This window comes from Janthinobacterium sp. HH102, assembly GCF_001758625.2.
Taxonomy (GTDB): Bacteria; Pseudomonadota; Gammaproteobacteria; order Burkholderiales; family Burkholderiaceae_D; genus Janthinobacterium.
Map to the genome: position 1 here is coordinate 4047486 of NZ_CP062062.1, position 115343 is coordinate 4162828.

Annotated in this window: 102 protein-coding genes (2 of these 102 cut by a window edge); 46 read left to right on the forward strand and 56 right to left on the reverse strand. The window is 64.0% G+C overall.

Features of this window, described 5'->3' with window-relative positions:
- The 8 genes from JAB4_RS18370 to ppnN form a co-directional block, all read right to left on the reverse strand.
- On the reverse strand, window positions 1-166 hold the 5' portion of the coding sequence (locus JAB4_RS18370; protein WP_227741987.1) for a sugar kinase. The gene continues 809 nt to the left of window position 1, outside the view; the window shows 166 of its 975 coding nt (coding positions 1-166); the start codon lies at window positions 164-166; its stop codon lies beyond the left edge, outside the window.
- Window positions 163-909: a sugar phosphate isomerase/epimerase gene (locus JAB4_RS18375; RefSeq protein ID WP_070219954.1), complete on the reverse strand. Its 747-nt coding sequence runs from the start codon at window positions 907-909 to the stop codon at window positions 163-165. The genes JAB4_RS18370 and JAB4_RS18375 overlap by 4 nt, the downstream gene beginning before the upstream one ends.
- Window positions 906-1640 (reverse strand): amino acid ABC transporter ATP-binding protein, encoded by a 735-nt coding sequence (locus tag JAB4_RS18380; RefSeq protein WP_034755389.1) that lies wholly within the window; start codon window positions 1638-1640, stop codon window positions 906-908. Before JAB4_RS18380 ends, JAB4_RS18375 begins: the two co-directional genes overlap by 4 nt.
- Complete coding sequence (locus tag JAB4_RS18385) at window positions 1627-2277, reverse strand: amino acid ABC transporter permease (RefSeq protein WP_070219952.1); 651 nt, start codon at window positions 2275-2277, stop codon at window positions 1627-1629. The genes JAB4_RS18380 and JAB4_RS18385 overlap by 14 nt, the downstream gene beginning before the upstream one ends.
- A gap of 1 nt (window position 2278) precedes the next feature.
- A complete protein-coding gene (locus tag JAB4_RS18390; protein ID WP_070219950.1) occupies window positions 2279-2971 on the reverse strand; it encodes an amino acid ABC transporter permease in 693 nt (230 codons plus the stop codon).
- 90 nt (window positions 2972-3061) lie between these two features.
- Complete coding sequence (locus tag JAB4_RS18395) at window positions 3062-3862, reverse strand: transporter substrate-binding domain-containing protein (RefSeq protein ID WP_306798488.1); 801 nt, start codon at window positions 3860-3862, stop codon at window positions 3062-3064.
- Between the two features lie 221 nt (window positions 3863-4083).
- Entirely contained in the window at window positions 4084-5154 is a 1071-nt protein-coding gene (locus tag JAB4_RS18400; protein ID WP_070219946.1) for a LacI family DNA-binding transcriptional regulator, read from the reverse strand.
- Window positions 5155-5357: 203 nt separating this feature from the next.
- Window positions 5358-6728, reverse strand: coding sequence for a nucleotide 5'-monophosphate nucleosidase PpnN (gene ppnN, locus JAB4_RS18405; protein ID WP_070219944.1), 1371 nt, complete (start codon window positions 6726-6728; stop codon window positions 5358-5360).
- A 310-nt stretch (window positions 6729-7038) separates the two neighbouring features.
- On the opposite strand from ppnN, the gene JAB4_RS18410 reads away from it, so the two are divergent.
- From JAB4_RS18410 to JAB4_RS18425, 4 genes are all read left to right on the forward strand, one after another.
- Window positions 7039-8544 carry an oligopeptide:H+ symporter gene (locus JAB4_RS18410; RefSeq protein ID WP_070219941.1) on the forward strand — a complete coding sequence of 502 codons (1506 nt, stop codon included), beginning with the start codon at window positions 7039-7041 and terminating at the stop codon, window positions 8542-8544.
- A 131-nt stretch (window positions 8545-8675) separates the two neighbouring features.
- Window positions 8676-9362: a UPF0149 family protein gene (locus tag JAB4_RS18415; protein ID WP_070219939.1), complete on the forward strand. Its 687-nt coding sequence runs from the start codon at window positions 8676-8678 to the stop codon at window positions 9360-9362.
- Between the two features lie 12 nt (window positions 9363-9374).
- Window positions 9375-11078 carry a hypothetical protein gene (locus JAB4_RS18420; protein ID WP_070219937.1) on the forward strand — a complete coding sequence of 568 codons (1704 nt, stop codon included), beginning with the start codon at window positions 9375-9377 and terminating at the stop codon, window positions 11076-11078.
- Window positions 11079-11092: 14 nt separating this feature from the next.
- On the forward strand, window positions 11093-11476 hold the full coding sequence (locus tag JAB4_RS18425; RefSeq protein ID WP_070219935.1) for a hypothetical protein: 384 nt from the start codon (window positions 11093-11095) through the stop codon (window positions 11474-11476).
- Between the two features lie 9 nt (window positions 11477-11485).
- Here JAB4_RS18425 and JAB4_RS18430 read toward each other — a convergent pair whose 3' ends face one another.
- Window positions 11486-11713 carry a hypothetical protein gene (locus JAB4_RS18430; RefSeq protein ID WP_070219933.1) on the reverse strand — a complete coding sequence of 76 codons (228 nt, stop codon included), beginning with the start codon at window positions 11711-11713 and terminating at the stop codon, window positions 11486-11488.
- Between the two features lie 144 nt (window positions 11714-11857).
- Between JAB4_RS18430 and JAB4_RS18435 the strand changes: the two genes are divergently transcribed.
- Both JAB4_RS18435 and JAB4_RS18440 read left to right on the forward strand, forming a co-directional pair.
- Window positions 11858-13051, forward strand: a complete 1194-nt coding sequence (locus tag JAB4_RS18435) for a hypothetical protein (RefSeq protein WP_083287324.1) — start codon at window positions 11858-11860, stop codon at window positions 13049-13051.
- Window positions 13044-13964, forward strand: a complete 921-nt coding sequence (locus JAB4_RS18440; protein ID WP_070219931.1) for an AAC(3) family N-acetyltransferase — start codon at window positions 13044-13046, stop codon at window positions 13962-13964. The genes JAB4_RS18435 and JAB4_RS18440 overlap by 8 nt, the downstream gene beginning before the upstream one ends.
- A gap of 9 nt (window positions 13965-13973) precedes the next feature.
- Here JAB4_RS18440 and hepB read toward each other — a convergent pair whose 3' ends face one another.
- The gene (gene hepB / locus JAB4_RS18445) at window positions 13974-16850 is read right to left on the reverse strand and encodes a heparin/heparin-sulfate lyase HepB (protein ID WP_070219929.1); all 2877 of its coding nucleotides are present in this window, start codon (window positions 16848-16850) and stop codon (window positions 13974-13976) included.
- A gap of 170 nt (window positions 16851-17020) precedes the next feature.
- Window positions 17021-19282: an oligopeptide transporter, OPT family gene (locus tag JAB4_RS18450; protein WP_070219927.1), complete on the reverse strand. Its 2262-nt coding sequence runs from the start codon at window positions 19280-19282 to the stop codon at window positions 17021-17023.
- A 199-nt stretch (window positions 19283-19481) separates the two neighbouring features.
- On the opposite strand from JAB4_RS18450, the gene JAB4_RS18455 reads away from it, so the two are divergent.
- Complete coding sequence (locus JAB4_RS18455; protein ID WP_070219925.1) at window positions 19482-21809, forward strand: PBP1A family penicillin-binding protein; 2328 nt, start codon at window positions 19482-19484, stop codon at window positions 21807-21809.
- A 290-nt stretch (window positions 21810-22099) separates the two neighbouring features.
- Here JAB4_RS18455 and JAB4_RS18460 read toward each other — a convergent pair whose 3' ends face one another.
- The gene (locus JAB4_RS18460; RefSeq protein WP_070220014.1) at window positions 22100-22753 is read right to left on the reverse strand and encodes a helix-turn-helix domain-containing protein; all 654 of its coding nucleotides are present in this window, start codon (window positions 22751-22753) and stop codon (window positions 22100-22102) included.
- Window positions 22754-23110: 357 nt separating this feature from the next.
- On the opposite strand from JAB4_RS18460, the gene JAB4_RS18465 reads away from it, so the two are divergent.
- Both JAB4_RS18465 and JAB4_RS18470 read left to right on the forward strand, forming a co-directional pair.
- Complete coding sequence (locus JAB4_RS18465) at window positions 23111-24025, forward strand: triacylglycerol lipase (RefSeq protein ID WP_070219923.1); 915 nt, start codon at window positions 23111-23113, stop codon at window positions 24023-24025.
- Window positions 24026-24035: 10 nt separating this feature from the next.
- Complete coding sequence (locus JAB4_RS18470) at window positions 24036-24962, forward strand: lipase secretion chaperone (protein WP_070219921.1); 927 nt, start codon at window positions 24036-24038, stop codon at window positions 24960-24962.
- Window positions 24963-24965: 3 nt separating this feature from the next.
- On the opposite strand, the gene JAB4_RS18475 is transcribed toward JAB4_RS18470, so the two are convergent.
- The 4 genes from JAB4_RS18475 to JAB4_RS18490 form a co-directional block, all read right to left on the reverse strand.
- A complete protein-coding gene (locus JAB4_RS18475; RefSeq protein ID WP_175445687.1) occupies window positions 24966-27707 on the reverse strand; it encodes a winged helix-turn-helix domain-containing protein in 2742 nt (913 codons plus the stop codon).
- Between the two features lie 98 nt (window positions 27708-27805).
- Window positions 27806-28852, reverse strand: a complete 1047-nt coding sequence (locus JAB4_RS18480) for an EAL domain-containing protein (RefSeq protein ID WP_070219917.1) — start codon at window positions 28850-28852, stop codon at window positions 27806-27808.
- Complete coding sequence (locus tag JAB4_RS31025; protein WP_275527854.1) at window positions 28852-30453, reverse strand: methyl-accepting chemotaxis protein; 1602 nt, start codon at window positions 30451-30453, stop codon at window positions 28852-28854. The genes JAB4_RS18480 and JAB4_RS31025 overlap by 1 nt, the downstream gene beginning before the upstream one ends.
- 353 nt (window positions 30454-30806) lie before the next feature.
- Entirely contained in the window at window positions 30807-32582 is a 1776-nt protein-coding gene (locus JAB4_RS18490) for a methyl-accepting chemotaxis protein (protein WP_070300218.1), read from the reverse strand.
- A gap of 340 nt (window positions 32583-32922) precedes the next feature.
- On the opposite strand from JAB4_RS18490, the gene JAB4_RS18495 reads away from it, so the two are divergent.
- The 7 genes from JAB4_RS18495 to JAB4_RS18525 all read left to right on the forward strand — a co-directional run bounded on the left by JAB4_RS18495 (window position 32923) and on the right by JAB4_RS18525 (window position 41273).
- Window positions 32923-33858 (forward strand): 5'-nucleotidase, encoded by a 936-nt coding sequence (locus tag JAB4_RS18495; protein ID WP_070218905.1) that lies wholly within the window; start codon window positions 32923-32925, stop codon window positions 33856-33858.
- 218 nt (window positions 33859-34076) lie between these two features.
- On the forward strand, window positions 34077-37520 hold the full coding sequence (mfd, locus tag JAB4_RS18500) for a transcription-repair coupling factor (protein ID WP_070218906.1): 3444 nt from the start codon (window positions 34077-34079) through the stop codon (window positions 37518-37520).
- Window positions 37521-37575: 55 nt separating this feature from the next.
- Window positions 37576-38418, forward strand: a complete 843-nt coding sequence (serB, locus tag JAB4_RS18505) for a phosphoserine phosphatase SerB (RefSeq protein ID WP_070218909.1) — start codon at window positions 37576-37578, stop codon at window positions 38416-38418.
- Between the two features lie 105 nt (window positions 38419-38523).
- On the forward strand, window positions 38524-39252 hold the full coding sequence (locus tag JAB4_RS31030) for a nucleotidyltransferase domain-containing protein (protein ID WP_139143150.1): 729 nt from the start codon (window positions 38524-38526) through the stop codon (window positions 39250-39252).
- Entirely contained in the window at window positions 39249-40175 is a 927-nt protein-coding gene (locus JAB4_RS18515) for a TIGR04222 domain-containing membrane protein (protein ID WP_070308491.1), read from the forward strand. Before JAB4_RS31030 ends, JAB4_RS18515 begins: the two co-directional genes overlap by 4 nt.
- Window positions 40165-41019: a DUF692 family multinuclear iron-containing protein gene (locus JAB4_RS18520; protein WP_070300331.1), complete on the forward strand. Its 855-nt coding sequence runs from the start codon at window positions 40165-40167 to the stop codon at window positions 41017-41019. The genes JAB4_RS18515 and JAB4_RS18520 overlap by 11 nt, the downstream gene beginning before the upstream one ends.
- Window positions 41016-41273 (forward strand): hypothetical protein, encoded by a 258-nt coding sequence (locus tag JAB4_RS18525; protein WP_070220210.1) that lies wholly within the window; start codon window positions 41016-41018, stop codon window positions 41271-41273. Before JAB4_RS18520 ends, JAB4_RS18525 begins: the two co-directional genes overlap by 4 nt.
- Window positions 41274-41277: 4 nt before the next feature.
- On the opposite strand, the gene JAB4_RS18530 is transcribed toward JAB4_RS18525, so the two are convergent.
- On the reverse strand, window positions 41278-43143 hold the full coding sequence (locus JAB4_RS18530) for a serine hydrolase domain-containing protein (RefSeq protein WP_175444791.1): 1866 nt from the start codon (window positions 43141-43143) through the stop codon (window positions 41278-41280).
- 86 nt (window positions 43144-43229) lie between these two features.
- On the opposite strand from JAB4_RS18530, the gene JAB4_RS18535 reads away from it, so the two are divergent.
- The gene (locus JAB4_RS18535) at window positions 43230-43592 is read left to right on the forward strand and encodes a hypothetical protein (RefSeq protein ID WP_070220215.1); all 363 of its coding nucleotides are present in this window, start codon (window positions 43230-43232) and stop codon (window positions 43590-43592) included.
- A 37-nt stretch (window positions 43593-43629) separates the two neighbouring features.
- On the opposite strand, the gene JAB4_RS18540 is transcribed toward JAB4_RS18535, so the two are convergent.
- Window positions 43630-44796, reverse strand: coding sequence for a cystathionine beta-lyase (locus tag JAB4_RS18540; RefSeq protein WP_070220217.1), 1167 nt, complete (start codon window positions 44794-44796; stop codon window positions 43630-43632).
- Window positions 44797-44984: 188 nt separating this feature from the next.
- Window positions 44985-46340 (reverse strand): 30S ribosomal protein S12 methylthiotransferase RimO, encoded by a 1356-nt coding sequence (gene rimO / locus JAB4_RS18545; RefSeq protein WP_175444794.1) that lies wholly within the window; start codon window positions 46338-46340, stop codon window positions 44985-44987.
- A 307-nt stretch (window positions 46341-46647) separates the two neighbouring features.
- On the opposite strand from rimO, the gene JAB4_RS18550 reads away from it, so the two are divergent.
- Window positions 46648-48243, forward strand: a complete 1596-nt coding sequence (locus JAB4_RS18550; RefSeq protein ID WP_070300329.1) for a hypothetical protein — start codon at window positions 46648-46650, stop codon at window positions 48241-48243.
- 91 nt (window positions 48244-48334) lie between these two features.
- Here the strand turns inward: JAB4_RS18550 and phaR are convergent, their stop codons facing one another.
- Both phaR and phaC read right to left on the reverse strand, forming a co-directional pair.
- A complete protein-coding gene (phaR, locus tag JAB4_RS18555) occupies window positions 48335-48898 on the reverse strand; it encodes a polyhydroxyalkanoate synthesis repressor PhaR (RefSeq protein ID WP_010399000.1) in 564 nt (187 codons plus the stop codon).
- 224 nt (window positions 48899-49122) lie between these two features.
- Window positions 49123-50868, reverse strand: a complete 1746-nt coding sequence (phaC, locus tag JAB4_RS18560) for a class I poly(R)-hydroxyalkanoic acid synthase (RefSeq protein ID WP_070220221.1) — start codon at window positions 50866-50868, stop codon at window positions 49123-49125.
- Window positions 50869-51085: 217 nt separating this feature from the next.
- On the opposite strand from phaC, the gene JAB4_RS18565 reads away from it, so the two are divergent.
- Window positions 51086-51319: a hypothetical protein gene (locus JAB4_RS18565; protein ID WP_227741988.1), complete on the forward strand. Its 234-nt coding sequence runs from the start codon at window positions 51086-51088 to the stop codon at window positions 51317-51319.
- Window positions 51320-51335: 16 nt separating this feature from the next.
- On the opposite strand, the gene pgeF is transcribed toward JAB4_RS18565, so the two are convergent.
- Together pgeF and JAB4_RS18575 are read right to left on the reverse strand one after the other, a co-directional pair.
- Window positions 51336-52121 (reverse strand): peptidoglycan editing factor PgeF, encoded by a 786-nt coding sequence (gene pgeF / locus JAB4_RS18570; protein WP_070220223.1) that lies wholly within the window; start codon window positions 52119-52121, stop codon window positions 51336-51338.
- The gene (locus tag JAB4_RS18575) at window positions 52121-53146 is read right to left on the reverse strand and encodes an RluA family pseudouridine synthase (protein ID WP_070220225.1); all 1026 of its coding nucleotides are present in this window, start codon (window positions 53144-53146) and stop codon (window positions 52121-52123) included. The genes pgeF and JAB4_RS18575 overlap by 1 nt, the downstream gene beginning before the upstream one ends.
- Before the next feature lie 89 nt (window positions 53147-53235).
- Between JAB4_RS18575 and JAB4_RS18580 the strand changes: the two genes are divergently transcribed.
- On the forward strand, window positions 53236-54039 hold the full coding sequence (locus JAB4_RS18580) for an outer membrane protein assembly factor BamD (protein WP_070220227.1): 804 nt from the start codon (window positions 53236-53238) through the stop codon (window positions 54037-54039).
- A gap of 35 nt (window positions 54040-54074) precedes the next feature.
- On the opposite strand, the gene yaaA is transcribed toward JAB4_RS18580, so the two are convergent.
- Window positions 54075-54845 carry a peroxide stress protein YaaA gene (gene yaaA, locus JAB4_RS18585; protein ID WP_070220229.1) on the reverse strand — a complete coding sequence of 257 codons (771 nt, stop codon included), beginning with the start codon at window positions 54843-54845 and terminating at the stop codon, window positions 54075-54077.
- Between the two features lie 30 nt (window positions 54846-54875).
- Here yaaA and JAB4_RS18590 point away from each other — a divergent pair, with 30 nt between their 5' ends.
- The 3 genes from JAB4_RS18590 to JAB4_RS18600 all read left to right on the forward strand — a co-directional run bounded on the left by JAB4_RS18590 (window position 54876) and on the right by JAB4_RS18600 (window position 57717).
- On the forward strand, window positions 54876-55310 hold the full coding sequence (locus JAB4_RS18590; RefSeq protein WP_034755336.1) for a putative toxin-antitoxin system toxin component, PIN family: 435 nt from the start codon (window positions 54876-54878) through the stop codon (window positions 55308-55310).
- 83 nt (window positions 55311-55393) lie between these two features.
- The gene (locus JAB4_RS18595; protein WP_070220231.1) at window positions 55394-56572 is read left to right on the forward strand and encodes a pyridoxal phosphate-dependent aminotransferase; all 1179 of its coding nucleotides are present in this window, start codon (window positions 55394-55396) and stop codon (window positions 56570-56572) included.
- 41 nt (window positions 56573-56613) lie between these two features.
- Window positions 56614-57717: an HD domain-containing phosphohydrolase gene (locus JAB4_RS18600; protein ID WP_070220233.1), complete on the forward strand. Its 1104-nt coding sequence runs from the start codon at window positions 56614-56616 to the stop codon at window positions 57715-57717.
- Between the two features lie 38 nt (window positions 57718-57755).
- Here JAB4_RS18600 and JAB4_RS18605 read toward each other — a convergent pair whose 3' ends face one another.
- The 20 genes from JAB4_RS18605 to JAB4_RS18700 form a co-directional block, all read right to left on the reverse strand.
- The gene (locus JAB4_RS18605; RefSeq protein WP_175444790.1) at window positions 57756-58220 is read right to left on the reverse strand and encodes a nuclear transport factor 2 family protein; all 465 of its coding nucleotides are present in this window, start codon (window positions 58218-58220) and stop codon (window positions 57756-57758) included.
- A gap of 236 nt (window positions 58221-58456) precedes the next feature.
- Window positions 58457-59116: a DUF2625 family protein gene (locus JAB4_RS18610; RefSeq protein WP_070220240.1), complete on the reverse strand. Its 660-nt coding sequence runs from the start codon at window positions 59114-59116 to the stop codon at window positions 58457-58459.
- An 88-nt stretch (window positions 59117-59204) separates the two neighbouring features.
- Entirely contained in the window at window positions 59205-60107 is a 903-nt protein-coding gene (locus tag JAB4_RS18615; RefSeq protein ID WP_070220242.1) for an alpha/beta hydrolase-fold protein, read from the reverse strand.
- Between the two features lie 103 nt (window positions 60108-60210).
- The gene (locus JAB4_RS18620; RefSeq protein ID WP_070220244.1) at window positions 60211-60627 is read right to left on the reverse strand and encodes a hypothetical protein; all 417 of its coding nucleotides are present in this window, start codon (window positions 60625-60627) and stop codon (window positions 60211-60213) included.
- 11 nt (window positions 60628-60638) lie between these two features.
- On the reverse strand, window positions 60639-61256 hold the full coding sequence (locus JAB4_RS18625) for a hypothetical protein (protein WP_139143750.1): 618 nt from the start codon (window positions 61254-61256) through the stop codon (window positions 60639-60641).
- 141 nt (window positions 61257-61397) lie between these two features.
- Window positions 61398-62462: a tetratricopeptide repeat protein gene (locus JAB4_RS18630; RefSeq protein WP_070220248.1), complete on the reverse strand. Its 1065-nt coding sequence runs from the start codon at window positions 62460-62462 to the stop codon at window positions 61398-61400.
- A 17-nt stretch (window positions 62463-62479) separates the two neighbouring features.
- Window positions 62480-63382, reverse strand: a complete 903-nt coding sequence (locus JAB4_RS18635) for an AAA family ATPase (protein ID WP_070220250.1) — start codon at window positions 63380-63382, stop codon at window positions 62480-62482.
- On the reverse strand, window positions 63383-65161 hold the full coding sequence (mshL, locus tag JAB4_RS18640; protein ID WP_070220282.1) for a pilus (MSHA type) biogenesis protein MshL: 1779 nt from the start codon (window positions 65159-65161) through the stop codon (window positions 63383-63385).
- 38 nt (window positions 65162-65199) lie between these two features.
- A complete protein-coding gene (locus tag JAB4_RS18645; RefSeq protein WP_070220252.1) occupies window positions 65200-65595 on the reverse strand; it encodes a hypothetical protein in 396 nt (131 codons plus the stop codon).
- Complete coding sequence (gene gspM, locus JAB4_RS18650; RefSeq protein WP_070220254.1) at window positions 65580-66263, reverse strand: type II secretion system protein GspM; 684 nt, start codon at window positions 66261-66263, stop codon at window positions 65580-65582. Before gspM ends, JAB4_RS18645 begins: the two co-directional genes overlap by 16 nt.
- Window positions 66263-66922: a hypothetical protein gene (locus JAB4_RS18655; RefSeq protein ID WP_070220256.1), complete on the reverse strand. Its 660-nt coding sequence runs from the start codon at window positions 66920-66922 to the stop codon at window positions 66263-66265. The genes gspM and JAB4_RS18655 overlap by 1 nt, the downstream gene beginning before the upstream one ends.
- Window positions 66919-67878 carry an agglutinin biogenesis protein MshI gene (locus tag JAB4_RS18660; protein WP_070220258.1) on the reverse strand — a complete coding sequence of 320 codons (960 nt, stop codon included), beginning with the start codon at window positions 67876-67878 and terminating at the stop codon, window positions 66919-66921. Before JAB4_RS18660 ends, JAB4_RS18655 begins: the two co-directional genes overlap by 4 nt.
- 130 nt (window positions 67879-68008) lie before the next feature.
- The gene (locus JAB4_RS18665; RefSeq protein ID WP_227741989.1) at window positions 68009-68443 is read right to left on the reverse strand and encodes an agglutinin biogenesis protein MshP; all 435 of its coding nucleotides are present in this window, start codon (window positions 68441-68443) and stop codon (window positions 68009-68011) included.
- A 5-nt stretch (window positions 68444-68448) separates the two neighbouring features.
- The gene (locus JAB4_RS18670) at window positions 68449-69369 is read right to left on the reverse strand and encodes a prepilin-type N-terminal cleavage/methylation domain-containing protein (protein ID WP_070220262.1); all 921 of its coding nucleotides are present in this window, start codon (window positions 69367-69369) and stop codon (window positions 68449-68451) included.
- On the reverse strand, window positions 69366-69932 hold the full coding sequence (locus tag JAB4_RS18675; protein WP_070220264.1) for a type II secretion system protein: 567 nt from the start codon (window positions 69930-69932) through the stop codon (window positions 69366-69368). Before JAB4_RS18675 ends, JAB4_RS18670 begins: the two co-directional genes overlap by 4 nt.
- Window positions 69919-70455, reverse strand: coding sequence for a prepilin-type N-terminal cleavage/methylation domain-containing protein (locus JAB4_RS18680; RefSeq protein ID WP_070220266.1), 537 nt, complete (start codon window positions 70453-70455; stop codon window positions 69919-69921). The genes JAB4_RS18675 and JAB4_RS18680 overlap by 14 nt, the downstream gene beginning before the upstream one ends.
- 138 nt (window positions 70456-70593) lie before the next feature.
- Entirely contained in the window at window positions 70594-71097 is a 504-nt protein-coding gene (locus JAB4_RS31035) for a prepilin-type N-terminal cleavage/methylation domain-containing protein (RefSeq protein WP_070220268.1), read from the reverse strand.
- A gap of 85 nt (window positions 71098-71182) precedes the next feature.
- A complete protein-coding gene (locus tag JAB4_RS18690; protein WP_070220270.1) occupies window positions 71183-71668 on the reverse strand; it encodes a type II secretion system protein in 486 nt (161 codons plus the stop codon).
- Complete coding sequence (locus JAB4_RS18695; protein ID WP_070220272.1) at window positions 71668-72903, reverse strand: type II secretion system F family protein; 1236 nt, start codon at window positions 72901-72903, stop codon at window positions 71668-71670. The genes JAB4_RS18690 and JAB4_RS18695 overlap by 1 nt, the downstream gene beginning before the upstream one ends.
- Before the next feature lies 1 nt (window position 72904).
- The gene (locus JAB4_RS18700) at window positions 72905-74608 is read right to left on the reverse strand and encodes a GspE/PulE family protein (RefSeq protein WP_070220274.1); all 1704 of its coding nucleotides are present in this window, start codon (window positions 74606-74608) and stop codon (window positions 72905-72907) included.
- Window positions 74609-74821: 213 nt separating this feature from the next.
- Between JAB4_RS18700 and JAB4_RS18705 the strand changes: the two genes are divergently transcribed.
- From JAB4_RS18705 to JAB4_RS18790, 18 genes are all read left to right on the forward strand, one after another.
- The gene (locus JAB4_RS18705) at window positions 74822-75550 is read left to right on the forward strand and encodes an ABC transporter ATP-binding protein (RefSeq protein WP_070220276.1); all 729 of its coding nucleotides are present in this window, start codon (window positions 74822-74824) and stop codon (window positions 75548-75550) included.
- Complete coding sequence (locus tag JAB4_RS18710) at window positions 75547-76932, forward strand: AAA family ATPase (RefSeq protein ID WP_227741990.1); 1386 nt, start codon at window positions 75547-75549, stop codon at window positions 76930-76932. The genes JAB4_RS18705 and JAB4_RS18710 overlap by 4 nt, the downstream gene beginning before the upstream one ends.
- 107 nt (window positions 76933-77039) lie before the next feature.
- On the forward strand, window positions 77040-78992 hold the full coding sequence (locus JAB4_RS18715) for a pilus (MSHA type) biogenesis protein MshL (RefSeq protein ID WP_070220286.1): 1953 nt from the start codon (window positions 77040-77042) through the stop codon (window positions 78990-78992).
- Window positions 78989-80407 (forward strand): tetratricopeptide repeat protein, encoded by a 1419-nt coding sequence (locus JAB4_RS18720; RefSeq protein WP_070308490.1) that lies wholly within the window; start codon window positions 78989-78991, stop codon window positions 80405-80407. Before JAB4_RS18715 ends, JAB4_RS18720 begins: the two co-directional genes overlap by 4 nt.
- Before the next feature lie 7 nt (window positions 80408-80414).
- Entirely contained in the window at window positions 80415-82118 is a 1704-nt protein-coding gene (locus JAB4_RS18725; protein ID WP_070224563.1) for an ATPase, T2SS/T4P/T4SS family, read from the forward strand.
- On the forward strand, window positions 82118-83323 hold the full coding sequence (locus JAB4_RS18730) for a type II secretion system F family protein (protein WP_070224564.1): 1206 nt from the start codon (window positions 82118-82120) through the stop codon (window positions 83321-83323). Before JAB4_RS18725 ends, JAB4_RS18730 begins: the two co-directional genes overlap by 1 nt.
- 21 nt (window positions 83324-83344) lie before the next feature.
- Complete coding sequence (locus tag JAB4_RS18735; protein WP_070224565.1) at window positions 83345-84913, forward strand: hypothetical protein; 1569 nt, start codon at window positions 83345-83347, stop codon at window positions 84911-84913.
- The gene (locus tag JAB4_RS18740) at window positions 84910-85593 is read left to right on the forward strand and encodes a hypothetical protein (protein WP_227741991.1); all 684 of its coding nucleotides are present in this window, start codon (window positions 84910-84912) and stop codon (window positions 85591-85593) included. The genes JAB4_RS18735 and JAB4_RS18740 overlap by 4 nt, the downstream gene beginning before the upstream one ends.
- 63 nt (window positions 85594-85656) lie before the next feature.
- Window positions 85657-85842: a hypothetical protein gene (locus JAB4_RS18745; RefSeq protein WP_193725204.1), complete on the forward strand. Its 186-nt coding sequence runs from the start codon at window positions 85657-85659 to the stop codon at window positions 85840-85842.
- Entirely contained in the window at window positions 85833-86048 is a 216-nt protein-coding gene (locus tag JAB4_RS18750; RefSeq protein ID WP_070313525.1) for a hypothetical protein, read from the forward strand. The genes JAB4_RS18745 and JAB4_RS18750 overlap by 10 nt, the downstream gene beginning before the upstream one ends.
- Window positions 86045-86779: a hypothetical protein gene (locus JAB4_RS18755; RefSeq protein WP_070222889.1), complete on the forward strand. Its 735-nt coding sequence runs from the start codon at window positions 86045-86047 to the stop codon at window positions 86777-86779. The genes JAB4_RS18750 and JAB4_RS18755 overlap by 4 nt, the downstream gene beginning before the upstream one ends.
- Entirely contained in the window at window positions 86776-87486 is a 711-nt protein-coding gene (locus JAB4_RS31050) for a type II secretion system protein (protein ID WP_070222891.1), read from the forward strand. The genes JAB4_RS18755 and JAB4_RS31050 overlap by 4 nt, the downstream gene beginning before the upstream one ends.
- Complete coding sequence (locus JAB4_RS31055) at window positions 87486-88265, forward strand: ABC transporter permease subunit (RefSeq protein ID WP_070222894.1); 780 nt, start codon at window positions 87486-87488, stop codon at window positions 88263-88265. Before JAB4_RS31050 ends, JAB4_RS31055 begins: the two co-directional genes overlap by 1 nt.
- Complete coding sequence (locus JAB4_RS18770) at window positions 88265-88984, forward strand: hypothetical protein (protein WP_070222896.1); 720 nt, start codon at window positions 88265-88267, stop codon at window positions 88982-88984. Before JAB4_RS31055 ends, JAB4_RS18770 begins: the two co-directional genes overlap by 1 nt.
- A gap of 88 nt (window positions 88985-89072) precedes the next feature.
- Entirely contained in the window at window positions 89073-89645 is a 573-nt protein-coding gene (locus JAB4_RS18775; RefSeq protein ID WP_070222898.1) for a prepilin-type N-terminal cleavage/methylation domain-containing protein, read from the forward strand.
- Window positions 89646-89672: 27 nt separating this feature from the next.
- The gene (locus tag JAB4_RS18780) at window positions 89673-90038 is read left to right on the forward strand and encodes a NirD/YgiW/YdeI family stress tolerance protein (protein ID WP_070222900.1); all 366 of its coding nucleotides are present in this window, start codon (window positions 89673-89675) and stop codon (window positions 90036-90038) included.
- 233 nt (window positions 90039-90271) lie between these two features.
- Window positions 90272-94756 (forward strand): PAS domain-containing protein, encoded by a 4485-nt coding sequence (locus JAB4_RS18785; protein WP_227741993.1) that lies wholly within the window; start codon window positions 90272-90274, stop codon window positions 94754-94756.
- Window positions 94753-95676, forward strand: coding sequence for a diguanylate cyclase (locus JAB4_RS18790; protein WP_083287374.1), 924 nt, complete (start codon window positions 94753-94755; stop codon window positions 95674-95676). The genes JAB4_RS18785 and JAB4_RS18790 overlap by 4 nt, the downstream gene beginning before the upstream one ends.
- 86 nt (window positions 95677-95762) lie before the next feature.
- Here the strand turns inward: JAB4_RS18790 and JAB4_RS18795 are convergent, their stop codons facing one another.
- The 6 genes from JAB4_RS18795 to JAB4_RS18820 all read right to left on the reverse strand — a co-directional run bounded on the left by JAB4_RS18795 (window position 95763) and on the right by JAB4_RS18820 (window position 100600).
- Entirely contained in the window at window positions 95763-96218 is a 456-nt protein-coding gene (locus tag JAB4_RS18795) for a MaoC family dehydratase (protein WP_070222902.1), read from the reverse strand.
- Entirely contained in the window at window positions 96211-96699 is a 489-nt protein-coding gene (locus tag JAB4_RS18800) for a MaoC family dehydratase (protein WP_070222904.1), read from the reverse strand. The genes JAB4_RS18795 and JAB4_RS18800 overlap by 8 nt, the downstream gene beginning before the upstream one ends.
- Complete coding sequence (locus JAB4_RS18805) at window positions 96696-97841, reverse strand: acyl-CoA dehydrogenase family protein (RefSeq protein WP_070222906.1); 1146 nt, start codon at window positions 97839-97841, stop codon at window positions 96696-96698. Before JAB4_RS18805 ends, JAB4_RS18800 begins: the two co-directional genes overlap by 4 nt.
- 16 nt (window positions 97842-97857) lie before the next feature.
- On the reverse strand, window positions 97858-99048 hold the full coding sequence (locus JAB4_RS18810) for an acyl-CoA dehydrogenase family protein (protein WP_070222908.1): 1191 nt from the start codon (window positions 99046-99048) through the stop codon (window positions 97858-97860).
- Window positions 99049-99231: 183 nt separating this feature from the next.
- Window positions 99232-99582 carry a VOC family protein gene (locus tag JAB4_RS18815; protein WP_070222911.1) on the reverse strand — a complete coding sequence of 117 codons (351 nt, stop codon included), beginning with the start codon at window positions 99580-99582 and terminating at the stop codon, window positions 99232-99234.
- Between the two features lie 430 nt (window positions 99583-100012).
- Window positions 100013-100600, reverse strand: a complete 588-nt coding sequence (locus tag JAB4_RS18820; protein WP_070222914.1) for a TetR/AcrR family transcriptional regulator — start codon at window positions 100598-100600, stop codon at window positions 100013-100015.
- 232 nt (window positions 100601-100832) lie between these two features.
- On the opposite strand from JAB4_RS18820, the gene JAB4_RS18825 reads away from it, so the two are divergent.
- Complete coding sequence (locus JAB4_RS18825) at window positions 100833-102041, forward strand: MFS transporter (protein WP_070222917.1); 1209 nt, start codon at window positions 100833-100835, stop codon at window positions 102039-102041.
- A gap of 12 nt (window positions 102042-102053) precedes the next feature.
- Here the strand turns inward: JAB4_RS18825 and JAB4_RS18830 are convergent, their stop codons facing one another.
- The 3 genes from JAB4_RS18830 to JAB4_RS18840 all read right to left on the reverse strand — a co-directional run bounded on the left by JAB4_RS18830 (window position 102054) and on the right by JAB4_RS18840 (window position 105961).
- The gene (locus tag JAB4_RS18830; protein ID WP_070222919.1) at window positions 102054-103643 is read right to left on the reverse strand and encodes a TrkA C-terminal domain-containing protein; all 1590 of its coding nucleotides are present in this window, start codon (window positions 103641-103643) and stop codon (window positions 102054-102056) included.
- A 244-nt stretch (window positions 103644-103887) separates the two neighbouring features.
- Window positions 103888-104385 (reverse strand): hypothetical protein, encoded by a 498-nt coding sequence (locus JAB4_RS18835; RefSeq protein WP_070222921.1) that lies wholly within the window; start codon window positions 104383-104385, stop codon window positions 103888-103890.
- 88 nt (window positions 104386-104473) lie between these two features.
- Window positions 104474-105961: an FAD-dependent oxidoreductase gene (locus tag JAB4_RS18840; RefSeq protein WP_070222923.1), complete on the reverse strand. Its 1488-nt coding sequence runs from the start codon at window positions 105959-105961 to the stop codon at window positions 104474-104476.
- 76 nt (window positions 105962-106037) lie between these two features.
- On the opposite strand from JAB4_RS18840, the gene JAB4_RS18845 reads away from it, so the two are divergent.
- Window positions 106038-106694, forward strand: a complete 657-nt coding sequence (locus JAB4_RS18845; RefSeq protein ID WP_070222925.1) for a TetR/AcrR family transcriptional regulator C-terminal domain-containing protein — start codon at window positions 106038-106040, stop codon at window positions 106692-106694.
- 643 nt (window positions 106695-107337) lie between these two features.
- Here JAB4_RS18845 and metE read toward each other — a convergent pair.
- Both metE and alaC read right to left on the reverse strand, forming a co-directional pair.
- A complete protein-coding gene (gene metE, locus JAB4_RS18850) occupies window positions 107338-109626 on the reverse strand; it encodes a 5-methyltetrahydropteroyltriglutamate--homocysteine S-methyltransferase (RefSeq protein ID WP_070222927.1) in 2289 nt (762 codons plus the stop codon).
- 362 nt (window positions 109627-109988) lie between these two features.
- Window positions 109989-111206, reverse strand: a complete 1218-nt coding sequence (gene alaC / locus JAB4_RS18855) for an alanine transaminase (RefSeq protein ID WP_083287373.1) — start codon at window positions 111204-111206, stop codon at window positions 109989-109991.
- 338 nt (window positions 111207-111544) lie between these two features.
- Here alaC and JAB4_RS18860 point away from each other — a divergent pair, with 338 nt between their 5' ends.
- Window positions 111545-112198: a pentapeptide repeat-containing protein gene (locus JAB4_RS18860; protein ID WP_083287372.1), complete on the forward strand. Its 654-nt coding sequence runs from the start codon at window positions 111545-111547 to the stop codon at window positions 112196-112198.
- A gap of 3 nt (window positions 112199-112201) precedes the next feature.
- Window positions 112202-113488, forward strand: a complete 1287-nt coding sequence (locus tag JAB4_RS18865; RefSeq protein WP_139143783.1) for a hypothetical protein — start codon at window positions 112202-112204, stop codon at window positions 113486-113488.
- A gap of 158 nt (window positions 113489-113646) precedes the next feature.
- On the opposite strand, the gene JAB4_RS18870 is transcribed toward JAB4_RS18865, so the two are convergent.
- The gene (locus tag JAB4_RS18870) at window positions 113647-114861 is read right to left on the reverse strand and encodes an MFS transporter (protein WP_070222933.1); all 1215 of its coding nucleotides are present in this window, start codon (window positions 114859-114861) and stop codon (window positions 113647-113649) included.
- Between the two features lie 120 nt (window positions 114862-114981).
- Between JAB4_RS18870 and JAB4_RS18875 the strand changes: the two genes are divergently transcribed.
- On the forward strand, window positions 114982-115343 hold the beginning of the coding sequence (locus JAB4_RS18875) for a LysR family transcriptional regulator (RefSeq protein WP_070222935.1). The gene runs 565 nt beyond the window's last position; the window shows 362 of its 927 coding nt (coding positions 1-362); it begins with the start codon at window positions 114982-114984; its stop codon lies off the right edge, out of view.

Sequence of the window (115343 nt, forward strand, 5' to 3'; positions counted from 1 at the left end):
GCGCCAGGCCGATGGCGACATTCGTCTCGGCGCCGGCCAGGCGGCGCGTGAAATGCGCCACGGCCGCCAGGTCGCCCGTTTCCTCGGCAACGAACATCGCCATCGCTTCGCCGTAGGTGACGACGTCGAGCGCATGCGCTTCATGCATTATTTCGTGTTCCGTCATGCGGCCTCCAGCATCTGGATGTAGCGGCCCGTTTCGGCCACCAGGTCGGTAGCCTCGAGCGGGAATTCGATGGCCCGCTGCACGCCCGGCGCAAAGTGCGCGAAGACGGCGCGCCAGGCCGGATCGGCGGCGGAGACGGCGCAGGCGGACAGCCGGCCCCCGTCATCCTGGACGGCCTTGCAGTGCACATAGCGCACATACGGCGCCAGCAGGCGGGCCGCCTGCTGCGCATCCTCGCCCACCCAGCGCCAGTTGCCGATGTCAAAGGTCAGGCCCACGGGCAGCCCGATGTCGCGCGCCGCCGCCAGGAAGCGCGCCATCGTCGCCAGCTTGCCGCCATGGGCCGTCTGGTCGTTTTCCACCAGCAGCGCCACGGGCGCGGCCGCCAACTGGGCGCTCAAGGCGTGCAAGTCCGGCGCGGCCGGGTAATGGCCCAGCGACACCTTCAGGTAGCGCGCCCCGAGGTGCGCCGCCTCGTCCAGCATCTGCTGCAGCAACTCGTGCCGCAGCAGCCCGTCCGCGTCCCACAATTCGATGGGCGTGGAATACACGCAGTACAGGCCGCGCGCAGCCACCGCCGCGCCCATGCGCGCCAGGTCCGGCAAGTCGGAGGTGAACAGTTCGCGGCGGATCTCGATGCCGGCGCCGCCCGCATCGGCCACCACGTCGATGAAATGGCTTTGCCCCAGCTGCCTTACCCTGCTTGCGCCATAAGCAGACGCCGCTACCAGGACGGGGCTCATTTGATCGCTCCCGCGCCGACGAACTGGCGCGCTTCAGGCGTTTGCGGATTGCTGAAAAACGCTTCCGACGGCCCGCTTTCCCACACCAATCCCTGGTGCATGAAGACGGTGACGTCGGCCATGCGCCGCGCGAACTCCATCTCGTGCGTCACCAGCAGCATCGTCATGCCCGCCTGCGCCAGCTCTTCCATCACCTTCAGCACTTCCTGCGTCAGTTCCGGGTCGAGCGCCGACGTCACTTCGTCGAACAGCATCACCTGCGGCTCCATCGCCAGCGAACGGGCGATCGCCACGCGCTGCTGCTGGCCGCCCGACAGCTGCTCGGGATAGGCTTCGCGCTTGTGGTCCAGGCCCACCTGCTTGAGCACGCGCAGCGCCGTGGCGCGGCCCTGGGCGTCGGGCACCTTCTTGACGATGCGCGGCGCCAGCATGACGTTTTCTTCCACGGTCAGGTGGGGGAACAGGTTGTAGCTCTGGAAGACCATGCCGACGTCCTTGCGCAAGTCGAGCAGGTGTTCCTGGCGCGCCGTCAGCGTGTGGCCGGCGACGACGATGCTGCCGCTGTCGATGGTTTCCAGGCCGTTGATACAGCGCAGCATGGTGCTCTTGCCGGAGCCGCTGCGGCCGATCACGGCGATCACCTGGCCCCGCTCGACGGCGAACGAAACGCCCTTGAGCACGTGATTGGCGCCGAAGCTCTTGCTGATATTGTCGATTTCAACGATGGGCATGGAATTTCCTTTCCAGTGAATGGCTGTAGCGCGACAGCGGATAGCACAGCGCGAAGTAGATCAGGGCGACGACGGGGAAGACGATGAAGGGCAGGAAGGTCGCATTGCTGACCAGTTGCCCTGCCCGCGTCAGTTCCACCACGCCGATGATCGAGGTGATCGAAGTGTTCTTGATGATCTGCACCATGAAGCCCACCGTCGGCGGCAGCGAATGGCGCAGCGCCTGCGGCAGGATGACGTAGCGCAGCTGCTGGTAGCGGTTCAGCGCCAGCGCGGCCGACGCTTCCCACTGCTGCCGCTGCACGCCTTCGATGCAGCCGCGCCAGATCTCGCCCAGGTAGGCGCTGGCAAAGATCGTCATCGCCGCGCCGGCCGCGATGACCGGCGACAGCTTGTAGCCGAACAGGGCCAGGCCGTAATAGGTCAAAAACAGCACGATCAGCACGGGCGTGCCCTGGACCAGCTGGATGTACAGGGCGCTGATGCAGCGCAGGAGCGGGCTGCGCGCCGTGCGCAGCAGCGCCACGGCGAAGCCGGCGATGCCGCCCGTGATGAAGACGATCAGCGACAGGCCGATGGTCCAGCGCGTGGCCTCAAGCAGGAATTGCAGGTTATCCCAGGAAAAGTCACTGATCATGTCAAGCTCCCATGCGCGCCGCGCCCAGACGGCGGCGGCGTTTGAAGACGATCTGGCCCAGCACCCAGAAGCCGAAGCGGAACAGCAGGGCCAGCACGATGTACAGCACCATCACGACGATGTAGATCTCGAAGCTGCGGAAGGTTTCCGCGTCGAGCAGGTGGGCGGCGGCGGTCAGCTCTTCGGCGGAAATGGCCGACACGACGCTCGAGGCCAGCATCATCAAGGTGAACTGGCTGGCCAGCGCCGGATAGACTTTTTCCAGCGCCGGCAGCAGCACCACGTGGCGCATCACCTGCCAGCGCGTCATGCCCAGCGCCTGCGCCGCCTCGAGCTGCGACGGATGCACGGCGCCGATGCCGGCGCGCACGATCTCCGCCGCATAGGCGCCCAGGTTGACCGTCATGGCGACGAGCGCGGCGCCGTTCGCGTCGAGCTGCAGGCCCAGCGACGGCAAGCCGAAGTAGATGATGAACAGCTGCACCAGGAACGGCGTGCTGCGGATGATCTCGACATACGCGCGCACCACGGCGCGGGCATAGGCGGGACCGTTCTTCAGGATGACGGCGGCGCACACGCCCACCGCCAGTCCCAGCACCATCGCCATGGCGCTCAGGCGTATCGTCAGCGCCGCGCCCCACAACAGGCGGTCCAGCGATTGCATGACGAGTTCGAAATGAAATTCATACGGCATACTCAACTCCTTGTCTGCGTGCGCATCCCCGGCCGCGCCACCATGGCGGCGCGCCGTACGGACGGGCACTTTCCTATGCGGCTTGCTGTATCAGAAAGTCGGCAGCGCCGGCAGCGGCGCGCCGCTCCACTTGCGCGCGATGGCGTCGAGTTCGCCGTTCAGCTTGACGTAGTAGATGAAGTTGTTGAGCCACTGGTGCAGCTCGAAGTCGCCGCGGCGCACCGCCATCGAGTTCGGCTGCAGCGAGTAGGTGAAGCGGACCTCGATCTTGCCCGCGCCGCGCGTCTTGATGATGTCGAGCGCCATCGTGCTGGGAATCGAGACGGCATCGACCTGCTTGCTGAGCAAGGCCTGGGTGACGGTGGCATCATCCTCGAAACGTACGATATTGGTGCCGGCCGGCGCCAGGCGGCTCAAGGCCGTATCGTTCGTGGTGCCGCGCGTCACGCCCACTTTCTTGCCCTTCAACTCGGCCAGGGCCTTGAATTTGCCGCCCACCGGCGCGACGATGGCCAGTTCGAACGCGCTGTAAGGCATGGTGAACATCAGGGTCTTGGCCCGTTCCGGCGTGGGCGCCAGGGTCGCCACGAGGAAATCGACCTTGCCCGACTCCAGCGACGGCACGCGCGACGGCGCCGTCAACGGGACTATTTCCACGGGCAGGTTCATGTATTTGCCGATCAGGTTGGCGACGTCGACGTCATAGCCGACGGGCGCGCCCTTGGCGTCGATGCTGCCGAACGGCGGCGTGCCGCTGACCACGCCGATGGTCAGCTTGCCTTTTTTGATCAGGTCGCCAAGCGTCTGGGCGCCGGCATCGGCCGCCGCACCCAGGGCAAACGTTGCTGCGAGCGCGCACGCCACGATCTTCGAATACAACAGTGTAGTCATCTTCATGCTTCAGTCTCCTGTGATCCCGGTACCGGCCTCGTCGAGGCACTGCCGGGAATATTGTCAAATGGACGATTCGGATCGCCTCTTGCCGTGTCATTTCAACTTCATGCCAACCATTGCCCTGCCTGACTATTCACGCTCCTTTCCCAGGTGAATACCATCTATGAAACCGGTTCCATAACTGTCTCAAAAAAAAGGGCAACGCCCTCTTCCCTTCCTCAAGCGTCGCCGCCCTTGCGTACTTCTCTACCCTGGGTGGAATTACGCACAATCAACTTACCCGGCAACAGCACCTCGCGCGGCGGGCACTGCTCGCCCTGCAGGCGCGACAGCATGCACGTCATCGCCGAAAAGCCGATGTCATAGGTCTGCTGCTCGATCGTGCTCAGGCCCGCCAGCGGCGACCACGGCAACTCGTCAAAGCCCAGCAAGCCCACGTCCTGCGGCATGCGCAAGGCAAGGCGCTGCAGCATCAGCGCCAGTTCCAGCGCCACCATGCCGTTCGAGGCCAGCAGCGCCACGCGGCGGCCGCGCCACCGCGCCAGGCATAGACGCACCTGCGCGTCGATGGCGGACCGGTCGTCCAGGTCCACGGCCAGCACTTCGCCCACGCAGCCCGGATGTTCGGCCATCACGGCCTGGAAACCGTCGGCGCGCATCAGCCGCGAGCTGACGCCCGTCAATGGCGGCGCGACGAAGGCGATGGCGTCGAAACCCTGTTCGATCAGATGCGCGGTGGCCAGCCGGCCCGCCTGCACATTGTCCAGGCCCACGAGGTCGAAATCGGCGCCCTCGATGCGGCGGTCGACCAGCACGATGGGCATGTCCGCCTGCTGCAGGTCGGACGACTGAATATTGCGCCCCTGCGTGTTGACGATCAGCCCTTCCACGCTGTACGAGCGCAGCGCGGCCAGCGACTGCCGTTCGCGCTGTTCGTCATTGCCGGTATTACACAGAATCAAGGTATAGCCATGCTGCTGGCAAGCCGCTTCCACGCCTTGCAGCACGGCCACCGTGTAGGGATTGAGCATGTCGGCCACGACCATGCCGATCAGGCGCGTGCGGCCCCGCTTGAGACCGCGCGCCATCTGGTTCGGCTGGTAGCCGAGACGCGCGATGGTGCTGGCGATCTGCTGGCGGATATTTTCGGACAGGGCATCGAGTTCGCCGCCGAGAAAGCGCGACACGCTCGTTTTCGACACGCCCGCCTCACGCGCCACCTGGGCGATGGTCACGGGCCGTGGCGGCTCGCCGGAGGCTGTTTTTTTGTTGCCGCGTACTGAATCCAAGGTGCTCTCCACTACCTGTTGATCTGCATATTTTTATTTTGGAACCGGTTCCAAAGATAGCACCCACGCATCGATGACGCAAGCGATTTGATTGCCTGTGGCGGCGAAGGAACACGATGGGTGCATGGATGGGAACGCGGATGAAAAGGCGCCGCCCGCCCCTTGCAAACGCAGGAGGCGGGCGGCGCAGGCTGGAAAGCGGCTTATTGGACCACGGTATAGCACGGCACGTAGGCCGTGCCCGCCAGCTTCATGCGGTGCTGCGCGACGAACGAGGCCAGCAGCGCATCCATGGGGCCGGCGATGGATTTGTCGCCGTGGATCTCGAAGTTGCCATGCTTTTCGATCGAGCGGATGCCGTCATCCTTGACGTTGCCCGCCACCACGCCCGAAAACGCACGGCGCAACTGGGCCGCCAGCAAGTGCGTGGGCTGGTTCTTGTGCAGGCTCAGGTTGCGCATGTTTTCATGCGTGGGCTGGAACGGCTTCTGGAACTCGTGGTCGATCTTCAACAGCCAGTTGAAGTAATACGCGTCGCTGTGCGCCTTGCGGAATTCGCGCACCTGGCGTATGCCTTCGAGCATTTCGCGCGCCACCAGTTCCGGGTCGTCGATGATGATCTTGTAGCGCTGCTGCGCTTCCGGGCCCAGCGTGTCGTGGATGAACTGGTTGATCTGCACGAAGTACTCGCGCGATGTTTCCGGGCCCGTGAAGATCAGCGGGAACGGAATCTCGGCATTGTCCGGGTGCAGCAGGATGCCGAGGATGTACAGAATCTCTTCGGCCGTGCCCGCGCCGCCGGGGAAGACGACGATGCCGTGACCGGCGCGCACGAACGCTTCCAGGCGCTTTTCGATGTCCGGCATGATGACGAGGTCATTGACGATGGGGTTCGGCGACTCGGCCGCGATGATGCCCGGCTCAGTGATGCCGAGATAGCGGCCATTGTGCAAACGCTGCTTGGCATGGCCGATGGTGGCGCCCTTCATGGGGCCCTTCATGGCGCCCGGGCCGCAGCCCGTGCAGATGTCGAGGCCGCGCAAGCCCAGCTGGTAGCCCACTTCCTTCGAATAATTGTATTCGGCGCGGTTGATCGAGTGGCCGCCCCAGCAGACGACCAGGTTCGGGTTGAGCTGGGTTTGCAGCACGTTGGCGTTGCGCAGGATGTGGAAGACGGCGTCCGTCACGCCTTCCGTGCTCTGCAAGTCGAATTTCGGGTTGCCCGTCACTTCGTCGCTGACGAAGATGATGTCGCGCAGCACGGCGAACAGGTGCTCGTGGATGCCCTTGATCATCTTGCCGTCGACGAAGGCGATGGCTGGCGCGCCCTTGATGTCGAGCTTGATGCCGCGCTCGCGCTGGATGATGGAGATTTCAAACGACTGGTAGCGCTCCAGCAGGGCGCGGCCATCGTCGATGGTGCTGCCGCAATTCAAGACCGCCAGCGCGCAGCGGCGGAAAGTGTTGTACAGGCCGCCCTGGCTGGTGTCGAGCAGTTTGTTGACTTCAGTCTTGGAGAGCACGTCCAGGCGGCCTTCCGGTGAAACCAGAGTATCGATAACGTCGTGTTCCATAATGCGAAAAATCCTTTAAAAATCGATGCTCGAAGGTCTTGCAGCCTTAATATACGACAAGTCAGGCAAGTTGTGCTGTGCCGCCGCAAAATCGCCCGGGCCGTTCTTGCCTGCAAACCGGTTTGACTAATATGAAACAGTCATTCTTGCTAATGCGAATCGAAACCTTCGCTCCGCGCAATTTGTAGATTAGAATGCCAGCCTATTGGAATTCCCGTGCGTACGGTTCTTCATGAGAGTCCCCGCCGCCCGCAGGCTTCCATAAGTTCGTTGTATCGATTGACTATAATAATTTTTCAGGAGGAACCGCATGAGCGGTGCGACTACGCCCAACAAGGAAGCCGTTATTCCCGAGTTCAAGCAGATTATGGGCCATCCAAGCCCATTGTGGATGTTGTTCATGACTGAATTCTGGGAACGCTTCGCGTTCTACGGAGTTCGCTGGGCGCTGGTACTGTACATCGTGGCCCAGTTCCACGGCGGCGACGGTTCGGGACAGGCAGCGGCCAACCTGACCTACGGTTCCTTCCTCGCGCTGGTGTACGCCGGCGCCCTGTTCGGCGGTTACATCGCCGACCGGGTCATCGGTTACCAGCGTTCCATCCTGCTGGGCGCCATCTTCATGGCTGCCGGCCTGTTCTGCATCTCCGTGCCGAACCAGGACATCTTCAACCTGGGCCTGGCCACGATGATCGTCGGTAACGGCATGTTCAAGCCGAACATCTCGACCATGGTCGGCAAGCTGTACACGACCGCCGATCCGCGCCGCGACAGTGGTTTCACGATCTTCTACATGGGCATCAACATGGGCGCCATGGTCGCGCCTGTCTTCACGCAATGGCTGGCCGAGTCGATCTTCGGCACCAGCGCCATGCCGTCGTACAAGATGGTCTTCATGGCCTCCGGTTTCGGCATGCTGATCAGCCTGGTATGGTTCTTCATCGGCCGCCGCGCCCTGAAGGGCATCGGCGCTCCGGAAGCCGGTTCCGGCAACCCGATGCGCGTCGTCTGGGTGGCCGTCGGCTCCCTGTGCGTAATCCCGCTGATGTATTTCCTGCTGACCGTCGGCGCTGAAAAGCTGCAAATCGTCCTGACCGTGCTGTTCGTCGGTCTGGCCGTCATGCTGATGATCGAAGGCATCCGCAACGGCAAAGTGGCGCGCGACCGCGTCATCGCCATGCTGCTGATCTTCGTCTTCAACATCCTGTTCTGGATGTTCTTCGAACAGGCTGGCAGCTCGTTTACTTTCCTGGCTGACAAGATCGTCAACCGCGACCTGGGCTTCTGGATCTTCCCGACCGCCTACTTCCAGACCGTCAATTCGGTCGCCATCATCGTCTTCGCGCCGATCATCGCCGCCGTCTGGGTCTTCCTGGCGCGCCACAACGTCAACCCGTCGATCCCGCGCAAATTCGGCCTGGGCTTGCTGGGCAATGCGCTGGCCTTCGGCCTGCTGATCTTCGCTCTGTCGAGCCTGGTTGGCGCCGATAACAAGATCCCGTTCTGGACCCTGACCACCGTCTACGTGCTGCAATCGATCGGCGAGCTGTGCCTGTCGCCTATCGGCCTGTCCATGGTCACCAAGCTGGCGCCGGTGCGCCTGGTGGGCCTGGGCATGGGCGGCTGGTTCCTGTCGACCGGCATCGGCAACAACCTGTCGGGCATCTTCGCCAGCCACGTCAGCGGCACGAGCGGCATGTCGGTGCAGTCGGCCCTGTCCGGCTATACCTTCGGCTTCTGGTCCCTGCTGGGCGCCGGCGTCGTGTTGTTCCTGATCGCACCGCTGATCAACAAACTGATGCACGGCGTGAAGTAAGCGTTCTGCCTTAGCTGAAAACGGCGGCCTGCGGGCCGCCGTTTTTCATTCCGGCGCCGGTTATTGCCTTGGCGGGCGGTACAATACCGCCAGGGCCACCGGCCACTCCCCCCACATCACCAAAGAATATTATGTCCAGCATCTCCACCACCTCGCCCCTCTCCGACGACGAATACGCCGAACTCGACACCCTGCTGGCCGCGCCCGCGCTGGAAGGCCGCGCCATGGACGTGTCGATGCTCGAAGGTTTTCTCACGGCCGTCGCCCTGAACCCGAAGCAGATCGCGCCGGAACAGTGGTTGCCATGGGTATGGGACAAGGCGGCCGGCAGCGCCGCGCCCGCAGCGGATGCTGCCAGCGAACGGGCGGCCAGCCTGGCCCGCCGCCACCACGCCTACATGGTCGAATGGCTGGCGAAGGATCCGGACAGCTTCGAGCCCATCTACGTCTGCGGCCCCGAATGGAGCGTGCCCGCCTGGTGCGCCGGTTTTGTGCTGGGCACCAGCCTGGACAAGCCCCAGTGGGCGGCCCTGGCCGTCAGCCATCCTGATTACCTGGCGCCGTTCCAGCACCTGGCCAGCGCCAGCGAACTCGATGACGACGCGGCCGAAACGGCCATGGATGGCGTGATTCCCGCCGTGATCGCCATCAACGCCGCCTGGGCGCGCCAGCGCCACCTGAAAAGCCAGGTGCAAAGCCAGCCCGGCGCCACCGTGCTGCGCGAACTGCCGAAAACAGGCCGCAACGACCCGTGCCACTGCGGCAGCGGTAAAAAATACAAGAAATGCTGCGCCGACGCCGATAGCGCGGCCGGCTAAGGCGATTACTCCTTGCGCAAGCTGCTGACGGCCATCCTGCGCTTCCTGCTGCGCCACGCGCTGCAGTTCGCCCTGTTCATCGTCATCCTGCTGGCCGGCCGATTGCTGCTGGCCGAATGGCGCAGCTACAGCGCCGGCAGCGAGGCTGTCGCCGCCCTGCGCCAGGCTTCCGGCAGCGCCGATAGCCATGGTGCCAGCCTGGCCACTGCCGCCACGGACCGCATCAACGCCCTGCGGCTAGCATCACAAGCAAGCATCGCCACGCGCCTGACAGAAGTACAAGCGCAATTGACGGCCTTGCGCGCGCGGCAGCAACCGTCGCTGTTTACTATTCCCCTGCCCGACACGCACACCCTGGCCTTGCATGCGCAAGACGAAGCCACGCGCCGCGTGGAAATCGAAGTGCTGGCGCAGGAAGCCCGTTACCTGAGCGCCCTGCAGGCGGCGATCGGCGGCGAAGATGCACGCCAGACGCTGGCGCGCCTGCATGCGGAACATGTGCGCGCGTATGCCGCGCTGCAAAATAATGGGCGCCAGCGCCGGCAGCTGGAAGCGCAGCATCCCGTGGCGGCGCGCCTGCCCGGCAGCGACGCCTACGCGCAGCTGTCGCAGCTCGACGCGGAGGGCCAGCGCTTGCGCGACACCAATCTGCAAGCCTATCAGGCCTGGCTGGCGCAGCGCGCGCGCACCAGCAACGCCACCAACATCACCCGCCCCGCGCCATTCGCCGTCGATAATGCGGCGCTGGCCGGCGCGCTGGCGCCCGTACAAAAGGCGATTGCGGCAGGCGAAGAACAACTGGCGCGCAACTGGATCGCCCGCTGGCGCGCTCCCGTGCTCGACGTGGCGCCCACGGCCGCCTTGCTGGTGCTGTCGGCCATCCTGCTGCCCGCCGCCATCAAGGCCTTCTTTTACTTCGTGCTGGCGCCCATCGCTTCGCGCCTGAAGCCCTTGTCCATCGCGCACGCGCTGGGCGTGACGGCCACTGCGCTCCCCCTGCCGCCCGATGGCCAGTCCCGCATTTCCGCCGTCTCGCAGGGCTTGCTGCTGCAGCCCGGCCAGCGCATGCTGATCCATCCCGAATACCTGCAATCGTCGCCCGTCGGCACGCATAAACGCACGCAGTGGCTGCTGGACTGGCGGTTCCCGTTCACCAGCCTGGCCGCCGGCATGGCGGCGCTGACGCGGCTGGAAAGCGACGTGACCGCATCCGTGACGATTTCCGCCAGCGACGACCCGCTGCTGGAAGTGGCCGTCGTCCACCTGCCAGCCGGCAGCGCGCTCGTGTTCCAGCCGCGGGGCCTCGTGGGCCTGGTCTGTGACGCGGGCCAGCCGCTGGCGATATCGAGCCACTGGCGCCTGGGCAGCCTGCACGCCTGGCTCACCCTGCAGCTGCGCTTCATCGTGTTTCGCGGCCCCGTCACCCTGATCGTGCGCGGCTGCCGCGGCGTGCGCCTGGAACGGGCGGGCCAGGGCCGCTCCATCAGCCAGTCCGCCACCCTGGGCTTTACCACCGACGTGCTGTACTCGACGATGCGCAGCGAAACCTTCCTGCCCTACCTGCGCGGCCAGCAGGCGCTGCTCAACGACCGCTTCGACGGCGGCAACGGCGTCTACCTGTACGAAGAAACCCCGCGCCACGGCAAGCAGCCGGGCAAGGTAGGCAGCTGGTTCGAGGGTTTTACTGACGCGATCTTGAAAGTGTTCGGCATCTAGCCGGAGAGACCATAATGAACGATTTCCTGTTTGCCGATTTTCTCGAAGACCACGCCGTGTATGCGGCGGCTGAGGCCTACTGGCAGGCCCGCCTGGCCTTCCTCGACGGCCAGTGCGCGCCGTATCTGCGCACCGCATTTGCCAATGGCCAGCCGTTTTATGACGGCAATCCCATCGTCAACCTGGCGGACCGCAACGCCGGCAAGGCGGCGCGCATCGTGCAACAATGCCCGCAGGAGTGCGGCCCCTGCTACACGAGCTTCAGGCAAGCCATCGAGCTGGCCGGCAGCGATGGGCAGCATCGCCCGGCGCAGGAAATGGTCATCGTGCTCACGTTGACCGAAGACTCGGCGCAGAAGGCCGTCGATGAACTGCGCGCGTGGTTTGCGCCAGCATAAGGATGCCGGCTACGCCGCAATCGAATGCGACACCGTCAGCCACTCGCCCGGCTGCAAATTCGCCGCCGCCTCGCGCGCGGCCAGCACGCTATCCGGGTCCAGGTCGGACCGGTTCAGCTTGTAGGAATAGGCGAAATCGTCGGCATCGAATGCCTGCCCCGCCTTCACGTAATACTTGAAGCCGACAAACGAGTCGGGATTGGTGACGACCGAATACTCAAGCGTGACGGTGTTCATGGCGGGCCTCGTCGGCGATGGTGATACAGCCATTATGCGTCAATTCCCGCGGCAGCGACGCGGCGGCCAATCCTTGCGGTAAGTCAATAGCCCTGCCGATGGCCGGCGCTACAGTAGCCTGAGCCAACCACCGGATGGAAAGCCATGCGCGCCTTGCTCGCGAAACTCAGGAATACTCTGGCGCCGCAGGCGGGCCTGCCGGCGGCGGCGCGCATGGAGCGGCTGTCGGACCGGCGCGGCCTGCCCGCCTTTGATCCCGGGCCGCAAGCCGTCGTCAAGGCCTGCACGGCCTGGCTATGCGCGGCGCAAGACCATTCCGGCTCCAACGACGGCGGCGTCGCGCGCGATTACAGCCTGCTGACGGGCTGGGCTAGCTCCTATCCCGAAACCACCGGCTACATCATCCCCACCGTCATCGCCCTGGCGCAGCGAACGGGCGACGAGGGCGGGGATGATGCGCTGCACGAGCGGGCGCGCCGCATGCTCGACTGGTGCGTGGCCATCCAGTTCCCGGAAGGCGGTTTCCAGGGCGGGAAGATCGATTCGACGCCGCGCGTGCCCGTCACCTTCAACACGGGCCAGATCCTGCTTGGCCTGGCGGCCGGCGTGGCAGCGTACGGCGGGGCCTACGAGGACGCCATGCACCGCGCGGCACGCTGGCTGCGCGACAGCCAGGATGCCGACGGCTGCTGGCGCCGCCATCCGACGCCGTTCGCCAGCGCCGGCGACAAGGCGTATGAAACGCACGTGGCGTGGGGCTTGTTCGAAGCGGACCGCGTCGCGCCGGGCCACGGCTATGGCGCGGCGGGCCTGCGCCAGGTCGACTGGGCGTTGACGAAGCAGCGTCCCAACGGCTGGTTCGCCTCGAACTGCCTGGACAACCCGCTGCTGCCCCTGACCCACACCATCGGCTACGCCTTGCGCGGCGTGCTCGAAGCGCACCGCTTCTCGGCGCGCGCCGACCTGCTGGAGGCCGCCGCGCGCACCGGCACGAGCGTCGCCAGGGCCGTGGCGGCAGACGGCTACCTGCCTGGCCGCCTCGGACCCGACTTCCAGCCGGGGGCCGGCTACGCCTGCCTCACGGGTTCGGCGCAAAACGCGCATTGTCTGTTCCTGCTGTACCAGCTCACGGGCGAGCGGCGCTACCTCGACGCGGCGCGCCGCCTGAATCGTTACGTGCGGCGCGCGGTCAGCATCGACGGCCCCGCGCACGCGCGCGGCGGCGTCAAGGGCTCGTTTCCCGTCGATGGCGACTACGGCACCTGGGCTTACCTGAATTGGGCCGCCAAGTTCTGCATCGATGCCAACCTGCTGGAATTGGAGTCAGGCCATGCTTGACGGGGCCAGGCGCACCGCCAGGGCCGCGCTGGAAGCGTGGCGCCGCGCCGCCAGCGCCCGCAACATGCGCCACGGCGCGCGCCACGTGACGCGCGCCGGATTGGCCGCCGATCTGGCGCGGCTGGGCATCGCGCACGGAGACACGCTATTCGTGCACTCTTCGCTGAAAAGCCTCGGCTACGTGGAAGGCGGCGCGGCGGCCGTGATTGCCGCCCTGCAGGACGCCGTCGGCCCGCAAGGCACCCTGCTGCTGCCCACCTACTATCTGCCGGGCGGGACCGTGCGTGCCACCTGCGACATGAAAGACTATGTGTTCGACCCGCGCCGCCATGGCACGCACATGGGGCGCCTGCCCGAAGCGTTCCTCGCCAGCGCCGGTGTGCGGCGCAGCATCCACCCGACCCACTCCGTGTCCGCGTGGGGCCGCCATGCCGACACTCTCACCGAGGCGCATCACCGCGCGCCGTCGATCTTCGGCGTGGATTCGCCCTGGCAGCGCTTCATCGGCTGCGAGCAGGCCAAGGTGCTGGGCCTGGGCATTTCCATGGGGCCGGTGACGTTCTATCACGCGCTGGAAGACGCCATGGGCGACGCCTTTCCCGTGCCCGTGTGGGCAGGCGATACAAAGCTGCTGGCCTGCCTGGACCACGCCGGCCGGCGCTGGGACGTGCCCGTGCGCCCCTTCGATCCCGCCATCGCGCAGCGCCGCATCGACCATCCCGGGCGCGGCGACCTGCGCGACTACTTTCACCGGGAGTTCGACGCCGCCGGCCTGCGCGTCAACGGGCACGTGGGCGATGCGGCGTCATGGTGCATACCGGCGCAGGCATTTTATGACCACCTGCGCCAAATGGCGTCCGAACACGTGACGATCTACGCAAGCGCTGCGCAACTGGCGGCGCGGCCTGTCTAGCCTGGCCTTTCACGGCACGGCCGGTGACGCTGGCAACGCCGCCGCGCGCCCGGTGCCACTTGCGCTGCGCTGCAGGTCGTACGCACCGCCGCCATTGGCGACAAAATACAAGGCACCGCCGTCGTCACTCACCTCATCCTCGATGGGGCCGCCCGACCCGCGCTTGCGGACAGTCCAGCTTCCCGCCTGCAAATCCGTCACCAGCACCTGCATGGACGCGCTTTGTGCCGGCAGCTCGAAGGTGACGGTCCCGCCCAGCGGCAAGCCGCTCCTGGAAAACAGCACCACGCGGTCCTTGATCTGCACGCCGGCCAGCAGCGGCGAAGCGATGGCCGTCGTGGGCAGCGCTGGCAGCGCGCTGCCGGCATCCATCACCTGCATGACATTGAGGAACAAGTCCGTTTCGCTGGTGGCCGGCGGCGACACTTCCAGCCGCCAGGCGCCCGCTTCCTCGGTCGAATAGTCCGCTTCAGGCTGGATGGGATAGTTGATGCCGCCGACGCTGAATTCATTGCCGCTGCCGCCCACCTTGGCCAGCACGGCATTCGTTGGCAACACGGTGCGGTTGATCAGCTTGCCGTTGTACTGCAAGGTGCTGTTGTAGTCCCAATCCGTACGCTGGATGACCACCGTGTCGCCGCTGATTTCCGGCTCGGACTGGCTGTGCAACAGCCAGGTCTTCCTGAACCCCGCATCGCTGGCGCTGACCTTGTCGAACACGATCAGCGCGGCCGGGTGGTTCGCATCCTTGAGGTTCAAGAACACGAACGAGCGCTGAAACTGGCGCACCTTGCTGCTGTAGGCCGCCGTCAGGTCGCCCTTGATGTAGCTGAAGTCCGGCGCCTGCACCTGGGGGCCGGACTGGTGCCGCAGGACCGTGGCCACCTTGTAGCCGTTGGCCAGTTCCGCCAGGCTTTGCGGCTCCTCGCCAGGAAAGCGCTGTCCGCCGTCATTGGCATAGCCGTCAAAATTCTCGCCCGGGTCATACACCAGCATGGTGTTGTGCGCGATGCTGCGCTTGTGATAGTTCATGTCGTGCGCACTGCCGTATTCGAGCGGAATGGCGGGATCGGTCACATCCCTGCCGCTATAAATACCCGAATCGATGGCCAGCCCGCCCTTGTAGTAAATCTGGAAATGCCCGGCGTCATAATGCTCGTGGTTGCCGAACCAGTCGCCGCCCAGCTTCGTCGTCGCCACGACATTGCCCGACTCGACATGTATGCCATCGGTCCAGCCCGTGCGGGCGATCATCAAGCCGGCGGGATCGGGGAAATACTTGGTCAAGGGCAAGGTGGCCGGATTGGGCGTGCTGTCCATGCCTGTATTGCCAAGCAAAATAGGCCAGATGCTGTCCTTGGCATGGATAAAACTGGTCGACTGCTGCAGCGACTGCTTCAAATACTCCTGCTTCAAGGTGGAATTGTTATAGTAGGTCGCGGGCAACATGAAGGCCAGCGGTTCGCTCCAGGTCTGCCTGCTGTTGGTATAGGAGGAATGATAGACGTCGCCATCACGCATCCATTGCCCGTCGGGGCGGCGCGTGTAGAGCCAATGATACGGCGTCATCTGCTGCACGGGATCGAACACGGGGGCAGCGCCCATGCGCCGGAACAGCCAGGCGGCGTACATGTCCGCCAGGAAACGCACCGTGCCATAGGACGCGCCCTGGTGATAGGCTTGCGCGGCGTAGGCGTAGTTACGCGGCGCGATATAGTCGGCAAAGAAGCGCCCGGCAACGATGTTGTAGACCAGCGGCGCCTCGTCATAAAAGGCGATGGCGGCCGCTAGCTGGTCACGCAGCAGCTGGTTGTCGCTGCCATGGCCCACGACGGCGCCTTGACGCGATGGCGGAAAGCCGATTTCCATCGTGGCGGCAATCTGCGTAAAGCGCGTGACGACATAGGCGCGCTGCTGCGCGCTCATCAGATGGAAGCACCAGTCATACACCATGGCGCTGGCCAGGATGATGTCGCCTTTTTCGTTCGGGTGGCTATACCCGGGCGAAAAGCGCACGGCCGCCAGGTAGTCGAGCAGCATTTGCACGGCTTCGCGCCCCCGTTGCGCCTGCACCGGCGAACCGTCGCGTTCGTACAGCAGCGAGAACAGCGCCTTCGCCTTGATCGTGCTTACCACGTCGACCTGGTGGTTGCTCCCGGCGGGGCCGCCTGGCACGAACACGGGTAGCGCCACGACCGCCGGTGATGCGATAAACCCATTCAGGACAGCGCGATGCGTAGCCATCTCCTGTGCATCAGATTCGAACCGGCTGCGTATGGCCGCCAGGTCGCCCACCCGGGCAAACAGGCGCGGATGCTCGCCTGGCGGCGGCAGCACGGTGGGCAGCGGGTACGCGCCATAGCCCTGCGGCACAAAATCGGCGAGCGCCGTCACCAGCAGGCAATCGATGCCCACGCCGCCCTCGCGGTACTGGAGCTTCAGTTCGCGCTCGCCCGCGGCCAGCCAGCGGGTGACGGGCACCCAGGTCCACTGCGCGGCCTGGCCGGCAATGAACGGCACGGAGACGCTGGCATACGCGCCATTGTCGAGCGCCAGGTACAGCGATGCGGCGTCCGCCGCCGGCGCCAGCACGCGCAGCCAGACCGTGTAGTTGCCGTCGCGGGGCACGGCCACCGTGTACGACAACTCGGCCGCCGCACCCGGCGTATCGGCGCGCGCCAGGTCCGATGGCGTGGACAGGTAGCTGCCGCCGGAAATCACATTACTGCCAAGATACTCTTGCGTCCAGGGACCGCCCGGCGCCCCGGCTTCCGCCTCGAACATGGCCTCGACGGGAAATGCCGCCGCATGCAGGGGGGGACTGGCCGCCAGCAAGGCGACATGGATCAAATATTGCAACTTGTGACGGCATCGCAGCTTGAACATGGATGGAACTCCAGTTTGTTGTATTTTAAATATTGCTAACAATATACCACCCTGAGCCCATCTGATTGCATTTTTACAACAAATACTGGCTGCAGCAGCCTGCACGGCGCAAAAAAAACCGCCCGGTATCACCCGGGCGGTTTTGGCTGGCAATGCGGATCGGTCGCGTGCTAGGCCTGCGATGCCTTCTTCTCGCGCGCCACGAAGTACAGCAGCACGATGATGGCCGCATACGGCAGCAGGGACAGCGCATCCGAGTTCAAGCCCGCGTAGAACGGGTTGCCGTGCTCGGCCCAGTCGGCCATCATCTGGTCGAAGTGCGTGAGCACGCCGGCCGTGATGGCAATGATGATGCCGGCCAGCGCGCCGCCGGCGATGTAGCCGGACGCCAGCAGCACGCCAGAGCTGCGGTCGCCCGCCAGCTGGCGCTCTTCTTCATTCAGCTTGGCGTTGTGTTCCAGCTTGTTGTTGCGGCGGTCCGCCAGCCAGCGCACCAGGCCGCCGACGAAGATCGGCAAGGTCGACGACAGCGGCAGGTACACGCCCACCGAAAACGCCAGTGACGGAATGCCGGCCATTTCCAGCACCACGGCGATCATCACGCCGAACAGCACCAGGGTCCATGGCAGCTGCTGGTCGAGGATGCCCTTGATGATGTAGGACATCAGCACGGCCTTCGGCGCATCGTATTTCTTTACTTCCGAGCCGTCCGGACGCTTGCTGTAGTGGCCATTGATGCCCGGATCGACCAGATAAGCGAGTTGCCCATCTTCCTTGACAAAATATTTGCCGGCCGGGCCGCCCACGGTATCGGTCTTTTGCCAGACTTTGTACGTGTTGTGGTCGCTCTCGGCTTGCGGGCCATGCAGCTCGCCCGTCACCGTCAGCTTCGATGCATCGACCGTCAGGCCAGGTGCCACTTGCGCGGCCGGCACGTAGACGGTGCTCGCCTCGTTCAGCTTCAGCAGAATCGGACCGAGGATCAGCGCGGACGACAAGGCGCCGGCCAAAATCGCGTACTGCTGCAGGCGCGGCGTGGCGCCCACCAGGTAGCCCGTCTTCAAGTCTTGCGAGGTGGTGCCCGCATTGCTGGCGGCGATGCAGACGATGGCGCCCACCGACAGGGCCGTCACATAGTAACGCCCGCCCGTCCAGCCCATGATCAGGAAGATCAGGCAAGTGAACAGCAAGGTGGCCACGGCCATGCCGGAGATCGGGTTCGACGAGGAGCCGATTTCGCCCGTCAGGCGCGACGACACGGTGGCGAACAGGAAGCCGAAGACGAGGATCAGCAGCGCGCCGAGGAAATTCATGTGCAGCGGCGTGGCGAACGTGATCACGGCGATGATGGACAGGCAGCCGATGACGACCCACTTCAGAGGGATATCCTGGTCCGTGCGCAAGGTGGAATCGGTCTTGATGCCCTTGCCGATGCCCTTCAGGCCGGCCGACAGGCTGCGCCAGATCATGGGCATGGCGCGCACCAGCGAAATCAGGCCGCCGGCGGCCACGGCGCCCGCGCCGATGTACAGCACGTAGGCGCTGCGCACGTCGTCGGCGCCCATTTCGCTGATCAACTTGGTGCCCGGCGAGAGCACGGTCGTCAGGCTGTCGCCGAAGAACTTGATCATCGGGATCAAGAGCAGATACGACAGCACGCCGCCGGCCGCCATGGTGGCGGCGATGCGCGGGCCGATGATGTAGCCCACGCCCAGCAATTCAGGGGAAATCTCGGCGCCGATGGAGCCGCCCTTGAGCGGCGCGGCAAATTCCACGCCCGGCGTGTCCTTCCAGCCCTTGAACGAGATATTGAAGACTTTATACAGCAGGCCGACGGCGAAACCGCCGAAGATGATCTTGGCGCGGCGCTTGGCGTCCAGCGCGGCGGCCGAATCCTTCTCGATGCTTTCGCCGGCGGCGATGCGAGATTCTTCCGTGGCGGCTGCCTTGAGCACTTCGGCGCAGGCCGTGCCTTCGGGGAATTTGAGTTCCTTGTGCTGGTCGACGATCATGGTGCGGCGCATGGGGATCATCATCAGGATGCCCAGCAGGCCGCCGAGGATACCGACCAGCATGACTCTGGAGATTTCCAGGTCGAAGCCGAGGATCAGGATGGCGGGCATGGTCACGCCCAAGCCGAAGGCCAGCGATTCGCCGGCCGAACCGGCAGTCTGCGTGATGCTGTTTTCCAGGATCGACGAATCCTTGCCGCCCACCTTCTTGGCCAGGCCGAACAGGGTGATGGCGATCACGGCGACGGGAATCGAGGCGCTGACGGTCAGGCCCACCTTCAGCACCAGGTACAGCGAGGAGGCGCCAAAGACCATCCCCAGGATGACGCCCATGAACAGCGCGCGGAAGGTCATCTCGGGCAGCTTCGCATCGGCCGGGATGTACGGCTTCATGGCGCTCGGCATTGCATCTTTTGCCATAAATAAATCCTTAATTGTATAAATTAAACAGCCCGGATTGACGCCCGGGCTATTTGCTTGAAGCCGAGACTATCGCACAGCCGCGTTTCGATGAAAAGGTTTTTTGCTCCCGGTCCCGGCGCCTGGCCCGCGCCGGGAGCGCCGCCGCATTGGTCTATAATCGCTGCCACCGTGCCCTGCACGCTCATGTGAGACTGCCTTGACTGCCAAACGATCCGGATTCCCCTGGCCTTCCCGCCGCGCCGCCGTGCGCGGCTTCATCATCGCCGGCGGCGCCGCGCTGGCCGCCGCCGTGCTGCTGGTCGCTTATCTGTTCCTGTACGTGCGCCCCCGCCTGCCCGAGCTGGGCGTTATCACCGATTACCAGCCGAAGATCCCGCTGCGCGTGTACACGGCCGACAATGTGCTGATCGGCGAATTCGGCGAAGAGCACCGCGACTTCGTGCCGATCGCGCAAGTGCCGGAAATGATGAAGAAAGCCCTGCTGGCCATCGAGGACAGCCGCTTCTACGAACACCACGGCATCGACTTCGTGCGCGCCGGCGGCGCCGTCCTGTCGAACCTGCGCCACGGCTTCGGCCATGGCGGCGGCTCCACCATCACCATGCAGGTGGCGCGTAACTTCTTCCTGACGCGCGAAAAAGTCGCCTCGCGCAAGCTCAATGAGATCATGCTGGCCCTGAAAATCGAGGCGGCCCTGTCGAAAGAGCAGATTCTCGAGCTGTACATGAACCAGATGTACCTGGGCCAGCGCTCGTTCGGCTTCGGCAGCGCGGCGCAGACGTATTTCGGCAAGCCGCTGAATGAACTGTCGATCGCGGAAATGGCCATGCTGGCCGGCTTGCCGCAAAACCCGTCGCGCCACAACCCGATCAGCAACCCGAAAAAGGCGCACGCGCGCCAGCAGCTGGTCTTGAAACGCATGCGTGAACTCGATTACATCAGCGAAGGCCAGTACCGGCAGGCGCTGGCCCAGCCGCTGCATATCAACAGCCGCGGCAAGCAGGGTTTCGATACGCACGCCGAATACGTGGCCGAACTGGCGCGCCAGGCCGTGTTTGCGCAATTCAAGGAAGACAGCTATATCAAGGGCATCAGCGTCTACACGACGATCCTGAAGGCGGACCAGGACGCGGCCTACGCCTCGACGCGCCGCAACGTCATCGCCTACGACCAGCGCCACGGCTACCGCGGCCCGGAAACCTTCATCGACATGCCGGCCGATCCCGAGCAGCGCGACGACGCCATCGATGCTGCGCTGCAAAAACGTCCGGACAGCGACGGCCTGATCGCCGCCGTCGTCACGGAAGTCGCCAGCGGCAAGGTGGTGGCCGACACGGGCGACGGCGACGCCAAGGCCATCACGGGCGACGGCTTGCGCTTTGCCGCCCCGGCGCTGTCCGCCAAGGCGAGCGCCGGCATCAAGCTGCGCCCGGGCGCCGTGATCCGCATCAGCCAGGACGCCAAGGGTAACTGGGCCATCACGCAAGTGCCGCTGGTGGCCGCCGCCTTCGTTTCGCTGGATGCGGACACGGGCGCCTACCACGCCATGGTGGGCGGCTTCGACTACAACCTGCAAAAGTTCAACCACGTCACGCAGGCGTGGCGCCAGCCCGGTTCGGCCATGAAGCCCTTCGTGTATTCGGCGGCGCTGGAAAAAGGCTTTTCGCCGGCCACCCTGATCAATGACGTGCCACTGGAAATGCAGGCAGGCGGCAAGGTGTGGGCGCCGCAGAATGACGACTTCAAGTTCGACGGCCCCATCACCATGCGCTACGCGCTGGCGCAGTCGAAGAACGTGGCCTCGGTGCGCATCCTGCGCGCGCTGGGTGTGCCGTACACGCACGACTTCCTGGAAAAATTCGGCTTCGATCCGGCCCGCCAGCCCAGCAATCTGACCATGGCGCTGGGCACGGGTTCCGTCACGCCCGTGCAGATGGCGGGCGCCTACGCCCTGTTCGCCAATGGCGGCCACCAGGTGGAACCATACCTGATCGACCGCATCGTCGACGCCAGGGGCACCATCCTGATGCAGACCAAACCGCCCGCACCGAACGACGACAAGACCCTGGCGCTGGACCCGCGCAACGCCTTCGTGATGGACAGCATGCTGCGCGAAGTGGCCCGCACGGGCACGGGCGCGGCGGCGACGAAAAAACTGGGACGCAGCGACATCGCCGGCAAGACGGGTACCACCAGCGACGCCGTCGACGGCTGGTTCGCCGGCTACAGCGGCGGCATCGTGGCGGTGGCGTGGATGGGCTACGACGAGCCCAAATCGCTGGGCGGACGCGAATTCGGTTCGACCCTGGCCATGCCGATCTGGATCGACTACATGCGCACGGCCCTGTCGACGCGCCCGCAAGTCACGCGCGACGTGCCGGCGGGCCTGAGCCAGGTCGACGGCGAATGGCTGTACGATGAATTCATCGACATGAATGGCGTGAAGACGCTGGATATGGAGGCGGAGACGCCGACGGACCCGGCAGCACTGCCGGAGACGCTGCCGGTGGAAACCACGAACTGACACAGGTAACTTGTCGGATTACGCTTCGCTAATCCGACCTACCTCTTACTGCATCGATCACCAGTCGTAGGTCGGGTTAGCCGGGACGGCGTAACCCGACAAGTGCCGCAGAGGTTTACACCGTATCTTGTCGGATTACGCTTCGCTAATCCGACCTGCCTCTTACTGCATCAATCACCAGTATCTTGTCGGATTACGCTTCGCTAATCCGACCTACTTCTTACTGCATCAATCGCCAGTCGTAGGTCGGGTTAGCCGGGACGGCGTAACCCTACAGGTGCCGCAGAGGCTTACGCAGCGGCCATGCTCAAATATCCGCGCACCGTGCCGACTACGCTGTCGGCAAAATCGTCGACATTGACCTTCGCCGCGCGGTACTTCCAGCGTTTCACGTACCAGTCCTGGAACAGGGCCAGGCAGTGCGCCGCCAGCAGGGTGGGATCGCCCTGCGGCTTCGGTTCGATTTCGGCGATGGTGGCGGCGATCAGGGTCTGCACATACAGCTCGGAATTTTTCGCCATGCTGCGCTGCTCCACCTGCAGCACGCGCGAATCCATGAAGACGAAATAAAACCACGGCTGCAGCACTTCGGACAGGTAGATCGACGAGCGTATCATCGCCTCCAGGCGGTCCAGCGGCGACTTCACGTCAACGAACAGCAGCGGCAAGGCTTGCGTGGCGTGGCGCACCACGTCCTCGATCATTTCCGCCAATTGATCCTTGCTGGTGATGTAGCCATACAGGCCGCCCATCGACAGCCCCGTTTCGCGGCACAGGTCGCGCAAGCTCATGGCGCGGAAACCCACGTCATTGGCCAGGCGAAAGGTGGCGACAAAGATGCGTTCGAGATTTTCCAGCGCCGGCTTGCGGCGTTTGACGCCGATGCGCTCCGCGTGGCGGTCAAGAATATATTCCCAGATGTTTTCGCCATTTAAAGGCGTCATCTGCTGAAACTGTTCAAAATTAAAATGGGTCGACAAGTGCATTCCCAAGTAACGGTGTATGAGCAATGTAAGACAGCACCTGGGCGGCGCTGCAAGACGGCGGGACGGCGGATGCGGTGCCGATTATAGCTCAGGAAAACAACTATTTGACCTTTCAACTATGCAATGGGCTCATAGGCAACGCCAAATGCGCACAGTTATTGCGCTGCATCATGCAATTCACAGCAATTTAAATCCAGCAATGCTACATTCAATAAACCGAGCGCTCGCTATTTTTAATGCATCGAGAATGTAAGGAGTGCACGGTTCATCGCTACAGCATCGACATTTCCACTATTCAATAATAACGGAGACAAAATGAAGACTCGCTTTTGGCAACTGCTATCCACCCTGCTGTTTTCCCTCGCCATCCTGCCCGGCAGCGCCGGCGCCGCCGGCTACACGCAAACGAAGTACCCGATCGTGCTCGTGCACGGCCTGTTCGGCTTCGACAAGCTGGGACCCGTCGACTATTTCTATGGCGTGTCCGACGCCCTGCGCAGCGGCGGCGCGCAAGTGTATGTGACCACCGTGTCGGCAGCCAACAGCACGGAAGTGCGCGGCGAACAGCTGCTGTCGCAGGTGCGGCAAATCCTCGCCGCCACCGGCGCGGCCAAGGTCAATTTGATCGGCCACAGCCACGGCGGCCCCACGGCCCGCTATGTCGCCTCCGTGCGGCCCGACCTGGTGGCGTCCGTCACCAGCGTTGCCGGCGTCAACAAGGGTTCCAAGGTGGCCGATATCCTCAGCGGCGCCATTCCCAACACCAGCGGCGCGCTGGGCAATGCGCTCGCTTCCCTGATCGGCATTTTGTCGGGCAACAAGGGCTTGCCGCAAAACGCGGGCGCCTCGCTCGCCTCGCTGTCCACGGCCGGTTCGCTGGCCTTCAATAGCCGCCATCCGCAAGGCGTGCCCACCTCCGCCTGCGGCGAAGGCGCCTACCAGGTGCAGGGCGTGCACTACTTTTCGTGGAGCGGCGCGCAACCGTACACGAATGTGCTCGACGTGGGCGACCCGGCGCTGGCGGCCATCAGCCTGGCCTTCGGCGGCGTGAAGAACGATGGTCTGGTCAGCAGCTGCTCCAGCCACCTGGGCAAGGTGATCCGCGACGACTACGCCATGAACCACCTCGATGAAGTCAACCAGTTCGTCGGCATCGTCAACCTGTTCGAGACGAACCCCGTCACCGTCTTCCGCCAGCAGGCCAACCGCCTGCAAGGCCTGGGACTGTAAGGAGGCTGCGATGCGCACGAACGCGAGATGGCTCATCGGCGGCAGCCTGGCGGCCCTGGTCCTGTACCTGGCATTGCGGCCGGGGGAGCCGCCCGCTCCGCCGCCGGAGAAGGCGGAACCGGACCTGTTCGCGTTCGTGCGCTCGATGGAAGGCACGCGGCCCGACGGCAACGTGACGGTGGCCGCCGGCGACAAGCTGGTGGTCGACGCGGAACTGGGGCACCTGTTCGACTACTACCTGGCGGGCCTCGGCGAAAAGCCGCTGGCCGCCATCCGCAGCCAGATCGAGGCGGAACTGGACCGGCGCCTCGCGCCCGTCCCCGCCCGCGAAGCCAAGCGCCTGCTGGGCGCTTACCTGGCCTACAAGCAGGCGCTGGCCGGCGCGGAACAGGCCTTGCCGGCGCAGGCCGATCCCGCCGTGGCGGCGCGCGCGCGCCTGCAAGCGATGCGCGCCCTGCGCGGCAATTATTTTACGCCCGAGGAAAGCGCAGGCCTGTTCGGCGCCAGCGACGCATATGACGACGATGCCGTGGCGCGCATGGCGATCCTCGGCGATACCTCGCTCGATGAAACCCAGCGCCAGGCGCAACTGGCCGTGCTGGACCAGAAAATGTCGCCCGCCCAGCGCGATGCGCGCGACGCACCCGCCAGGGTGGCGCAGCTGGACGCCTCGGTGAAGGCGTTGCGGGCCCAGGGCGGCGGCGAGAATGAAGTCTACCGCCTGCGTGCCAGCACCTTCACGCCGGCGGCGGCGGCGCGCCTGGCGGAACTGGACCGCGAGGAATCGCAGTGGCAGCAGCGCATCATCGCGTATCAGGCGCAGAAGGCGCAGCAGGCCATCCTGCCCGGCGGCGCGCAGGATGCGGCAGCCCTGCAGCAGCTGCGCGACGCCAGTTTCACGCCGGAGGAACAGCGCCGGCTGGGTGCCTACGAATAGCCATCAAGCCAGCTGCGCCAGCAACCGCGCCAGCAAAGCTGCTGCCGCCATCACGTCCGTGGTGTCGCGCCCCTGCCGGAAGCCGGCATGGACCGGGGCCAGCATGGCATGCGCGGCGGCGCCGTAGCCTTGCGCCTGCATCACGGCCGCCAGGCTGGTGGCGCAGCGCAGCTCCCAGCCCGGCGCCTGCTGGCCCCGGGCAAGCTGCAGCGCTTCTTCCAGCTGCACGCGCACCGCTTCCAGGCCGGCCGCATCGTCTTGCGCCAGCGCCCGCCAGCGGTGGTGCGCGTCGCGGCGCAGCACTTCCGGCGCGCTCCATGGCGCCAGTCCCGTGCGTGCGCGCCGCAGCGCCTGGCTATCGGCGGCCGCGTCGTGCAGCGTGGCCATCAAATCGATCTGTATCGGCCAGCTGCGCACGGCAGGCCAGGGAAATTCCGTCAGCGTATCGCCCGCGTCGAGCAGCCGCTGGTAGGCGGCGCCCCAGGCGCTCCAGTACATCAAGCCATAGCGGGCCGCGTGCTCGCACAGCAGGCAAGTCCAGGCATGCGCCAGTCCCCGCTGCCCGCACCACAGGGCGACGGGAATGGCATTGATGGCCAGCGCCACGCACAGCGTGACGCCATTGTGCTCGAAGCCCACCGTCACCGCCTCGCGCGCCAGCGCCAGTGCGTCGTCGGCGCGGCCCTGCATCCACAGGCAGCGCGCCAGCGTGCCGCGCAGGCAAACCTGGTGATCGGCCAGCAAGGCGTTGTTGAAGCCAAGCTGCCCGGCGCCCTCGGGATGCGCGAGCACCATGCGCGCCAGCGCCGCCGACTCCGCGTAGCGTCCGCGCAAGTACTCGCCCGCCGAGCGCATGCGCGCCAGCACCAGCCGCAGCGCCGTGTCGTCGCGCGCTTCGCACAGGAGGGCCAGCTGGGCCACGTAACTGTCGGCGCGCTGGAAATCGGCGAGCTGCAGGCTGCAGATCCACATGCCGCAAATCGCTTCCGCACGGCGGCTGTCATCGTCCGTGCGCATGGCCAGCGCATAGCCGCGCTGGAACGAACGCAGCATGGTGCCGGTGACGCCCTGCGTATGCAGCAGCAGGTGTGCCTGCGAGGCATGCAGCTGCATCTCGCTGTCGGGGTCATCCACTGCCTGCGCGGCCATGCACTCGAGCGCCCGCGCGACGCGCACGCGGTATTCATCCATCAGCGACAGCTGATAGAACAGGGGTTGCGCGGCCAGAGTCAGGGCCACGCCCAGCGCCACGTCGCCCTCCTCGCCGAAGGTCCAGTCGATGGCGGCCCGCAGGTCATCCACATGGCGGCCGTAGCGCGCGCTCCAGTGCGCCGGCGGCATGCTCTCCCAGTCGGCGGCGATGCGTCCGGCCAGGCCAAGGCAATGGCGCGCATGGCGCCGCAGCACGGCGCTGGCGTCCCCGCCCGCCGCCAGCTGCGCGCTAGCATACGCGCGCGTGGTGTCGAGCAGGCGGTAATACACGTGCTGGCAGCAAAATTCGATGCTGACGAGGGACTTGGCCGCCAGATCGGCCAGCGTGTCGAACACGTCGCAACCCGCCACGGCGCTGGCCGACTCCAGGCGGAAGCGGCTCTTGAACACGCTCAGCGCCTGCAGCACCTGGCGCTCTTGCGCGTCGAGCAGGCAGTAGCTCCAGTCCAGGGTGGCGCGCAGGGTCTGGTGCCGCAAGGGCATGTTGCGCGCCCCGCGCGTGAGCAGGCGAAAGCGGTCGTCGAGCTGGCGGCGCAATTCATGCAAGCCGAAATGGCCGATGCGCCCGGCCGCCAGCTCCAGCGCCAGCGGGATGCCGTCGAGCCGCCGGCAAATGTCCACCACCACGGGCACATCGGCGTCGGCCAGCACGAAAGCATCGTCGACGGCCGCGCAGCGTTCGCAAAACAGCTGCACCGCGGCGAAATGCCGGGCTGCCGCCGCATCGGGCACGGCATCGGCCGGCGGCAATTCCAGCGCGGGCAGGCGCTGCAGCTGCTCGCTGGTGATGCGCAGCGGCTCGCGGCTGGTGGCCAGCACGTGCAGCAACGGCGCGCCCTTGAGCAATGCGTCGGCCAGCATGGCGGCCGCGCCGATCACGTGCTCGCAGTTATCGAGCACGATCAGCATGTGGCGCGGGCGCAGGTAGGCCAGCAGGACCGGCATGGCGTCGCCGGCCGGCACCGCCACCCCCAGCGCCGTGGCCAGCGCCAGCGGCACCAGGCGGGCCTCGTCCAGCGGCGCCAGGTCGACGAAACACACGCCATCGGCATAGCGGCGCAGCACGCGCGTGGCCAGGACGACAGCCAGCGTGGTCTTGCCGATACCGCCCGGACCGGCAATGCACAGCAGGCGCAATTGCAGCAGCTGGTTGGCCATCGTTTGCAGCGCCTCGGCGCGGCCCAGCATGCGCGTCAGCATGACGGGCAGGTTGTGCCGCGGCTCGACGCCCGCCGTTCCGGGCGCCGGCTGGCCCGTGTGCGCCAGCGGCGCCAGGAAGCCATAGCCGCGCCCGGGAATGGTGGTGATGTAGCGCTGGCCATCGCGGCCATCGCCGAGCGCCTTGCGCAGCGCCGCCAGGTGCACGCGCAAGGTCGCGTCGTCGACCACGGCATTGGGCCAGACGATGGCCACCAGTTCATGCTTGTCGACGATGTCGCCGGCGCGCTCCAGCAGGGCCAGCAGCAAGTCCATGGCCCGGCTGCCCAGGCGCAGCGCGCGATCGCCCTCGAACAGCACGCGTTCTAGCGGCAAAAGGCGAAACGGGCCGAAGACATAGGCCGGGACGGGACTGTTTATCATTCTTGCGTGGGGGAGAAGTGTTAAAGCATGCGGCTTGCAGTGGCCATATTTTACTGAGCATCCACGCCAGGCCGCATGGCGCCATGTTTCGGCACTGTTACAAGGCCGGCCGGCGCGCCGTCGGCCAGCAGTGCGGCCACGTCGGCCGCGGACGCCGGGCGGTGCAGGTAAAAGCCCTGCACCTGGGGGCAGCCCAGCCGCCGCAGCCGCGCCAGCTGCTCGCCGTTTTCCACGCCTTCGGCCAGCACCTGCAAGCCCAGGCCGCGCGCCAGCGCAATGGTCGAGGCGACGATCACAGTGTCACTATCTGCGCTGCCTGCGCTGCCCAGGTCGCGGATGAAGCAGCGGTCGATCTTGATGGTGTGAATCGGCAGCATCCTGACATGGCTGAGCCCCGAATGGCCGGTGCCATAGTCATCGAGCGAAATGGCCAGGCCCAGCGCGCGCAGCCGGCGCAAGACCTGCGTCGCCTGCGCCATGTCGTCGATGCAGCAGCTTTCCGTCACTTCCAGCTCCAGCAGGCCAGGCACGATGGCGTGCCGCCGCAGGCAGCGCAGCACGAAGTCCGGCAAGTGCGGCTGGCACAGCTGGCGCGCCGAGACATTCACCGCGACAGGCACCAAGGGCAGGCCCGCCGCGCGCCACTGCGCCAGCTGGCGGCAGGCGGCATCGATACCCCAGTTGCCCAGCGCGACGATGGCGTCGGTCTGCTCGGCCAGGCCGATGAATGCATTCGGGTAGATCAGGCCGTGGCGCGGGTGGTCCCAGCGCAGCAGCGCTTCCAGGCCCACCAGGCGCAGTTGCGCCGTATCAAACTTGCCCTGGTAGTGAAAACAGAATTCGCCGTCGCCGATGGCGCTGTCCAGGCGCGCCTGCAGCTCCCGGCTGCGCGCCGACGCCATGCGCGTGCCGCCGCGCCCATTCAGCGCCCGCCACAGCATGGCGCAACCCGGCGCCAGCGCCGCCAGTCCCGCCAGCGCCACGTGACGCGGCTGCGCATCGTCCAGCCAGATGCCCAACGGCAGGCAGACGGCCAGCGCAGCGCACAGCAGCGACCGCGCGCGCGGGCCGTGCCAGAACCTTGCCAGGCGCGCCACTAGGCCAGCAGGCGCGGCACGGCCGGCGCGCTCCGGCGCGGCAAGGCGTGCGCCGGCCCCTGCTGCAGGCGAAACACGCTGACCACCTGCAGCAGGTTCGCCGCCTCGCCTTCCAGCGATTGCGACGCGGCCGCAGCCTCCTCCACCAGGGCGGCGTTCTGCTGCGTCACCTCGTCCATCTGCACGACGGCCTGGCTGACCTGGCCGATGCCCGTGCTTTGCTCGGCGCTGGCAGCCGTGATGTCGGCCACCATCTGGCTCACGCGCCCCACGGCCGCCACCACTTCCTGCATGGTGGCGCCGGCCTGTGCGACCAGGGCCGCGCCCGCGTCGACCTGCTGGGTGGAATTGGCGATCAGGGCGCGGATATCGCGCGCCGCCGCGGCACTGCGCTGCGCCAGGCTGCGCACTTCCGTTGCCACGACGGCAAAGCCGCGCCCCTGCTCGCCCGCGCGCGCCGCTTCCACGGCCGCGTTCAAGGCCAGGATATTCGTCTGGAAGGCCAGCATGTCGATCACGCCGATGATGTCGGCAATCTGCGCCGATGACGCGCTGATGGCGTCCATGGTGTGGATCACCTGGCCCACGGCTTGCCCGCCGGCGCCGGCGATGTTTGCCGCCTCGACGGCCAGGATGCTGGCATGGCGGGCATTGTCCGCGTTCTGCTGCACGGTGGAGCTGAGCTCCTCCATGGCCGACGCGGTCTGTTCGAGCGAACTGGCCTGCTCCTCGGTGCGCGACGACAGGTCGCTATTGCCGGCCGCGATCTGCGACGAGGCCGTGGCGATGGTGTCGGTGCCGCTGCGTACCCGCTGCACGATCTCGAGCAGGTTGCCGTTCATGATGCACAGCGCGTCGAGCAGCTTGCCCGTTTCATCGCCGCCGTGGCGGCCGAAGGTCGATGTCAGGTCGCCGGCGGCCACGGTCTGCGCGACGGTCAAGGCATGGCGCAACGGATGGACGATGCTGCGCGTGACCAGCCATGCCGTCACCAGCGAGAAACCGATGGCCAGGGCGCTCAGCGCCAGCATCATGGTGCGCGCCGACAGATATTCTGCGTGCACCTGGGCGCCCGCTTCTTCCATGCGGTCATGCTGGTGCGTGATCAAGGTTTCCAGCGCCGCCATGTAGCGCAGCTGGTCGTTGCGCACGGTACCGAGCAGCAGCTCCGCCGCCTCGTCGCGCGCATCGGCGTCGAGCAGGGCCAGCACCTTGTCGCGGCCCTCGTTGAAGGTGGCGCGCGCCTGCGTCACGGCCGCCATCAGTGCGCGTCCCTGCTCCGACAGCACGATGCGTTCGAGCTGCGCCAGGCGCTGCTCCGTGTCCGCGCCCGCCCTGGCGATGCTCGCGCGCTCCTGCGCCAGCTGCTGCGGCTCCATCATCAGCAGCAGGTTGCGCGAGGAGCGCGCGATGATGTTGACATTCTTGATGATGTCGTTGGCCAGCACGGTTTTCGGATACTTGTCATCGATCACGTCGCGCATGCGCAGCTCCAGGCTGGACAGGTGCAACATGCCCAGCGCGGCAGTCGCCAGCAGCAGCAAGGTCAACAACGCAAAAGAGCAGCGCAGGCGCGTGCCGATTTTCATATTTGCCATCATTATTCGCATCCTTCAATGTGGTGCATCATCGGTCACCGCGCCGGGCTCGCATGCAAGGCTGACGGCAATGGCTGCCGCCTGCCACGAATGGCTGGACGCAGCAGGCGGAGGGGTCAGCCGGGATGTGGCCGAGGCGGGAACAAGGGTGGTACGGCAGGCAGTGTGAGTTATCTCACAAGCAATGTCGCGTTAAGTTTTGAAAAGATTTGCTTAGATGACAAAACAGCTATTTTTATAACGCTGTTTTTTTAGTAAGTAGTAACCGCAGTGCGGGCTTGGGCGCACATGCAAAAACGGCCGCACAGGGCGGCCGTCCGGTCAGCGCATCCTGGCGCCGTCAGTCCGTCAATCCGTCAGAACACTTCCCACTCGTCGTCGCGCGATGCGCTCTGGCGCTGGGACGGCACGGCGCGCAAGGCCGGGCGGCCTGCAGCGGGGCGTGATGCGGGAGGCGATGCCGGACCCGGTGCGGGACGCCTGGGCGCGGCACTGGCCACTGCGGCGCGCGGCGCGGCAGGCTTCACGCGCGCGGCCGGCGCCTGTGCGCCATCGAGCTTGAAGACGCTGACCACCTGGGCCAGCTGGCCCGATTGCTCCTGCAGCGATTCGGCCGCGGCGGCCGCCTCTTCCACCAGGGCCGCGTTTTGCTGCGTCACCTGGTCCATCTGGCCGATGGCCTGGTTGATCTGGTCGATGCCCGAGCTTTGCTCCTGCGTCGCCAGGCTGATCTCCGCCATGATGTCCGTCACGCGCTGCACGCTGGAGACGATTTCGGCCATCGTGCTGCCCGCCTCGGCCACCAGCTTGCTGCCCGTGTCGACGGCCACGACGGAGTCGCCGATCAGGGTCTTGATTTCCTTGGCGGCCGCCGCCGAGCGTTGCGCCAGATTGCGCACCTCGGTGGCCACGACCGCAAAGCCGCGTCCCTGCTCGCCCGCGCGCGCCGCTTCCACGGCCGCATTCAGGGCCAGGATATTCGTCTGGAAGGCGATGCCGTCGATGACGGAAATGATGTCGACGATCTTGCGCGACGAGTCGTTGATGGCGTCCATGGTTTCGACCACCTTGCCCACCACGGCGCCGCCCTTCACGGCCACGCCCGAGGCGGAGAGCGCCAGCTGATTCGCTTGCTGGGCGTTGTCGGCGTTCTGCCGCACGGTGGACGTCAGCTCTTCCATCGACGATGCCGTCTCTTCCAGCGAACTGGCCTGCTCTTCCGTGCGCGAGGACAGGTCCAGGTTGCCGCTGGCAATTTCCGACGAGGCCGTGGCGATCGTCTCCGTGCCGCTGCGCACCTGGCCGACGATGTTCACGAGGCTGGTGTTCATGTCTTTCAGCGCCTGCAGCAGCTGGCCCGTTTCTTCCGTTGTGTGCACCTCGATGTGGCTGGTCAGGTCGCCCGAGGCCACCGTTTGCGCCACTTTCACGGCCGAATTGATCGGCTGCGTGATGGCCCGCGTGATGTAGGCGGCGCAGCCGATGCCCAGCGCGGAAGCCAGCAAGCCGAGGATCACCATCAGGCTTTCCGAGCGGATCACGGCGGCGCTGCCTTCCTTGACGCTGGCATCGGCCACGCCGTTATTGAGCTTGATGATCTCGTTGAGCGTGGCTTCGGCCTTGCTGAACAGGCTGCGCGAATCCTGGTACTGCTTGTAGAACGCCACGAACAGCTCTTTCTGCCGCGGCTCGTCGCGGTTGTCGGCCAGCTGGCGCAGGATGGCGCGCACCTTGTCGTCATCGCCCTTCCAGGCCGCCCATTCGTCCAGGAAGCGCTTCCACAGCACGGCTTCCTCGGGGGTTTGCGGCAGCGGCTCGTACAGCTTGCGGCCTGCCTCGATATTGCTCCAGGCCTTGGTGCGCAGCTGCAGCGCTTCCGCGAACTTGTCCTGTGCCTGGTAATTGTTTTCATAGATGGCGGCCGTCAGGGTGGCGGCGGCGACGGCCGTCTGGCCCTCGTTCATCATCATCAGGCCCTGGATCGACGGCAGGCGCACCACGCCGATCTCATTGACGGCGGTCCCCACGGTGGCGATGCCCGTGTAGCCGCTGATGCCCACCACCAGCAAGGCCACCATCATCACGGCAACGAGCGTCGCCAGCTTCCATTTGATCAGTAAATTCTTAAACATGGCTAGGTCCTTTATAAAGTCACGACGACTGCTGGCGAAGTTGGGGCTGGCATGTTCGAGTAAAACAGCTGACACTTGTATAAAGGTGGCGGGGATAGGGCGTACGCTTCGTTACAATTGGCGAGATTTCATAAGTGAAAGCATAGTGGAAAATACGCTCGCTGGCTGCTACATACTTGATACAAAACAAGATTTCTTTCTTTACTGTGGCGCATATTGCACAGTGGACAGAAAAAACGGCCTGGCGCCCCGCTTTGGTGCAAAAAATCCCGATACGCCACTATTGGCTACGCAGTTGATAGTCGTATAAGATGAGCAACAAGCAAACAACAGGCAGACCATGGCTTATCCTATCGAACACAAACTGGTGATCGGGGTCGCTTCCAGCGCCCTGTTCGACCTGGCAGAATCGCACCAGGTCTACTTCGACAGCGGCCCCGAGGAATACCGCAAGTACCAGGAAGCGCATATCGACACGGTCCTGCCGCGCGGCGTGGCCTTCCCCTTCATTCGCCGCTTTCTGAACATCAACAAGCACTACCCGCGCCAGTCGCCCGTGGAAGTGGTGCTGTTTTCGCGCAATTCGCCGGAAACGGGCTTGCGCGTCATGCATTCGATCGCCCACTACGGCCTCGATATCTCGCGCGCCGCCTTCATGACGGGCAAGTCGCCCTATCCTTACCTGCCCGCCTTCAACGCCTCGCTCTTCCTCAGCGCGAACGAGGACGACGTGCGCAGCGCGCTGGCGTGCGACTATCCGGCCGGCCTGGTGCTGCCATCGCGCACGGAAGACGACGAAAACGACGAGGAACTGCGCGTGGCCTTCGATTTCGACGGCGTGATCGCCGACGACGAGGCGGAAACCGTGTTCAAGCGCAACAATGACGTCGATGAATTCCACGCCCATGAAACCCTGAACGTGGGCACGCCGCACCGCCCCGGCCCGCTGGCCGACCTGTTCCAGAAGCTGGCCACCATGCAGCGCCTGGAAGAAAAGGCGCAGCGGCGCGACCCCGGCTACAAAAAGATCCTGCGCATCGCCATCATCACGGCGCGCAACGCGCCCTCGCACGAACGCGTCGTGACGACCCTGAAAAGCTGGGGCGTGGCGGCCGACGAGACGTTTTTCCTCGGCGGCATGGACAAATCGCGCGTGCTGTCCGTGTTCAAGCCGCATATCTTCTTCGACGACCAGTTGAGCCACCTGAAATCGGCGGGCGGCACGATACCCATGGTGCATGTCCCATTCGGCATCGCCAATGTCCGCGCAGGATAAAACCTGCTGCGCGTCGCGCCTTGCGGCCTGCGATGCTCACCGTACTAGCGTACGGCTGCGCTTCTTGACCACAAATCGCTGCCGCTCGCGACGGTTTTCTCAAGCGCGGAGGTGCGGGCGATGGTCTATAATCTCGCCTGTCAGCGCCGTCACTGGCGGCGCGGCGCGCATCACAGCTGTTCCACTCAACTGCCTCTGCCACTAGTGTCATCGCCTGCATGTCCTTAGACTTAACGAAAGCCCTCCCCAAGCCCGGCAACCGCTACGCGCTGCCCGCCCTGTATGGTTCATCCGACGCCTATGCCCTGGCGCTGGCCGCACTGGAATTGAAAGCGCGGGGCCAGATGCTGGCCGTTGTGGTGGCGCAGGCCAGCGACGGCCAGCGCCTGCTCGATGAAATCCCGTGGTTTGGCGGCAAGGAACTGCGCTGCCATCTGCTGCCGGACTGGGAAACCCTGCCCTACGACGCCTTTTCGCCGCACCAGGATCTGGTCTCGGAGCGCCTGGCCACCCTGCACGAAATCCAGACGCGCCAGTGCGACGTGCTGATCGTGCCGGCCACCACGGCGCTGGTGCGCCTGGCGCCGCCGTCCTTCCTGGCCGCCTACACCTTCTTCTTCAAGAAGGGTGAAACCCTGGACGAGGCACGCCTGAAGTCGCAGCTGACCCTGGCCGGCTACAGCCATGTGTCGCAAGTGATGTCGCCGGGCGAATACTCGGTGCGCGGCGGCCTGCTCGACCTGTTCCCCATGGGTTCGGCCCTGCCCTACCGGCTCGACCTGTTCGGCGACACCATCGAAACCATCCGCACCTTCGACGCCGACACCCAGCGCTCGCTCTACCCCGTGCATGAAGTGCGGCTGCTGCCGGGCCGCGAATTTCCCATGGACGAAGCGGCGCGCACCACCTTCCGCAACCGCTGGCGCGAGCAATTCGAAGGCGACCCGTCGCGCTCCGTCGTCTACAAGGACATCAGCAGCGGCATTGCCTCGGCCGGTATCGAATACTATCTGCCCCTGTTCTTCGAGCAGACGGCGACCCTGTTCGACTACCTGCCGCCCGACGCCTCACTGGCCCTGGTGGGCGAGATCGACGCCGCCATCGGCCGCTTCTGGACCGACACGCAGTCGCGCTACCGCTTTTTGAAGGCCGACCGCGAGCGGCCTATCCTGCCGCCCGAAGCGCTGTTCCTGTCCGACGAGCAGTTCTTTGGCCTGGCCAAGCCCTACCCGCGCCTGGCGATTGCGAAATCGAACGATGCGCTGGCGTCCGAACTGTCGGCGCCGATTCCCAACATCGCCGTCAACCGCCGCGCCGACGACCCGCTGGCCAACCTGCGCAGCTATCTGCTGCAAGCGGGCCGCCGCGTGATGATCTGCGCCGAATCGAACGGCCGCCGCGAAACCCTGCAGCAGTACTTCAGCGAATACGACCTGCAGCTGACACCGGTGGAAGGCAGCGACGGTTTTCTGCAGTCCGACGCCAAGCTGATGCTGGGCGTGGCGCCGCTGCACGCGGGCTTCGAGCTGTTTACGCCGGAAGGAAATTTATCCTTCATCACCGAGACGGAGCTGTATGCCGGTTCCGGCCGCAGGGTCGGCACCAAGAAACAGGAAGGCGTGACGCAGGTCGAGTCGATGGTGCGCGACCTGTCCGAGCTGAAAATCGGCGACCCCGTCGTGCACATCAACCACGGCATCGGGCGCTACATGGGCCTGACCAGCATGGACCTGGGCGAAGGCGAGACGGAATTTTTGCACCTCGAATACGCGAAGGACACCAAGCTGTACGTGCCCGTGTCGCAGCTGCATGTGATCTCGCGCTATTCGGGCGCCTCGCCGGAAGACGCGCCGCTGCATTCGCTCGGCTCGGGCCAGTGGGAAAAGGCGAAGAAGCGCGCCGCCGAACAGGTGCGCGACACGGCCGCCGAACTGCTCAACCTGTACGCGCGCCGCGCGCTGCGCCAGGGCCACTCGTTCGAATTCTCGTCGCACGACTACCAGCGCTTCGCCGACAGCTTCGGCTTCGACGAGACGCCGGACCAGGCCGAGGCCATCCACAACGTCATCAAGGACATGACGTCCGGTAAGCCGATGGACCGCCTCGTCTGTGGCGACGTCGGCTTCGGCAAGACGGAAGTGGCGCTGCGCGCCGCCTTCATCGCCGTCATGGGAGGCAAGCAGGTAGCGATACTGGCGCCCACCACCCTGCTGGCCGAGCAGCATGCACAAACCTTCGCCGACCGCTTCGCCGACTGGCCCGTGCGCATCGCGGAATTGTCGCGCTTCCGCACCGGCAAGGAGATCACGCAGGCGTTCAAGGGCATGGCCGACGGCACCATCGACATCGTCATCGGCACACATAAACTGCTGTCGGACGACGTGAAATTCACGCGCCTGGGCCTCGTCATCATCGATGAGGAACACCGGTTCGGCGTGCGCCAGAAGGAAGCATTGAAAGCCTTGCGCGCGGAAGTGGACGTGCTGACCCTGACGGCCACGCCGATCCCGCGCACCCTGGGCATGGCGCTGGAAGGCTTGCGCGACTTTTCCATCATCGCCACGGCGCCGCAAAAGCGCCTTGCCATCAAGACGTTTGTCCGCAGCGAGGGCGAAGCCATCATCCGCGAAGCGTGCTTGCGCGAACTCAAACGCGGTGGCCAGATCTACTTCCTGCACAACGAGGTGGAAACCATCCAGAACCGCCTGGCCATGCTGACGGAACTGCTGCCCGAGGCGCGCATCGCCGTGGCGCACGGCCAGATGCACGAGCGCGACCTGGAAAAGGTCATGCGCGACTTCGTCGCCCAGCGTTTCAATATTCTGCTGTGCACGACGATCATCGAGACGGGTATCGACGTGCCGACGGCGAACACCATCATCATGCACCGCGCCGACAAGTTCGGCCTGGCGCAGCTGCACCAGTTGCGCGGCCGCGTGGGCCGCTCGCATCACCAGGCCTACGCCTACCTGCTGGTGCACGACGTGCAGGGCCTGACGAAACTGGCGCAGCGCCGCCTGGACGCCATCCAGCAGATGGAAGAGCTGGGCAGCGGCTTTTACCTGGCCATGCACGACCTGGAAATCCGCGGCGCCGGCGAGGTGCTGGGCGAGAGCCAGTCGGGCGAGATGACGGAAATCGGCTTCCAGCTGTATTCGGACATGCTCAACGAAGCCGTGCGCTCGCTGAAGGCCGGCAAGGAGCCGGACCTGGCCGCGCCGCTGGCCTCGACCACCGAGATCAACCTGCACGTGCCGGCCCTGCTGCCGGCGGACTTCTGCGGCGACGTGCACGAGCGCCTGTCGATCTACAAGCGCCTGGCCAACTGCGCCACGCAAGAGAAAATCGACGATATCCAGGAAGAGCTGATCGACCGCTTCGGCAAGCTGCCCGACGCCGTCAAGGCCCTGGTCGAGACGCACCGCCTGCGCATCGCGGCGAAAACCGTGGGCATCGTCAAGATCGACGTGCATGGCGAGGCGGCCACCCTGCAATTCATGGCCAAGCCGCCCATCGACCCGATGCGCATCATCGGCCTGATCCAGAAGAACCGCCATATCAAGCTGCATGGCCAGGACAAGCTGAAAATCACGGCCGCCATGCCGGACCTGGCCGCGCGTGTGACGCAGATCAAGACCACCATCAAGCAATTGACGGTGTAGACCATTTCGACCATTTATGCAGGCCTGACCCATGACCAATACCACAACCATCACCATGAACCTGATCCTGCAGGGCCTCGACGGCGATAGCGCGCGCCTCGAACGCATCGCCGCGCTGGCCGCACCCACGTCCGTCACGCGCCTCGGTCCGAATGCCGTGCGCTGCGAGCAGATCGCCTATTCGCCAGCCCTGCGCCCCACCATCGAAGTGGCGGCCCAGGCGGCGCAGCTGGACGCGACCTACATGATGGGCCAGCGCGAACTCAGTGAGTTCAAGCTGGTGGCGATGGACATGGATTCGACCCTGATCACCATCGAGTGCATCGATGAAATCGCCGACATGCAGGGCCTCAAACCGCAAGTGGCGGCCATCACGGAAGCGGCCATGCGCGGCGAACTCGATTTCGCGGCCAGCCTGAAACAGCGCGTGGCCCTGCTCGAAGGCCTCGATGCATCGGCCCTGCAGCGCGTCTACGACGAGCGCCTGAAACTGTCGCTCGGCGCCGAGAAGATGCTGGCGGCCGTGCAGGCGGCTGGTCTGAAAACCCTGCTGGTCTCGGGCGGTTTTACCTTCTTCACCGAGCGCCTGAAAGAGCGCCTCGGCCTCGACTACACGCACGCGAACGAACTGGAAATCGTCGACGGCAAGCTGACGGGCAAAGTCTTAGGGGGCATCGTCGACGCGGAGGAAAAGCAGCGTACGGTGGAACGCGTGTGCGCGGAGATGGGCATTTCCCCATCGCAGGCCATCGTCATGGGCGACGGCGCCAACGACTTGAAAATGATGGGCATCGCCGGCCTGTCCGTGGCCTTCCGCGCCAAGCCCGTGGTGCGCTCGCAAGCCGATGTGGCGCTGAACTTTGTGGGACTCGATGGCTTGCTCAACGTCTTGAGCTGAGCCGGGGCCAAGTTCGCGGCGCCGGACGGTGCGCGCACGGTTGCATAAGTTTGCTATATTGCAAACTTATATTCACCCCGCCCGCCCACCGTGAAAGAACACCGCATGCCGCCACCGCTGCCAGAAGAAATACAACGCCACCTGGATGTGTTCGTCGCCGCCGCGCAAACGGCCTTCGGCGCCGACCTGGCCGCCGCCGTGCTGTTTGGCTCGGCCGCCGACGGCCAGTTGCGCGCCACGTCCGACGTCAACCTGCTGTTGCTGCTCAAGCGCTTTACGCCGCAGGCGGCCGATGCGCTGCGCGCTCCCTTGCGCCTGGCGCACGCCGCCATCGACTTGCAGGTGATGTTCCTGCTCGAAAGCGAATTGACGCAGGCTGCCGACGCCTTCGCCGTCAAGTTCGCCGACATCATCGCGCGCCACCGCGTCCTGCTGGGCAATGATCCTTTCGCCAGCCTGCACACGAGCCGCGATGCCGTGCTGCGCCGGCTGCGGCAAGTGCTGCTGAACCAGCAGGTGCGCATGCGCGAACGCTATATGCTATTGAGCCTGAATGAAGAACAGCTGGCCGGCGCCATCGCCGACGCCGCCGGTCCCTTGCGCTCGGCCGCCGCCTCGCTGGCGCAGCTGGAGGGCAAGTCTGCGCTGTCCGGCAAGCAGGCGCTCGAAGCGTTTGTCGACCAGCTGGGCGAACCGTCGCTGCACGCAGCCTTGCAAGCGATGTCGGCGGCGCGCGAAACGGCGCGCCTGGCGCCGGGGCAAGCCCTGCCCGCCTTCACCAGCCTGATGACGATGACCGAACGCCTGCGCGAGCACGCGGAGCAGATGCGGTGAACGGTCTCAATCCCTTTGACTGGAGCGGACCGTGGTTCCTGCTGGCCTATCTGATCTTCGGCCTGCTCGTGTACTACGGCGTGCGCGAGCTGCTGATCCGCCAGGAATTGCGCAATCCGCACGCCCAGCTGACACTCGCCGACGATCCCTACCGCATCGCCTTCTTGCGCGGCGGCGCCCTCGAAGCCGTGAAGATCGCCGCCATCGTGCTGGTCGACCGCGGCTTGCTGCGCGCCGATGGCCCGCTGCTGGAAACGGCCAGCGCCGACAGCCTGCGCTTCGCCAGCCACGACATCGAACGCGACGTGCTGCGGCTGTACCTGGGCCGCCAGGGCCATAGCAAGGAACTCGCCGTGCAGGCCGGGATGCTGCCATCGTGCCGCGCCTACCAGGAGACCTTGACGCAGCAGGAATTGCTGGTCGGCCCGCCGCTGCTGCGCCGGCGCGAACGCATCACCTGGGCCGCGCACTGGCTGCTGGTGACGGTGGCCGGCGTCAAGGCCGTCATCGCCATCAGCCGCCAGCACTACAACCTGCTGTTCCTGGCAGTCCTGCTGGCGATTTTTCTCCTCATGCTGCGCGGCCTGCGTACCCAGGCGACCAGCTGGAGCGCGCAGCGGCTGCTGACCGACTTGCGCATGCTGTTTGGCCGCCTGAACATGCGCTCGGCGCGCCTGCAGGCAGGCAGCAGCAGCGCGGACATGGCACTGCTGGCCGCCATCTTCGGCATCGGCGCCCTGCCCTTGTACGTGTACGCATATGTCGCCGAGCTGTACCCGGCGCCCCGGCACAGTTCGGGCGGCGACTCGTCGTCCGGCGGCACGGGCGACTCGGGCGGCTCTTCATCGGGCGGTGACGGCGGCGGTGATGGCGGCGGCAGCGGCTGCGGCGGGTGCGGCGGTGGCGGCGGCTGTGGCAGTTAGCCAGGCAAGCGCGCGCGACCGCGTCGGCCTGGGCTGGCGCGGCGAACTGGCCGCCGGCATCCTGTCCCACCTGGCGCGGATCGACGTGCTGGAAGTGATCGCCGACGATTATTACCATGCCCCGCGCGCCGGCATCGCCGCCCTGCGCCGCCTGGCGCGCCAGGTGCCCGTCAGCCTGCACGGCGTGGGCATGGGGCTGGCCTCGACGATACCCGCCGACCCGCGCCGGCTGCAGGCGATGGCGCGCCTGATGAAGGAGGTGCAGGCGGAATCGTGGTCCGAACACCTGAGCTTTGTGCGCGCCGGCGGCGTGGAAATCGGCCACCTGGCGGCGCCGCCGCGCACGCCGCACAGCGCCGCCGGTGCCGTCGCCAATATCGCGCTGGCCACGCGCATCGTCGGCAGCACGCCGCTGATGGAAAACATCGCCACCCTCGTCGCCCCGCCGGCCAGCACCATGGACGAAGCCGAGTGGGTGGCGCAGATTATCCACGGCGCGCAAGTGCCGCTGCTGCTCGACCTGCACAACCTGTTTGCGAACGCCGTCAATATTGGCGAGCAGCCGGAACAACTGCTGCTGCGCCTGCCGCTGGACAGGGTCGGCGCCGTGCACCTGAGTGGCGGCCACTGGATAGCTGCGCCGGGCGGCGGCCAGCGTCTGCTGGACGACCACCTGCACGACGTGCCGCCTGAAGTCTTCGCTTTATTGACCCTGCTGGCGCGCCATGCACCGCAACCGTTGACGGTGATCGTCGAACGCGACGGCAATTACCCGTCGTTCGGGCATGTGCTGGGCCAGCTGGAGCTGGCGCGCGCGGCCTTGCGCGCGGGGCGCGGCGCATGAGCTCTCCCGCACTGGAAACCTATCTGGCCAGGCTGTACACGGACGACGCCGTACGTGCCGCCTTCCTGCTCGCGCCGCGAGCGCAAGCCTTGCTGCACGGTTTGTCGCCGCAGGAAGCGGACGCGATGGCGGCGATGGACCGCGTCGGCCTGCAGATGGCGGCGGCCAGCTATCGCGCCAAGCGGGCCGCGCACGGCAGCAGGTCCACGCCAGCGCAACCCTGGTGGCGCCGGCTGCTGGCCGCCTGGACCTGACCGCCTACATCTGCCACAGCCGCAGCGGCAGCAAGCCCCACCAGGCCAGCACCAGCAGCAGTTGCAAGGCCGCCAGCAAGGCCACCCAATCCCATTTCGCCCATGAGCCCGCCTCGGCCGCCGTACCGCGGCTGCGCCAGCAGCGGGCCAGGCCGAATGCCGTGGCCAGCGGCAGCGCGCCCGTCGCCAATGTCAGCAGCACGCTGGCCACGGTGACGTCGCCCAGGCGCAGATAGGACTGGAAATAGAAAAACGGCAGCGGCAAGAGCAGCGCCAGCAGCGACAACAGGGGCGCGAACAGATGGTCGCCCCGTCCCAGGCTGCGCAGCGCGGCGCGCCAGACGCCCACCACCAGCACGTACAGCAAGCCGGCAGCCCCCAGGGCCAGGCTGCCCCACAGCACCAGCATGCGCAGCATCGACGCGCGCTCATAGCTGCGCAAACCGTCGCTGAGCACATGCTTGCCATCTTCCTGCATCAGCACATGCGATGGCGTGCTGCGGTCGCTGGCGCGGAACAGCAAGCCGCCCACCGGTTCCAGCTCCTTCGGCTCGCCCTGGAACGGGATCAGGAACAGCGATTCGCCATCCCATTTGAGGCGCGTAAAGCCGAAGACGGCATCGACCCAGGCCATGCTGGCCATGGCGCTGGGCGACGGCACGTAGACGCCCTGCCAGTTTTCCACCGTGGGTGCGGGCGTGCCCTGCGGGGCCGGCGCACGCAGGGGCAGTTCCAGGTCGCGCAGCAGCAGGCGGTTGAAGCGTTCATAGTCGGCCCGCTCCGCATCCGTGTTGAAGGCCACGAAGAAGGCGCTGTCCTGCTCCGGATAGATGCACAGCATGGCGCGGAAACCCACGGCCGTGCCAGGGTGGCAGGCGCCCACGACATTGTGGCGGTCGCGCACGGCCAGCGCCAGACCGTGGCCCGTCGCCAGGCCCGCCTGCGCCGCATCCGTGCCGGCCGGTTCGGACAAGGCGCCCATCAGGGCCAGGTCGATGAACTGCGTACCCTGCAGCTTGCCGTCGCCCATCAGGAACTGCGCCAGCTTGCCCATGTCGGCCGCCGTGGTGGTAAATTGCGCGGCAGGACGCAGGTACTGGGGCACGGCCGGCTGCGCCACGCCATGCTCGAAATAACCCATGGCCAGGCGCGGATCAGCCTGCGCGCCTGCCTGGCTGACAAAGCCAAACGTGCTGTCCCCCATGCCCAGCGGCTGCAGCAGCTGCGCATCGAGGTAGCGTTCATACGGCTGGCCCGTGACTCGCTCGATCACCATGCCCAGCAAGCCATAGCCCATATTCGAGTAGGCGTAGCGGCTGCCGGGCCGCGTGCGCACGCGCAGCAGATTGCCGCCGCAGTCAAAAGCGGCGGCCAACGGCGTGTCCGGCGCCGGTTGCAGGCTGAAGGCCTGCCAGAAGCGCACATTATCGAGACCGGACGTATGCGCCAGCAGGTGGCGGATGCGCACAGGATCGCTGGCCAGCCACGGATTTCTCAGCGCCAGTTCGGGCAGCACTTGCTGCAGGGGCGTGTCGAGCGTGAGCTTGTCTTCGCTGATCAGGCGCAAGACGCCCAGCGCCAGCGCCACCTTGCCCACTGAGCCCACCTGCATGCGCGTATCGGCCTGCATCGGTACTTGCCTGGCGGCGTCGCGCAGGCCGGACGCGCCGACTTTGACTGTGCCGTCGGGCAAAACTTCGCTCCAGACGGCGCCCGCCAGTCCCTCTTCCTTCAAGCCGGCGGCAAATTCCGCCTCGAGGGCAGGAGCGGCGGCATGGGCGACAGTGGCCCACAGCAGCAAGGCCGGCACGGCGCGCCGCAGCCAGGACCCGGCGCGCGCGGCCAGGGTGGAATATTGATTTCGCTTCAACAATGTACTCTGCCTTTTTCCATGGACTGCGCTGCCTCGCCGCTTTGCTTGTTACAATTAAAAATTGCGCAACGACGGGAGCTTTCATGTCACAAGATATTATTTTGGATACCCAACTCCAGCAGACCAAAAACCTGGCCTGGTGGTTGTACCTGATACATGGCGCCAGCTTCGTGTTTTCGCTGGGCGCGTTTTCCTTCATTCCGCTCATCATCAATTATGTGAAGCGGGACGAGGCGGCCGGGACCTTCGTGTACAGCCATCACAGCTGGATGATCCGTTCCTTCTGGTGGTATGCGGCCTGGATCGTCGTCGGCGCCATCCTGTGGATCACGCTGATCGGCATTCCGCTGGCCATCATCGTGTGGGGCGTGGCCTGGCTGTGGAAAGCCTACCGCCTGCTGCGCGGCTTCCTCGACCTGAACAACAACAAACCCGTGCCCATGTAGGCGCTTGCGGGCAAGCCCACATGCTTGCCCCATACCGCTACATCGCCGCGAACGCCCGTTCGATATCGGCGATCAGATCCTGCGGATCTTCCAGCCCCACATTCAGGCGCACCAACTGGCCCGGCAACTGCCAGCCCTTGCGCATGGCGGCGATGCGGTACGGCATCACCAGGCTGTTCGCACCGCCCCAGCTGTAGCCAATCTTGAACAACTGCAAGGCATCGACGAAACGGTCCGCCTGCGCCTCCGTGTAGCGGGCATCGAACAGCACGGAAAACAGGCCGCCCGCGCCCGTGAAATCGCGCTGCCAGATGGCGTGGCCCGGGCAATCGGCGAAAGCCGGATGCAGCACCGTGGCGATCTCCGGCCGGCTCTTGAGCCAGGCGGCCACCGTGCGCGCGCCCGCATCGTGGGCGTCGAAGCGCAGCTTCATCGTCGGCAAGCCGCGCAGCACCAGGTAGGCGTCGTCCGCCCCCACGCCCATGCCCAGACGCATGTGCGCCTGCGCCAGGCGGTCGTGCAGCGCCCGCTCGCGCGTGATCAGGGCGCCCATCAGCACGTCGGAACCGCCCGACTGGTATTTCGTCAGCGCCTGCATGATGATGTCCACGCCCAGGTCGAAGCCGCGCAGGGCCAGGCCCGCCGACCAGGTATTGTCCAAAGCGACGAGCACGCCGCGCGCGTGGGCGGCCGCGCAGATGGCGGGCAAGTCCGGCACTTCCATCGTCACGGAGCCCGGTGCTTCCGTCCAGATGAGCTTGGTATTTTCCTGGATCAAGGCCGCGATGCCGGCGCCGATGAGCGGATCGTAATAACGGGCCGTGATGCCGAAATCCTGCGCCAGCCAGCGTCCCAGTTCGCGGTTCGGGTTGTAGATATTTTCCGGCAATAGCACGTCGTCGCCCGTCTTCAGCAAGGCAAAGTCCGCCATGGCGATGGCCGCCAGTCCCGACGGCGCCAGCAGGCAGTGCGTGCCCCCTTCGATCTCGGCCAGCCGCGCTTCGAGGGTGAACGTGGTGGGCGTGCCGTGCAAGCCGTAGGTATAGGCGTTCTTCTCTTTCCAGTCGCCCGAGCGCATGGCCGCCACGTCCTTGAACAGCACGGTCGAGGCGTGATGGATGGCGTTGGGAAACGCGGCAAAGCCTTGCGGCGCCTGGTAATCGCTGTGGATCAGCGCGGTTTGCGGAGATTTGGGTGTGGTCATGGCGTCAGGAATAAAAAAAGGCGGATCAGCCTGTGCTGATCCGCCTTGATTGTAAGGGCTTATGCCCTTGCCTGCCGTACGTATGACAGAGTGTTACACCTGCATAAAAAACCTTCAGACCAAGGCGCGCTGCCGCAGACAGTACTTTACTGTACGGCAAGGCAGCGCAACGCCGGCATGGACGTTTTTTACTCGGCGGCGCCCCACAGGTCGTGCGCGTCGGCCGACGTGATGGTCACGTCAACGAACTGGCCCACGGCCAGCTTGCGGTGCGGCTCGAACGGCGGCTTCACATACACGACGCCGTCGATTTCCGGCGCGTCGGCGGACGAGCGGCCCACGCCGCCGGAGCGGGTGACTTCATCGATGAGCACGCGCACGGTCTTGCCGACCTTGGCTTGCAGGCGTTTCTTGGAAATTTCTTCCTGCAGCAGCATCACGCGGCCGCGGCGCTCTTCGCGCAGCTCTTCCGGCACGGGGTTGGCGATGGCATTGGCCGTCGCGCCTTCGACGGGCGAATAGGCGAAGCAGCCGAGGCGGTCGATCTGCGCTTCCTTGAGAAAGTCGAGCAGATACTCGAATTCCGCTTCCGTTTCGCCAGGGAAACCGGCGATGAAGGTCGAGCGGATGGTCAGGTCCGGGTTGATGGCGCGCCAGGCCTGGATGCGGTCCAGGTTTTTCTCGCCGCTGGCCGGGCGCTTCATGCGTTTCAACACGTCAGGATGCGCATGCTGCATCGGAATATCGAGGTAAGGCAGGATGTGGCCGCCACTCATCATCGGGATGATCTGGTCCACGTGCGGGTACGGATACACATAGTGCAGGCGCACCCAGGCGCCGTAGGTCTTGGCCAGCTCGCCCAGCGCTTCCGTCAGCTGCGTCATGTGCGTCTTGACGGGACGGCCATTCCAGAAGCCGGAGCGGAATTTCACGTCCACGCCATACGCCGAGGTGTCTTGCGAAATGACCAGCAATTCCTTGACGCCGGCCTTGAACAGGTTTTCCGCTTCGATCATCAGTTCGCCGATCGGGCGCGAGACGAGGTCGCCGCGCATGGACGGGATGATGCAGAAGCTGCAGCGGTGGTTGCAGCCTTCGGAAATTTTCAGATACGCATAGTGCTTCGGCGTCAGCTTGACGCCTTGCGGCGGCACCAGGTCGAGGAACGGCGCATGCGGTTTCGGCAAGTGGAAATGGACGGAATCCATCACTTCGGCCAGCGCGTGCGGGCCCGTGACGGACAGCACTTTCGGATGCACCTTCATGATGATGTCGTCGCCGGCAGCGTCTTTCTTGGCGCCCAGGCAGCCGGTGACGATGACCTTGCCGTTTTCAGCCAGCGCTTCGCCGATGGCGTCGAGCGACTCTTGCACGGCAGCATCGATAAAACCGCAGGTATTGACGATCACCAGATCGGCGCCAGCATAGGATTTCGCCGTTTCGTAGCCTTCGGCGCGCAGTTGGGTCAGGATTTGTTCGGAGTCGACCAGCGCTTTCGGGCAGCCGAGCGAGACAAAGCCCACTTTCGGCGCCGCACCTGGCATGGCCAGCATGGCCTCGGACTGGGCGGAAGGAACGGGAATACGGTGAATTTCAGACATAGTTGGCAGCTGGAAAATGGTGAGGCGAATCGGCTATTGTACCCCGAGCCGCCCCTTGCTGTCAGCGCGGGTTCCTTTTGCTGGCGCATCTGCAACGCTACAACCGCAACTTTGTTCCGGCCACTGCCGTCATGGCAGTGCGCGAATCAGATCCCGCCCCGCATCACCGGTATCAAGAAATTAAAAAATAATGCCACAAAGAAACTAATGACTGACATATAATTGTTTTTTAAAAAACTAAATCAATCCCATGTCTTTTTCCTTTTCCAATCTGAAAGCGCGACGCTCGGCTGTCGCGGCTTGCGGTCTGAGCGTATTGCTGCTGAGCGGCTGCGCCGTCAACACCTCGGTGGTCGATCCACTGAAAATGAGCGCGCAATCGGGAGATAGCCCGGTGGTGCTCAGCATCACGTCGAACACCAAGGACATTTACGGTTTCAACACGATCAAGCTGCGCCGCGTGGTGGCGGGTGAGCAGCGCAGTGATTTCAAGCTGGTGTCCGAAAACCTGGTGATGAAAAAAGTCGAGAGCGCGATGGCAGGCGATACTTCCCTGTTCATTGGCGCACTACCGCCTGGCGAGTATGAATTCATCGAGTTGATCGACACCCGGGCCAACAAGCTCTTGCGTGTGTATTCGACCATCGTGGGAAGCTTCCAGATCGAAGCGGGCAAATCGGCGGATCTGGGCCGACTGATTGTGACACGCGGCAATTTCGGCGTGCAGTACGGCCGCAGTGCACAGGTAGCATCCAATGCGGAATTGATCCGGCGCTTTGCCCCCGACTACAGCGCCATGTTTGGCGCCGCTGCCAGCCTTGGCTGGAGCACCCCACGCCACGCGCGGGACGATGTCGAGCAATTTGCTCGCGCCCACCCGGCCGGGGCCGAGTGCGTCACCGAAATGCCCGATGGCCGGGTGGCCGCCACCAGCCGCATGGGCGCCGTGCTGATACGCTCGACGCAAGGGCTATGGAAGGTCATCAATGCGCAGACGGTGGAGTCGCTGTCTTGCGTATTTCCCGTGGACCTGCCCAATGCCGAATTGATCGCGGTAGGCGAATCCGGCTCCCTGCTACGCAAGGCGCGTGACAGTGACAAGCTGCTTCCTATCGATGCAGGCAACCTGCCGCCCGGCAATCTGCTGCGCATCGGTGGCAACTCCAACGATGGCTGGTACGTGATGCATCGCAAGGGAGATGAGTTAAACATTTTTCATGCGAATCAACTGGACGCTGGCGACTGGCGATCTGTGTACCATACCACCGTGCCCGGATCGTGGCTGCATGGCCCAGGCTTGTTCTGGACATGGCAAGACGCGGGTCGGATCGGCTATGCGCTGGAAAGCGGCTTGATCGGCGAGTTCGATTACCGCACGGGCAAGTTGACCGAACGCTTTAGTCCGCACAAGAAAAACCTGACGGAATTTACCCATCAAGCCAATGGCACAGAAAGCGTCCTGGTAGCGGCCGGCCTGGCAGGAAGATTTCCCGACGCCTATGTTTCACGGGATCGGGGCCAGAACTGGACGACTATCGTGTCGCCATTCAAAGTCCTGATGTCGCCCGTGGCACCCCTCAATGACGGCAGATTGCTGATGGAGGCCGGCATGTATAACGAGGGCGCACTGCTGGTCAGCAGCGACGAAGGCAAAACCTGGGGGCCGTATGCGCCATACACACTGCGCCACACACCATTGATTTTCCCCTCCGGCCTCGCTCTCAGCATCCAGGAAGATTTCAAGGGTAACGTCAGCATTTACAGCTCCATGGACAATGCCAGGACATGGAAACTCGAGCATTCAAACCAGGATCTACTTTCCACCTTGCAACAACTGAAGCAATAGCATTCAGCATCGGCAGCCGGCGGCAAGACACCCGCAAAGCACAACGGCACAGGAATTCCTGTGCCGTTGCGTGATCCGCATCGGTTGCGGCCTACTTTTTGTCCGTTGGAGGCACCGGCGGAACAAACGGGAACGTGCCGAACAGATTCTTGCTCTGGCTCTGCATCTGTTCCTGCATCTGCACGAACAGGCTCTTGCTCTGGTCAATGTAGTTGTTCATCATGCCTTGCATCATCGGACCCTGGACATTCATGAACTGCGTCCACATTTCCGGGCTGAAAGGCTTGCCTTCGAAACTGCCGGCCGACGTGCCCGTGAATTTGTGCTGGATATCGGTGAACGCTTGCACGTTCTTTTCCAGGTAGGATCCCATCATGCCCTGCATGGCGTGGCCATAGTAGCGGATGATCTGCGACAACACGCTGCTCGAGAACATGGGCGCGCCGTTCGCTTCCTCTTCCAAAATGATTTGCAGCAAGATGCTGCGCGTCAGATCTTCATTGGATTTGGCATCGACGACGGTAAACACTTCATTGTCCAACACCAGCTGCTTGACGTCCGTCAAGGTGATGTAGGAACTGGTTTGCGTGTCGTACAGACGGCGGTTGGGATATTTTTTAATCAGGCGGTCTATACTTTTTTTTGCACTACTCATCACAAGTTCCACTTATTGCGCCGCAGCGCATACTGAGTTAATCCGAAAAAAAAGCGAACGTGGGTCCGCTTTCGCACCTGCCTACGTTTTCCATTATAGAGTGGAAAACGGCTCCATTGCACATCAGGGTAGTAGATTCCCGCATTTATTGCAACGCAACTAAAAGTAGATTATTGACAAGACCGGAGATTACGCCGGCCTTGCCTGGCAAATCGCTTTGTGAATTAATCCGCCCTGACTTTAACATACCGCCCCGGCGCCGGCTCGATTGCCGCGTGGCGCTTGTTGCCCGGCTTGGCTGGCGCCTTCACCTGGGCGCCGCCGTGTTCGGCCAGGAAGGCCGCCCATTCGGGCCACCAGCTGCCCACGTGTTCGGTCGCGCCTTCCATCCATTGCTCGGCGCTCAAGGGCCTGGTTTTCGCCGTGCGGGCGCCTTTGCCTGCGTCGTTGCTCCAGTAGCTGCGCTTTTTCTTCGAGGCCGGGTTGATCACGCCGGCGATGTGGCCCGAAGCACCGAGGATGAAACGGTTGGCTTTCGGCTTTTTCGGGTTCAGCAAGGCCGTGCTGGCGTAGGCCGCGCCCCAGGGCACGATATGGTCTTCGCGCGAACCGTAGATGAAAGCGGGCGCATCGATGCTGCTCAGGTCAACCTTTTCGCCGGCCACCGTCAGCTTGCCCGGGACTTTCAGGCTGTTTTCCAGGTAGGTGTTGCGCAGATACCAGCAGAACATGGGGCCCGGCAAGCCCGTGCCGTCGCCATTCCAGTACAGCAAGTCGAACGCGGGCGGCTCCTTGCCCTTCAGGTAATTCGACTGCACGTAGTTCCACACGAGGTCGTTCGGACGCAGGCTCGAGAAAGTGCTGCCCAGGTCGCGGCCCGACATCAGGCCGCCCTTGGCCAGGGTTTGCTCGCGCAGCGCCACTTGCGGCTCGTCGATGAAGACGTCGAGCGCGCCCGCGTCGCAAAAGTCGAGGAAGGTGGTCAGCAGGGTCAGGCTGGCGGCCGGATTCTCGCCGCGCGCCTTGAGCACGGCCAGCGCCGTCGAAACGATGGTGCCGCCCACGCAAAAGCCGAACATATTGAGCTTGTCCTGGCCGGAAATGTCCTGCGTCACCCGGATGGCTTCGATCACGCCCTGCTCCACGTAATCGTCCCACGTCAGGTGCTGCATGCTCATGTCCGGATTGCGCCAGGACATCAGGAACACGGTATTGCCCTGCTCCACCGCATAGCGCACGAGCGAGTTTTCCGGCTGCAAGTCAAGGATATAGAATTTATTGATGCACGGCGGCACCATCAGCAGGGGCCGCTGGTGTACCGTGGGCGTACTTGGCGTGTACTGGATCAGCTGGAACAAGGCGTTTTCAAACACCACCGTGCCCGGCGTGGTGGCCACGTTGCGGCCCACTTCAAAGGCCGATTCGTCCGATTGCGAGATGCGGCCCTTCTGCATGTCGGCCAGCATATTGCTCAAGCCCTTGGCCAGGCTCTCGCCCTTGGTCTCGATCAGGGTTTGCTGGGCGTCGGGATTGGTGGCCAGAAAGTTGGCGGGCGACATGGCGTCGACGATTTGCTGTACCGCAAAGGCAATCTTTTGCTTCTGGTGCGGCGTCGCTTCCACGGCATCGGCCATGGCGCTGAGAAATTCCGCATTGAGCAGGTAGGCGGCCGCATTGAAGGCCGACAGGGGGCTGGCGTGCCAGGCGGGCGCGGCAAAGCGGCGGTCTTTCAGCTCCGGCGCCTTGCCAGCCATAAAGTCAGCCCACAAGCCCGTCAGCTTGGCCACGTAGGCATTTTTCAGTTGCTCGATCGCTTCCGGCTTGATGCTGGCGCCCGCATCCTGCAAAATGCCGGCAATCGGATTGCCCTGGGGCTGCGGTACCATGTTGAACCACGTCTTCCACTGCTCAGGATTGCTGATCTGCGCCATCCATTCCTTGGTCATCATTTGAGGATCGGGCATGTTCATAGCTATATAAGTCCATTCAAGAATTGGGGACGCCGAACAAAACCTACTGCGCGTCGGTATAGGCGGCCTGCGATGCTCACCGTACCTTCGTACGGTTGCGCTTCTTAGCCACCTCTCCCTTCCGCTCGCTACGGTTTTGCGCGGCGTCGAAACGTAGTCGAAAAATAGAAAACTTTAATATCAACTGCATGCAAACTCTTACTAATTGCCAATACCAATGATGCTCATGACCGCTGTTGCCTGGATCTATGTCGTCGGCCTCATGGCGCTGACGGAACCGTCCATCGTCGCCGGGGTGATGACCTTCGTGCTGTACTGCGTCATCCCGCTGTCCATCCTATTCTATCTGACGGGCTCGCGGCGACGCAAACGCAAGGCGGCGCGTATCGCTGAACTGAACGCCCGCGCGCTCGCCTCAGCAGACGATAAAACAAAAACGGCAGACACATAAGTGTCTGCCGTGCAGATTATTTGCGCCAGATCAAACTGGCCTGTCTTCCCGTGACGCCGTCGCGCCGGTACGAGTAAAACTGCGCCGCATCGCTGACGGTGCAATATTCCCCGCCCGCCACTTGCGCCACGCCATCGCGCAGCAGCATGGTACGCGCCAGCGCATAAATATTCGCCAGATACTTGCCCGGCTTGCCATCGATGGCGGCGAACGCATCCGACAACACTTGCCGCTCGACGTCATCGCGCGCGCCGTCGCGGAACGCCTGCAGCACTTCCTGCCCCACTTCGAATTGCTGCGGACCAATGGCTGGCCCCAGCCAGGCGAGGATCTCCGTCGCGCCCTGCGCGCGCATGCTGTCCACCGTGCGCTGCAAGACGCCGTTGGCCAGGCCGCGCCAGCCCGCGTGGGCAGCCCCGACGACCAGGCCATCGGTCGAACAGAACAGCACAGGCAGGCAATCGGCCGTCATTACCACGCACACGGCGCCCGCCTGCGTTGCGATGCTGGCGTCGGCATCGGGCACGCAAGCGCCCAGCGTAGCGGCATCGGCGACGGCCACGCCATGCACCTGCGACAGCCAGGCCGGCTCGCCAGGCAGGATAGCGGCAAGACGCGCGCGGTTGGCGGCCACATGATCAGGATCGTCGCCCACGTGCGTGCCCAGGTTCAAGCCGCCGCCGCCCTGCCCGTCAGCATATGGCCCCTGGCTGACGCCGCCCGCGCGCACGGTCGCCAGCGCGCCCACGTTGGCGGGCAAACCGGGCCAATGGGGAACAATGCAAGGCAACGGCGACGTCATCAGACCTGTTCCGGCTCGGGAATGCCGGCCGTGGCGATCAATTGCGCGAAATCATCGGCCAGCGGCACGATCCATTCGCACGCTTCCAGGGTACCCGGATGCACGAGGCCCAGGCGGCGCGCCTGCAAGGCCTGGCGCGAGAAGACAGATACCAGGTGCTGCTTGCCGTACACGGAATCGCCGACCAGCGCAAAGCCCAGATGCTGCATGTGCACGCGGATCTGGTGGGTGCGTCCTGTTTCCAGGCGACATTGCATCAGACTCACGGGACGGCGGTCGAGTTCGCCGCTGCCGATCAATTCATAGTGCGTGATGGCGGGCTTGGCGGTGAAGTTCTCCGACACGGCCATCTTGACCCGGTCGCGCGGGTGGCGCGCGATGGACGCATCGATGGTGCCCGCCATTTTCGGCGTGCCCCACACGAGCGCGAAATATTCGCGCTTGACGGTGCGTGCCTGCAGCTGGCGCACCAGGTCCGTTTGCGAAGCCAGGGTCTTGCCGACCACCATCAGGCCGCTCGTATCCTTGTCCAGGCGGTGCACGATGCCGGCGCGCGGCACGCCAGCCAGTTGCGGGCAGTGGTGCAGCAAGCCGTTGAGCAGGGTGCCCGACCAGTTGCCGGGGCCCGGATGCACGACCAGTCCGGCCGGTTTGTTGATGACGATGATATGCTCATCTTCGTGCACGATGTTCAATTCCATCGCTTCCGGCTTAAAAGCCTCGTCTTCCGGCGCGCTTTGCGGCAGAATGACGATCTTCTCGTCGCCATAGGCGGTCATGTTGCGTTTGGCAACTTTTCCATCGACGGTCACGAAACCGGCTTCCAGCCACAATTGCAAGCGGCTGCGCGAGTATTGCGGCACCAGCTGGGCGATGACTTTATCGAGGCGGTGGCCGCAGGCGTCCGGCGTCAGTTCCAATGTAATCGGGGCCATTTCCTCGAAGACGTCGTCGGCGGCAAAATCGCCGTCAAACGCCTCTTCGGCGGCATGGTCAGAAAGGGAGTCAAACGCGGGGTCAGCCAAATTAGGCTTCGGAGTTAATATCACAGCATTCCCATCGGCTATAATCAGCCTATTGTAAAATCTTGGTTAAAACCTTCTTGCAAAACGTCATGCAAAAAAAATTATCGTTGGTAGTCGCTTCAGTCGTTCTGCTCGGCATGTCCGCTTGCAGCTTGTTGCCTGAAAAAGTGGATGAGACCAAAAACTGGTCCGTTACGAAATTATACTCGGAGGCGCGTGAAGAAATGGCCGGGCAGCACTATGAAGCTGCAATCGGCCTGTTCCAGAAGCTGGAGGCTAACTATCCTTTCGGCAACTATGCTCTGCAAGCGCAGATGGAGATCGCTTACGCGTATTATAAGTCGGGAGACCAGGCGCAGGCATTGGCTGCCGTCGAACGCTTCATCAAGTTGCATCCGAACCACGCCAATGTAGACTATATGTACTACTTGCGGGGCCTGATCAGCTTTAACGATCAGATCAGCTTCCTGAACTTCCTGTACGAGCAAGATCCGACCGAGCGCGATCCGAAAGCGACGCGCGAAGCGTTTGCGGCCTTCAAGCAACTGGTCGACAAGTTCCCAAATAGCAAATACGCGCCCGATTCGCTGGCCCGCATGAACTATTTGATCGATGCCATGGCGAAATACGAAGTGCACGTGGCGCGCTATTACTACCGCCGCGGCGCCTACCTGGCCGCCGCCAACCGCGCGCAAACGACGGTCAAGGACTTTGCCGCCTCGCCCGCCATCGAAGAAGCGCTGTTCATCATGTACCGCTCGTATGACAAGCTGGGCTTGACCGACCTGCGCGACGACACCTTGCGCGTGCTGACCAAGAACTACCCGAACACGGCATTCCTCAGCCCGGAAGGGGTGAACAAGGAACGCAAGTGGTGGAAATTCTGGCAGTAAAATAAGAAAAAACCGGGCTAGCCCGGTTTTTTTACTTATTCGCCGACCTTGCGCCGGAACACCCAGCTGGTGTCGTTCGACGCTTCCGGCACGAAACCGTAGCCGTCCACGTCGAACTGCTTGAGCTGCTGCGGATCGCGGATATTGTGGACGGCCGCATAGCGGGCCAGCATGCCGCGCGCGCGCTTGGCGTAGAACGAGATGATTTTATATTTGCCGTTCTTCCAGTCCTCGAACACGGGCGCGATGACGGGCACGTCCAGCTGGCGCGGCTTGACGGATTTGAAATATTCTTCGGAAGCAAGATTGACCAGCACTTGCGCGCCCTGCTCCTTCGCTGTGCGGTTCAGGCCGTTGGTGATGGTATCGCCCCAGAACGCATACAAATCCTTGCCGCGCGTGGTGGACAGGCGCGTGCCCATTTCCAGGCGGTGCGGGTGGATCAGGTCCAGCGGGCGCAGCAAGCCGTACAGGCCAGATAAAATGCGCACGCGCGACTGGGCATAGTCGAGCTGGGCCGGCTGCAGGCTGCGCGCCTCGAAACCGGCATACACGTCGCCATTGAAAGCCATGATGGCCTGGCGCGCGTCCTCCAGTTGCGGCGTCCAGGACGCGTAGCGGGCCACGTTGAGGGCCGACAAGGCGTCGGAAATGCCCATCAGGCTGCCCACTTCGGCGGGCGAGAACTGGCGCATGCGGGCTATGAGCTGGGCAGAATGGTCGAGAAAATCGGGGGTGCTGTGCAACGAGGTTGTTGGCGGCGTCTCCAGGTCGAGACTCTTGGCGGGCGAAAGCACGATCAACATAAATTATCACTACAGAATAGAATTGCCGACATGATACCTGCTCCACAAAAACTCGTCCTCGACACCAACGTTTGCCTCGACCTGTTCGTCTTCAACGACCCGCGCTGGGCGGGCCTGCTGGCGGCCATGGAAAGCGGCGCCGTGCACGCCATCACGCGCGAAGATTGCCGCGCGGAATATCTGGTCGTGCTGCATTACAAGCATTTGCCGCTCGATGAAGCCAGCCGCGCCGTCGCCGCCGCCCGCTTCGACGCCCACATCACGGTGGTGGCGCCGCCCGTCTCCGGCGTGCGCCTGCCCGTCTGCACGGACAAGGATGACCAGAAATTCCTCGAACTGGCGCGCGACGCCAACGCCGACATCCTCATCACCAAGGACAAGGCGCTGCTGAAACTGGCCCGCAAGACGGCCAAGGCCGGCATGTTCAAGATCATGGTGCCGGAAGGCTGGGCATTGCCCGGCTGAGCCGCCAAAGCCCCGCACGCGACGGGGCGCGCTGCGCTAGAATGGGAAACGATTCCACTTTCCGCACCGCGACCCTACCGTTCATGAACAGCCCGTCCCTGCCCCACCTGACTCCCACCCTGACCACCCGCTTGCCTCTGGTGGGCACCACCGTGTTTACCCGCATGTCCAGCCTGGCGGCACAGCATGGCGCCGTCAACCTGGGCCAGGGCTTTCCGGACTTCGATTGCGACCCGGCACTGGTCGAACGGGTCAGCGACGCCATGCGCGCCGGCCACAATCAGTACCCGATGATGACGGGCGCTGCGCCCCTGCGCGAGGCGATTGCCGCGAAGATCGCCAGCCTGTACGGCCACGCCTACGATGCGGGCACGGAAATCACCGTCACGGCCGGCGCCACACAGGCACTGACCACGGCGATTTTATGCTGCGTGCATCCGGGCGACGAAGTCATCGTCATCGAACCGGCCTACGACAGCTACCTGCCCGCCATCGCGCTGGCCGGCGGCGTGCCCGTGCTGGTGGCCATGCAAGTGGGTGAACAAGGTTACAGCGTGCCGTGGGACAAGCTCGCTGCCGCCGTCAGCCCCAAGACGCGCTTGATCATCATCAATACGCCGCATAACCCGACGGGCACGATTTTGCGCCCGGCCGACGTGGCCGCGCTGGCCGACATCGTGCGCGGCACGCAAATCCTGATTTTATCGGACGAAGTCTACGAGCACATGGTGTACGACGGCGTGCCGCACGCCTCGCTCTCGCGCCACCCTGAACTGGCGGCGCGCAGCTTCATCGTGTCCAGCTTCGGCAAGACGTATCACGTGACGGGCTGGAAAGTCGGCTACGTGGCGGCGCCCGCGGCCCTGACGGCGGAATTTCGCAAGGTGCACCAGTACAACGTGTTTACCGTCAACACGCCCATGCAGCACGGCATTGCCGGCTACATGGCCGACCCGCAGCCCTACCTGGACTTGCCCGCGTTTTACCAGCGCAAGCGCGATTTGTTCCGCGACGGCCTGGCGGGCAGCCGCTTTACCCTGCTGCCGGCCGACGGCACGTATTTCCAGTGCGTGCGCTACGATGCCATTTCGCAAGAGACTGAAGCGCAGTTCGCCGAATGGCTGACGGCGGAAATCAAGGTGGCCGCCATTCCCGTCTCCGCGTTTTACGCGCAGGGCAAGGAGTCGGGCATCGTGCGCTTCTGCTTTGCCAAGCAGGACGAGACCTTGCGCCTGGCGCTGGAGCGCCTGCGCAGCATTTAACGACAGTATTTCTCCGCCACGGCGGAGTAAAGGATGACAGCATGGTACAGCGTCGCATCGGCCCGGCCGACCTGGTTCCCGGCGAACCCCTGCCCTGGGATCTGTTTCTGGCTGACCACAGCGCCGGCCCGCAACTGCGCAAGGGGCAGATCATCACGGACGGTGCGCAGCTGGGACGGCTCATGCAATTGGGCCTGTACGTGGGCACGCCGGAGCAGCCGTCCGTGTTGCGCTTGCTCAATGAAGCGGCGCAGCGCCTGGAGCGCCTGCTGCTGGCCTTGCGCAGCGAAAGCAATGCCGAGCGCGACGTGCGCGACATCGCCCGCGAACTACTGCGCGCACTCGAACACGATGCCGACATCGCCCTGGCCAGCATCCTGCTCAACCAGATCGCCGGCAGCTACGCCGTGCGCCACTGCATCGAAACGGCCTTGCTGGCCATGCTGGTGGGCCGCAGCATGCACAAGTCCCACGATGAACTCTTATTGATCGGCGCGGCCGCGCTGACGATGAACGTGGGCATGCTGCGCCACCACGACAGTTTCCAGGACCGGCGCGGCCCCCTGAACGACGAAGAAATGCGTATCGTGCGCCAGCATCCACAGGAAAGCACGGAACTGTTGCGCTGCGCCGGCGTCGACGACGAGGAATGGCTCAGTTGCGTGCTGCTGCACCATGAAAACGACGACGGCAGCGGTTACCCGCAGGGGCGCACGGCCGACGAAATCCTGCAAAACGCCAAGCTGATCGGCCTGGCCGACCGCTATTGCGCGCGCGTCTCGGCGCGCAACTACCGCCGCTCCATCGTGCCCGACCAGGCGCTGCAGCACATCTTCCTCGACCAGGGCGTGCCCATCGATCCGCTGCTGGGGGAACGGTTCGTCAATCTGCTGGGCAAGTATCCGCCCGGTACCCTGGTGCGCCTGCGCAGCGGCGAACTGGGCGTCGTCACGCAGCGGGGCGCCGCCCTCGTGCATCCGCTCAGCGACCCGCTGGGCGCGCCGCTGGCCGCCGCCCAGCTGGCGCAGATGACGCCGCGCGACACGGGCGACAGCCAGTTCGCCATCGTCTCGTCGCTGCATGAAGACGATGCGGGCGTGCACTTCAGCATGCGCCATGTGTGGGGCGATGAAGCGCGGCTGTAGTCTGGCCGGGCAACGCCGGCGGACAGCGCCACCAAATGTTATTTCGCGGTTTTCGGCGGACGGATGCCCGTGTACTGTGCGCTGACGAGCAGCCATTGCTTGTCGACTAGCCGGGCGACGTACCCTGCGCGCATGGCGAAGTTGCGGGCACCCCCTTCCTGATTGAGCCGGTAGGACAACCGGGCCGAGATGAGCGCCGTATCGCCAAAGAGGCGCACCGCCGGTTCATCGACCTGGACTTCCGGACTCGGCCGCTTCTGCTCGGGCGCATAGAAGGACAGCATTTTTTCACGCCCGTCCACCTCGCCGACCGGCGATATTTCCACGTAATTCTCGGCCGTGACGGCTTTCAACGCGGCTTGATCGAAGCTGCTCTGGGCCTGCGCATGGCGCTGCACCAGGGCCAGCAGTTCGGCGTCGGCGGGAGCCGCCTGCGCACCACCCATCGCGCCCAAGGCGCCCAGCAGGCAGGTGGAAAGAAGATATGAAAGGGGTAATTTCATGCGTATGTCATCCTGATCGAGGTCATTGGGAAGCATCCGTTGATGACGGCGCTACCGTCAGCATCGAACACTCGCTTGCGGGCAGCCCATCATGAGGAAACCCACCACATGCTATCGCCTTGCCATTTTCTCGCCCATGCCATTGCGACAAACTGCTGAATCGGGGGATTGAAACGCCATTCCACCGCCTCGGGATGCACATGGCGATGCTTTCAGATATGCCCGCAAGCCCTGCCTCAGCGCGCGTCGGGCAACTTCTGTTGCAGATCAAGGTTGAGCGCCCACTGCTCTTCCACGGCAATGACGCGCCGCGAACTGGTCTTGAGCGAGCCCTCTTGCGTCCACAGAAATGGATAAAAATTCAGGCATAGCTCGCCGGGCAAGGGCAATTCGGGCAATTCGTCAAAGTCCTCCGCGTCGCCAGGCTGGCGGCCGTAAAACTGCCGCAACTGGCTGGTAAAAGCCCATTGGACAAACGTCGTGAAGCCGATCTCCAGCGCTTCCCACTCCAGCGTCTCGGGAGCCAGGTAATACATATTGCCCTGGTCGTCCCCGAGTGCGCCGCCATTGATGGCAAAAAATCCGCCCAGCACGTCGTCGGCGACCAGCAGAAAACCGTCGGCCTTTCCTTTGTTCCAGGCAGCGATATCCCGGCCCAGCCTGGCATGTCCCGACCCCAGTATGCGCAGCCAGCCGTCATCCACCAGGATGCCCCCCGTTTCATAGGCTATCGCCCCCAGGGGAGAACGCGTGGTGACCTGCAGGCTCAGCAGCACATCCTCCCTGCCGGCCGCGGGCGGCAGCAATTCCACCGGCAAGTCGGCCTCGTCGGCCCATTGCCTGATCAGCGGAAACGCCGGGTCTTCACTATCGAGTAATTCATTCAATGTACGCATGTAATCTGACCTTATCGATGACCGCTTGCGGCGGTCGGAATGTGCACGGCGACGCAGGCACTGTCTGGCGGGCGGCACCCGGCACCGTTCATTTTGCGGACGTCAGATACGCCCGCAATCCATGCGTGAGCACAAAAGGAAACACGCTCGCATGGTCTTCGTCCTCGAACACGCGCAAACGCGTTTTCAGATTCGGAAACTTGCGCGATTTCAGCTTGCCGTCGAATTCGCGCACGTCGGCCACCATGTCGGCGTCTTCCTCGGAGCGCGAACGTTTCTTGCCTGCCGCCAGCTTTTCCAGGCCGCCGATGCCGAAGAACACGGAAGCTGGCAAGTCCTTGTGGCTGGCGGCATACGCCTGCTCGCGGTCGAACATCACGCCGGCGTCGTACCACAGCGACGGACTGCCAAGGATGTAGTGCTCGAAGGTGCGCGGTTCCGTCAGCAAAAATTGCAGGCCCAGCAGACTGCCGTAGGAATGGCCGATAAACACCTTGCGCTGCATATTCACGCGATAGTTACTGGCGATAAAGGGAAACACCTCGCCCGCGATGAACTGGCCATACGCCTTCGCTTCGCCGAACGCTGGCTGCCGCCCCGGCATGTCCGAGCGGTAATCGTGCTTGCGCGGCGTGGTGGGCGTGTAGTCGCGGCGGCGGCTGTACACCCCGCCGTCGCCGTTGGCGTACGACAGGCCGATCACCACCACTTCTTCCATCCCGGCATGCTTGTTCAGGCGCTGCGCGATATTGCGCACGACGGGAAACGCATAATTGGCATCGACGACGAACAGCACCGGGTAGCGTTTATTCCCCTGCCGATAGGAATCGGGCAAGGCCACATACACCTGATAATCGCGCTTCAAGGTTTGCGCATGGATGTCGCGCACTTCCGTATTCTCCAAAACGTAACTGGCGGGGGCGGTGGCGGGGGCGGCATGGGCATTGTTGAGCAGGCAGCAGAGTGCGAGCAGCAGGCTGAGGGATTTCAAACGGGGTTCCTTGACGTAGTCAGTGATGGCGCGATGATATCAACAATCTGAAAAAGAAATGACACTGTTCTAATCATGCCAAAAATACATCCGCACTACAATATCAAAACTCGCCCTCCATGAGCAAGTCTTCCGGCAAGGTCTCTGGCATGAGGGCCAGCAGCGCTGGCGGGATATATTGCACGGCTTGCCGCTCGTCTTCCGCCAGACATTGAAAATCGACGATGAAATGCGCGATATGGCTCAGATACTGCTCGACCAGTTTGCGATACGGCTCGCTGACAAGTTCTGCCTTCAACTCCAGCAGCGTTGCATGGGCGCGCTGGAGGAAAATAGGGATCACGTAATAGTTCTTGCTCAGGAAAAGGCCCGTCACATGGTTGACATGGCACACCAGCGCATACGTCGGGCTGGCCATGCGGTAACACTGGTCCGGACAAAGGCGCGGCGAATTGATATGTTCCTGGTAGCGCCTGATTTCCCGGCGCGCCTCTTTAGCCCCCTCGCGTTCATTGCGCATGGCGCGTCCTTTCAATCTTGTTCACTAGCAATATCCGCCACATGCAGGGGGTGGAACGCGAGCAGGTCGCCATAGCTGGCCACCGCATGCTGCGGATGGTTCGCGATGGTGCCGCTGTAGCAGCCCTCGTATTCATCGATGCCGGTCACCTGCACCCACATCCGTTCGCACTGGCCGTCGCCGCGCGCGCCATCCTCGGCGGCGAAGCGGAACACGAGTTTCACGCAGGCGCCGATGGGCAGCGCATCGCGTACCGCGGCCGGCGGCGGCTCGATATCCGTCAAATAGCGGGAAAGCCAGACGGCGTCTTCCAGGTAATAGCCCTGTTCGGCAAACGCGGGAAACGGCTTGTCCTTGAAACGCTCCCAGTGTCCCGCCCAGTCATCCCGCTGCGCGCCCCAGCCACAGGGCAAGCCATGCAACTCTGCCAGCAAATCATCTCTTCGTATCATGTCTGCCAGACAGACAATCTTGACTGAACTCAACATCGTTTCATTTGAGGCCGCGTGAAATTGCCAATCCCCTTCGTAGTCATGGGACACCAGCACGATGGGAGCGCCGTTCAAGACCTCCGTGGTCGTGAAGCAGGCGGTATTCGGGGCATCGGGGAATTTCCAGGCAACGCTCATCTTGTCTTGTCCACGGATTCATCCGTTTCAGGCAATTGCCGCGGCGGCGGCAGTCGATAGCGCCAGCAACGCTGCCGACAGGAGAAGCGTACGTATCGTGCTCGCCCCGCTTGCCAACGGCGGCGCCGCAATCGGCCGCACTTACTTGGCCGTGGTCAACTGCACCAGCTTGCGCTCGATGAACGCCTGCAGCTGCGGCGACAGGGTTTGCAAGCCCTTGGCGCGCTCGAACGCCTGGCGCGCCTGGGCCGGGTGGTTGTCCGCTTGCAAGGCGATGCCGAGACCCATCCACCAGACGCCGTTGTCGGGCGCCGCCTGCAGAGCCAGCTGGTAGTGCTCGGACGCTTCGCGGTAGCGCTGCTCGCGCTGCAGCACGCCGGCCAGGAAGGCGTGGTATTCGCCGCTGTCGGCGGCGTACGGCAAGCTGCGCATCAGGGTGTCGAGCGCGGCCGCGCCGCCGTTGGCCTTGTCCAGCTGCAGACGGGCCAGCATCATCGCTTGCGCCGGCTGTTTCGGGTCCAGTGCCAGACTCAGCTGCAACTGGCGGGCAGCCTCGTCGGGACGCTGCGCTTCGAGCAGCAGGCGCACCAGGGTTTCGCGCGCGCCCTGGTGGCGCGGGTCCAGCTGCAGGGTCTGCTGCAAACCGGGCAACGCTTCGGAGACGCGGCCATCCTGCAACTGGGCCAGCGCGCGCCGGTATGCATTCTCCACGCGCTGCTGCGGCGTGACTTGTTTTCCGTCAATGATGCGCTCGCTGGCGGCGGGCGCTGCCGTCCTTACAACGGGCGCAGCGGCAGGCTTGGGGGCTTTTTCCGTGATGCGCCTTATTTCGGCTGGCCGGGCCTTGGCTGGCGCGGGGGTAACTTCCTCGGCCTGGAACGCGGGCCTGGGTTCCGCCACCACGACGGGCGCCGCCGGGGCAGCCACTACCGGCACTGGCACAGGTGCAATGGGGACAACAGGCACAGGAACGGGAACGGGCGTACTGGCCACGCTGACCAGCACGGGCGGCACGGGCGGGCGCTTCAGGTAGACCCAGCCAAGGGCGATCGCCGCCGCCGTCAGGCCGGCAGCGCCGCCGAAGATCAGCGCGCGCGGCAAGCCCCGCTCGCGTTCGGGCACGGAGCGGATGCCGGCCGCGTCGCCGCGTCCATCGGGAGTGCCGCGCGCATCGAGGTCTTGCAACATCTTGTTAATCAGGCTCATCTACAGGCTCATCTTCGTCATCGGTTCAATAAAGTCCAGCTCACGCCGCAGGCGGCGGCCAGCACGCCGGCGCCTGCCAGCCATGGCCAAGGCTTCCGCCACAAGCGCGGCTTGCTGGCCAGGGTATCGCTGGCGGCCAGCGCCACGTGGCGCCCGCTGACCTGCTGCCGGCCTTCGCCATACGCCACCATCAGCGCCTTGTGCGCCATGATGTTGATCAGGCGCGGGATGCCGCCGGAAGCCTGGTACAGCTTGCGCACGCCGCCACGGCTGAACAGACGCGCGCCATCGAAACCGGCCACGCGCAGACGGTGCGCCACATAGAAATCCACGTCGTCGCGCGACAACGGTCCCAGGTGGTAGTGAAAGGTGATGCGCTGCGCCAGCTGGCGGATTTCCGGCAGGGCCAGCTTGACGTCGAGTTCGGGCTGGCCGAACAGCACGATTTGCAGCAGCTTGCGTTTTTCCGTTTCCAGGTTCGTCAGCAGGCGCAGCGCTTCGAGGCTGTCGACGGGAATCGCCTGCGCTTCATCCAGACACAGCAGCACGCGCTTGCCTTGCGCCGCCAGGTTAAGCAGGCGCAAGTTGAGGGATTTGAGTAGCTGGTGCTGATCCGCATCTTTCTCCAGCAATACATCGAGGTCGTCCGCCAGCGCCAGGATCAGCGATCGGGGCGGCAGGTTAGGATTCGGGATATAGGCCGTGACGAAATCCGGCCCCAGCGATTGCATGAACTTGCGGCACAAAAAGGTTTTACCAGTGCCCACTTCGCCAGTGATCTTGATGAAGCCCTCGCCATTGCGCGCCGCCACCAGCAAGGTGTTGAGCGCCTTTTGCGACTGCGGGCCGTTGAAAAAGAAACTGGTATCGGGCGTGAGGCCGAACGGCGCCTCGCGCAAGCCGAAATGGGCCTGGTACATTTAGCGCCGCTCCGACGGCCGGCGCGGGTCGAGCGCCTCGATGCGTTTGCCCGAATCGAGCAAGTCCTCGTTCCAGCTGTTGGCGCCTTCGACGATGGTGGGCTTGATCAGCACCACCAGTTCGCGCTTCTGGATCACCTGGCCCGTGTTGCGGAACAGCGCGCCCAGCACGGGAATATCGCCCGCGCCCGGCACCTGAGAACGGTCCGAGGTCGTGGCCTGGCGCATCAGGCCGCCGATGGCGACGATCCGCCCATCCTGGCTGCGCACCATGCTGTCCATCTCGGAGGTGCTGGAGGCGGCCAGCGGCAGTTTCAGCGAGCCGGCGCTGCCCAGGTCGATTTCCTTGCTGATGGTCGACACCTGGCTGACGGACGGGTGCACGTGCAGGATGATGTTGCCATCCGCATCGATCTGCGGCGTCACGTCCAGCACGACGCCGGAAAAGAACGGCTGCAAGGTCACGTTGGGGCTGGTGGTGGCGCCGCTGGCCGTCGTATTCGTGGTGGTGGACACGCCCGTCACGTAAAACTCGTCCGTGCCTATCTTCAGCACGGCCTTCTGGTTGTTCATGGTGGCGATGCGCGGACTCGACAGCACGTGCACGGAGCCTTGCGATTCCAGGAAGGAAATCATGGCGGCAAAGTTGGCTGTCTGGAACGCCAGGCCGAACATGGAGCCGGCCGCCGTCGCCGCCGAGCTGAGGCCGAAGCCGCTGCTGGCCGTCAGGCCGCTGCCATTCGTCATGTTGGGCGGCTGGCCGCCGTTGAACGGCAGCGGCGCCAGGCTGCCGCCCGGCTGGATGAAGCCCGTCGAGATGCGGTTCGTGTGGCCGCTCTTGATCGAGGCGAACGAGGCCCAGTTGATGCCCGTCTGCGTGTTGTCGTTGAGCTCGACTTCGAGGATTTTCGCTTCCAGGATCACCTGGCGGTCGACGGACAGCTGCGTGGCCTTCAGGTACATGTCGACGTTGCGCAGCTCTTCCGGCATGGCGCGGATGACGATCACGCCCGACTGCGGGCTCAGCACCACTTGCCGGCCGCCCTCGGTGCTGCCGACGATGGCTTCCAGCGCCGCCTTCAATTCCGGCCAGAAGTCTGCCGTGGACGAGGTGGTGAGGTTGCTGCTATCCAGGGTGCGGCCGCCCTGGCCGCCATTCGTCTGCTGGTTCTGCTCGCTATTCTGGTTGTTGCCCTGGTTGCCATTGCCGCCCGAACCGCCCGAATTGGTCGAACCGACCGAGCCCACCGAGGTCGACGACACGCGCAGGTTGGAACTGCCCCTGCGCGCGCCCGTCAGGTAATTGACATGGAACAAGCGCGTCTGCATGGTCAGCGGCTTGATGTAGATCTGCGTGCCTTCGACCTTGTAGTCGTAGCCGTACAGCTCGCGCACGGCGTCGAGCGCCTGGAACAGGGTCACGTCCTTCAGGTTGGCCGAAATCGTGCCGCCGATATCGGGATGGACCAGCATGTTGTAGCGCGTGCCGGCCACGATGGAGGTGAAGAACTGGCGCGCCGGCACATTGTTGAAGGCCACGTTGAAGCGCTCGTCGAGCGCGGCGCGGGCCTTCGGCAATTGCTGGGCCAGGGCCGCCACGGGCGGCAGCAGCGCCGCTTCCACGGCATCGGGCTGGGCTGCCGGCGTGGTGGTGGCCGCCGCGCCCTTGACGGCGTCCGTAATCGCATTATAGGTGTCGCGCTTGACGGGCGCGACATTGCAGCCGCCCAGGCCCAGGCTGACGCTGACAAGCGCCGCCATCGTGCTGATCTTGAACATGCTCGCCTTGTGTTGATTGAATTGCTTGGCCACTTCTTCTACTCCTGCTTGCGGTCGGTCTTGCTGTCGGTCTGAGGCGGTATCTTGCTGCCCGGGTACAGCTTGAAGGTTTCCAGTGTTTTGCCACGCCGCAATAATACGGCCGTGTCGCGGATCTCCGTCACCACGGCGTCGCCCACCTTGCTGCCGACCTTGACTGTCTGGCCATCGATGACGGCGAGGCGGCGGCCGCCCGGCTGGGTGGAGATGAGCACCGATTGCAGGCGCGGCTGCGCGGGCGTGACGGGAGCGGCGCTGGCAGGCGCCCACAGGGCCCCGGGCGGGCGCGTGGGGTCGTCCAGCGCCTGCGCCTGCACGCCGCTGCAGGCCAGGCACAGCGCCAGGAGCGGCGCCCAGCGGCGCGGCGCGCGGCCGGCGGTCACAGTGCGATCCATGTGTCATCCATGCTGAGGGTATATAAAGTCAGGGTCAGCGTCGCTTGCGGGTAAGTTTCGGCCTCCAGGCGGGCCTGGCCCCAGAAGACCCGCGTCGGCATCGCCTGCAGCGCCTGCATGTACTGCAGCATGTCGGCATAACTGCCCTGCAGCACCACTTCCACGCCATGCCGGTGCAGCAGGGGCGCCGGGGCGCTTGCCTTGGCGGCGCCGTCGCCGGACGCTGCGGCTGCCGGGGAAGCGCCCACGCCACCTCCAGACAAGGTTTTCAGCGCGACCACGCGCAGGCCGGCATGCCGGCGCAGCAACTGTTCCAGCAGCGCGACCATGCGTTCGGGCGCCACCAGGCCGTGCTGCTTCTGGCGCAGCTGCTCTTTCATTCTCGCCCCTTCCGCCAGCAGGGCCGCCAGACGCGCGCGCGCATTCTGGTCCGGGTCCACTGCGTGCGCCAGCATGGTCAGTTCGATTTCCTTGGCGATGGCTGCCTTCTGGTTTTGCTTTTGCGCAATGCTCGCATGCAGCGCCGCCCGTTTCGCGAACAGCGGATTAAAGAACAAAAAATAGAAGACGAACAGGAGCGCGGCCACGCCCGCGCCGAACAGCATCAGCCGCTCGCGCCGGCTGAGGGCGTCGAAGGCAGCGGCCCATTTTTTCAGCAAGGGCTGCATCAGTGTTTTCCTCCCGCTGCCGCGGCGGACGCCGCAAGCTGGCTTGATGATTGCAAGCTGAAAGTCACATACGGCGCCGCCGGTGCCTTGCCTTCGGTGACCGCCGGCACCGGCGGCTGGCCGATGTCGAGGCTGGCGAAGCTCTTGCCTGCCAGCATATCCTGCTGGCCCAAACGCGTGATATACGCGGGCAGCAGCGACGCGCGCAAGGCGCGGCCCTGCAAGCCGAGTTCACTGCCGGCACCGGCGATATTGATGTTCGTCAACCATACGCCTTCCACCCTGGCCTGCGCCAGCGCGCGGAAATAGCCGGCAAAGCCCTGGGTATTGCCCAGTTCGCCACTGGCCAGCACGGCCGACGCATCCAGCAGCAACTGGCGCTGCGCCTCGGCTGCCGCGACTTCCTGCGCCAGCGCCGGATCTTTCTTGCGTGGCGGAAAATCACGCAAGGCCTGGTCGCGCCTCGCCTCTTCTTTTGCCAGCGCCGCCTGGACATCCGCGTCCTGGCGCTGCAGTTCCGTCAGCGAGCGCTGGCCCAGCACGCACAACAGCAGCAAGCCCAGCGCCAGCGCACCGAGGCAGGCGCCGGCGGTGCGCGCCGACATCTGGTGGGTCGTCTGTTCGAACTGGGGGTTGAACAGATTGATCTGCTGGCTCATGCGCCCTTCCCTTCGCTCTTGCCCGGGAGCATGCCCCCCTCGCGCAAGGCCGCGCCCAGCGCCAGGAAGTAGCGCGCCTGCATGTCCGGCTCGCGCAAGGCGGCAACCCGGGAAAAGTCGAACACCTGATTCAGGTCCAGCCGTTCGACCGGCATGTACAGATTATCGGCCAGATAGCCGTGCAAGCCATCGCTGGCGCCCGTCATCAGCATCAGGCGCGAGAGCGAAATGAAGTGGAACTGGCGGTCGAAGTGGTCGAACGAGCGCTGCAGCTCCAGGGTGACACGATCGTAATACTGGCTGGCGTCGGGAGAGTGCAATTGCGGCAAGGTCACATCGATGCGGCGCGCCTGGTACAGCTCGCCATTGAAACTGATGGTCAGCAAGCCGCCGTCGCCATCGAAGGACAGCACGGCGATGCCGCGCCCCGGCGTTTCCAGCAGGGTGGCGATATTGCGCTGCGCCATTTCCGGGATATCGATCACGGACAGGCCGATCTTGCATACGCCATACAGCCCCTGGCGCCGCGACACGGCGCTGTTGCGCGCGGCGACGGCAAACACGCTGCTGCCGCGCTGGGTGCCGTTCGGGTCACCGGGGATGTCGAACACGTCGATGGTGGCCTCGGCCAGAGGAAAGTCCAGCATGTCCTTCAGGCGCCAGCCCACGGCCGTCTTCAATTCCTCGCGCGGCACAGCCGGCGCTTCCAGCGACAGCAGCTGGTACTCGCCGCCGGCCAGCACGGTACTGCAGTGGCGCGTCGCGGCCTGCAGTTCCTTGCCCAGCTTTTCCAGCACCTCGGCCGACGCGGGCCGTTCCGCCGCCTGGTAACTGGCGCACAGCACGCGCGGCAGGCCGTCGGCGGGACGCTCGACAACGACGGCGCTGACACCTTCGCGGCCAAACGCCGTCGCCAGCCAGCCATCGTATTTTCTTGCTCTTGCGAATAAACCCATGCGAACTATCCAGTGTAAGTGCCTGCCCGACTTGTCGCGCAGATAATGCATCAAGCCAATTCTAATTCATGAAACCAATTTTGTTGTGTAAAAACAATAAATTAGCGATCTTTTTTTCAAGCAGTTGACCTTACTGCGACAGCACGGCCTGCAGGCGACGCTGGACGTAATCGGGGTTGTTGCCTGCGTGCGGACATAACGGCTCGGCCGCGGCCGGCTGGTTGCAGGACGTGGCCGTGATGGTCCAGCTGCTCAGTGTGCCCGGACCCGTGGCCTTGACGCACTGTACGCTGACAGAAAAGGAGGACAGCGATGTGCCTGCCGGCAAGGCAAACGACACGGAAGGAGCGCAGTTTCCATCGATCAGCTGGCTGTACACGCCCCACTCGATGCCGGCGCGCGCGGCCTGCTCGGCGCGCACGCCCTGCACGTCCATCGCCGATTCAACTTGCTGCAGGGTAAACACGTTCACCATCACGGCGCCCAGCCCCGCCAGCACCACCAGCAGGAAAATGGCCGTCACCAGGCTGAAGCCGCGCATGCGGCGGGAGGGAAATATTCTCATGGCGCTCATGGTGTGTTACTGACCTGTACCTGCTGCACCAGGCGCAGCGTGCCGGTATTGCTGTTTTCCGCGCCGAGGCTCAGGACGATGCTGAGCAGGCCGCGCGGCCCGTTCTTCAACACCTCATAGGTAAAACAGCCTTCGGGGGGAGCCTCTGTTTGACCAGATCGCGTCACCGTGTTTTTCAAGATTTTTTGCGCCAGCAGTGCGCGCACGGGGGCCGTTGACAAAGGCGCCGCCGCCGCATCGAGCGGCTGCGTCGCCTGGATGACATAGCCGGAATAACGCATCAGGGTACCGGCCTGCGGATCGCAAACATAGCTGACAGGCGTCGTCACCACCTGAAAACGGTGCGATGGCGAGGGGAACTTCAGCGGCGCCTGCGCGAGGAAGGGATTGCTCTTCAGGGTCACCAGCGTGCCGCTGACGGCATCGACCTGCGCCAGATTGCAGATGCCGGCGTTGACCGCACAGCCGTAGGCATCCGGCAGGTTGTCGCCCATATTGTAGACGGCGATAAAGTCGCCGGGCGCGATCTCCGGCGCGCTCCCGACGACGGTAAATTGATTGGCGTTCGCGCCGGCGGCGACGGGATTGAAGGCCAGCACGGCTCCGAGACCCGGTGCATCGTCCTCGGACAGGTAGCGGCCGCCCGATTTCGTCAACAGCAACTCCAGGTATTTCCCGTCCGCGCTGACGCGCACGCTGTTCGGCAGGGCAAGGCGCACGTCGCGCGCGATGCGCCGCGTGGCGGTATCGGCCAGGTCGGCCAGGTCGGCGCGGGCATTGGCATCGATATAACCTTGCACGGGCAGGCGGATGAACATGGCCACCATGCCGCCGATGATGCCCGTGATGACGATCACAATGATCATCTCCACCAGGGTAAAGCCGCGCGCGCGGCGCCGGAAAGAAGAGGTATTCATGGGATGCTGTTCGGCGCGTAGCGCGTGCGATAGCCGTCGAGTACGACCTGCTGCTTGTCGCCATAGGCGACGCTGACCTGGATATGCAGCACCTTGGGCGCCGCGATGCCGTTCAGCGCAACGGTATTGATGCTCACCGTCGCCGCATACTGGCCGGCAAGCGCTGAGAACGGGTTGCCGGCCACATCCGTGGTGTATGTCGAGGTTCCGCCGTCGCTGGCCACGTAATCATTGACGTTGTCGTAAGGCCGCTGCGTGGTGGCGCCCTGTATGCCAAACGCTTCCTTCGTGGCGCAACCGGCCTCGCCGGTCGCCGTCTCGGCTGCCGGGTCGTCCACTGCGCAATAAGTGAAGCGCGCGCCCTCGATTTCGTCGAGCATGCCTTGCGCAATGGCCAGCGCCTGCTTGCGCAGCTGCGGGTCGACGCTATTGCGCGTCGTCAAGCTCATCACGCCAAGGATGGCCGTCACCGCCACGCCCACGATGACGATGAAGAGCACCAGTTCGATCAGGGTCACGCCGGCCTGGCCGCGCCTGGTGGCACGGCGCCTAGCGGTACACATAGCCGGTCTCCGGTGCGACGTTGACCTGGTATTGCTGCCCGCCCGCAACCACGGTCAGCACCAGGATAGTGGAAAAATCGCCGTACGCCGCGTAATACGGGCGCCCCAGCGGGTCAAAGTAAAACCCCGCGCCGCCCGTCAGCGTAACGGCCGCAGGCCATCCTTCGCACAGCCAGTTGCTCCTGTCGCTGCAAGCGAGCAGTGTTTCCTTGCTGCCGCTGTTCGTCCCGGCGGGCGGCACCACCTTCTGCTCATCGCTGCAAGCGGCATCGAAGCACAGCGCCACGCTTTTGCCGTCGATGCGCACAAACACGGGACGGTTTTGCGCCACCGCAAGCTTTTGTCCATAGCGCACGATACTCGCCACCTGATCGCTGGTACTGCGGGCATCAAAGGCATCGCGCTGGAAAAACCGCGAAACGGCAAACGTGGCCAGCAGGCCGGCGATCACCAGCACCGCGACCAGTTCGATCAGCGTGAAGCCGCGCGCGCGGCGCCGCAGCCTGGGCCGCGAGAGCGTCATACGTTGCGGCAAGGTGGTCGATGGCAGGGACAATGGCAATACCCGTAAAAAAGCCCAACCGGCATGGCCTGGCGTTGGGCGGGCGGAAAACATGGCGTGGCCACGCCGGCTTGCCGGCATGGCAGCTGCACGCCCGGATTAGCTGCAGTTGGTCGAGGTCAGGGCCGTCGTGTCAACCACCGCCGGCAGGACTGGCGTGGTGCCTGACGCAGCCACGGCAGTCGTATAGGTCACCTTGCAACTTGTATGCTTGTTATCAGGCAACACCGTCAGCACGGTTCCCGTCGCCGCAACGGTGGCGATATCGTAGTCAACCAGACCGCCTGCCGCCGAGGCGATGCCAGGCGATGCGATGCCGGGGTAGCCGCTGATGCCCTTGATGTCCGTGCCTTCCATGTTGACGGCAACGGCGTCGGCAGGCGAACCCTTGACCAGCCATTGTGCGTGGAACAGGGCCGAACCGGATTTCAAGGCGCCCGCTGCCGCCTGCATCTTGGCGATGCGCGCATCGGTCGACATGTCGACGAATTTAGGAATGGCCGTCGCTGCCAGGATACCCAGGATCACGATGACGACGACCAGTTCAATCAGGGTAAAACCCGCCTGGGCGCCGCTTTTCATACTACGTAAGGATTTCTTCATACCAGCTTCTCCAAAATCAAATAAAAACATCAAAACCAACGCCATGAAACGTGCGCTGCACGGCACGCCGTTGCAGCGCGTCAGGCTATTTCCACAACACAATATCGGGTTCCTGGACGAGCTTGTCAATATCGGCGTCTGCACCTGGCAAGATTACCTTAAATTTCACTACATCAAGCTCTGAACCGGGAAAAATATTGCCATTACTAAACAAATAGATGATTTTTTGTTCTTTTCTGTCGTACAACCAATTACCGCCGGGTAATTCATCGAGCACGGGGGCATCGAATTCGCCCAGGTAGTTGGCTGGCTTGTCGGCCAGCCAGTCGAACGGGTTTTGCCGCGCCAGCGCCGGTATGCGCGCACGCCCGTCCGCCAGGTACAGCTGCAGCACCTGCACCCGCAAGCCGGTGCGCAAGGCCCCCAGCGTCTGCGCCATAGCCAGCTGCTGCGCCTGCTGCTGGTAGTAGCCGGCCCGGTTCAGGAACACGCCCACCAGGATGGCGAACACGCTTGCCACGACGGCCAGTTCGAACAGCGTGAAACCGCGCTGGCGGGCAGGCAGCGCCATCAGTGCAGGGCCGCGCGGCCCAGGTCCCAGATCGGCAGGAAGATGCCCAGCGCCAGCACCAGCACCATGGCGCCGAGGAAGACGATCAGGATCGGCTCGATCTGCGCCGACAGGGTTTTCAGCTCGTAATCGACTTCGCGCTCGTACATGTCCGCGATCTCGTCCATCAGGTCGTCGAGCGAACCGGACTCCTCGCCCACGGCGATCATCTGCAGCACCACGGGCTTAAACACGCCGGCCGCCACCGAGGTGCGCAGGATGCTTTCGCCCCGCTCCACGCCGTCGCGCATCTGCTCCACGCGCGCACTCAGGTAGGTGTTGTCCACCGTTTGCGCCACCACCGTCAGCGCCTGCACGATGGGCACGCCGCTGGTGCTCGACAGGGCGAAGCTGCGGGCGAAGCGGGCCATCGTGCCCTTCAGGATGATCTTGCCGGCAATCGGCAGGCGCAGCTTGGCGCGGTCCCATTTATACAGGCCCTCTTTCGTGCGCAGCCAGGCGCGCCAGCCGAAAAAGCCGCCCACGCCCAGCATCAGCAGGATGGGCCAGTAGGTCACCGTGAAGCGCGAGATGCCGATCAGGAAGCGCGTCATCAGGGGCAGTTCCGCGTGGAAGCTGGCGAACACTTTTTCGAACTGGGGAATGACGAAGATATTCACCACGATCATCGCGGCGACCATGGCGAAGACGACGAAGCTCGGGTAGCGCGTGGCCGACTTGACGCGCGCGCGCATGTCGCGGTCGAATTCCAGGTGGTCGAACAGGCGCAGGAAGACCTCATCGAGGCGCCCCGTCATTTCGCCCACGCGCACCATCGACAGATAAAACGGCGTGAAGATGGCGGGATGGCGCGCCATGGCGGCCGACAACTCGCGCCCCGCATCGAGCGATTCGCGCACGTCCTTGATGATGCGCCCGAACGCGGGGCTGATGGCGGATTCCTGCAGGCCGGCCAGTCCCCGCATGATGGGCACGCCCGCCTTGAGCAGGGTGTACAGCTGGCGGCTGAACAGCTGCACGTCCATGGGCGTGACTTTTTTCTCGGTCAGCTTGTCCCACCAGCCCAATTTGCTGGCGCCGGCGCCCGCCACCGTCTGTTTGGTGGCGCTGATGTCGACGGGCGTACTGCCGCCCGCCATCAACTGATCGGCCACGGCGCCGCTGTCGGCGCCCTCCATCACGCCCGTCAGCAGTTCGCCGTTGGCATTGCGCGCTTTGTAAGCAAAAAACGCCACGTCAATCCTCGCTCTGGTTGCTGATGCGCATCGATTCCATCACCGTCGTGCGGCCTTGCACCACCAGCTGCACGGCGTGGCGGCGCAAGGTGTCGCCCGCCATCTGCGCCGTCGCCACCTTCATGAAGTGCGATGGATCGGCATGGTTGGCGGCATCGGCCACGGCGCGCGTAATTTCCAGCAATTCGTACACGCCCGTGCGGCCCCGGTAACCCATGCCATTGCAATGCGAACAGCCTTTGCCGTGGAAATACTGGTTGCGCTCGACCAGCTCGCCCAATTCCAGGCGCAGCCATTCGTATTCGTTCGGCGTGGGCTGGTACGGCGTGCTGCAGCTTTCGCAGATCACGCGCACCAGACGCTGCGCCAGCACGGCTTGCAGCGAGCTGCCCACCATGTAGCGGGGCACGCCCATGTCCATCAGGCGCAGCGGCGTGCTGATGGCGTCGTTCGTATGCAGGGTCGACAGCACCAAATGGCCCGTCATGGCGGCGCGCAAGCCGATTTGCGCCGTTTCCTGGTCGCGCATCTCGCCGACGAGCACGATGTCGGGATCTTGCCGCAAGGCCGAACGCAGCACTCTGGCAAAGTTCAGTTCGATCTTGTCGTTCACTTGCACCTGGTTAATGCCGGGCAAACGATACTCGACGGGGTCTTCCACCGTGATGAGCTTTTTTTCCACGGAATTGAGTTCGGACAAGGCGCAGTACAGGGTCGTCGTCTTGCCGCTGCCGGTCGGCCCCGTCACCAGCACGAGGCCGTTCGGGCGGCTGACGATGGCGCGGAACTGCTGCACCAGCTTGGGCGGCATGCCGATCGCGTCCAGGCGCAAGGTCGTGCCGCCCTGGTTCAGCAGACGCATCACCACCGATTCGCCGTACTGCGTCGGCATGGTGGAAATACGCACATCGATGCGCTGGTTTTTCACGCGGATGGCGAAACGGCCGTCCTGCGGCAAGCGCTTCTCGGAAATATCGAGGTCCGACATCAGTTTCAGGCGCAGCGCCAGCGAACTGGCGATCTTGCTGTCCGCTTCGGTCTGCAGGTGCAGCACGCCGTCAATGCGGAAGCGGATCTGCAGCCGGCCTTCCTGCGGCTCGATGTGGATGTCGGAGGCGCGCACCTGCGTGGCATCCTCGAACACCGATTGCAGCAGCTTGACGATGGGCGCCTCTTCCAGGCCCGGGTTGGCGGCCAGCGCGCCGAAGTCGACGGACACGTCGCCCAGGTCCTGCTCCAGCTCGCGCGTCAGGGTCGAGATGTCTTCCGTGCGGCGGTAGATGCGGTCGATGGCGGCCAGCACTTCCGTTTCATTGACCACGGCCAGTTCGATCTGGCGCTTGACCAGGCGCGAAATTTCATCGTACGCGAACAGGTCGGTGGGATCGGACATGCCGACCAGCAAGCCCTCGCGGCGGTCTTCCAGCACCAGCGCGCGGAAGCGGCGCGCCTGGGTTTCCGGCAGCAGCCGCACCAGTTCGGGATTGATGTTGAAAAACTTCAGATTGATGTAGGGAATGTCGAGCTGGCGCGCCAGCGCGCCCGAAATCTGCTCTTCCGTGACGAAGCCGTGCTCGACAAAAACGCGGCCCAGCTTGCGTCCCGAACGCTTCTGTTCCGTCAAGGCCTGGCCCAACTGTTCTTCCGTCAGCAACTTCTGCTGCACCAAAATTTCACCGAGCCGGACTTTCTCTGGCCTTGCCATTGCTTACTCCTCGACAAACAAATTTCACAGAAGATACACGCCTGCGGCGCGCACAGGCATTTTATTCCAGAACCTGTTGTTTCTTAAAGAAAATACATTCCATCATTTGATTTTTGCGCATTTCAACACGATGCAAGGAAACACTTGCCGCCCGCCTGCGCCCATGGCAATAATGGCGGTCGTTCACCGTCTTCCCTGCCGACCATTGCCCCTATGAACGCCTGCGCCATCGAGTTCCACAACGTACATCTGCAGCTGGCGGGCAGCGCCGTGCTGCGCGGCGTCGACCTGCAGGTGCGCGCGGGTGAACTGTTCGGCCTGGTCGGCGTGAATGGCGCGGGCAAGACGAGCCTGCTCAAATGCCTGCTCGACTTTTGCACGCCGGAGCGGGGCGAGATCGCCATTTTCGGCCGGCCGCACCGGCATGGCGCGGCGCGCCAGCCCCTGTCGTTTCTGCCGGAACGTTTCCAGGCGCCTTATTACCTGACGGGCGGCGACTTCCTGCGCTACCTGTCGCGCCTGCACGATGTGCGGCCCGATGCGCACGCCGTGCAGCAAGCCCTGGACGCGCTGGACCTGGCGCCGGATGCCTTGCTGCGCCCCGCGCGCGCCTATTCGAAAGGCATGATGCAGAAACTGGGGCTGACCGCCTGCCTGCTGTCGGGCAAGCCGCAACTGGTGCTCGATGAACCGATGAGCGGACTCGACCCGAAGGCGCGCGCGCAATTCAAGCAGGTGCTGCGGCAAGCGCATGCGCAGGGCCGCGGCGCCCTGCTCACCTCGCATGCGCTGGCCGATGTGGAAGAATTGTGCGACCGCATGGCCATCCTGCATGCGGGCCGCATCGTATTTACGGGCACGCCCGCCGAATGCCGCGCCCGCCATGGCGGCACGGAAGACGCCAGCCTGGAGCAGGCTTTTCTCAATTGCATCGCGGCATGAACACCGACACGCAGGTTTCCAGCCACTACGCGCCCTCGCCGCACGGCATGTATCTGCGCCATTTCGGCTTGCGCACGGCGCCGTTCGGCATCACGCCGGACCCGGCCTTTTTTTATACGGGCAATACGCGGGGCGAACTGCTCGATGCGCTGCTGTATGCCGTCACGCAAGGCGAAGGCATCATCAAGCTGACGGGAGAAGTGGGCAGCGGCAAGACCATGCTGTGCCGCATGCTGGCCGAACGCCTGCCGCCCCAGGTCGACGTGCTGTACCTGCTCAATCCCTGCCTGGAGCCGGACGAAGTCCTGCACGCCATCGCTGCCGAACTGGGCCTGGAACTGGACGGATGCCGCGCCGATGCCGCGCTGCGCGCCCTGCACGGCGAGCTGATCGCCAGGCATGCGGCCGGGCGCCAGGTGGTGCTGCTGGCCGAAGAGGCGCAAGCCATGCCGGGCGCCACCCTGGAAGCGCTGCGCCTGCTGACGAACCTGGAAACGGCCAGCCACAAGCTGCTGCAAATCGTGCTGTTCGGCCAGCCGGAATTGCAGCACACCCTGGACTTGCCCCAGTTCCGCCAATTGAAGGAACGCATCACCCACAGTTTCACCGTGCCGCGCCTGCCGCAAGCCTTGCTGAACGATTATCTGGCGTGCCGCCTGGCCGCCGCCGGCCGCATGGCGCCGCTCGTTTTTACGCCTGCCGCCCTGCGCCGGCTGGCGCGCGCGGCGCAGGGCATCGTACGCAGGGTCAATATCCTGGCCGACAAGGCCTTGCTGGCCGCGTTTGCGGACGATGCGCAGGAAATCAGCGCGCGCCACGTGCGCCTGGCCATTGCCGACAGCCCCTTCCACCGCCCGCCCTGGCATGCGGGCAAGCTGCTGGCGGGCGTCTTGAGCGCGCTGATGCTGTTGCTGGCCGCGGCCCTGTTGTGGCAATGGCTGGTGCCGGGCCAAACAGCGGCTATCTCGGCCCCGGCTGCCGTCCCACGCGCACCGCTGCCGGCGCCGTCGACGCTGCTCGAGGGCAAGCTGGCCGAATCGCGCGACTGGCTGGCACGGCAAAGGCCGCAGCAACTGGTACTGCAAATCGCCAGCCTGCCCGCCACCGAAACGGCCGCGGCGGAAACTTTCCTGCAGCAGGCGCAGCAAGCGATCGGCCTGCGCGATCTTCACGTGTTTCGCCTGCCTGGCGCAGCGCCCGCAAACGCCATCGCGCGCCTGGACATCGTCTACGGCAGCTTCGCCGACCGGGCCAGCGCCGAAGCCGTTTGGGCGAGGCTGGCCCCCTCGTCGCCACAGAAAATATTGCTGAACGACATAGGTAGTATCCGTACGGAAATGAAAGCCGCGACACCGGCACCAGCGGCGCGTGGTAGCCCCTGACTTTATTTCGGTATATTGCCTCCGGAGCCCGCACAGCCGATTGATTTTAGGCGATCATGCTGGGTAAAATTGCAAAGGCACAACACGACTCCAAGGGCGAACTTTTCATGAATCAACACCCTATTCCTGTGCTGGCCTCCTGGGTCGCCCTCGCCTGCGGCACCGTGCTGTCCGGCTGCGCCACGCATCAAATGCCGCTGTCGCCTGCCCACCTCAATACCGCGCCCGTCGCCGGCGGCGCCATTCCCGAACCGGTGCAGCAAAGCAGCGCGCTGGCCGCGCCCTTGCCCGCGCCCAAGGTGGAAACCTACAGCGTCACCGTGCACAAGGTGCCCGTGCAATCGCTGCTGTTTGCGCTGGCGCGCGACGCGGGCATGAATATCGACATCCACCCGCAGATCGAAGGCAGCGTCACCCTGAATGCGCTGAACCAGACCCTGCCGCAATTGCTGGCACGTATCGGCAAGCAAGTCGATATGCGCTACGAAATCGATGGCAAGAACCTGACGGTGCTGCCCGACGCACCCGTATGGCGCAATTACAAGATCGATTACGTCAACATCGCGCGCAGCACCAACAGCAGCGTGAATATCGCTACGCAAATTTCCACGGCGGGCGGCGGGTCGAACAATGCCAGCAATCCCGTTGGCAGCACGCAAGGCAGCGGCGGCAACGGCAATAACAATTCGACCACCCTGGTCGTGAATCGTTCGGAAAATAACTTCTGGTACAGCCTGGAAAAAAATATCCGCGACCTGCTGCGCGACACCACGCTCAACGACGTGCAGGTCGACCCGCTGGCGCAGCTGAACCAGCAATTGACGGCCGCACAGGGCAATACGCCAGGCCAGCAGGGACAAGCGGGTCAGCCAGGCCAGCCGGGCCAGCAGCAGAATCAGGGCGGCAACCAATACGGCAGCCAGGCGCCGATGCAGACTGGCGGCCAGTATGCGCCAGGCCAGCAGGCACCCAACCAGAATGCGAATCCTGGCCAGCAGCTCGACGCGAACGGGCTGCCGCTATTAAAACTGGCCAACAAGGGAAGCCCCTCGTCCGTCGTCGTCAACGTGGAAGGCGGCTTGATCGCCGTGCGCGCCACGGGTCGCCAGCACGAAAAGATCGCCGAATTCCTCGATGCCGTGTTGCACAGCGCCAAGCGGCAAGTGTTGATCGAGGCGACCATCATCGAGGTGCGCCTGAGCAATGAATATCAGCAAGGCATCAACTGGTCGCGCCTGACGGGCAGCCTGAGCCTGAACCAGGGCCGTGTCGGCACCCTGCCCCTGCCCAGCGGCGTGCTGCCGGGTACGTCGCCCGGCATCTTCGTGCTCAACTACATGAAGGATAGTTTCAGGACCACCATCCAGCTGCTCGAATCGTTCGGCAAGGTGAAAGTGCTGTCCAGCCCGAAGATCAGCGTGCTCAACAATCAAACGGCCATGCTGAAGGTGGTCGACAACAATGTCTTCTTTACCATCAAGGTGACGCCCGCCGTGATCAGTTCGACGGGCACCATCACCACACCCGCCACCTATGAGTCGAAACTGGAAACGGTGCCCGTCGGCTTCGTCATGAGCGTCACGCCGCAGATTTCCGACAGCGACGAAGTCACGCTCAATGTGCGCCCCACCATTACGCGCATCGTGGGCTATGTGCAAGACCCGAATCCGGCCCTGGCCACGGCCAGCGTGATCAGCCGCGTGCCCGTGATCCAGGCGCGCGAGCTGGAATCGATCATGAAAGTGGGCAATGGCCAGATCGCCGTGATGGGCGGCCTGATGCAGGATTCCATCGACAATGCCAAGGATGGCGTGCCCGGCCTGTCCAGCCTGCCCGTCGTGGGCAATTTGTTCACCTATCGTAATGAGGCAAGCAGCAAGACGGAGCTGGTGATCTTCATGCGCCCCGTCGTGGTCAAGGATGCCAGCATCGAAGGCGATTACCGCGACTACCGTTACCTGCTGCCCGGCCAGGCGCCGCTCAACAGCCAGCCGTACACGGATGGCCCGCCGGCGCCAGCCGTCCAGCCGCAGGCACGCCTGCAGGGAGACGTCCCATGAGCTTGTTGATGCAGGCGCTCAAGAAAGCCGAGCGCGCCAAGCAGAACAGCCTTTCCGACGAAGAACTGGAAAAGCCGTCCGAAGCCTACGACCAGGTGCTGGAACTGGCGCCGGCCGACGCCCTGCCGCCCCGCCCAGCGCCTGCCGCGCCACCGCCCGCGCAGCCGGCAAGCAGCTTGCGCCTGGAACCGCTGCAGGACGCTCCCGCGCCGCAGCCCGAGTCCAGCGGCGCGCAGCCCGGTTCACAGCAAGGCACGCAACCTGGCCCGCCCCCCGAGCCGCCGCGCGCCCGTCCGGAACCGCCGCCCGCCAAGCCACGCGCCAGCCGCAGCAATCCGCCGCCGAAAGGCCCCACCGGCCCCATCAGCGTCGACCCGGCCACCGTGCGCCTGGCCGTGCTGCTGGCGATCCTGCTGCTGGTGGCGGGATCGATGGCGTACTGGTACTGGCGCGCCAGCAGCAGCCCCGGCGCGGGCGCCAACCTGCCCGGCGTACCCATGCCGCTGACGGACGCCCCGGGCACGGCCGGCGTTGCCGGCCCCATCGTGGTGCTGCCCGGGGCCGGCGGCGTTCTGCCGGACGCCCCGGCGCCCGCTCCGCTGCCGCAGGACGCGCCGCGCGAACAGCGCCCGCCAGCCGGCGCGGCGGAACAGCAGGCGATGATCCAGGCCGCCGCGCAAGCGGCCGTGGCCGCCCAGCTGGCGCAACTGCCGCCGCCTGCGCAGCCCAGCCTGCCACCGGTAGCCGCGCCCGACAATAGCCAGATCCAGGTGCTGCGCAACGATACGGCGCCGCAAATCAACCCAGGCGTGCAGCAAGCCTACCAGGCCTTCAACGGGGGCCAGCTGGGCCTTGCTCGCCAGCAATATGAAAGCGTGCTGCGGCAGGATGCCAACAACCGCGACGCGCTGCTGGGCCTGGCGGCCGTGGCCCTGCGCGAGAACCAGGGCGCGCAGGCGGCGTCGCTGTACGTGCGCTTGCTCGAGATAAACCCGGACGATGGCGTCGCGCTGGCCGGCCTGATCGGCCTGCGCCAGGGCGACGTCGTGCAGAGCGAAGCCAGGCTGAAAGCCATCCTGGCCCGCACCCCCGACAGCGGCCCCGTGCTGTTTGCCCTGGGTAATCTGTACGCCAAGCAGCGCCGCTGGAACGAAGCGCAGCAGCAATTTTTCCGCGCCTACGGCGCCGCGCCCGGCAATCCCGACTATGCCTTCAACCTGGCCGTCGGCCTGGACCGGTTGAACCAGCCCAAGCTGGCCGCCACGTATTACCAGCGCGCCTTGACCCTGGCGCAAACCACGCCGGCCGCCTTCGACCAGGCCGTCGTGCAAACGCGTTTGCGCGAACTGGCGGCCCCCGCGCCGGCAGCACCGCCCCCGGCCGAGCCTGTCACCATCACACCCCGTCAGGAATAAGCACTACATGGCAGAACAGGCAAAACTTCCGCTGGGCAAATTGCTGATCCAGAAAGGGGTGATCAGCGAAGACCAGTTGCGCATCGCCCTCATCGAGCAGCGGCGCAGCAGCGAACCGCTGGGCAAGCTGCTGATCACCCTGGGCTTCGTCACGGAAGCCACCGTGCGCGAGGCCCTCAGCGAAAACCTGAAACAGGTCAGTGCGGACCTGTCGAGCCTGGTTGTCGACGCCATCGCCCTGAAGCTGATTCCGAAGGACGTGGCCAAGCGCTACCGTGTCTTTCCCATCGTCTATGAGCGGCAGGCGGACAATCTGATCCTGGCCATGGCCGACACCAGCAACATCGTCGCGCTCGACCAGATCAGCGCCATGCTGGTCAAGGGCATCACGATTTCCACCGTGCTCGTCAACGAATCGGACATTTCGCGCGCCATCGACCAGTACTATGGTTTTGAATTGTCGATCGACGGCATCCTGCACGAAATCGAAACGGGCGAAGTCAGCTATCAAAGCATGGCGTCGCCATCGGACGAGTACAGCCAGCCCATGGTGCGCCTGATCGACGCGCTGCTGGCCGACGCCGTGCAGAACGGCGCCTCGGACATCCATTTCGAGCCGGAACAGTCGTTCCTGCGCATCCGCTACCGCATCGACGGCATCCTGCGGCAAATCCGCAGCCTGCACAAATCGTACTGGCCGGCCATGGCCGTGCGCCTGAAGGTGATGTCGAACATGAATATCGCCGAAGCGCGCGCGCCGCAGGATGGACGCATCAGCATCAAGTTTTCTGGTCGGCAAATCGACTTCCGCGCGTCCGCGCAACCCACGACGCATGGCGAAAACGTCGTGCTGCGCGTGCTGGACCGGCAGAAGGGCATCGTCCCGCTGGACGGGCTGGGCCTGGCCGAAGCGGAACTGAACTTGCTCAAACTGATGATCGCCCGCCCCGACGGCGTGATCCTCGTGACGGGCCCGACGGGCAGCGGCAAGACCACCACCCTGTATTCGATACTCAACCATATCAATACGGAAAGCGTCAACATCATGACCCTGGAGGACCCGGTCGAGTATCCGATGAACATGATACGCCAGACCTCCGTCAACGAATCGGTCAAGCTGGGCTTTGCCGACGGCATCCGCTCGATGATGCGGCAAGACCCGGACATCATCCTCGTGGGCGAGATCCGCGACCGCGAAACGGCGGAAATGGCCTTTGCCGCCGCCATGACGGGCCACCAGGTGTATTCCACTTTGCATACGAGCTCGGCCATCGGTTCCGTGGCGCGCCTGCTCGACATCGGCATCCTGCCCGACATCATGGCCGGCAACATCATCGGCATCGTGGCGCAGCGCCTGGTGCGCCGCTTGTGTCCGCATTGCAAGGAAACCGTGATCGCCGACGACGTCGAGCGCCGCCTGCTGGGTCTGGCAACAAGCGATGCGCCCGCCTCCATCTGCCGCGCCGTCGGCTGCGAGCGCTGCGCGCACCAGGGCTACAAGGGCCGCCTGGCGATCATGGAAATCCTCAAGATGACGGCTGAACTCGATGAATTGACGGCGCGCCGCGCCAGTTCGCGCGAATTGAAGAACGCGGCGCGCGCGGCCGGCTTCAAGGGCATCGTCGACGACGGCGTGCGCCGCGTGCTCGAAGGCGTGACCACGCTGGAAGAAGTAGGCCGCGTGGTCGACTTGACGGAAAGGCTGGCCTGATGGCGCAATATGTCTACCGCGCCATGGATGCCGCCGGCGCATTGATTCCCGGCAGCATGGAGGCGGCCAACGTGCCGGACCTGGAAGCGCGCCTGCACCGCATGCAGCTGGACTTGATCGACTGCAAGATCACGGGCCAGTATCTGGTGCTGCTGGGCAAGCGGGTCATCCACCGCCGCGACCTGATCAACTTCTGCTTCCACATGGAACAATTGACGGGCGCGGGCGTGCCCATACTGGAAGGCTTGAACGACTTGCGCGAAAGCACGGACCACCCGCGCCTGCGCGAAGTCGTCACGGATCTGATCGAAAGCATCGAAGGCGGCTTGCCGCTGTCGGGCGCGCTGGCCCAGCATGGCGACATCTTCGACGCCACGTTTACCAGCCTGATCCTGGCGGGCGAACAGAGCGGCAAGATCGCCGAAGTGTTCAAGAACCTGTCGGAAAGCCTGAAGTGGCAGGACGAGCTGGCCTCGCAGACGCGCAAGATCGTCATGTACCCGGTCATCGTCGCGCTGGTGGTGGCGGGCGTGACGTTTTTCCTGATGATCTATCTGGTACCCCAGCTGACGGCCTTCATCCGCAACATGGGCGGCGAGCTGCCGCTGCACACGCGCGTGCTGATCTTTGTATCGAATGTGTTCATCGATTACTGGTATGTGCTGCTGGCCTTGCCCGTGCTGCTGTTTTTCGGCCTGCGCGCGCTGATCCGCCGCAGCGAGGCGGCCCGCTACGCGTGGGATGGCTTGAAGCTGCGGCTGTGGCTGGTCGGCCCCGTGCTGCACAAGATCATCCTGGCCCGCTTCGCCACGTTTTTTGCCCTGATGTATGCTTCCGGCATCACGATACTCGAATGCATCCGCCTGTCCGAAGGCATCGCCGGCAACCAGGTGGTGGCGGCCGGCCTGCGCCGCGCCGCCCAGCTGATCAGCGAAGGCCATGGCGTGACCGCCGCCTTCCAGCACACGGGCATCTTCCCGCCACTGGTGATCCGCATGCTCAAGGTGGGCGAGGCCACGGGCTCGCTGGACACGGCCTTGCGCAATGTCAGTTACTTTTACAACCGCGAAGTGAAGGAATTGATTGAAAAAGTGCAAGCCATGATCGAGCCGGCCATGACGGTCATCCTGGGCCTGCTGCTGGGCTGGATCATGCTGTCAGTGCTGGGGCCGATCTACGACACCATCAGCACGATGAAAACTTGAGACCCGAGACCTGAGACCGCCGTGTTCCGCAAACAATTACTCTACATCACCAGCGATGCCCTGTGCGCCTACGACTGGGACCACGGCGTGCTGGGCCAGGGCCAGGCCTTCCCCGCCAGCGCGGCCGGGCTGGACGGTTTCGCCGCGTGGCTGGAAGATCCGCAGGGGCAACGGTCGGGCGTGCCCGCCTACCTGCTGACGGACTTGATCGAGGAAGATTTCCAGCGCCAGCTGCTGCCCCACGTGCGCGGCAAGGCGGGCCGTGCCCTGCTGGAGCGGCGCAAGCAGCAATTACACCGCGACACGCCCTACCGGGGCAGCACCCTGCTGGGCCGCGAAAGCACGGGCCGCCACGACGACCAGGTGCTGTTCTTTGCGCTGACCAACCCATCCTTGCTGCAGCCATGGACGGAGGCGCTCGAGCACTTGCGCGTGCCCGTGGCCGGCATTTATTCGACCAGCCTGCTCAGTATCGCGCTGGTCAAAAAGCTGTCGATCGCGCATGAACACTTGCTGCTGGTGACGCAGCAGTCAGGCGGCTTGCGGCAAAGCTACTATGAAAAGGGCCAGCTGCGCTTTTCGCGCCAGACGGCCACCATCGCGCTCGACGGCGTGGCCGTGAATATTGCGCTGGAAACGGAAAAAACGCGGCAATTTCTCACCAGCACGCGCATGCTGGCGCGCGGCGACGTCTTGAATACCGTCATCCTGGCGCCGGCCGCGCAAATCGCCAAGCTCGAACTGCTGTGCGACAACGGCGTCGAAGTGGCTTACCACTTCATCGACCTGCAGCTGGCGGGCGAACGGGTGGGCTTGCGCCGCACGCCGGCGCTGGCCGACGAATTGTTGCTGACTTTGCTGGGCAAGCATCCGCCGTCCAGCCACTATCCGCCCGGCGCGCTGGCCCGCTACTACCATTTCCAGCGCGCGCGCAAGGCGCTGTATGGCGCCAGCACGCTGATCGGCGCATCGGCGGCCCTGTGGTGCGCGATTAACTTGCTCGGCGGCATAGCCGACGGGGCCGCCATCGAACGCCTGGCGCAGGAAACGGCGTCCTATCAGGAGCGCTACCGCAGCGTCATGTCGACCCAGCCGCCGGCGCCGGCCAAGACGCAAAACATGAAAGTGGCCGTGACCCTGGGCCACATGATCGCCAGCCAGGCGCCGGAGCCGGGCCGGCTGCTGGGCATGCTGAGCGCCGCACTGGATCAGGCGCCGCAAGTCGCGCTGGGCCAGCTGCACTGGCATGCGGGCCAGGCGCCCGCGCGCGTGGCGAGCAATCAGACGCCGCCACAGCAGCAGCAAAGTACGGGCGCACCGGCCGGCAGCGCCCTGGCCGGCATTCCCGTCGCGCCGCCGCAGGCCTTGCGCCTGGAAGCGGACGTGGCCATGCCGAACAACGATTACCGCGCGGCCCTGGCGGCCATCACGGCCTTCGCGCAAACCCTGGCGCGCCAGCCGGGCATGCAGGTGACGATCGAGGAAACGCCGCTCGACCTGCGCCCCAGCGCGGCCCTGTCCGGCAAGAGCGCCGTGCCGGCGCCGGCCAGCCAGGCCCGCTTCACCCTCTTGCTCGCGTGGCAGCCATGAGCGGCCCCGTCAAACAGCCGCCCCTGCCCGGCATGCAACGGAGCGGCACGCCCGCGCGCGCGCTGCCGGCCTGGCTGGGCGAACTGCATCTGATACGCCGCGCCCTGCTGTGCTTTGCGCTGACCTTGCTGGCCAGCGTGGTGCTGCTGAGCCTGAGTGCCGCCTACCGGGCGCGTGAAGCGCAGCAGCTGGACCTGGCCCAGCGCACGCGTTCGGCGGCCGCCCTCCTGTTCAACCATGCGGAGGCGGAAAAGCAGGAAATCCGCGCCTACGAACCGCAATTCTTGGCCCTGCGCCAGCGCGGCCTGATCGGCGAGGAAAACCGCCTGGCCTGGATCGACGCCATCCGCCGCAGCCAGGAACAGCGCAAACTGCTGCCGATCAGCTATGACATCAGCCCGCAGCAAGGGCTGCAAGTACCGTTGCCCATGGTGATGGGACAATATCAGCTGCGCGGCAGCCGCATGCGCCTGCAGATGGATTTGCTGCACGAGATGGATTTGCTGAACCTGCTGGACGATTTGCGCCAGGCCGGCTATTTCGCCGTGCAGGATTGCACGCTCAAGCGCCACGCTGCGGCCGGCGCCGGTCCAGGCAGCGGAGCTGCGCCCACCGTGGGCGCCGAATGCGAGCTGCTGTGGCTGACCCTGGGCAGCGCGCCCGTGCCGGGGCGGCCATGAGCGGCACCCCCGTCCTGCGCGCCCCCTCCTGCGCCTCCCCTCCTGCGCCCCCTCGTCCTGGGCGTGCTGCTGGCCGGCGCCGCGCTCACGGCCCAGGCACAGTCGCCGCAACTGGGCCGTTTGTTCCTGTCGCCCGACCAGCGCGCCCAGCTCGACGCGCAGCGCTACGGCCCGCCGGCGCCCGATCCTGCCCTGGCGGCGCCCCCGGCCCGCCGCCGCCACCGCCGCCTGCCCCGCCCGTGGAATTGAATGGCGTGGTGCAGCGCAGCAGCGGCCGCTCTACCGTCTGGCTGAACCAGGAAACGCAAAACGAACCGCACAACCGCCTTGCGCGCGACAAGTCCGGCACGCCCGGCGCCCTGACCTTGCGCCTGTCGAACGGCCAGGTGGTGCTGCTGAAGCCCGGCCAGCGCTACGACCCGGCCAGCGGCACGGTCACCGAGGCGCCGCCATGACGCCGCGCCAGGCGCATCGCCAACTTCGTCGCCAGCGCGGCGCCGCCCTGTTGCTGCTGGTGGCCGTGCTGGGCCTGGGCACGGCCAGCCTGCTGATCGGCGCCTTCGGGCGCAACACGGGCGAGGCCGAACGCCAGCAGCGCACCCTGGCCACCCTGGCGCAGGCGCGCGACGCCTTGCTGGGCTTTGCGGCGGCCAATGGCCGCCTGCCCCGTCCGGCCGCCTCCGCCCTCGACGGGCGCGAACGGGCCGCCGACTGCGCCAACGACGCCGAGTGCAGCGGCTTTTTGCCGTGGGTGGCGCTGGGCGTGGACGGCGTCGACGCCTGGGGCAAGCTGCTGCGCTACAGCGTTACGCCGGAAATGGCGCGCGCGCCCATCGTCTCGTTTTCCGCTGTCGCCAACAGAGTCGTGCTCACGCGCGACGGGCGCGGCGCATTCGCCTTCGTGGCGGGCCAGGACCAGTGCGACGTCAGCGCCCAATGCCTGCCCGCCGTGCTGTTCTCGCAAGGCAAGGATCACTACGGCACGGCCGCCAGCGGCGTGGCGCAGATCAACACGGCGCGCGGCAATATCGACGAAGCCGCCAACGACAGCGCCAGCCGCCGCTTCATTAACCGCCCCGCCACCGAGCTTGCCACGCCGCCCGGTGGCGCCTTTGACGACATGCTCACCTGGATTACCTTGCCCACCCTGTATCAACGCATGCGCGCCGCGCGCAACCTGCCATGAGCGCCCTCCATCCGCGCCGCCAGGGCGGCTTTTCCCTGATCGAGATCGCCATCGTGCTCGTCATCGTCGGCCTGATGATCGGCGGCCTGGTCACGCCCTTGACGGTGCAGCTGGAACAGCGCAAGGTGGCCGAGACGCAACAGGCGCTCAATGAAGCGAAGGAAGCGCTGACGGGCTACGCGCTGCGCTACGGCTACCTGCCGTGTCCCGCCATCTCCGCCGGCAATGGCCTGGAAGACCGGCGCGGCGCCCGCTGCACGGGCGAAAAACGTGCGGGCTTCCTGCCCTGGGCCACCCTGGGACTGCGCCAGGGCGACAGCTGGAACAATCTGTTCCGCTACAGCGTGACGCCCGCCTTCAGCGACAGCGAGCAGCAATTCAACCTGGGCACGCCGCGCGACATCAGCATCGTCACGCGCAACGGCGGCGCACTGTTGCAGGCGACGGCGTTAAGGGACATCCCCGCCATGATCATGTCCCACGGCAAGAACGGCTTTGGCGCCACGGGCGTGCAGGGCCAGCGCCAGGCTATTCCTTTCAGCAACAATGTCGACGAGCGCAACAATGCATCGAACGCCACCACTGTCATCAGCCGCGCCGCCAGCGGCCCGCAGCAGCCCGGCGGCGAGTTCGACGATATCGTCGTCTGGCTGTCGCCGAACATCCTGTTCAACCGCATGGTGGCGGCGCAAAGGCTGCCCCGCTGATGCACGCATCCATGCTCCGGCCCGCCCTCACCATCGCCCGCTACACGCTGCTCGAAGCGCTGCGCAGCCGCCTGCCGTGGCTGTTCGTGCTGGCCGCCTGCGCCGCCGCCGGCCTGGCCGGCTTTCTGCAGCAACTGGCGCTGACGGAAAGCGGCGCCGTGCAGGCGTCGCTGCTGGCGGCCGCCTTGCGCCTGGCCGGCGTCTTCCTGCTGGCCACGTTCATCATCACCAGCATGGCGCGCGAAGCGGCCGACCGGGGCTTGGAATTGCTGCTGGCCTTGCCCATGCCGCGCGCAGCCTACCTGCTGGGAAAACTGCTGGGCTACGGGGCGCTGGCGGCCGTGCCCGCCGTGCTGTTCGGCCTGTTGATGGCGCTGTTCGCCGCGCCCGCGCAAAGCGCGCTGTGGGCGCTGTCCTTGCTGGGAGAATTGTGGATCGTCGCCGCCTTCAGCCTGCTGTGCGCGGCCAGCCTGCAGCAGGCCCTGCCCGCGCTGGCCGCGACTGGCGGCTTTTATGTGCTGGCGCGCATGCTGGGCAGCCTGCAGCTACTCGCGCACGGCCCGCAGGCGGGCGACTCCCTGGTGCAACGGGCCACGGCAGGCGCCATCGACGTGCTGGCCCTGCTCTTGCCCCGCCTCGACGCCTTTGCGCGCACGGAGTGGCTGCTGTACGCGACCGGCGACTGGCAAGCCCTGGCCAGTGTGGCGGCGCAAACGGCCATCTATGTGGCCTTGCTGGCCAGCTGCGCGCTGTGCGACTTTTACCGCAGGAACATCTGATGGCCGCCGCCCAGCGTCCCTGGTCGAGCGTGCCGCGCCCCCTGTGCTGGCTGCTGGCGGCCTGCGTGCTGCTGCAGCTGGGCTGGCGCCTGGCGCAGCAGCAGGCACCGCCACAGGCGCGGCCCCTGCCCGCCGCGCCGCCGGCAGCCGTGGCGCGCCTGGCCAGCCTGGGCGAGCCGCTGGCCATGGCCAAGGCCATGCTGCTGTACCTGCAATCGTTCGAAGACCAGCCCGGCGTCAGCCTGCCGTGGCGCAAGCTCGACTATGACCGCCTGGCCGGCTGGCTGGAGACGGCGCAAACGCTCGACCCGCGCAGCCGCTACGCGCTGGTGGCCGCCAGCGAAGTGTACGCGGGCGTGGCCGATCCGCAGCGCGCGCGGCGCATGCTGGCCTTCGTCGCCGCCAGCTTCGCCGCCGACCCGCAGCACCGCTGGCCCGCCATGGCGCAGGCGGCGCTGGTGGCCAAACACCAGTTGCACGACCTGCCGCTGGCGCTCGCCTATGCACGCCAGCTGCGCCGGCTGGCGACGGGGCCGCAAGTGCCAGCCTGGGTGCGCGAGATGGAAGCGTTCATCCTGGAAGACATGGACCAGCTCGACAGCGCACGCCTGGTGATCGGCGGCCTGATCGCCAGCGGCCAGATCAGCGACCCGCACGAACTCGCTTTCCTCGCGCGCAAGCTCGATGCACTGGCCGACAAGAAAAAGGCGGCGCCATGAGCCACCGTCCGACATGCCGTGCGCGCGCGGCGCCAATTGCAGTAAACTGCCATACCAGTCCCCAGCACTTTTTTCCAAGGAAATTCCCATGATCCCACGCCGCCAGCACGGCTTTACGCTCGTAGAAATCGCCATCGTCCTGGTCATCATCGGCTTGCTGCTCGGCGGCGTGCTCAAGGGACAAGGCTTGATCGACAGCGCCAAGGTGAAGAACATCATCCAGCAGTCGAATGCGCTGACGGCCGCCGTCAACGCCTACCAGGACAAGTTCCGCGCCCTGCCCGGCGACGATATCCAGGGCACCGTGCACGTGCCCAATTCGGCCGGCAACGGCAATGGCGACGGCCAGATCGGCGACGGCCAGCCGCGCGAATTCACGCTGGCGCCGCAGCACCTTGCGCTGGGCGGCTTCATTACCGGCTCGTTCAACGGCACCTCGCAATTCATGACCAGCGCCCAGGGCGGCGCCGTCTACCTGTACAACGATGAAGTGGGCGGACGGGCCGGCAACGGCATCCGTTTCGACAACCTGCCCGAAGGCTACGCCGAGCAGATCGACAGCAAACTCGACGATGGCGTGGCCAGCACGGGCAGCGTCCGGGCGAACATGCCCTATGGCAATACCGGTGCTATCATCCCCCGCACCGCCGTCTTTTTCTGAGCCGCCACTCACTATCGAAGGAATACCATGCCACTGCACCGCAAACTCATCGTCTCCCTGGCCGCCGCCTGCGCCTTGCTGGCCGGCGGCGCGCACGCCCAGTACGTGGGCCCGACAGCCGGCCCGGCCGCGCCCGGCAATGTGGCCGCCATCCTGAAAAATCCCGTCGACGACCAGGCCGTCGTGCTGCGCGGCCACCTGCTGCGCAAAGTGGGCAACGAGAAATACACGTTTTCCGACGGCACGGCGGAAATCCGCGTGGACATCGACGACAAGGTCTTCATGAACCGCCAGATCGACGCCAGGACTCGCGTGGAAATTCGCGGCGAAGTGGAAAAGGATTTCATGGAAAGCCCGGAAATCGATGTCGATGTGCTGACCGTGGTCCCCTAAGTTTCCCTGCCCTCCCGCCGCCACGGCGGGAGGGGCGTTACCTCCCTTCTGTATGCCTTGCGCAACCTTTTTTCCATCCAAGAAACTAGGCTTGTCAGAACAATCAATTTCGTCTAGCATCTTTTCATTCAAGGTCAGCCAGCGCCAGCGTGAGCCTGCCTGTCGACTCATCCATTCTGGGAGCTTTCCGGGTGCAAGATTTGCCTTCGATACGCTCAAGAATTTCATGGCTGGTGTTCGCCTGGGTCATTCCGACGGCCCTCGTGTTTCTCCTGCTCGTGGCGCAAAGCTACACGCGCGAACGCGACCATGTCGTCAGCGAAACGGCGCAGGCGGCGCGCGCCGTCTCCGCCGCCATCGAACGCGACTTGAGCGGCGCCCAGATGGCCGCGCGCCTGCTGGCCGCCTCGCCCGCCCTGCAAGACGACGATATCGGCGCCCTGCGCGCCCTGGCCGGCAGCCTGCTGCAGCCGGGCCTGGCCGTCAGCGCCTTCATCGTCTCCGACGCCAAGGGACGCCAGCTGATCAATACATCGCTGCCCGCCGGCCAGACACCTCCCCCCTTGCCGCAAAAATGGGCCGCCAGCATGGACCGCGCGCGCGACTACGGCAAGCCACGGCTGACCAGTTTGCTGACGGCGCCGGACGAGGTGCCGCGGCTGGCCCTGAACCAACGCTTGCCGCGTAACAAGGGGCCCGCCTATGTGCTGACGGCGCTGTACCCGCCCGACTACCTGCCCTTGCTGCTGCGCGAGCTGCACCTGCCGGCCTACCTGGGCGCGGCCATCGTCAACGCCGACGGCATCAACGTGGCGCGCACCCTGGCGCCCCAGCGCTATGTGGGCCAGCGCAGCCCGGCGCCCCTGCTGGAGCAGATACGCCAGCAGCGCGAAGGCGTGCTGCGCCACGCCACCCTGGAAGGCATCGACGTGTATACGGGCTTTCGCCGCGCGCCGGACGACGCCTGGACGGTGGCCGTCACCATCCGCACCAGCACGGTGGCCGAAGCCCTGCTGCGCTCCGTCGTCACCGGCTCCCTCATCCTGGCCCTGCTGCTGGGCGCCGGCTTTGCCCTGGCCTGGCGTGTGGGCGGCCGCCTGGCCCGCACCCTGCAGGAACTGACCGTGCAGATCCATGCGCTGGCGCAAGGCAAACCCCTGCTTTCGAACAAGCACACGGACCGCGAATCGGCCGACATGGCAGCCGCGCTGGGCGCGCTGGAACGCGACTTGCGGCGCCACCGCACACAGCTCGAAAGCCTGGTGAGCGAGCGCACCCTGGCCCTGGAAAAATCCACGCGCCTGCTGGAAACCGTCTACGCGACGGCGCCCATCGGCATGCTGTTCGTGGGACTGGACTTGCGCGTCGTCATGATCAACCAGTACCTGGCCGCCATCCACGGGGCCAGCGTGGCGCAGCATCTGGGCCGTCCCGTGGGTGCCATGCTGTTCGACGACGCCGTGCGCATGGAGGTGGAACGCTGCGTGCGCCAGGTGCTCGAGACGGGATCGCCCATCGTCGACCTCGAATTGCAGGGTCATGGCGGGCGGCAGCGCGAGCAGCTCAGTCACTGGATCGTCTCGTATCACCCGATTTTCGGCCCCGAGCAGCAGTTGCTGGGCGTGTCGGGCCTGTGGCTGGACATTAGCGAGCGCAAGCGCAGCGAAGCGGAATTTCGCCGCTCGAAACACCTGTTCGGCACCATCATTGAAAACATCCCGGCCATGGTCTTCGTCAAGCGCGCCGACAAGCTGAGCTTTGAAATGGTCAACCGCCACGCGGAACTGACCCTGGGACGCTCGCGCGAGCAATTGCTGGGCAAGACGGACCACGACTTCTTCCCGCCGCAGCAGGCGGCCGCCTTCGTCAGCGCCGACCGCAAGCTGCTGGCCACGGGGCAGATGGTGGAAATCGACCAGGAGCCGATCAACACGGCCGACGGCACCACGCGCCACTTCACCACGCGCAAGGTGGTGCTGCGCGACGACGCGGGGCGCGCCAGCCACGTGCTGGGGGTGTCGATCGACATCACGGAACGCAAGCGCGCCACCGAGGTGCTGCACGCCACCACCTTGCGCCTGGAACAGAGCGAGCGCTTCATCCGCACCGTCACCGACAACCTGCCCGGCATGGTGTCGTACTGGGGCGCCGATCTGCGTTGCCGATTCGCAAATAATTTCTACAATGAATGGTTTGGCCGCAGCAGCGCCGAACTGGCCGGCATCCACATGAGCGAATTGCTGGGACAGGAACTGTTCGACGTGTATGCGCCCCACGTCGAGGGCGTGCTGGCGGGTCGGCCGCAAAGCTTCGAGCGCGACCTGCTCGACCCCACGGGACAGGTATGCCATACGTGGACCAATTACATCCCCGACGTCGACGACAGCGGCGGCGTGCGCGGCTTCTTCGTGCTGGCCTCGGACGTCTCCGAACTCAAGCGCACGGAATTGCGCCTGCACGAACTCAATGAGCAGATGGTGCGCGCGCGCGACAAGGCCGAGGCGGCCAGCACGGCGAAGAGCGAATTCGTCGCGAACATGAGCCATGAAATCCGCACGCCGATGAACGCCATCATCGGCCTGGCGCGCCTGCTGGAAGAGTCGCCGCTGGAACGGCGCGAACGCAGCTACGTCGGCAAGATCCAGATGGCCACGCAGTCGCTGCTCCATATCGTCAACGACGTGCTCGATTTTTCCAAGATCGAGGCGGGACAGATGGTGCTGGAACAGCGCCGCTTCCAGCTCGAACGCATGCTCGGCAGCGTCGGCGTGCTGCTGGCCAGCAGCGCCTGGGCGCGCGGCGTGGAGCCCGTGTTCGTGCTCGACCCGGGCGTGCCCGATGAACTGATCGGCGACGCCCTGCGCGTGGAACAGATCCTGATCAATCTGGTGGGCAACGCCGTCAAATTCACTTCGCATGGCGAAGTGGTGCTGTCCATCGGCATGGCGGCCGAGGACGCGGCCAGCGTGACCCTGGAGTTTTCCGTGCGCGACACGGGCATCGGCATCGGCGCGGCCGAGCAGGAACGCATCTTCGACGCGTTTTCCCAGGGCGACAGCGGCACCAGCCGCAAATACGGCGGCACGGGATTGGGGCTGGCCATTTGCCGGCGCATGGTGGAATTGATGGGCGGCCAGCTCAGCGTGAAAAGCGCGCTGAGCCAGGGTTCCGACTTCCGCTTCCGCTGCCGCTTCGGCAAGGCGGCGGCGCCGCACGAGCCGCGCCGCAAGGGCGCGCCCAGGGCCCTGTCGCTGCTGATCATCGACGACAACGCCAGCGTGCGCGCCATGCTGGAAGACTGGTGCGCGGCGCAGGGCTGGCACAGCCGCAGCGCCGACAGCGGCGCGGCCGGCCTGGCCTTGCTGCGCCAGGCCGGTGGCCCGGACGGCTTGCCGCCGGCAGACCTGGTGCTGCTCGACGCGGCCATGCCAGGCATGGATGGCATTTCCATGCTCACCGAGGCGCGCGCCGATGCGCTCTTGGCGCTGCCGCCCGTGATCATGCTGGTGGCCGACCAGGACAGCGAAAACCTCGAACGCCTGGCCGACAGCCTGATGCTGGCCGGCATCGTCTCGAAACCAGCCACCCCGGCACGCCTGCTGGCGGCCGTGACGGCCGTGCGCGAAGGCCGCAGCGCGCCTTCCGCGCTGCCCGTGTCCACGCCCCTGTCGGGCTTGCTGGAAGGCATGCGCGTCCTGCTGGTGGAAGACAATGAAATCAACCAGGAAGTGGCGCAGTACATCCTGCTGCACTCGGGCGCGCGCGTGGCCGTGGCTGCCAACGGCAGGCTGGCCGTCGACTTGCTTGCCAGCACGCCGGACGCCTGGGACGTGGTGCTGATGGATTTGCAGATGCCCGTCATGAACGGCTACGACGCTACCCTGGCCATCCGCGCGCTGGGCTTGCCGGACCTGCCCATCGTCGCCATGACGGCCAATGCCATGGACGAGGACCGTCTGCGCGCCATCGCCAGCGGCATGAATGCGCATGTGGCCAAGCCCATCGATGTCGACGACATGATCGAGACCCTGACCCGGCTGGTGCCGGCGCCGCCGGGAGCTGGCACTGGCGGCAGCGCCATGCCGGCCGCGAACGCCGTCGCGTGGATGGCCGATGTGCCGGCCACGGTGCCCGGCATCGACCTGGCGGCTGCCCTGCACCGCTTCGGCGGCGACTACGGCGCCTTCCTGGCCCTGCTCAAGCGCTTTGAAAATTCGCAAGGCGACGCCGTCGAGGACACGCGGCGCCTGCTGGCCGCCGGCCAGACGCGGCAGGCGGCGCAGCTGCTGCACCGCGTGTGCGGCGTGGCGGCCAACCTGGGCGCCGCCCACGTCGCCAGCCTGGCAGGCGAGGCGGAAAAAACGCTGAAAACGGGGCAATCGCACGCGACACCCGCCTTGCTGGGGCAGCTGGAACTGGCGATGGCCGAAGTCATCGAGGCGGCGCGCACCCTGCCCTCGCCCCTGCGGCGCGGGCAGGGTGCACCCGCCGCACCCGGCAGCGCGCCGCCAGACCTGCGCGCCGGCCTGGCCGACTTGCTTGTCCTGATCCGCAACAATAACCTGAAGGCGCTGGCCCAATTCCACGCGCTGCACCCCGCCCTGCAACAATCAGACCGGGAAGCGGCCCTGGCGCTGGCCAACGCGATCGAAACCCTGAATTTTTCCGAAGCGGAAAAACTCGTGCTCGATCAGCTGAAACGAGAGGAAAACAAGTGAGCTGGACCAACCTTGCCATGAACGGGCGCATCCTCATCGTCGATGACGCCATGGAAAACATCCAGATCCTGCACCAGTTGCTGCGCGAGGAACACGACGTGCTGTTCGCCCTGAGCGGAGAGAAGGCGCTGGAGATTGCGCATAATCAACTGCCGGACCTGATCCTGCTCGACGCCGTCATGCCCGGCATGGATGGCTACGCCGTCTGCAATGCGCTGCGCGAATCGGCCATCCTGAGCGCCATTCCCGTCATTTTCGTCACGGCCCTGAACCAGCCCGAGGACGAGACGCGGGCGCTGGAAGCGGGCGCCGTCGATTTCATCACGAAACCGTTCAACGCAGCCGTCGTGCGGGCCCGCGTGCGCAGCCAGCTGACCATCAAGCGGCAGGCCGACGCCATGCGCGAGCTGTCGCTGACGGATACGCTGACGGGCGTGGCCAACCGGCGCAGCTTCAATGACACGATGGACAGCGAATGGCGGCGCTGCGCGCGCGACGGCGTGCCGATGGCCCTCATCATGGCCGATATCGACCACTTCAAGGATTACAACGACACGTATGGCCACCAGGCGGGCGACCTGTGCCTGCAGCAGGTGAGCGCCGCCCTGCGCCGCTGCGCCGTGCGCCCGCCCGACCTGCTGGCGCGCTACGGCGGCGAGGAATTCATCATCCTGCTGCCGCAGGAAACGCGCGACGGCGCCGAAGTGGTGGCCCAGCGCATCCTCGACGAAGTGCGCGCGCTGGAAATTGCCCACGCCAGATCGAGCGCCGGCCCGCACGTCACCGTCAGCCTGGGCATGGCCAGCGTCATGCCCACGGAAGGCATGGACCCCAGCGCCCTGATCCGCGCCGCCGACGCCCTGCTGTACCGCGCCAAGCAGACGGGGCGGGACAGGTATTGCGCGTGGGAGGGGGAGTAAAGAGAAGGCGCGCGCACCTGCGTCGGCTTACGCCCTGCGGGCTAAGCCGACCTACGCCGACCTGCGATGTGGGCTCAGCTTGCCGCTCAGGGATAGCAACGCATCAGAAACTCCGCCACGCACACGGGTTTCGTGTCGCCTTCCCTCTCCATGGTCACGGCCCAGTTCACTTGCGCCCCTTCCGGCACATCCTCGACGGAGAGGATGTCGAGCCGCGCGCGCAGGCGGCTGCCGACGGGCACGGGCGCCGGGAAGCGCACTTTATTGAGGCCATAGTTGATGGCCATGCGGATGCCGGCCATGTGCAGCGCACCCTGCAGCATGGCGGGCAACAGGGACAGTGTGAGAAAGCCGTGCGCCACCGTGCAGCCGTACGGCGACTCGCGCGCGCAGCGCTCGGCGTCCACATGGATCCACTGATGGTCGTCCGTGGCGTCGGCAAAGGTGTCGATGCGCTGCTGCGTGATGGTGAGCCAGTCGGAGACGGCCACGTGCTGTCCCGACAAGGCCTGGAAACCGGCGATGCCGGCGATATCACGCATGCTGCTCTCCGGCCGGACGGCGGCCGAACATGCCCATGCCTTCGACGGTGGTCACCACCTCGCCATGCTGGTTGCGCACGCTCCACACGGAAATGACGATGCCGCGGTCCGGCTTCGACGTCGATGGGCGCACTTCCTTGACCTGGTAGGTCAGTTGCAGGGTGTCGCCTGCGCGCACGGGTTTGAGCCAGCGGATGCTGTCCAGGCCGGGCGAGCCCATGCTGGACGAGTGCTTGAGCAGGTTATCGACCACCAGGCGCATCATCATGCCGCAGGTATGCCAGCCGCTGGCGATGACGCCCTTGAAAATGGTCTTTTCCGCCGCAGCATGGTCGACGTGAAACGGCTGCGGGTCGAAATCCGTGGCGAAAGCGATGATTTCCTTTTCTGTCACGTGGCGCTGGCCCAGGTCGATTTCCAAGCCTTGCGTAAAGTCTTCGAAATACCAGTGTTTCGGGGCGATAGCGGTCGATGCGGTCATGCGGTCTCCGTCGGCAAGAAGCCCGGCTGGGCGATAAAGCGCTCGATGTGATGGTCCACGTCGCCCAGGGTCAGGGCGATCATGGAGAGGCGCTTGAAATGATGGGCGGCGGGCAATTCGTCCGTCACGCCCATACCGCCATGCAATTGCACGGCTTGCTGGCCGACAAAGGTGGCGGCCAGTCCCACCCGCGCCTTGGCGGCGGACACGGTACGGCGGCGATCAAACGCGTCGTCGCTATCGGCCTTGGCGGCGGCCAGCATGGCCATCGAACGGGCTTGCTCCAGGTGGATGAACATGTCGGCCATGCGGTGCTGCAGGGCCTGGAACTTGCCGATCGGCGCGCCGAACTGCTGGCGCGTCTTCAAGTAGTCGAGCGTGGCGGCGAAGATGGCGTCCATGGCGCCCACGGCTTCCGCGCACAGCAAGGCGGCGCCGTAATCCACTGCCGCGTCGAGCACGGGCCAGCCCTGCCCCTTTTGTCCGACCAGGGCCTCATGCCCCAGCACCACTTGCACGAGGATCACGGTGGCGGCGCGCTGGCCGTCGATGGTGCGGTAGTCGCGCACGGAAACACCGGGCGCGTCGACGGGCACGAGGAATAGTGAAATGCCCTCCGTCTCATCCTGGCCGCCGCTGCTGCGCGCCGACACAATCAGAGAATCCGCCTGGGCGCCATGAATGACGACGGTTTTCTCGCCGTCGAGCACGAAACCGTCGCCGCTGGCCGTGGCCGTCGTGGCGATGTCGTGCAGGTCGTGGCGCGACTGCCGCTCGCCGAGCGCGCAAGCCAGTTTCAGGCTGCCGCTGGCCACCTGTTCCAGCACCGCATCATGGCCGCCCGCCAGGGTCAAGAAGCGCGCGCCCAGCACGGTGGCGAAATACGGTTCGACCACGAGGCCACGCCCCAGTTCCTGCATCACCAGCAGCATATCGACGGCCGTGCCGTCGAAACCGCCCGCGGCGGCCGGCAGCGGCAAGGCCGTCATGCCCAGCTCGGCCAGGGTGGCCCAGGCGGCATCGGACGTACCCGTGGCGGAATGGATGATGGTTTGCCGCGTCTCAAACGGGTAATCCTTGTCGACCCAGCGCCGGAGCGCGTCGGCGAATTGCTGCTGTTCCTGATTGAATTGGAAGTCCATGTCGTCTCCTTCTGGCTTACAGGCCCAGGATCATCTGCGTGATGATGTTTTTCTGGATTTCATTCGAGCCGCCATAGATCGATGTCTTGCGGTAATTGAAGTAGTAGGCAGCCAGCGGCGCGGCCAGGTCGTCGCCAGCGCTGCTGTGCGGCGCGCTGCCGTCAAGAAATGCCGGGTCGAAGGGCAAGGCTTGCGGGCCGATGGCTTCGACCATCAGTTCCGTCAGTTGCTGCTGCAGTTCGGAGCCGCGCACCTTCAGCATCGACGCCTGCGGCCCCGGCCCCTTGCCCTCGTCGCTGATGACGCGCAAGACCGTCATTTCCAGCGCCATCAATTCGATTTCCAGGGTAGCCACCTTGGCGGCAAAGGCGGGATCGTGCAGCAGCGGCGCGCCGCGCTTGGTCTGCCGCAGGGCCAGCTGCTTGAGGAAAGTCAATTCGCGCTTGGAGCGGCCCACGGCGGCGATGCCCGTGCGCTCGTGGCCCAGCAGATACTTGGCGTAGGTCCAGCCCTTGTTTTCCTGGCCGACCAGATTGCTGACGGGCACGCGCACGTTATCGAAAAAGACTTCGTTCACTTCGTGTTCTTCGTCGAGCATGATGATGGGGCGCACGGTGATGCCCGGCGTTTTCATGTCGATCAGCAAGAAACTGATGCCTTCCTGCTTGCGCACCGTGCTGTCCGTGCGCACCAGGCAAAAGATCATGTCCGCGTGCTGGCCCAGGGTGGTCCAGGTTTTCTGGCCATTGACGATGTAATGGTCGCCGTCGCGCTGGGCCGTGGTTTTCAGCGAGGCGAGGTCGGAACCGGCACCGGGCTCCGAATAGCCCTGGCACCACCAGTCGTCGCAATTCAAGATGCGCGGCAGATAGTATGCTTTTTGTTCGGCGTTGGCGAAGGCCATGATGACGGGCGCCACCATGTTGATGCCGAAAGGCAGGATCGGCGGCGTGGCGGCGCGCGCGCACTCGTCTTCCCAGATATGGCGCTGCACGGACGTCCAGCCCGTGCCGCCGTATTCGACGGGCCAGGCCGGCGCGGCCCAGCCTTGTTGCGCGACGATCTTGTGCCAGCGCACGTAGTCGTCGCGGTTCAGGCGCAGATGCTGGCGCACCTTGCGCTGCAAGTCCGCCGGCAGATGGGTGTCGAGGAAGGCGCGCACCGTGTCGCGGAACGCCGTCTCCCCGGCCGTGTAATGCAGGTCCATGTCTGTCTCCTTGTTCTTATGAGTTGCCGTGATGCCTGCACGCAAGGAAGCTCAGCGCACAAAAAAGCACGACCGTTCTCAAGGATTGTACAACAGATTGGGAGCGGCGCCAGGGGTTTTACACAGGCCGGCGCCGGGTGGCATTGGCCGGCTGGCGGCCCGCAGCCGCCGTCGGCATCTTGTCTATGTGTGCGACAGAATATTGATGAGCTTGCCGAAAGGGTCGCGCACGAAAAAGCGCCTGACGCCCCAGGGCTCATCGCTCAGCCCATACTCGATGGCAAACCCTGCGGCAACCATGCGTGCAAATGCGGTATCGACGTCATCGACTTCAATCGACAGGTCTGGCACGGCCGTATTCGAGCCGCCTTGCGTGGCGAAGCTCACTTGAACACTCATCTCGGTTTGCGCACCATACGTCATGATCCAGCCGTGGTCCATCAGCAGGCTCAGGCCCAGCACCTCCTCGTAAAACCTCCGCGCCAGGCCCGGATCCGACACGGGGACATTGGCAACGATACGCTTGACTTGCATATTTTTCCTCCGTGTTAATGATTGAACCATTCAAAGCTCACCCCTGCCATTCCACATCCACAACCGCACCCAGAAGTGGTGGCGAATCGAATTGAAATTCATTCCATGGCAGATAGCCAATTCCACCACCTGCCGGTAGCAGGCAGCCAACTCGCCCTCTCGTCCGCCAAGTTCGGACGTAAGTACCATGGATGGTTCAGACCGTGGAAATGAAGGCGGCTGAAGGCACTGTGTACATGTTGACGTGTCCACGCCTGCATGTCTGTCCGGACCGAAATAGAACTCTTTCTTCAAGAGAAAGCAAAGCTCTACATTCAGCAACGAAACTGGTTTGGCTTCAGCCATCCAAGGTTTCATATGGTTGCAATAAAATTAATCTCAAGGGTTCTACGGAAAGGTCCGCTTCTGATGAGATTGCCACTTTTCACGATTACCTCTTTAGTAACAGCCCACGTAGAAGCAAATCCAATGCCGCAACTCCTTTTATCAAGCGCGCATTGCCTTCGTCACCATCGGCGATCCAGAACGCCGCTTCTGCGAGACTGCCGTAGATCATCGAAGCCAGTGCCTCTGGGCAAGTGTCGGCCACGATGCCTTGATGAATCAGCTCGCGGATAAGCCCTTGCATCGACTCGAGGCAATGACGCTGCGAGTCCGGTGAAGCGCCTCCCAGCACCGCCCTGGCATCGCGTAAAACGATGCGCTGAATTTCCGGCTCCAAGGCCATCTCCAGATAGGCACGGCAGCGATGGCGAAAGCCTTCCCACAGATCGCCAGCGCTGTCGGAGATGCTTTGCAGGCGACCATCCATTTCCGCGTCGATCTGCTCTACCACCGCCAGCAGCAAGCCCTTCTTATCGCCGAAGTGATGATACAGCGCACCACGCGTCAGTCCTGCCTGCGCGGTGAGGTCGTCCATTGACGTATCGGCATAACCGCGCTCGCTGAACACTGTGCGGGCGGTAGCCAGCAACGATGCTCGGGTTTCTTCCATCTCCACACGCGTGCGGCGAACCATTGCTTTCCCCTTACATACATAACGTATGATTGTTTACATACAGTGCGTATGAATATATACTATTCATACGCGATGTATGTATTATCACTGGGACGCGTCTCCGCTGCAAGCATCGCATGCAGGGACCGATATCGATCCCCTTTGGCATCCGCTGCCACTGCATATCAGCGGTCCGACGCCGCCTTTACCGGCACAAGCCGTTTATCGAATGATCAAATGAAGGATATGCACCATGAGTACGTCCCCCTACGCTGCCGCAGAAAGGGCTGTCCGCCACCCGTGGCTGGCGGTCAGCGCTGTCGGCATGGCCACCTTTTCGGTCGTGACGACGGAAATGCTGCCGGTCGGCCTGTTGACGCCGATCGCTGACACCCTGGGCACCTCCACCGGAACCGCCGGGCTGATGATCTCGCTGCCAGCATTGCTGGCGGCCTTGTTCGCGCCGCTGGTCGTGATCGTCTCGGGAAACCTGGACCGGCGCACAATTCTCTGTGGCTTGCTCACTCTATTGTTGCTCGCAAACATAGCCTCGGCTCTGGCGCAGAACATGGCGTGGATGCTGGCGGCACGTGTTCTCGTCGGTTTTTGCATGGGCGGAATCTGGGCCATCGCCGGCGGTCTGGCGTCCCGGCTTGTTCCTGCCCGCTCGATCGGCTTGGCAACGTCGATTATCTTCGGTGGCGTGGCGGCCGCTTCCGTGCTGGGTGTGCCGCTAGGCGCACAAATCGGCGACGTTGCAGGATGGCGCTGGGCCTTCGGCGCCATGGCGCTGTTCAGCGGCCTGGTACTGGTGCTGCATCTGGCTGTCATTCCCGCCCTGCCCGCTGCCGGTTCGACGACCTTGCGCCAATTCGGCAAACAGCTGCACAACCGGCAGTTGCAGGCGGGGCTGCTCCTGACCCTGTTGCTTGTAACCAGCCATTTCACGGCCTTTACCTTCGTGCGCCCGCTGCTGCTGTCGATGTCGGGGTTTGATGCGCAATGGCTGGGCACACTGCTGTTTTCCTATGGCTTCGCGGGCATCATTGGCAACTTCCTGGCCGGCGGCGTTGCGGCGCGGCGCGCAGCGCCAACCATCCTAGCCATCGCGGGCGGCCTGCTGCTCACGCCACTGCTGTTTCTGGCTGTCGGCGACTCCAGCATCGCTGGCGGCGTGGTGTTGCTGGCTTGGGGACTGGCCTACGGCGGCGTATCGGTCGGCCTGATGACCTTGATGCTGAAGGCGGCGCCCGGGGCCGTGGAGATCGTCGCCGCGCTGTATGTGGGAGTCTTCAATATCGGCATTGCGCTCGGGGCGTGGGCCGGCGGTCAAGCCGTGGACAGGCTGGGCCTCTCGGCCAACCTCTGGCTTGCCGCAGGTTTCGCCGCTGCTGCTTTGCTGCTGGCTTTTGGCATCAACTTTGTTAATGCCAACAAACAACTTGGCCCTGCACGAGATTGACTCTTGCCGCCATCAGCCATACAAATGCAGCAGCACCTGCACGGCAACGATCTTGACGATGGTCATGCTGGGGAAAATCATCGCGTAGCCGAGGTTCGGGCGGTCCGACTTGGCCAGGCGGTTGGCGAACACCAGCACGGCCGGATTGCCCGTGGCGCCGGCCGCGATGCCGAGCAACTCGGGAAACGGCAGGCGCAGGAAGACCTTGCCCAAAATCACCACGAGGGCTACCACCACCAGCACCGTCACGGCCCCGAGCGCCAGCATGGGCAAGCCGTCGGCGCCCACCTGCTGCACGAAAGGCAAGCCGGAGGCCATGCCGACGGAGGCGAGGAAAATCGTCAAACCATAGTTGCGCATGACCAGGTTGGCCGACAGAGGCAGGCGCCAGCTGATCTTGCCCACCCTGCCCAGCCGCCCCAGGATCAGCGCCATCACCAGCGGACCGCCGGCCAGGCCCAGACTGAACGAGCCTATCCACGGCAAGGGGATGGGCACCAGGCCCAGCAGCACACCCAGCACCATGCCCATGCCCAGCGACACATAGCTGAACTCGGCCGTGGCCGTGATGGAATTGCCGAACAGCTTGCGCACGTCGGCCGCATGTTTGGCCGGCGCAATGGCCATCACCCTGTCGCCAAATTCCAGGGTCAGGAAAGGATGGGGCAAGATCATGGCGTCGCCACGGCGGATGAAGGCGATCTGCAGGGGGAAATCTTTTGCCAGGTTCAGTTCGCCCAGCGGTACGCCGACGATTTCCGCATCCGAGACGAACACTTCCGTGCCGTCGAACGCGCTGCGGTCCTTCATCAGCCGGCCCGGGTCCAGGTGGCCCAGCGCCGTGCGCGCCGCCTCCACGCCCGCCACCGTCCCCGACACCATCAGCGCGTCGCCCACGCCGAGCACGAGCGAGGGATCGGGCAAGCGGTTCTGGTGACCCTGGCGCACGCCGATCACTTGCACGCCAGCCAGCGGACCGTCGGCCAGTTCGGACAGGGCCGCGCCCGCCAGTTTCGCTTCGTCGATGGTAATTTCGGACACGACGATGGGTGCCGGCGGCGGCGTCAGCACGGGTTTTAATATGCGCCCGGCCAGGTACAGGCCCAGCATGGGACCGACGACGCCGAACGGATACGCGACCGCATAGCCGACGGCCGCGTCGCCATTGCCGTGCGACGCTTCCAGCGCCGCCTGCAAGGCGGCCGTGCTGGTCATGGCGCCGGCAAATACGCCGCTGGCCATGCGCAGCGAGATATCGATCCACTGCCCGCCCCAGACGGAGACAGCCAGGCCGCCCATGACGGCGGCAAAAGCGATCAGATTGTGTTTCTGGCCCGCCCCGCGCAAGCCGGCGAAAAACTGCACGCCGTACTGCACGCCTATGCCATACAGGAACAGCAGCAGGCCGATGGAGCCGACCATGGGCGGCGGCACGGAACCGGGAGCAAATGCGCCCAGCGCCAGCCCCGCGAACAGCACGCCGCCCACGCCCAGCGAAAAGCCGAACACGCTGATGCGCCCCAGCGCATAACCGGCGCCGATGACGAGAAACAGGGCGAGGATGGGCGTGGACTCCAGCGTGTGGCGAAATAATTGAAGCATCGGGCAACCTTGGTCTGGGGAAGGCCCAGTTTAGCATGCACAAAAGCAACACGATGGCGATGATGACAAGCAAGCGTGCGCAGGTTTGCACCTTTAGAACGGGCAAAAAAAAGCCCGCTGCGGGAGCGGGCTGAATCTAATTCCTGTGAGGAAGTAGAGGAGACAGGTGCAATGATGCCGCGTCGCAACATATAAATCCAATTGCATGTTGTGATGATAGAAATATGCTTTATCAATATCTCGTTCAGGCCGTGCCAAAAATGACGAGTTTTCGATGCGATCGTTGTTCACGCGTCACCAGCACGCGGGCTTGCCCCACGCTTACGCAAACCTGCGGCGCAAACCCCGCTGGCAAGGTCTGCGCATCGCGCGCGATGCGTTGCTGCTCATTGATCAGGTCATAATCTGCACGCTTGAAAAACAGTTGCTCGATACCGGCACCGGCGTTTTCCGCTGGCTGCGGCTTGACGACGATGAGCGACCAGTTCTCGTCACCGAGAAACTGCTTTTGCTTCAGGAAGGCGTTGACCCTGTCCGCAGGCGGCGCCGAACCGGGCAACTCGTTCTGATACAGCGCCAGCGGACACAGCAGCGTGCCGGCCGGCCACCCCATATCAGGCAACGCTGCGACCGTATCCGGCCGCAATAGGGCGAGATGGCGCTCAAGCGGATGCCGCTCGTCCGAGCAGGCGCCCAGCGCCATCAGCGCGAGCATGCCCGCAGCGCGAAACAAAGGCTGCATCAACTTGTCACCTTGTATGTTTATGGTTAAGCAAGCTTATACTAATGTGGTACTTACAGTGCATGCAGATTCGGCCTGACGATGGTTATCACGCGTTCCTTTTGATGCCCACAGCGTGATCCACGTAGCCGTCGGGACGTATGAGCAAGGCATGCGCGCCTGCCGGTGTTACTTGGGAGTCCGCAGGCACAGCTTTGATCGTATCGACCCATCGCATATCGAGCTCAGGCGTGTAGTTGCCACCCTCGCGATCCTCACTGGTCGTCAGGTGCAGCAGTAGCCAATGACCACTCCGCAAAAAACTGAACAGCGAGGCTTGACCACCGTTATCCAGTTTTAGCTGCCAGTCAGGCAGCCGCCGCCCTGTCCAATCGGGCAGCAACGCCCATCCCTGCGGAACATCGACAACTGAGGTCGGGTATCGAATCCCGTAGCCGGACAAGTCATGCGCAAGCACTGCATTAAGAGCGGGAATTTTCATCAGCTCACTAAACGTCTCTCGCAGCGCCTGTCCCGGAGCATCAAACGAATTCATCATTAGTGCACTTTGCGCCAAGGTATTTTGGTACAGCGCGGCACCAACGGCATGACGCTCTTTGTGGTAGCTGTCTAGCAGCGACTCTGGCGCATGTCCGTTCACTACGCCCGCCAGCTTCCAGCCCAAGTTCATCGCGTCCTGCATGCCCACGTTCATACCCTGGCCGCCCGCAGGAAGGTGGATATGAGCGGCATCACCGACCAGCAAGATTCGATCTTTGCGGTAGACACTCGCCAGGCGGGTTTCATTCGAGAAGCGTGATAGCCACGTCGGTGCATGCAGACCAAAGTCCTGTCCCGCCACCCGTGTGGTCGAATCAGACAACTCTTCGAGCGTGACGGGCGTGGTCGCAGGCACATCAACTCGGCCGGTATCGATCACGATGACGCGGAACATACCACGACCTAAGGGAACGATCATTAATCCACCTGCCGCGTTGCCTACACTGAATCCCGGCGTAGACGGCGGTGCGCTCAGACGAACGTCGCCAAGCATGACAGTCTTCGTAGCCGGCAGACCATGGAAGGCGATGCCAGCGTGCTGGCGAACCAGACTGCGCGCGCCGTCTGCACCGACCACGTAGCTGCCAGAAATATCGAAAGGGGTGCTGTGCTGTTGCCCCATCACGGAAATGCCATCGGCCGTTTCGACAATGCGCTCCACCGTAGCATTCCTGCGCAATTCAACCCCTAGCTCAAGCGCCCATGTCTCCAGCAGTTGCTCGGTCACGCTCTGTGGGATGAACAGTGTGTAAGGATAGGTGGTGTCGATCACCGAAAAGTCAAGTCGCGTCTTCAATCCCGCAAAATGCCCGCTGGGAATCTTTATGCCGTTCGCCAGAAAGCGCTCAGCCACGCCACGTTGGGCCAGCATCTCCACCGTCCTGCCGTGCATGGTTAGCGCGCGCGACTGCGCTATTGGCGCGTCACGGCGCTCTAGTACTGTGACGCGTATTCCTGCCAACCGCAATTCGCATGCCAGAGTTAAACCTACAGGGCCTGCACCTACTACGATCACATCCGCATTTTCATTTTTCATTTGCACCTCAATCTAACATCGTTAGTTAAAAAATTTATGTTAATCTAACGTCGTTAGCCTGTCAAACAAGAAGTTTATGAAGATCCAACGTAAAGCCGTAATTGCCACCGCTTTGAACCTGCTGGACGAGGTAGGTATAGAGGGTCTTACAATGCGCCGTCTTGCCCAGGAACTGGACATCAAAGCAGCATCACTGTATTGGCACTTCGCCAATAAGCAGGCTTTGATGAATGGCATAGCCGACGCTTTGATTGAAGGGGTCGCGCATGGGCATCCGGACGAACTGTCCCCCTCGACTGCTTGGTTCAATGCGGTCAGCGTGACCGCACATGAGATTCGAAATGCGCTGCGCAAGCGGCGGGACGGTGCACGCGTATATGCTGGCACCTACGTCATCACCGACAACACACTTCGCGTTGCCGAGGCGTTGATCGGCCCTTTGTGTGAGGCTGGGGCCTCCACTCGGTTGGCGTCTTGGGGTGCCTTCAGCATCATCTATTACGTAATGGGCTTCGTGATGGAAGAGCAACCGCTGGCTGCCCCTAGTGAAATATCGCTGGCCATCGCAACTCACCGTGACCAGTTTGAAGCTCTGGCGGCTAAGGGCTATCCACATGTTTTGGCTGCGGCAGCGGATTTATTCAACCCGGATTTTGATGCGCGATTTGACGCTGGCCTCGATCTGCTTATCACCGGTCTTCGCATGAGGATCGCAGAAAGTTCCCATGCTTGAACTAATTATTAACTTTTTTTACTTCACACTTGCTCCGCGAACCTATGTCATACCCTTTGGAGGGTTATAGGTCGAGGAACACGATTTTTCTTCAAGGATTTATACTAAGCGAGCGAGCTGCATTGATTCTCACGTATTGCACGGCATGTCGCCAGGTCGAGCGATGCAGTATCTGGAGCCCTGGAATTCCTCGCCGTGGCGTTTTCAATACGAGGTGACGTATTAGCCACATCACGCGTTTTAAAGTCTGTTTTCGGCCGAAGCGGAAATTGCCTCTGAGGTATTGTCCGTACAGGTAAACCCATGCGAGGCGCCGCATCGAGACGATTTTCATGCCTCACATGGGTTGGTACGGAACCTTCGAGACATTGGCGCCCGATTGTCTAGACCCAAACGAGACGATGTCCATGGCCTTCGGGTGCTTGCACTTAAGAGATGCGGCCGTGGCAGCCCGCGCGATAAGGCGCAAGGGCAAAAAAAAGCCCGCTGCGGGAGCGGGCTGAATCTAATTCCTGTGAGGAAGTAGAGGAGACAGGTGCAATGATGCCGCATCGCAGCATCATTATCCAATTGCATGTTGTGATGACAGAAATACGATTGTTCTATATCTCAGCCATAGCGGCCTCCCCTGCCCCTGCGATTCCTATGCCACGTTGTCGGCACGCAAGGTTTTCGCGGCCGCCACCATGTTGGCCAGCGCGGGAATCACCTCTTTCCAGCCGCGCGTTTTGAGGCCGCAATCGGGGTTGACCCACAGGCGCTGCGCGGGAATGCGCTCGGCCGCCTTGCGCATCAGATTCACCATCTGTTCCTGACTCGGAATATTGGGCGAGTGGATGTCGTAGACGCCGGGGCCGATATCATTCGGATAATTGAACTCGTCGAAGGCGTCGAGCAATTCCATGTCGGAGCGCGAAGTTTCGATCGTGATGACGTCTGCATCCATGCCGGCGATCTGCGCGATGATGTCGTTGAATTCCGAATAGCACATATGCGTGTGGATCTGCGTTTCATCGGCCACGCCGTTGGCCGCGATGCGGAACGATTCCACGGCCCAGCGCAGGTAGTCGGCCCAGTGCGACTTGCGCAGTGGCAAACCTTCGCGCAGTGCCGCCTCGTCGATCTGGATCACGCGGATGCCGGCCCGCTCCAGGTCCAGCACTTCGGCGCGCATGGCCAGCGCCAGCTGGTGGCACGAGACGGAACGGGGCTGGTCGTCGCGCACGAAGGACCAGTTCAGGATGGTGACGGGACCCGTCAGCATGCCTTTCATCGGCTTGTCCGTCAGCGACTGGGCGTAAGTGCTCCACTCGACCGTCATGGCGCGGGGGCGGCTGATGTCGCCAAACAAAATGGGCGGCTTGACGCAGCGCGAACCGTACGATTGCACCCAGCCGAACTGGCTGAAGGCATAGCCGTCGAGCTGTTCGCCAAAGTATTCCACCATGTCATTGCGTTCCGCTTCGCCGTGCACGAACACGTCCAGGCCCAGGGTTTCCTGTTCCCTGACGCAACGGGCGATTTCCCCCTGCATCAGCTTTTTGTAGCTGGCTTCGTCCAGCTGGCCGTTGCGGAACTGGCTGCGCGCCTGGCGGATTTCCGCCGTCTGCGGGAAGGAGCCGATGGTCGTCGTCGGATACAGCGGCAGTTGCAGCAGCGCAGCTTGCTTGACGGCACGCTCGGCATAGCCGCTCAGGCGCTGGCCCAACGTCGCATCGATGCGCGCCAGGGCCGCTTTCACGTGCGGATTGTGCACGCGGGTCGACTGGCGGCGCGCTTGCACGGCCGCAAGATTAGCATCGAGTGCCGCCTGCACGGAGGCGCGGCCCTGGTTCAGGGCGCCGGCGATGGTGTGCACTTCATCAAGCTTCTGGCGGGCAAAGGCCAGCCAGGACCGGATATCGTCATCGAGCTTATGCTCGCTGTCCAGGTCGACAGGCACGTGCAGCAGCGAGCACGACGGGGCGATCCACAAACGGTCTTGCAGGCTGGCGTGCACGGGTTCCAGCCACGCCAGCACTTGCGTCAAATCCGTCTTCCAGATATTGCGGCCATTCACCACGCCCAGCGACAGCACACTGCTGGCGGGCAATTGGGCGACGACTTGTTCCACCTCATCGCGGGCGTTGACGGCATCGAGGTGCAAGCCTTGCACGGGCAGCTTGCACGCCAGCGGCAAATTGTCTTGCAGCTTGCCGAAATACGTGGCCAGCAACAGTTTGACGTGCTTGACCTTGCTCAAGGCATCATAGGCCGTGACGAGGGCCTGCTGCCACGCGCCGTCGAGTTCCGTGACGAGGACCGGTTCATCGATCTGCACCCACTCCACGCCCTGGCTCGCGAGTTCCTGCAGTAGTTGCACGTAGACGGGCAGCAAGCCTTGCAGCAGCGCCAGCTTGTCGGAATCATCCTTGGCCTTGCCCAGCAACAAATAGGTGACGGGGCCGATCAGCACGGGTTTGGCTTTCACGCCGAGCTGGCGCGCTTGCGCCAGTTGCCGCAACAGGCGGCTGCTGTCGAGCTTGAATTGCGTCTCGGCCGAAAATTCCGGCACGATGTAGTGATAGTTGGTGTCGAACCATTTCGTCATTTCACCGGCGTGGACGCAGCTGCAATCGCTGTCGCTGGCCGAGCGGCCACGGGCCACGCGGAAATAGTTGTCGAGCGCGGCGCCTTCCAGGCCGCGCACGCGCTGCGGCAGGTTGCCCAGCGTAAAACTCAGGTCCAGCACCTGGTCATAAAAGGAAAAGTCGCCCACGGGCGCGAAGTCCAGCGCGCGCTGGTCTTGCCAGTGACGCTGGCGCAACTCAGCACCCTGGCCTTCCAGCGCGTCCAGGCTGCTTTGCCCCTTCCAGTAGTCTTCCAGGGCGAATTTCAGTTCGCGTTTGGCGCCGATGCGCGGGTAGCCCAAATTGTGTGTCGTGACGGTCATGGTGATTGCCTCCCAGTGAAGTGTGGGGTCATCATAGAGGCTTTCATCCATGAAAAATAATGGTAAAACTTCATACATCCATTAATAATACTCATGTATGAGCATGCTGAACGTATTCACGAGGCCGTGCCGCGCGGAGTCGGGCACCTCGTTCGCCGCGCGTGCCGGCCGGTGCCCAGGACCAAAACGACAGGCAAAAAAAAGCCCGCTGCGGGAGCGGGCTGAATCTATTTCCTTGGAGGAAGATAGAGGAGACAGATGAATGATGCCGCGTTGCAGCATATAAAACCACTTTATATTCGTGATGTCAGAAATACGCAGCAGTGATATTAGGGGCAACAGACAATTCCATGCGGCAACTTTTATGCTGCCGCTTCCGTCTTTCCGTCGCCGGAACGCAACATATTCTTGATGCCGCGCAAGGCTTGCCGCACGCGGGCCTCGTTTTCGATCAGGGCAAAGCGCACGTATTCATCGCCGTACTCGCCGAAACCGATGCCGGGCGACACGCTCACCTTGGCCTTTTGCAGCAGCAGTTTGGCAAATTCCAGCGAGCCCAGGTGACGGTAGGCTTCCGGGATATGCGCCCAGATATACATCGACGCCTTCGGCTTTTCCACCATCCAGCCTGCTTCATGCAAACCTTTCACCAGCACGTCGCGGCGGCGCTGGTACTGCGCGCAGATTTCCGTCACGCAGCTTTGGTCGCCTTCCAGCGCGGCAATGGCCGCCACTTGCACGGGCGTGAAACTGCCGTAATCGTGGTAGCTCTTGATGCGCGCCAGGGCCGCCACCAGTTCCGCATTGCCCACCATGAAGCCGATGCGCCAGCCCGCCATGTTGTAGCTTTTCGACATGGTGAAGAACTCGACGGCCACGTCGCGCGCACCGGGTACCTGCATGATGGACGGCGCCTTCCAGCCATCGAAGGTGATGTCGGCATACGCCAGGTCGTGCACCACCAGGATATTGTGCTGCTTCGCCAGCGCGACGACGCGCTCGAAGAATTCCAGTTCCACGCATTGCGCCGTGGGGTTCGACGGGAAACCCAGCACCATCATCTTAGGCTTCGGGTAGCTTTCGCGGATCGCCCGTTCCAGTTCGGCAAAGAAATCCACGCCCGGCCCCATGCGCACGGAGCGGATATCGGCGCCCGCGATGACGGCGCCCCAGATGTGAATCGGGTAGCTGGGGTTCGGCACCAGCACCGTGTCGCCCCGGTCCAGGGTCGCCAGCATCAAATGGGCCAGGCCCTCTTTCGAGCCGATGGTGACGATGGCTTCGCTGTCCGGGTCGATGTCGACCTCGTAGCGCTTCTTGTACCAGTGTGCAATCGCGCGGCGCAGCCGCGGAATGCCCTTGGACGCGGAATAGCCATGCGTGTCGGGGCGTTTCACCGTTTCGACCAGCTTGTCCACGATGTGGGCCGGCGTGGCGCCATCGGGATTACCCATCGACATGTCGATGATGTCCTCGCCACGGCGGCGCGCGGCCATCTTGAGTTCGGCGGTGATGTTGAAAACGTAGGGGGGAAGACGATTGATGCGCGAAAAGCTGCGCGGAGCTTGGCTGTCGGTCATGGTATCTCTATACGTAAGCGCCCGGATCCGTCCGAGCGACGTTGGCGCAATGAGTGCGCCTGCAACGATACTAACCCGGTTTATCCAGCACTGGCAAGGGTGCTGCAGAGTCGTTACAATGCAGGCTGATCGAAAATGAGCGCACCGGTTGGTAACCCGGTAAGTGCCCGGCACAGTCCGGCATGCTCCCGCCCACGCGGACCCACGGCGCTGACCCTTGGCTGTTACACCAGCCGGGGAGGTGTTCTGGTTCGTGCATTTTCCCGCCGCGCCATCCCTCCCCTGCTTTGATTAGGAATATAAAACGGATGGCAACACACGACACCGCAGTAACTGGCATGACCCTGGACCGCGCCGGCATCGAGCAGCAACTGGCCCTGCCGGTGCGCCACTTCATCGATTGCGCCTTCGATGGCGAAGACCTGTCGCGCCTCGACTTGCAGGGCTGTACGTTTGAACGCTGCACCTTTGCCGACACCAGCTTGTTCGCCAGCAAACTCGCGCGCAGCACCTGGCGCCGCTGCCGCGCCGGCAGCGCCGATTTCGAATCCGTCGACGCCGTTGACGCGAATTTCGAAGGCTGCGACCTGAACAACACGAAATGGCGGCGCGCCAAGCTGGCATCGGTCACCTACCGGGGCTGCAAGCTGACGGGCGCCTCGTTCGAGGAAGCGGCCCACCTGGGCTTGACCTTCGAAGACAGCCTGCTGGTGGGCGCCGACCTGCGCGGCTTTTCGTTCCGCAAGGCAATACTCAAACAGCTCGATTTTTCCGACGCCTACCTGGCCGGCTGCGACTTCCGCGACGCCGTCTTCGAAGGGGGCAGCTTGCGCAACGCCACCATCAAACTGGCGAAGTTCCAGGGCGCGGACTTGCGCGGCGCCGATATCGACGGTTTCAAACTGAGCGAAGCTGCGCTGCTGAAAGGCGCTGTCATCACGCAGGCGCAGGCGGCCAACTTCATGCGGGCGCTGGATCTGGTGGTGATGTAAGCCTTGCCCACAGCCGTTCTTGACAGCAAGCTTGCGGTAAAAGCGGGTTGCCGCAACCAAGGGTTCAGGGCTGATGGCATTTTCCATGTCCATTGCCCACGCTGCGTCGCTCGCCAGTGGTTTTTCAGGCCCACACAATTTCTCACGCCACGCGATTCACCGCAGTCCATGCCAAATAATGCGTGCTATATTCCGCACGCAGGTTTCCATTTAAACATCCGCCGACGATACTGCCCAATAACAATGATGAAGATAATAAAAATAATCTTATTCATACTGCTGTGCATCCTGACATCCATCACCATTCCGCCAGCGGGAGTAATCTTCAGTTATATGGCGCTGCGTGAAAACAAGGAGAGCATCAGAAGATTCATCGTCAAGATATCTCCCGACACCGAAAAAATCATTCCTGCGCTGATCGAAAGATATAACGATCCCAAGACCATTATTTCACTTGTTATTTTTTCCATTGCCACGATAGGCGGCCTGATCCTCCTGGTTTCGCACCTGCATATCCAGGAAACAGATGATTATGTAAATTACATCCTCGAACAGGTGGCGCTCACAGGCATTCTCGTCGTTGGGGTGTCAGGCATTGCATGGGTACTCTTTTCGCTGAATTCCGTTTTTGCAAGCCTGCTGGCAAAAGTGGGGGTTTCCCTGGCGGTGTCTGCCTGCGTGATTTTTTCGCGCCTGAGCGCTGTCGATTTTTTTGCGGCCAATTTTCCTTTTCCGCCGTCCTACCTGCCCTTTTCGTTTGGCCTCGCCACCCTGATATTTGCCTTCTCGTTCAGCGCCTTTGCCTATGCTGTGCTGGCAATCATTTTTGAGGTCATTTTCCTGTTGTTCTTGTTTATTTTCGATTTCAAGACCAATAAAAAAACCACTTACTTCCTCTTTGCAATCTCCATTGCTGGCTTTATCGGAAGTTATTCGGCGGCCCAGGCCATGATCCAGGGCATATCAAACAAGGGGCCACTGTTCATGATCAAGGCCGCTGAACGGTATGACTTCACTACCAATCATATGTGCCAGGTGCAGGAGGGCGAAACTGTCCTCTTCATTGACAATGTAGCGGATCGCGCGATTGCAGCGACTTTCCCGCCGCCCCCGCAAGGCGAAAAAATTTCCCCTCGAAATATCTCTGACGCCACATTAAAAAGCTATCTGCCGACACATTTCCGCACCGTGCATTGCAACCAGCTAGCCGAAGCACAAAAGGAAGCTGGCTGGTGCGGCAGTCCCCAACGTTATGGCTATTGTGATGCCGATGGCAAACTGCGCAAATAAAGAGGCAAAAAAAAGCCCGCTATGTAAGCGGGCTGAATCTATTTCCTTGGAGGAGATAGAGGAGACAAGTGCATCTTGCGGCATCGCGGCATATCACGCCACTTTATATTCATGATGATAGAAATATCCATCAGTGATAATGAGATGCCATCAGGGTTTCAAGCCGTGCGGCGCGTGCCCAAGGGTAAAAATTCTGCCAGCCACACCAGCAGGGCCAGGCCCGGAAACGCCATGCCGGTCAGCAAGGTTGCCTGCCAGCCATAGCTGGCATACACCCAGGCGCCGACGGCCGAGCCGGCCGCGCCGCCGGCGAAGAACAGCGCGAAATACAGGCCGTTCAAACGGCCCCGCACTTCCGCGCCCAGGCTGAAGATGGCGCGCTGGCCCAGTACCAGGTTGGCCGCCACGCCCATGTCGAGCACGATGGACGCCACCACCAGCAAGCCCAGCGCCACGTGCTTCGATTCCGGGGCGAACATGGGCAAGGCAAACGCGACGATACCCAGCGCCAGCGCAGCAGCCGTGGCCGGCAAAGTGTGGCCAGCATCGGCCAGGCGGCCCGCGATGGGCGAGGCGACGGCGCCCGCCATGCCCACCAGGGCAAAGATGGCGATGCCCGTTTGCGACAGACCGAACGCGGGGCTGGCCAGCACCAGCGGCGTGACGGTCCAGAACAGGCTGAAGGCGCCAAACAAACCCGCGTGATAGGCGGCGCGGCGGCGCAGCACGGGCGTGCCCAGCAGCAAGTGCCACAGCGAGGCCATCAGGGCTGGATATTTCATGCTCGACACGGGCTGACGCACGGGCAAGGCACGGCGCAGCACCAGCGCCAGCAATACCATCAGCACGGCGGCGCCGCCAAACACCACGTGCCAGCTGGCGTGCGCGGCCACCAGCGACGCCACGGGACGGGCCAGCATGATGCCTAGCAACAAGCCGCTGACCACCTTGCCCACGGTTTGCCCCCGCGTCGCTTCCTGCGACAGGTGGGCGGCAAACGGCACGATCACTTGCGCCGCCACGGAACCGAGGCCGATGGCCAGGGCGGCGGCCAGGAAGACGATGGCGCCCGTGGAGAGGGCCGCCACCACGAGGGCCGTGGCCGTCACCAGCAAGGCCGTGACGATCAGGCGGCGGTTTTCCAGCAAGTCGCCCAGGGGCACGACAAACAGCAGGCCCAGGGTATAGCCCACTTGCGTCAGGGTGACGATCAGCCCGGCCGCCTTGGCCGACAGGCCCGTCGAGGCGCTGATGGGGCCGACGAGGGTTTGCGCGTAATACAGATTGGCGACGATGAGGCCGGAAGCGATGGCCAGCAACAGCACCATGGCCGGTGCAATGTCGTGGGGAGTGGAAGATGAGGCCTTGTTCATGTTGTTTCCTCGGTTCGATAGGGATGTCGCCATTCTAGGGAAAACTATGGCAAAGATAATCAGGGCATAATCCACTTATACTTTTCACATAAAATGAACAATGAGAATGGACGATATCCTATGGACAAGATCAAGGCCATGCAGACCTTCGTGCGCATCGTCGAAGCCAACAGCTTTTCCAAGGCGGCCGAGACCCTGAATTTGCCCCGTGCCGCGCTGACGGCCACCCTGCAAAAGCTGGAAGCCTACCTGGGCACGCAATTGCTGCAGCGAACCACGCGCCGCTTGTCGCTGACGCCGGAAGGGGCTGAGTACTTTCGCCATTGCATTGATATTTTGAAAGCCGTCGACACGGCGGAACTGGCATTTCGCGGTCCCGACGCGAAAAAACCGCGCGGCTTGCTGCGCATCAACCTGCCCAATACGGTGGGCCGCAGGTTGGTCGTGCCGCATATCGCGCACTTCCACGCCGCCTGGCCGGA

Coding starts and splice junctions, on each gene's coding strand:
- JAB4_RS18375 (WP_070219954.1), bottom strand. CDS start 909: ATGAGCCCCGTCCTGGTAGCGGCGTCTGCTTATGGCGCAAGCAGGGTA.
- JAB4_RS18380 (WP_034755389.1), bottom strand. CDS start 1,640: ATGCCCATCGTTGAAATCGACAATATCAGCAAGAGCTTCGGCGCCAAT.
- JAB4_RS18385 (WP_070219952.1), bottom strand. CDS start 2,277: ATGATCAGTGACTTTTCCTGGGATAACCTGCAATTCCTGCTTGAGGCC.
- JAB4_RS18390 (WP_070219950.1), bottom strand. CDS start 2,971: ATGCCGTATGAATTTCATTTCGAACTCGTCATGCAATCGCTGGACCGC.
- JAB4_RS18395 (WP_306798488.1), bottom strand. CDS start 3,862: ATGACTACACTGTTGTATTCGAAGATCGTGGCGTGCGCGCTCGCAGCA.
- ppnN (WP_070219944.1), bottom strand. CDS start 6,728: ATGGAACACGACGTTATCGATACTCTGGTTTCACCGGAAGGCCGCCTG.
- JAB4_RS18410 (WP_070219941.1), top strand. CDS start 7,039: ATGAGCGGTGCGACTACGCCCAACAAGGAAGCCGTTATTCCCGAGTTC.
- JAB4_RS18415 (WP_070219939.1), top strand. CDS start 8,676: ATGTCCAGCATCTCCACCACCTCGCCCCTCTCCGACGACGAATACGCC.
- JAB4_RS18425 (WP_070219935.1), top strand. CDS start 11,093: ATGAACGATTTCCTGTTTGCCGATTTTCTCGAAGACCACGCCGTGTAT.
- JAB4_RS18430 (WP_070219933.1), bottom strand. CDS start 11,713: ATGAACACCGTCACGCTTGAGTATTCGGTCGTCACCAATCCCGACTCG.
- JAB4_RS18435 (WP_083287324.1), top strand. CDS start 11,858: ATGCGCGCCTTGCTCGCGAAACTCAGGAATACTCTGGCGCCGCAGGCG.
- JAB4_RS18440 (WP_070219931.1), top strand. CDS start 13,044: ATGCTTGACGGGGCCAGGCGCACCGCCAGGGCCGCGCTGGAAGCGTGG.
- hepB (WP_070219929.1), bottom strand. CDS start 16,850: ATGTTCAAGCTGCGATGCCGTCACAAGTTGCAATATTTGATCCATGTC.
- JAB4_RS18450 (WP_070219927.1), bottom strand. CDS start 19,282: ATGGCAAAAGATGCAATGCCGAGCGCCATGAAGCCGTACATCCCGGCC.
- JAB4_RS18460 (WP_070220014.1), bottom strand. CDS start 22,753: ATGACGCCTTTAAATGGCGAAAACATCTGGGAATATATTCTTGACCGC.
- JAB4_RS18465 (WP_070219923.1), top strand. CDS start 23,111: ATGAAGACTCGCTTTTGGCAACTGCTATCCACCCTGCTGTTTTCCCTC.
- JAB4_RS18470 (WP_070219921.1), top strand. CDS start 24,036: ATGCGCACGAACGCGAGATGGCTCATCGGCGGCAGCCTGGCGGCCCTG.
- JAB4_RS31025 (WP_275527854.1), bottom strand. CDS start 30,453: ATGATGGCAAATATGAAAATCGGCACGCGCCTGCGCTGCTCTTTTGCG.
- JAB4_RS18490 (WP_070300218.1), bottom strand. CDS start 32,582: ATGTTTAAGAATTTACTGATCAAATGGAAGCTGGCGACGCTCGTTGCC.
- JAB4_RS18495 (WP_070218905.1), top strand. CDS start 32,923: ATGGCTTATCCTATCGAACACAAACTGGTGATCGGGGTCGCTTCCAGC.
- mfd (WP_070218906.1), top strand. CDS start 34,077: ATGTCCTTAGACTTAACGAAAGCCCTCCCCAAGCCCGGCAACCGCTAC.
- serB (WP_070218909.1), top strand. CDS start 37,576: ATGAACCTGATCCTGCAGGGCCTCGACGGCGATAGCGCGCGCCTCGAA.
- JAB4_RS31030 (WP_139143150.1), top strand. CDS start 38,524: ATGCCGCCACCGCTGCCAGAAGAAATACAACGCCACCTGGATGTGTTC.
- JAB4_RS18525 (WP_070220210.1), top strand. CDS start 41,016: ATGAGCTCTCCCGCACTGGAAACCTATCTGGCCAGGCTGTACACGGAC.
- JAB4_RS18535 (WP_070220215.1), top strand. CDS start 43,230: ATGTCACAAGATATTATTTTGGATACCCAACTCCAGCAGACCAAAAAC.
- JAB4_RS18540 (WP_070220217.1), bottom strand. CDS start 44,796: ATGACCACACCCAAATCTCCGCAAACCGCGCTGATCCACAGCGATTAC.
- rimO (WP_175444794.1), bottom strand. CDS start 46,340: ATGCCAGGTGCGGCGCCGAAAGTGGGCTTTGTCTCGCTCGGCTGCCCG.
- JAB4_RS18550 (WP_070300329.1), top strand. CDS start 46,648: ATGTCTTTTTCCTTTTCCAATCTGAAAGCGCGACGCTCGGCTGTCGCG.
- phaR (WP_010399000.1), bottom strand. CDS start 48,898: ATGAGTAGTGCAAAAAAAAGTATAGACCGCCTGATTAAAAAATATCCC.
- phaC (WP_070220221.1), bottom strand. CDS start 50,868: ATGAACATGCCCGATCCTCAAATGATGACCAAGGAATGGATGGCGCAG.
- JAB4_RS18565 (WP_227741988.1), top strand. CDS start 51,086: ATGATGCTCATGACCGCTGTTGCCTGGATCTATGTCGTCGGCCTCATG.
- pgeF (WP_070220223.1), bottom strand. CDS start 52,121: ATGACGTCGCCGTTGCCTTGCATTGTTCCCCATTGGCCCGGTTTGCCC.
- JAB4_RS18580 (WP_070220227.1), top strand. CDS start 53,236: ATGCAAAAAAAATTATCGTTGGTAGTCGCTTCAGTCGTTCTGCTCGGC.
- yaaA (WP_070220229.1), bottom strand. CDS start 54,845: ATGTTGATCGTGCTTTCGCCCGCCAAGAGTCTCGACCTGGAGACGCCG.
- JAB4_RS18590 (WP_034755336.1), top strand. CDS start 54,876: ATGATACCTGCTCCACAAAAACTCGTCCTCGACACCAACGTTTGCCTC.
- JAB4_RS18595 (WP_070220231.1), top strand. CDS start 55,394: ATGAACAGCCCGTCCCTGCCCCACCTGACTCCCACCCTGACCACCCGC.
- JAB4_RS18600 (WP_070220233.1), top strand. CDS start 56,614: ATGGTACAGCGTCGCATCGGCCCGGCCGACCTGGTTCCCGGCGAACCC.
- JAB4_RS18605 (WP_175444790.1), bottom strand. CDS start 58,220: ATGAAATTACCCCTTTCATATCTTCTTTCCACCTGCCTGCTGGGCGCC.
- JAB4_RS18610 (WP_070220240.1), bottom strand. CDS start 59,116: ATGCGTACATTGAATGAATTACTCGATAGTGAAGACCCGGCGTTTCCG.
- JAB4_RS18620 (WP_070220244.1), bottom strand. CDS start 60,627: ATGCGCAATGAACGCGAGGGGGCTAAAGAGGCGCGCCGGGAAATCAGG.
- JAB4_RS18625 (WP_139143750.1), bottom strand. CDS start 61,256: ATGAGCGTTGCCTGGAAATTCCCCGATGCCCCGAATACCGCCTGCTTC.
- JAB4_RS18630 (WP_070220248.1), bottom strand. CDS start 62,462: ATGAGCCTGATTAACAAGATGTTGCAAGACCTCGATGCGCGCGGCACT.
- JAB4_RS18635 (WP_070220250.1), bottom strand. CDS start 63,382: ATGTACCAGGCCCATTTCGGCTTGCGCGAGGCGCCGTTCGGCCTCACG.
- mshL (WP_070220282.1), bottom strand. CDS start 65,161: ATGTTCAAGATCAGCACGATGGCGGCGCTTGTCAGCGTCAGCCTGGGC.
- JAB4_RS18645 (WP_070220252.1), bottom strand. CDS start 65,595: ATGGATCGCACTGTGACCGCCGGCCGCGCGCCGCGCCGCTGGGCGCCG.
- gspM (WP_070220254.1), bottom strand. CDS start 66,263: ATGCAGCCCTTGCTGAAAAAATGGGCCGCTGCCTTCGACGCCCTCAGC.
- JAB4_RS18655 (WP_070220256.1), bottom strand. CDS start 66,922: ATGAGCCAGCAGATCAATCTGTTCAACCCCCAGTTCGAACAGACGACC.
- JAB4_RS18660 (WP_070220258.1), bottom strand. CDS start 67,878: ATGGGTTTATTCGCAAGAGCAAGAAAATACGATGGCTGGCTGGCGACG.
- JAB4_RS18665 (WP_227741989.1), bottom strand. CDS start 68,443: ATGAGAATATTTCCCTCCCGCCGCATGCGCGGCTTCAGCCTGGTGACG.
- JAB4_RS18670 (WP_070220262.1), bottom strand. CDS start 69,369: ATGAATACCTCTTCTTTCCGGCGCCGCGCGCGCGGCTTTACCCTGGTG.
- JAB4_RS18675 (WP_070220264.1), bottom strand. CDS start 69,932: ATGTGTACCGCTAGGCGCCGTGCCACCAGGCGCGGCCAGGCCGGCGTG.
- JAB4_RS18680 (WP_070220266.1), bottom strand. CDS start 70,455: ATGACGCTCTCGCGGCCCAGGCTGCGGCGCCGCGCGCGCGGCTTCACG.
- JAB4_RS31035 (WP_070220268.1), bottom strand. CDS start 71,097: ATGAAGAAATCCTTACGTAGTATGAAAAGCGGCGCCCAGGCGGGTTTT.
- JAB4_RS18690 (WP_070220270.1), bottom strand. CDS start 71,668: ATGGCGCTGCCTGCCCGCCAGCGCGGTTTCACGCTGTTCGAACTGGCC.
- JAB4_RS18700 (WP_070220274.1), bottom strand. CDS start 74,608: ATGGCAAGGCCAGAGAAAGTCCGGCTCGGTGAAATTTTGGTGCAGCAG.
- JAB4_RS18705 (WP_070220276.1), top strand. CDS start 74,822: ATGAACGCCTGCGCCATCGAGTTCCACAACGTACATCTGCAGCTGGCG.
- JAB4_RS18710 (WP_227741990.1), top strand. CDS start 75,547: ATGAACACCGACACGCAGGTTTCCAGCCACTACGCGCCCTCGCCGCAC.
- JAB4_RS18715 (WP_070220286.1), top strand. CDS start 77,040: ATGAATCAACACCCTATTCCTGTGCTGGCCTCCTGGGTCGCCCTCGCC.
- JAB4_RS18720 (WP_070308490.1), top strand. CDS start 78,989: ATGAGCTTGTTGATGCAGGCGCTCAAGAAAGCCGAGCGCGCCAAGCAG.
- JAB4_RS18725 (WP_070224563.1), top strand. CDS start 80,415: ATGGCAGAACAGGCAAAACTTCCGCTGGGCAAATTGCTGATCCAGAAA.
- JAB4_RS18730 (WP_070224564.1), top strand. CDS start 82,118: ATGGCGCAATATGTCTACCGCGCCATGGATGCCGCCGGCGCATTGATT.
- JAB4_RS18740 (WP_227741991.1), top strand. CDS start 84,910: ATGAGCGGCCCCGTCAAACAGCCGCCCCTGCCCGGCATGCAACGGAGC.
- JAB4_RS18755 (WP_070222889.1), top strand. CDS start 86,045: ATGACGCCGCGCCAGGCGCATCGCCAACTTCGTCGCCAGCGCGGCGCC.
- JAB4_RS31050 (WP_070222891.1), top strand. CDS start 86,776: ATGAGCGCCCTCCATCCGCGCCGCCAGGGCGGCTTTTCCCTGATCGAG.
- JAB4_RS31055 (WP_070222894.1), top strand. CDS start 87,486: ATGCACGCATCCATGCTCCGGCCCGCCCTCACCATCGCCCGCTACACG.
- JAB4_RS18770 (WP_070222896.1), top strand. CDS start 88,265: ATGGCCGCCGCCCAGCGTCCCTGGTCGAGCGTGCCGCGCCCCCTGTGC.
- JAB4_RS18775 (WP_070222898.1), top strand. CDS start 89,073: ATGATCCCACGCCGCCAGCACGGCTTTACGCTCGTAGAAATCGCCATC.
- JAB4_RS18780 (WP_070222900.1), top strand. CDS start 89,673: ATGCCACTGCACCGCAAACTCATCGTCTCCCTGGCCGCCGCCTGCGCC.
- JAB4_RS18795 (WP_070222902.1), bottom strand. CDS start 96,218: ATGCGTGATATCGCCGGCATCGCCGGTTTCCAGGCCTTGTCGGGACAG.
- JAB4_RS18800 (WP_070222904.1), bottom strand. CDS start 96,699: ATGACCGCATCGACCGCTATCGCCCCGAAACACTGGTATTTCGAAGAC.
- JAB4_RS18805 (WP_070222906.1), bottom strand. CDS start 97,841: ATGGACTTCCAATTCAATCAGGAACAGCAGCAATTCGCCGACGCGCTC.
- JAB4_RS18810 (WP_070222908.1), bottom strand. CDS start 99,048: ATGGACCTGCATTACACGGCCGGGGAGACGGCGTTCCGCGACACGGTG.
- JAB4_RS18815 (WP_070222911.1), bottom strand. CDS start 99,582: ATGCAAGTCAAGCGTATCGTTGCCAATGTCCCCGTGTCGGATCCGGGC.
- JAB4_RS18820 (WP_070222914.1), bottom strand. CDS start 100,600: ATGGTTCGCCGCACGCGTGTGGAGATGGAAGAAACCCGAGCATCGTTG.
- JAB4_RS18825 (WP_070222917.1), top strand. CDS start 100,833: ATGAGTACGTCCCCCTACGCTGCCGCAGAAAGGGCTGTCCGCCACCCG.
- JAB4_RS18830 (WP_070222919.1), bottom strand. CDS start 103,643: ATGCTTCAATTATTTCGCCACACGCTGGAGTCCACGCCCATCCTCGCC.
- JAB4_RS18835 (WP_070222921.1), bottom strand. CDS start 104,385: ATGCAGCCTTTGTTTCGCGCTGCGGGCATGCTCGCGCTGATGGCGCTG.
- JAB4_RS18840 (WP_070222923.1), bottom strand. CDS start 105,961: ATGAAAAATGAAAATGCGGATGTGATCGTAGTAGGTGCAGGCCCTGTA.
- JAB4_RS18845 (WP_070222925.1), top strand. CDS start 106,038: ATGAAGATCCAACGTAAAGCCGTAATTGCCACCGCTTTGAACCTGCTG.
- metE (WP_070222927.1), bottom strand. CDS start 109,626: ATGACCGTCACGACACACAATTTGGGCTACCCGCGCATCGGCGCCAAA.
- alaC (WP_083287373.1), bottom strand. CDS start 111,206: ATGACCGACAGCCAAGCTCCGCGCAGCTTTTCGCGCATCAATCGTCTT.
- JAB4_RS18860 (WP_083287372.1), top strand. CDS start 111,545: ATGACCCTGGACCGCGCCGGCATCGAGCAGCAACTGGCCCTGCCGGTG.
- JAB4_RS18870 (WP_070222933.1), bottom strand. CDS start 114,861: ATGAACAAGGCCTCATCTTCCACTCCCCACGACATTGCACCGGCCATG.